This window comes from Natrinema sp. LJW11 (assembly GCF_056135975.1).
Genome location: NZ_JBWBDM010000001.1, coordinates 280,699 through 393,670 on the forward strand (window position 1 = coordinate 280,699; position 112,972 = coordinate 393,670).

A 112,972-nucleotide genomic window follows, 5' to 3' on the forward strand; every position below is an offset into this window, starting at 1 on the left:
AGGACGCGCTCGTCTACGGCGGCAGCGGCGGCGTCGGTCACGTCGCCGTCCAGCTGGCCGATGCGTTCGGCGCGACCGTGACCGCGACGGGCTCGAGCGAGGAAAAGCGCGCCCTCGCCGCGGAGTTCGGTGCCGACGCGACGGTCGACTACACGACGACCGACGTCGAGACGTACGTCGACGAACACGCCGGGGGAGCCGGCTTCGACGTCGTCGTCGATCCGGTCGGGGACGAGCACCTCGAGACGGCGTTCGAGGCGGTCCGGCCCTACGGCAGCGTCGTGACGACCGAGTCGAGCGCGGCCGAGGGACTGGATCTCGCGCCCATGCACGCGAACTCACTCGAACTCGGCGTCGTGCTCGTAATTCTGCCGGTCCTCCTCGGCGATCGACAGGAGCGCATCGGCGAGGAACTCACCGAGATTGCGGCGCTGGTCGACGACGGGGCCGTCGAACCCCACATCGCCGAGCGGTTCGCCTTCGACGAGGCCGCTGACGCTCACCGCCGCGGCGAGAGCGGGGGCTTCAGCGGGAAGCTGCTGCTCGTCAACGAGTGAGCGCCGCGTCTCGGCCGACCCGCTATCGCGACCGATCGGAGCCGACTCGAGACCCGTCGGCCGCACTGATACATCGGCGGACCGCACTGAGGCGGACTGTCGTCAGTCAGTTCCGTCGCGACCGCGAACCGTCCCGCGGTCGCTCCGGGAGATCGGTCCAGCGGGCCGTCCGGGACGAAGCGCGGTCCGTTACTTCGACTCGATTTTCGCGACCGTCTGAATCTCCTCGTATCGGGCGCTGCCCTCGCCGACCGGTCGGTCGTCGATCTCGAGATAGTCGGGTTCGAAGCCCGTTACCTCGCCGGTGGTGTCCATCTGGTGATCCTCGGTTCGTTCCGCGTCGCGAACCTCGACGACGTCGCCGATCTCGAAGTGTTCGCGAACGAGCGCTCTGGCCTGCGCCGCGTCGGCGTCTTCGGGAATGGTCAGATCAGTCATCGTGCCCGAGACGATAGCGGGGCCACACCGGTAGTAGTTCAGCAGGTATTCGCAACTCGGCCCCCGCGGTCGGACGATCGTTTTTGTACGAACCGGCCCAATGGCGACCAATGAAGGTCATCAAGGACAGCGTCCACGATCACATCCAGATCGACGGGGTCGCTCGCGCCCTGCTCGATACGCCCGCGGTACAGCGGCTCCGGAATATCAGCCAGCTCGGGACCGTCTCGCTGGTCTACCCCTCGGCCAACCACACCCGCTTCGAGCACAGTCTCGGCGTCTACCACCTCGCTTGCGAAGCGCTCGAGCACCTCAACGTCGACGGGAAACGAGCCGCGCGGGTCCACGCCGCGGCCCTGCTCCACGACGTGGGCCACGGCCCGTTCAGCCACAACCTCGAGTCGCTGACCTACCGGCGAACCGGCCGATACCACGACGACGTTCACGAACTGCTCGCGGACGGTGCAGTCGGCGAGGTGTTACGGGAGCACGGCCTCGAGCCGGCCACGATAGCCGACCTGGTCGCCGGCGAGGGGCGGTTCGGTCAGGTGGTTTCCGGCGAGCTCGACGTCGATCGGATGGATTACCTGGTGCGGGACGCCCACCACACGGGGGTCCCGTACGGGACGATCGACCACGGCCGTCTCGTTCGGGAGCTAACGTTCGCCGACGGCGAACTCGTCCTCGACGAGGGGAACGTCCAGACCGCCGAGAGCCTGCTGGTCGCCCGGGCGCTGATGAATCCGACCGTCTACAGTCACAGCGTCGCTCGAATCAGCAAGGCGATGTTGCGACGGGCCGGCGAACGGCTGCTGGATGCGCCCGCGGCTGAGGTGGACGCCGAGACGCTCCAGCGGATGGACGATCACGACCTGATCGTCGCGCTGCGCTCGTGTGCGGCGACCGGCGAGTTCTCCCGGCGACTGGATCAGCGCGACCTGTTCAAGCGGGCGGTGTGGGCCGAGATCGACGACGTTCCGGGCGGGATCATCGAGGCCGACCACGAGACGATCCGAGCGTTCGAACGCGAGATCAGCGATCGAGCGGGCGTCGATCCGGCTCACGTCATCCTCGACGTGCCGAGTCGGCCCTCGATGACGGAGTCGACGACGCGCGTGATGGTCAACGGCGAGATCCGGCAACTGGGACAGCAGTCGCCGCTGGTCGAAGCCCTGCGGGCGGCGCAGTACTCCCAGTGGCGGCTCGGGGTCTACTCGCCGCCCGAACTGCGCGACCGAGTCGGTCGGGCCGCCGTCGAGGTGCTCGGGCTGGACATCGACGGCGCCTTAGTCAGCGAGGTCCGGGACGGGATGGACGCGACGCTGGATCAGTTCGTCGACTGAGGAGGTCGTTTCGGTGGCTGCCAACCGCTCGAGCGAGGGGATCGGGGTAGCGACTTCAGGCTCGCGGCTTATCCGCGTTCGACGGAGAGAACGACGCGATGAGTAAATTCACCGTCCAGCTTCTGACGCTGCTCGTCGTTTCGACTGCGATGGCGGTCGCGCTGGTCGGCTGGGCGAGCGGGATCCTCGAAATCGGAACCGTCGACAGATCGGTCTCCGCCGTCGTCGTCGGGCTCTGCCTGTTCGTTCTCTCTGGCCTTATCGCCGTAGTGTTCGAACCCCTCGAGATCGACGACGAATCGACCTGATTTTCGATTTCCGCTTTGCGAAACCGTTGCCGTTGAAGGCACTGGCCGCAAACTGACCCGTATGGAACGAACGGGAACGATTCTCCGCGGCCGCGAGTTCGACCCCGTCGAGGGACGGGTGGTCATCGACGACGACGGCCGCATCGAGGCCATCGAGGAAACGCCGGTCGAGAACGACGATATCATCTGCCCGGCGTTCGTCAACGCTCACACCCACATCGGCGATTCGATCGCCAAGGAGGCCGGCGGCGGCCTCTCGCTCGAGGAACTCGTCGCCCCGCCGGACGGGCTGAAACACCGGCTGCTCCGGGCGGCCTCCCGCGACGACCTCGTGAGCGCGATGGAGCGATCGCTGGGGTACATGCAACGCGCCGGCACGGCGGCCTGTCTGGACTTTCGCGAGGGCGGCGTCGACGGCGTTCGGATGCTCGAGGCGGCCGCGGACGGCCGCGAGATCGACGCGCTCTCGTTCGCGCGCGGTTCCGTCGACGCGATGCGCGCGGGGGACGGCTTCGGCGCGAGCGGGGCGAACGACGCGTCGTTCGATGCGGAACGAACCGCGACTCGAGAGGCGGGGAAACCGTTCGGCATCCACGCCGGCGAGGTCGACGAGAGCGATATCAACCCGGCGCTGGACCTCGATCCGGACTTTCTGGTCCACATGGTCCATCCGAAGCCGGTCCATCTGGACCGGGTCGCGGACAGCGAGATTCCGATCGTCGTCTGCCCGCGCTCGAACCTCGTCACCGACGTGGGGCTGTCTCCCTACGCGGAACTGAACGAGCGGACGACGCTCGCGCTCGGGACGGACAACGTGATGCTCAACTCGCCGTCGATGTTCCGCGAAATGGAGTTCCTCGCGAAGCTCTCCGACCTGCCGGCCGCCGAGATCCTCCGGATGGCGACGATCAACGGTGCCGAGATCGCCGACCTCGAGTACGGCCTGCTCGAGCCCGGTCGGGAGGCTCGCCTGCTGGTCCTCGACGGGGATTCGGACAACCTCGCCGGGGCGCGGGATCCGGTCCGGGCCGTGGTCCGGCGCGCCGGCGTCGACGACGTTCTGGAAGTCGTTTTCGGATCGAACGCCGACGGCGAGGCTGCCAGAGAGTAGCAACTGACCGTCACTGAACGACGATAGCCGCCCGAACTCGCGACGGTTGCGCGATCGGTCGTGGCTCGTTTTCGGCGTCCCGACGGACCGTCAGTCGAGTCGTTCGGACGTCGCCGCGTGTTCTCTCGAGAGCTCGACGTACCGGTCGGCCGTCGCCTCGAGCACCGGATCGTCGATCTCGGTCTTCGGTTCCGCGGGCGCGCCGGCGACGAGCGTCGACGGCGGAATCTCGGTGCCCTCCGTGACGACGCTGCCGGCGGCGACGACCGCGCCCTCGCCGACGCGGGCGCCGTCGAGGACCACCGCGTTCATCCCGACCAGCGCGCGTTCGGCGACGGTCGCGTCGTGAACGATGGCGCTGTGACCGACCGTCGAGTAGGGTTCGAGTTCGGCCGTCTCGTGGAGGACGGCGTTGTCCTGGACGTTGGCCCCCTCACCGACGACGATCGTGCCGTGATCGCCGCGGAGCGTGGTGTTCGGCCAGACGCTGGCCTCGTCCTCGATGACGACGTCGCCGATGACGACCGCGGCCTCGTCGACGTACGCGGAGTCGGCGACCCGTGGTTCCGTCCCGTCAAACGATCGTAGCATATCTGTTCCTGTCTCGAGAACCGTCTTGAAGGTGACCATCGGGTCCGACGGTCGTGGTGGAGTAGCCGATCGTGGAGTTGGTGGTGGCGTACGCGATTGGGAGACGGTCAGTTCTGGAACGATCGCGAGTCGGGCGGCTGTGCGATCGGGTCGACTCGCCGGCAGCGACGTCTCAGATCCTTCGATCTGGCCGCTTCTCCTGTTGCCGAAAATATGTGTGATTGAATTACCGATACACATTGGCACCACGGCTAATACGCAGTCCGTGAAACCGGATACGTGGCGACACGGACCTATCCGTTTGGATCGCGTCGTGACGCCATGTCATCCCCCGAACCACCCACGGTTCGGTATCCCCTTTCATACTCTCCGCACTCCCCGCCGTTCTCATCCCTCGTCGGACAATCGCTCGGAGAGCCGATCGAATCGCTCTCGTACCGATTCCCGTCGGTCCCGCTCGACCTCCTCTCGGTAGGTCGCCTCGAGCAGTTCCCCCGAATTTCGGTCCACGGTCGCGTCGAAGACGGCACCCTCGTGCCGGCCGTCATCGGGCAGTTTCTCGACGTCGATCACGAGTTCGTCGACGACGGTCCCGTCGGCCTCGAGTAGGAGCACTGCCGTCGTCCCGTCGACGATGCGATCGAGGACCGCGGTGTGGGGTTCACCCATGTCGTTTCACCTCACAGTTGGATCGACGGCACTATCAACCGGTGGGAGGTCGGTCGCGACGGCCGACCGTCCGATCTCAGAACGCGCTTCCCTCGAAGCTCGTGTCGGCGTGCAAGCTGTCTTTCAGCGCGTCGTGGACCTTGCAGAGTTCGAAGGCGCGCTCGATGATCTCCTCGCCGGTGTCGTCGTCGACGTCGGCCGCCACGCTGATGTCGAAGCGGACCGACTCGAGTTTGTCGTCGTCGTTGAGTTCCCCGCTGATATCGATCTCGATCCGCCCGAGGTCGTCGGCCCCGCGCTGCTGGCCGCCGACGCGCAGCGCCGGGACGTAACAGGAGCCGTAGGCGGCAAGCAGCGCCTCGAGCGTGTCGGGAGCTTCCTCGCCGTTCGCGTCGATCGTGGTCTCGAAGTCGCGGATCTCGTTCGTGGCGCTGTACCCTTCCTCGGAGACGGTGGTTACCTGTTTTGCCATGGCAATCGGGTCGTCCACGGGCGGCGCTGTAAATATTGTTCTCGCGGGCGCGACGATCCGGTCGACTGACGCGATTGTCGGCGATCGGCCGACGGAACGGAAGGTGAGCAGGTGCTGAAAAACGGTGAACGGCGAACGAAAAGCGCGAGCGGCCGACGGTTCGGTTCCCTTTCCCGACTGTCGGACCGTTCGATCGGTCGTCGTCGCCCGGTTAGGGCTCGAGTTCGAACGGCTCGTCGGCCTCGAGAGCGTGGACCTCAGCGTCGCTGCCGGTCGCTTTGACTTCGCTGGCGAAGTCCTCGGGATCCTGCTCGATCGGCGGGAAGGTGTCGTAGTGCTGCGGGAAGGCGTGATCGACGTCGAGCCAGTCGACGGCGACGGCAGCCTGCCAGGGCCCCATCGTGAAGTGGTCGCCGATCGGCACCGCGGCGGCGTCGGGCTCGAGGTACGGACCGACGACCTCGCGCATCTCGGTCATGAGGCTGGTGTCGCCGGCGTGGTAGAAGGCCGTCGACTCCTCGTCGCTGACCTGCGTGGGCTTCGTATCCGAGACGACGAAGCCGGCGGGCATCCCGCCGCTCGAGTCGTTCTCGGTCATGATCCCGTTCGTGTGGTCGGCGCGAACCATCGTGACGTAGGCGTCGCCACAGTCGACGGTGCCGCCGAGGTTCATGCCCATCCCGCCGATCGCGTCCTCGAAGCCGAACTCCTCCTCGCAGTAGGAGACCAGTTCCGGCGTGGCGACCAGCGTCGCATCCGAAAACTCGCCGGCGTGGGCGATGTGATCGGCGTGGCCGTGCGTCAACAGCACGTAATCCGGCGTCTCGACGTCGGCCGCCTCGAGGTCCGTCTTCGGGTTGTCGAAGAACGGATCGATCAGTAGCGTCGTTTCCCCAACGGTGACGTGCCACGTCGAGTGGCCGTGCCAGGTGAGTTCCATACCACTCGAGTCGTTGGTCCGATGGTGACTTAAAAGTGGGCGGGGCGGACGAGACGCGGGTCGCGTGGCTCGATCCGCGGTCGGTGGACCGATCCCGGTTCCGGAGGCGGATTTCCGTTCCGGGAGGACCGTCGTCAATATCTCGTTGATACCCCGCGGCGGGCGTATACGATCACCAATGTTTATACGTCCGTTTTCGGAACGATAAAAAGCCGCACGCGAACTGACACACCACGCATGCGGTCTGGAATCGCGTTCCGATCGATCGTCTTCCACCGCGGTCGACGGTTCCGCCGCGATTTCCAGGCGTTCCGCGGCGATCAGCGGGCACCGACCGCTGTGGACGCTGCGGCAACTTCTCGGCAGTACTCCGCGGGGACAATGCCGTGTCGTTTTTTACCCCCGGCCCGTACCCCGACCATGCTCGCACTCACGCTCGAGGAGTTCATGGTAGAGCTGAACGACGGCGCGATCAAGAACGTCGGCCCGAACAACAAGGCGGCGACGGTCAAGCTGTTCGACGTCGACGACGCCGAGGCCAGGGAGTTCGGCGACAAGCGCGTCAAGCTCGTCTTCGAGGACGAGGACGACAACGAGATCCAGGTCTCGCTGTTCCCGGAGGACGTTCGGAAGATCGTCGACGATATCGAGGCGCTCGAGGATGAGTCACCGGTTTTCGACTGACGGCGGCCCGATACCGCGGTCGCGATCGGAACTTCTGTCACGAACGCATTCCGACAACCGTTTTAGGGCGAAACTGCTTGGTTCGAGTAGATGGGTAACTGTATCATCTGCGGCACACCCGTTGACGGCGAGATCTGTCAGAGCCACGAGGAGGATGCTGTTTTCGAATTTCGCGGCACGACCGCCTCACAGCTGACTCCCGATCGCTACTATCGGGGAACCGTCGACGGCTACGCCGACTTCGGTGTCTTCGTCGACATCGGAGACCACGTCACCGGCCTGTTGCATCGAAGCGAACTCGACCAACGACTCGAGAGTCTCGACTGGGAGCCGGGGGACGACGTCTTCGTCCAGGTGCTCGACGTTCGAGACAACGGCAACGTCGACCTCGGCTGGTCGATCCGCCAGCGCGAACGCGAGTTCCGCGGCAAACTGATCGAGACCGCCGACGACGAACACCGTCCCGAAGAGCTCGAGGACGACACCGACGCCGACGGGGCGTCCGCTGACGCCAATGAGTCGTCCGCTGAGACGACGACCGAAACGACCGACGACTCGTCCGCCGCAACGAGCGACGAGAGCGAGCAGGAGCTCACCGACGACCGAGCGGCGAAGGCGGGCGAGTTGCAGGCGGCTCCCGAGGACACCGAGCCCGAATCGGAGACGGACTCCGTCGACGACGGGCAACCCGCGGCCGCGGAAGCGGCCGGCGCCGTGACGAGCAGCGGTTCCGTCGCGACCGAGTCCGCCGCCGCATCGACGCCGTCGACCGACGACGCCGTCGACGCCGAACCCGTATCCGAGTCGGAACCCGCGCTCACGCGAACGACCATCGAATCCATCGAAAACAAGGTCGGCAGCGTCGTCCGCCTCGAGGGTGAGATCACCGGCGTTCGCCAGACCAGCGGTCCGACGGTCTTCGAACTGCGCGACGAGACCGGAACCGTCGAGTGTGCGGCGTTCGAGGAGGCCGGCGTTCGCGCCTACCCCGACGTCGAACTCGAGGACGTCGTCGCACTGGAAGGCGAGGTCGAACGCCACCACGGCGACCTGCAAGTCGAGACCGAGTCCCTCGAAATCCTCGAGGACGAAGCGCGCGAGACGATCGTCGACCGCCTCGAGAGCGCGATCGAGCGCGAGGCCCGCCCCGCCGACGTCGCGCCGCTGGCCGATCACGAGGCGGTGGCGACCGTCGAGGACGAAATCGCCGACGCGGCGACCGCGATCCGCCGCGCCGTCATGGAAGCGCGCCCGGTCGTCGTTCGCCACGGCGCGACCGCCGACGGCTACGTCGCCGGTGCCGCCATCGAGCGCGCTGTCCTTCCGCTGATCCGCGAGAAACACACCCGCGAGGACGCGGAGTACCACTACTTCGAGCGCCGCCCGCTCGACGGCCGCGTCTACGACATGGACGCCGCGACCAGCGACGTCACCTCGATGCTTCAGGCTCGAGACCGTCACGGCGAGCAACTCCCGCTCGTCGTCCTCGTCGATGCCGGCTCGACGATCGAGTCCACCGACGGCTACGAACTGCTCTCGCTGTACGACGCTGACTCGGTCGTCATCGACGACAGCCGAGCGGACGACGAGGTCGGCGACGCCGTCGACGTCGCCGTCGCACCGTCGCTAGCCGGTGCCGACGTCACCGACGTCACCTCGACCGCGCTGGCGACCAACGTCGCCGCACACGTCAACGACGACGTTCGCGACGACCTCGAGCACCTCCCCGCGGTCAGCTACTGGGAGGACACGCCCGAGGAGTACCTCGAACTGGCGACCGAAGCCGGCTACGACGAGACCGGCGTCTCGGAACGCCGCGAAGCCGTCGCGCTCGAGGCCTACTACCAGTCCTACAAGGACAAGCGCGAACTCGTGATCGACCTGCTGTTCGGCGACGACGACGAGTCGTCGCGGCCTCGAGACGGCGATCTGGCCGCCCACGTCTCCGAGCAGTTCCGCGACAAACTCGAGACCGAACTCGAGACGGCCCGCGAGAACCTCTCGGTTCGCGGCGTCAACGGCGTGACCGTCTCCGTGCTCGACACGGACGCGTTCACGCACCGGTACAACTTCCCGACGACGATCCTGCTGCTGGACGCGCTCCACCGCAGCGAGCGCGATCGAGTCGACCCGCCGTACGTCACGCTCGGCGTCGGCGACGACGAACTGCACGTCCGCGCGACCGATCCCGTGAACGTGCGCGATCTCGGCGACGCGATCGCCGAAGCGGTGCCGAACGGCGGCGTCAGCGTCGCCGGCGGCCGCGACGGTCACGTCGAGTTCCTGCCCGGCGCACGCGATGCGGTGCGCGAAGCGGCACTCGAGGCGCTCGGCGAGACGCTCGCGTAAGACTCGTTCCTCCCCGTCGTCCACCGAATCGGATAGCTGCGCCGCTGTGTCGAAATCGAGCTATCGACACCTCGAGCCGATAACGTATTTCCGATAGCCGAACGATGAGTTCCTATGGATGCGATCGAGGGCCCCGACCGCGAGCGCGACGCGGATACCGCAGTGGCCCGCCTTCGTGAGAACGCGACCGGGATCGCATCGCTGCTCGTGACGGCGTTTTGGCTCGGCGCGATGTTCACGGGCCAGTCGTGGTGGCTCGCGGCGTTACTCGTCGGTTACATCGCTGTCGTCCCGTTAGTCGCGATACTGTTCGGCGACGAGGAAGATCAGCGAGAATGGGCCGACGACTACGCGGGCACGGGCAAATCGGAGACGGTTTCGGAATCCGAGACGACGGCGACCGACTCCGAGACAAGCACACGCGACGCCCTCGAGACCCTTCGCGAACGATACGCTGCCGGCGAACTGACGGACGAACAGTTCGAGCGCAAGCTCGAGCGGCTACTGGATACGGAGACGCTCGAGGACGCCGAGGAGTGGACTCGCGAGCGGTCCCGAAATCGGGACCGGGGCGACCGGGATCGGGATCCGAATGGAGAACGGGATCGAGACCTCGAGTACGACCGCTGAGAGATTTTCTAGGGTCGGTTGGAAGTCGATCCAGATACTGCAAGACGGTTCTCGGTACCTCCGGAAAACAGTTACAATCGGCCCTCTCAGTCGTCGCTCGGTTCGGTCTCGTCCGATCGCTCGGTTCGATCGGGTCGATGGGCGCGCTCGGATTCGTCGGATCGCTCCGGCCGTTCGACCGCGTTCGGGTCGGGCCAGGTGACGCTCCCGAGGAACGGGATGCCGATCCGCTCGGCGGCGCGGGCGATCATGTGTGAGCCCGTCGGGACGGTCAGGAAGAGGAAGACGATCCCGATGAGCGCGGTCAGCCCTTCGCTTCCGGGGCCGAACTCGACGAAGCCGGCGAGGAATATCGCGGCGGTGCCGAGCGTCGTCGGCTTGCTCGTGGCGTGCATCCGGTTGTAGACGTTCGGCAGGCGGAGCAGGCCGATGGTGCCGACGGTCAGGAAGAACGACCCGACGACGATCAGCGCGACGACGACGGCGGTGTGGATCACTCGATCACCTCGCCGTCGGTGACGAACTTGGCGACCGCGACGGTCGCGATGAAGCCGATGATCGCGAGCACGAGGCTCACGGTGATGAAGAGCCCCCGATCGGTCATGAGGGCGAACAGGACCGCGATCGCGACGACGTTCGTCGCGATGGCGTCGAGCGCGACGACGCGGTCCGGGTTCGTCGGTCCTCGAATGACGCGATAGCCACAGAGCACACAGAGCCCGCTGACGAGGATCAGCGCGCCGCGGATCGCGGTCTCGAGGACGACGGGATCGCTCTCAGTCATCGTCGATACCTCCGCCTTGGGGGCCCGCGGTACTGTCTCTTTCCCCGCCGGAGACGACGATGGCCGGCGGCGGATCGGACGGCGACGCGTCCTCGTCGAACAGCTCGAGGGCGTAGTCCTCCCAGGTTCGGATCGGTTCGGCGATCGCCTCGGGATCGCGGCCGTTGACGCCGTGAACGTAGAGCGAATTCGTCTCGTCGTCGTAGTCCAGCGTCACCGTCCCGGGCGTGATCGTGATACTGTTGGCGATGACGGTGATCGCAACGTCGGATTCGACCCGGAGCGGCACCAGGATCACCTCGGGCTCGATCGGCATGCCCGGCGAGAGCACCCGGTAGGCGACGTCGAGGTTCGCCCGCAGGAGCTCCCAGGTGAACGCGCCGAGATAGAGTCCGGCGTAGGGGAGCGCTCGAGCCCCGCGACCGAGGTCGACGTACTTGCCGTACAGCCGCCGGAAGACGTACGCGACCGGGAGGCCGACGACGAGTCCCGAGAGGAAGCCCCGGAGAAGCGAGACGGGCGTGAGCGCCTGTCCGACGACGAACACCCACAGAATCGCGAAGACGACGCCGGCCGCCGGCCAGGTGCGAACTCGCATCAGTGGTCACCCCCGCCGGCGCTCGAGTCGGTCAGCTCGCTCGCGTCCTGTGGATCGACGGCGTCGACGTATCCATCGGTATCGAGCGCGGCCTCCGCGGCGGTTTCCGCGAACTCGTAGACCGGCTCGAAGCCGACGCCGACCGCGACGATGGCCGCCGCGAGTACCACGAGGACGGCCACCTGGACGGAATCGACCGTCGCCGCTTCCACGGCCGGCGTCCGCGCACCCCAGAAGCTCTGATTCCACAGCCGGGTCGCGTAGGCGATGGTCAACAGCGAGCCGACGAGCAGGAGGACGATCACGGGGCCGGCCCTCGCTCGAGCCGCGGCGTCGAAGACGAGGAACTTGCCGAAAAAGCCCGAGAGCGGCGGGATACCGACGAGGGCAAGCGAACCGACGAAGACGGCGATCGCCAGCGGCGGCGACCGGCGTGCGAGCCCGCCGAGATCGGCGAACCGACTCGTTCCCGTCGCCGACTTGACCGTCCCGACGGCGAGGAAGAGCAGCCCCTTCGCCAGCGTGTGATTCAGCGCGTACACCAGCGCGGCGATGATGGCGAACTTCCGCAGGCCCGGAGCGGTCGCCGTCGCCGCGATCGCGACGGGGATCGCGATGAATCCGACCTGGCCGATGCTCGAGTAGGCGAAGACGCCCTCCAGCGAGTCTCGGCCGACGGCCCCGATGCCGCCGAGGAGGATGCTGCCGGTGGCCATGACGAACAGCGCCGCGCCGACGAACGGTAGCGGTGAGTCGCCCGCGATGGCCACGTCTACCAGCGGGAGCGGGAGGTCGACGGCGACCTCCGCGCCGGCGAACACGGTAAAGGAGAGGCGGATGATGGCGTATATTCCGACCTTCTTGGTCGCGCCGGCCAGCAGCGCGGTGATCTGGGGCGGCGCGGCCCGGTAGGCCGTCGGGATCCAGAACTGGAAGGGGACGAGGCCGGCCTTGATCGCGAACACGGACAACAGCAAGCCGAGCAGGCCGACGACCGGCACGGGCTCGAGGCCGTACGCCGCCGGATCGGCGAGTCGCTGAGCGAGATCGGCCATGTTGAGCGTTCCCGTCGTCGCGTAGATGCCGCCGACGCCCAGCAGAAAGATCGCGCTGGCCAGCAGGTTGAGCGAGACGTACCAGAACGCGGCGCGGGTGTGCTGGGGGCCGCCGCTGTAGGCGACGAAGACGTAACTGGCCATCAGCATGACCTCGAACCAGACGAAGAGGTTGAAGAGGTCGCCGGTGAGGAAGGCCCCGGTGACGCCCAGCGCGAGGAAGTGAAAGAGCGGAAAGTAGTAGCTCCGTTCCTCGCCGCCGGGCAGGTGCCGGGTCGAGAAGACGAGCGATGCGACGCCGAGAATCGCGACCATCGTCAGCATGAACGCCGAGAGGCCGTCGGCGACGAGCGTGATGCCGAAGGGGGCCGGCCAGTCGCCGACCTGATAGGTCGCGATCCCCGGCGCGTCCGGCGCGAGGACGATATACCAGTCGATGGCCGCGACTGCGACGGCGTACGCCACGCCGGCGGCGAGGCTGACGGCCGCTCGAGTCCGCGGGCGTCGGCCGAGCAACAGCGTCCCGACGGCCGCGACGAGCACGACCAGCATCGGCGCGATCACGAGTGTCGATTCCGTGCCGACGGGCGTCGCCGTCATCGGCGATCCCCCGCCGCTGCCGTCAGCGTCCGTTTTCGATCAGTCATAATCACCGTCGTCGGCGTCGTCATCGTCGTGGCCATCACCGTCTCGATCGCCGTCATTCGCGATCACCGAGTTCCGTCACGTCCAGCGTGTCGTGTTCCTCGTACACCCGATACGACAGGACGAGCGCGAACGCGGTCATCCCGAAGCCGATGACGATCGCGGTCAACACGAGCGCCTGAACCAGCGGGTCGGCCGTCTGCGGGACGTGCTCGCCGTGGCCGGCGAGGATCGGCACCGAGTCGGCGGTCGCCGGCGCGATCCCGCCCATCGACAGCAAGTAGAGGTTCGCGGCCTGGCTGATGATCGCCAGCCCCCAGACGACTCTGATCAGATCCCGCCGCAGGAGCAGGAAGGTGCCGAGTGCGAACAGCGCCCCGACCGCGGCCGCGAGGACGACCGCCGTCATTCGGCTCCCACCACCGAGAGTATCGTGAGCAGTCCACCGACGACCACGCAGTAGACGCCGAAGTCGAAAGCCAGCGCGCTCGCGACCTCGAGGTGATCGTAGATCGGGACCCCCTCGAGCATGACGAACGTCTGCGTGAGGAACGACCGGCCGAAGAGCAGCGGCGCGAGGCCGCTGGCGACCGCGATCGCGAACCCGTAGGCGAACAGGCGGCGATAGGCCACGACGACGCGGTCCCGAGAGGGGCCCTTGCCGGGATCGACGTCGCGGCCGAGGACTCCCCGCTCGAGGAAATCGAGCCCGAACGCCATGTAGACGATCGCGAAGGCAGTCACCGTGAGGACGCCGCCGATGAACCCGCCGCCTGGGAGGTTGTGCCCCTCGAAGAACAGCGAGATCGCGACGACCAGGATGATCGGCACGATCGCTCGAGCGGTCGTTCGCATGATGACCGTCGTCATTCGTCTGCACCCCCGGAACCGCCGTCGTCGCGACGGGTTCCGTCCGGGTCATCGTTCGGCGGGTCGTCCGTCGGAACGGCGTCGGGCAGTTCGTCGTCGGTCGGGACGTCCGTGAGCGCGTCGCCTCCGCTGCGACCCCGCATCACGATCAGCGTCAGGATCGAGATGGCGGCGAGCGCGACCACGGCGAGTTCGCCCAGCGTGTCGAAGCCGCGGAAGTCGACGAGGGTCACGTTGACGATATTGGAGCCGCCGCCCTCGGGGACCGCCTGTGCGGCGTAATAGCGGGCGATGTCGCTCGCGCCGTCCGGACGCACACCCGATGTGACGAGGACCGTGACGAATGCGGTCACGCCGACGGCGACCGAGAGGATCGCGTCACGGACCACGCTCCCGACGTTTTCGATCCCGTTCCCGATCGCGTAGGACTCGGGAATCTCCTCGATCACGAGCAAAAATATCACGAGAACGAGCGTTTCGACGACGAGCTGGGTCAGCGCGAGGTCGGGCGCGCTCGCGAGGATGTAGAAGATGGCGATCATGAACCCGAGAATCGAGAGGGTGAGGACGCCCGCGATGTGCGAGTCCGAACGCACGACCGCGACCGCGCCGATCACCGCGACGAGCAACACGAGCGCGATGGGGACGGTGGCCTCGAGACCGAACGCGATCGGTTCGATGGCCCCGGCCGCGACGAAGCCGGTGAGTGCGAGCGCGCAGGTCGCACCCAGCGTCCACGACGCGTAGGTCCGGAGGTGGCCGTCGTGGACGTACTCGGCGAACGACCGGCCCTCGTCGGAGAGCCCCTCGACGATTACGTCGTACCACCAGTTCGGGCGGATCGGCGGGGTCGAACCCACGACTCCGCGAACGCCGTCGTGGATCCGTCCGTAGAACGGGAACGCGACGAAGCCGACGCCGATCGTGACGGCGCTCATCCCCACCGGCGTCGAGTACGATGTCGGGAGTCCGACGTGCATCTCCTGGGGATCGACCGCCGTCGCCTCGAGGCCCGATTGAACGATCGTATCCACGGCGAGCTGGGGGTCGACGCTGATGACCGCGGCGAGTAGCGCCAGCACTGTCGGCGGAAGGAGCAGGGTGACGGGCGGTCGGTGAACGTGGCCGAGCGCCTCGGGTCGCTCGCCGAAGAACAGCGAGAGGAACCGCAGCGAGTAGAGCACGGTGAAGATGCTACCGAAGACGGCGACGGCGGGGAAGAGCCAGCCCAGCACTCCGATATCGTGGTGGTGGCTCGCCTCGACGGCGGCCTCGAAGAGGAGTTCCTTGGAGTAGAATCCGTTGAACGGGGGGATCCCGGCCATGCTGAGCGCGACGACCGTGGTGATCGCCGCCGTTACCGGCAGATCGTGACGGAGCCCGCCGAGCTTGTCGATCTCGCGGGTCCCGGCCTCGTGGGCGACGATGCCGGCCACCAGGAAGAGGGGGGCCTTGAACAGCGCGTGATTGAGCAGGTGAAAGACGCCGGTCTCAGCGCCGTAAACCGACGTGAAACCGAAGCCGGCGACCATCAACCCGAGATGGCTCGCCGTCGAGTAGGCGAGCAGTTCCTTGATGTCCGTCGACGCGACGGCCATGATCGCACAGGCGGTCATCGTCGTCAGCCCGAGCGTCGCGAACAGGAAGAGCCACTCTTCGCCGACGAGCATCGGACGGACGCGGCCGATGAAGTAGACGCCGACCTTGACCATCGTCGCGGAGTGGAGAAAGGCCGAGACGGGCGTGGGTGCCGCCATCGCGTTGGGCAACCAGAAGTGCAGCGGGACCTGCGCCGACTTGGTCCCCGCGCCGATCGCGAGCAGCCCGAGCACCGGCAGGAACAGGCCGCGCTCTCGCAGCGCCGCCGCCATCGCGTCGGGCTCCTCGAGCATCGCCGCGAGATCGAAGGCGGCACCGGGTCCGAGCACGTCGCCGGCGACGATCGAAAGTAAGAGGAATCCGACGAGCAAGAAGAGGCCGCCGCCGACGGTGATGAACATGGCCATCCGGGCGGCGTACTGCGAGGAGTCGTCGGCGGTGTAGTAGCCGATCAGGACGAACGAGGCGAGGCTGGTGAGTTCCCAGAAGAGGAAGATCGCGACCAGGTCGGCGGCGAGCGCGACGCCGACGATCGATCCCATGAAGGCGAGCAGGGCGGCGTAGTATCTGACGAGGCCGGACTCCCCGTGCATGTACGCCGGCGAGTAGGTGAAGATGAGCGCGCCGATCCCGCAGGCCAGGAGCGCGAACAGCAGCGCCCAGCCGTCCACGTAGAACCGGAGCGCGATATTGAGAGACGGGATCCACTCGAGGGAGACGCTGCCCTCGCTCCCGTACTGTGTAGCCAGCAGGCCGAACGACGCCAGTGCGACGACCGTCCCCGCGAACCCGGTTCCCTCGCCGAGAACGCGAAAGACCAGCGGCGTCAGTGCTGCGGCGAGGAACGGCAGCGCGACCGCGGCGACGACCATCGCCAGGTCGGGAGACATTCAGTACGCCAAGGATAGGGAGAGACCGCCCTTAAACGGTTACCTTTCGGCCGGCATACCGGTTGCGGGAATCGCCGTGGGGCGGTGGCGACGGTCTCTCGCGAGCCGATCCGACCGTTTCCGATCGGTGAGTCCGACACGCTTATTCGCGAACGGCGACGAATCACGTGTAGTGAGTACCGAGACGCCAGAACCGACCGAAACCGAAGCGTTCGAGCGGGTCTGTAAGACGCTCGTCGAGCGGATCCTCGCCGGCGACGTCGAGCGCGACGAGGTCGAGAAGGCCAAGCTCGAGGCCTGTTCGGAACACTCGGCACCCAAAGTGCCCAAGAACTCCGAACTGCTGGACTACGCGTCCGAGGAGCACCGCGAGGCCTTGGAACCCGTGCTCCAGCGCAAGCCCGTCCGCACGGCGTCGGGCGTCTCGCCGGTCGCGATCATGACCTCGCCCGAGCGATGCCCCCACGGCAAGTGTCTCTACTGTCCCGGCGGCCCCGACTCCGAGTTCTCGTCGTCCCAGAGCTACACGGGCGAGGAGCCCGCCGCCGCCCGCGGGGTGCAAAACGACTACGACCCCTACGGGCAGGTGACGCTGCGACTCGAGCAACTGCGCCAGATCGGCCACCCCGTCGACAAGGTCGAACTGATCTTGATGGGCGGGACGATGACCGCTCGCAGCCACGACTACCAGGAGTGGTTCGTCAAGCGCGCGCTCGAGGCGATGAACGAGTACGACGTCGACAAGGAGCCCGAACCGGCCCAGGGAGTCAGCTTCGCCGAGGATCCCGACGAACACGAGTGGCAGTATCTCGAGGACGTCATCGCGGAAAACGAGACCGCGGACATCCGCAACATCGGGACGACGTTCGAGACGAAGCCAGACTGGTGCGATCCCGAGCAGATCGATCGGATGCTCGATCTCGGCGGGACGAAAGTCGAGGTCGGCGTCCAGACGACCTACGAGCGGATCAACAGGGATATGCACCGCGGCCACGGCGCGCAGGCGTCGATCGACGCCAACCAGCGGCTTCGCGACTCGGCGTTCAAGGTCGGCTTCCACATGATGCCGGGCCAGCCCGGGATGTCGAAAGAGATGTGTCTCGAGGACTTCCGGCGGCTCTTCGAACAGGAGCAGTGGAAGCCCGACTACCTGAAGATCTACCCGACCCTCGTGGTGCGGGGTACCGCGACCTACGACTGGTGGCACAAAGACGAGTACGACCCGCTCTCGAACGACGAAGCCGCCGACTTGATCGCGGAAATCAAGGACATGATCCCCCGCTACACCCGACTCCAGCGCGTCCAGCGCGACATTCCGGCGGACTTCATCGACGCCGGCGTCTGGAAGTCGAACCTCCGACAGCTCGCCCGCAAGCGCATGGACGAGCACGGCTGGGAGTGTGATTGCATCCGCTGTCGCGAGGCCGGAATGCACGACGACGAGCCGGACGACGTCGAACTCGACGTGATGAGCTACGAGGCCTGCGGCGGCACCGAGCACTTCATCTCCTTCGAGGACTTCGAGAAGGACCTCCTCGTCGGCTTCTGTCGGCTCCGGTTCCCGAACGATCCCGTTCGACCGGAACTCGAGAACGCGGCCCTGATCCGAGAACTCCACGTCTACGGCTCGGAAGTGACGGTGGGAAGCGAGCCGCGAAGCGGCTCGGAAAACGCGAGCGGGTCGGGCCCGCGAGCGAGCGAGAGCGAGACGGACCAGCACCAGCATCGGGGCTACGGCCGCCGCCTGATGGATCGCGCCGAGGAACTCGCAGCCGACGCCGGTTACGACAAGCTGAGCGTCATCTCCGGTATCGGCGCTCGAGAGTACTATCGAAACAAACTCGGCTACCATCAGGACGGACCGTACGTCAGCAAGCGGATCTGATTCCCGCTCGCGATATCGACATTATTCCTAATCTAGATAGAGTAATTTTATATCTTTGAAGGGTGTAGTATCACCCGCCGACACCTGTCGGCACCGTTGTCGGCTCCCCACTCCGACAGCGCCACACCAATTGCCTCTCGCTCGAGCGCGCCGCGACGGTCGCTCGATCCCCTGGAGCGACCGTCGCGGCGCGCTCTCGCCGGCTCCTGTTTGCGCTCTCGGTTTCGCCGCAAAGCGGCGGCTGAGACCGTACGGCAGCGACCGTGTGGCTACCGCTGCCGATGATGTGGGCACAGTACGCGAGACGGGTACCTCACTGCGTAGCGATTCCACGCAGGTATCCGGCGCGGACCTCGTACGCGAGGAACGCGAGGAAGAGGACGACACCGACGCCCCAGAACAGCGGTCGTTCCGTTTCCGTCCCGCCGAATCCGAACAGCACGCACAGTCCGGCACTGATCAGCAGGGCCGCACGGATCCGTGTCGGCGACGGAAGCTCGTCGTCACCGGTAGCCGCGAGATAGAGCTGTGGCCCGAGAATCGGAATCACGATCAGGACGACGAACGCGTAGATCGGCCCCTCGAGTTCGAGGGCCGCACCGAGTAGAAACGCGACGAGACAGAGACCGAACGCGGCGGCGATGACCGCATTTTCTCGAGAGACCATACCGTAGTAGAATTGGTTTTATCAATAATTCTTTCGTATATTCAATCGCCGTATACGATGTCGAGGGGCGTCCGACTCAGACCGCGAGGACGGTGTCGACGACGAGCATGACCGAGAACCCGACCACGAAGGCCCCGGTCGCGGTGTCCGCGTAGCCGTGGCCGTGGCTCGAGGGGATGAGTTCCCGGAAGACGACGGCGATCATCGCACCCGCGGCGAAGCCGGCGGCGACGGGGAAGAGGCCGGAGACGACGGCGACCAGCGAGAAGCCGATGGCCGCGGCGATCGGTTCCGGCACGCCGCCCGAAATCGTCGTGTAGAGAAGCGTTCGCGGTGCCGAGACCCCGGCTCTGACCGCGGGGACGGCCATCGCGAACCCGTCGGGGACGTTCTGGACGGCGATCGCCGTCGCGATGGCGACTCCGAGTGCCGTTTCGCCGCTGGCGAACGCGATTCCGACCGCCAGCCCTTCGGGGACGTTGTGGATGGTAACGGCCCCGCCGACCAGCGCGGCCCGACGGAGGTCGTCGCCGTCTCCATCGGTGACGGGGTCGTTGGTGGAGTCCGCCTCGACCGATGGCAGTTCGCCCGCGGGATCGCGCAGCGCCGACGTGCCTTCGACCTGCTCGCCGCGGAACAGGAGATGCAGGTGCGGGACGATGGCGTTGACCGCGAGCAAGAACCCGCCGCCCGCCAGGATTCCGGCGACGACCTCGAGCGGCGAGCCGAGCTCGAGGCCGGGGAGAACGAGAGCGAAGACGGCAGCGCCGACCATGATGCCGGCGGCGAGGCCGAGCGAGCCGTCGTAGACGCGGTGACTGATCCGGTCGGTGAGTAAGAGCGGGAGCGCACCGATTCCGGTCGTACAGCCCGCGATCGTGGCGACGAGGATTACCTCCCCGAGCGGTGACATACGAACTCGGTTCGCCGCCTCCTCGAAAACGTTTGCGATCGGGAGACACGCCGCCGCTCGTGACTGGGGCGCGGTCGAACACCTCGCGTTCCGCAACTGCCGTGTGCGGCCGGTCGAAGCCCGTCAGTCGATCGTGACCTCGAGTTCGAGCAGGCCGAGGTGGGAGGGTGCCCTGCCGCCATTCGTGCGGAACTCCTCGGGCGTCGAGTTGACGACGTCGTAGAAATCGGCCTGATCAGTCGGTACGAGGGTGCTGCCGTCGTCGCGCCGGAGGAACGCCGGCGCGTCCGTGCCTTCGATCAGTTCGCGTTGTTCCTGCCACTCCTCGCCGGCGTAGACGAACGCGCCAAAGGAGAATCGGCCCGCGGCGAGCGCGTCGTGTTTCGAAAGGAACGCGCCCGCCTCTTCGGCGTTGAACTCCTCGTCGCTCACCCAGGCGATGGCCGCGATGTCGTCCGCCTGGAGGAGGTAGAAATCCCAGGAGCGGGTCGCGTCGAACACCGCCCAGACGCTCCGGGGCCCGATGGTGTGGACCTCGACGCTGAACGCCGGGACGATCTGCGCCCCCTCGGGCTCCGGGACGAAGGTGGCGTCGTAGCCCGGCGCGCGGATGCCCCGGTCGTGGTAGGCCATCCCGTCCATCTCGATGTCGGCGTCGATCCGATCGATAATCCCCTGGACGGTGGCTCCGCCCTCCGCCTCGAGGTGCTCGAGGAAGTCGGGAAACCGGGAGACGTCCGACCACGGGAGATCGTCGCCCGCGCTCATGCGTTTCGACCTCCGAAAGCCGTTCGCGATCGGCACCGATGCCCGCTGCGTCCCGTCGCACCGGTCGAACCACGGGTCGCTCCACCGACGGCGTCGTACATGTTCGATACTGGGCGGCGGCGCGGATTAGGCTTTCCGACCTCGGCCGGCGGTCTCGACGCGCTTCGCGAATCGACGTCTCTCGGCTCGCGGAGCGCGGGGCGACAGCGAGAGCACCGGAGCGACACGTCTTTTTGACCGGGACGGGCAGTGTGAGGTATGGATCCAAAGCGGGAACTCACCAGCGTCGACCTCGCCGCCCTCGTCGGGGAACTCGGGGCCTACGAGGGGGCGAAGCTGGACAAGGCCTATCTCTACGGCGACGACCTCGTTCGGCTCAAGATGCGGGATTTCGACCGGGGTCGCACGGAACTCATCATCGAAGTCGGTGAAACCAAGCGGGCCCACACGGTCGCCCCCGAGCGCGTTCCCGACGCCCCCGGTCGCCCGCCCCAGTTCGCGATGATGCTCCGCAATCGCCTCTCCGGCGCGGACTTCGCCGGCGTCGAGCAGTACGAGTTCGACCGCATCCTCGAGTTCGTCTTCGAGCGCGACGACGGCACGACCCGGCTCATCGTCGAACTGTTCGGGCAGGGCAACGTCGCGGTCACCGACGGCGAGTACGAAGTGATCGACTGCCTCGAGACCGTCCGGCTCAAGTCCCGCACCGTCGTCCCGGGGTCGCGCTACGAGTTCCCCGACTCCCGGACGAACCCGCTGACGATTTCCCGCGAGGCGTTCGATCACGAGATGAACGACTCCGATACGGATGTCGTCCGGACGCTGGCGACGCAGCTCAACTTCGGCGGCTTCTACGCTGAGGAGCTGTGTACCCGCGCCGACGTCGAGAAGGGACTGGACATTCCGGACGCGGACGAAGACGTCTACGACAGGCTCTACGAAGCGATCGAACGGCTCGCGCTCGATATCCGGAACGGCAACTTCGACCCGCGGCTCTACGTCGAGGGCGGCGACGAGGACGACGAGAGCGGCGCGGACGGCGGTGCTGACGACGCCGCGACCGATGACGCCGGTGACGAACACGTCGTCGACGTGACCCCGTTCCCGCTCGAGGAGCGCTCGGCGCTGGCCGCGGAGCCGTACGATTCGTTCCTGACCGCGCTGGACGACTACTTCTTCCGGCTCGAGCTGGACGACGAGGAGGAGCCGGACCCGACCGATCAGAAACCGGATTTCGGGTCTGAGATCGCCAAACACGAGCGCATCATCGAACAACAGCAGGGAGCCATCGAGGGGTTCGAGCAGGAGGCCGACTCGCTGCGCGAACAGGCCGAACTGCTCTACGCCGAGTACGGACTGGTCGACGAGATCCTCTCGACGATCCAGGACGCCCGCCAGCAGGAGCGCCCGTGGGACGAGATCAGGGAGCGTTTCGAGGAGGGAGCTGACCGCGGTATCGAGGCCGCCGAGGCGGTCGTCGACGTCGACGGCAGCGAGGGGACGGTCACCGTCGATATCGACGACGAGCGGATCAGTCTCGTCACGCAGCAGGGCGTCGAACAGAACGCCGACCGGCTCTACACCGAGGCCAAGCGCGTCGAGGAGAAAAAGGAGGGCGCGCTGGCGGCCATCGAGAACACCCGCGAGGATCTCGAGGACGCCAAGCGCCGCCGCGACGAGTGGGAAGCCGACGACAGCGAGCGCGCGGACGACGACGAGTCGGACGAGGAGGGCGAGGGCGCCAAACGCGACTGGCTCGCGGAGCCGTCGGTCCCGATCCGCGAGAACGAGCCGTGGTTCGATCGCTTCCGCTGGTTCAAGACGAGCGACGATTTCCTCGTGATCGGCGGGCGCAACGCCGACCAGAACGAGGAACTCGTCAAGAAGTACCTCGAGCCCGGTGACAAAGTTTTCCACACGCAGGCCCACGGCGCGCCGGTCACCGTGCTGAAGGCGACCGATCCCAGCGAGGCCTCCTCGAGCGATATCGATCTCCCCGAGTCGAGCATCGAGGAGGCCGCCCGGTTCGCCGTCTCCTACTCGTCGGTCTGGAAGGACGGCCGCTACGCCGGCGACGTCTACGCCGTCGACTCCGATCAGGTCACGAAGACCCCCGAGAGCGGCGAGTACCTCGAGAAGGGCGGGTTCGCGATCCGCGGCGATCGAACGTATCACCGCGATACGCCGGTCGACGTTGCCGTCGGCATTCAGTGCGAGCCGTACACGCGAGTGATCGGCGGACCGTCATCGGCCATCGAGGGCCGGGCGGTGACGACGATCGAACTCGAGCCCGGCCGGTACGCACAGGCCGACACGGCGAAGCGACTCTACCGCACGTTCCGCGAACGATTCGAGGACGAAACGTTCGTCCGCAAAATCGCGAGCCCCGACCGGATCCAGCACTTCATGCCGCCGGGCGGAAGCCGGGTCAGCGAGGAGTGAGGCGACCGCAGTAGTCACGGTTCCGCGGTAGCTGCTTCCGCTCACTTTGCCCATGTGAGGGTGGGCTGCAACTGCCGGGCCCACGACTACACGGCCGACAGCCGATGCACTGCCCATGGTGGATATCGATACCGACACCGACACGGAACCGGAACTCGGCACCGCAACCATCGTTTACCAGACGCCGGGTGAAGACGTCGAGCGAGTCACCGTGGACAACGATCGGATCGCCTACTTTCAAGAGCACTGGCTGTTCGCGTACGGGACCGACGACGACGGCAACGACGTCGTACGCCGCGTCCCGAAAGAGAGCGTCCACTACGTCGAACGCTCCGTCGAGGAGATCGAGGAAACGTTCGAATCCGGCCTCGAGAAGGCGAAAGGGAAACTCGAGGAACTCAGGGACTGACCGCACCGGCGATCCGCGCCCGCCGGTCGGGTCTACCGTCGTTCGACGGGCGATTCGTCCATGTGCATCTCGTGGATCGAGATTCGAATGTCGGAGGCGTCGTCGAACTCGGTCGTCGGCTGGCCGGTCCGGTCTCGTTCGAGACGGTCGTCGTTGCGTTCGGTTCGATGGATCGTCCGCCGTTCGGACTCGTCGTACGCCGACCCCATCGCGATCAGGAACCCGACCATCGCGGTCACGAGCGCGACGGCACCGATCGCGACCGCGCCGATCGAGGCCACGACACCGGTGAGGACCTGTCCCGAAACCAGCAGCGAGACTGCCGTTACGGCCGCGATCAAGCCGATCAGTCTGCCAAGGCGACCGGTGTCGAGGCCGTGGTATTTCTTCTCGCCGGTGGTGTCGGATAACACCGACAGGATCCCATCGTACGAATCGTCGGTCCGGGCGTTTCCGAGGGAGTGAATCGATTGTGCGACCCACACGCCGGCCGTGAAGTTGAGGAACGCGACGAACGAGACGAGTCCGAGCTGTCCGTCGATGAACAGCCCCGTCACGACCGCACCCGCGAACGTTATCGCCATGATAACGTGGGTCAGGAGCGAACGAGCGCCGAAGTCTTCTAACTGAGCCGTGTATCTGAGGTTCATACCCGAATAGAAGTCTGCAGTGCGGATAGCGTCAGTCCCTACCTATGTCAACCGGATAAGATTTCGCGAATTTCGGCTGCTGTGACCGGATGTTACGTCGACAGGTTAGGTGAAGGCGCAAACATGGCTCGTACTCCTGAACGAGTGGCAGCTCAGAGCAGATGTTTTTCGGCCATCGAGCCGAGGAGTGGAAGGCTCGTCCGCCTCCCCTGGAACGCCGTGACCAGGAGGTAGAGCCAGACGAGCAGGAGGGCGAATCCGAGTCCCATCTGCGAGAGGAACGATACCACCGTTATCAGGAAGCCGAGGAGATCGCCGACGAGCATCGCCATGACCGTCGTGGCGATGTTGAGCGTCACGTAGACCAGTATCGAGGCGAGTCCGAAGACGATGCTCTGGGCAGCGTGGAAGCGGGCGAACTCGTTGTCGTCCTCGAGGAGGTAGACGAGGATGCCCGTCAGGGGCGAGAACAGGTACGATATCGCACCGACCACGTTCTCGTCTGGACCGAGACTGGTCGCTGTCGGTTCGACGGGTTCCGCTCCAGCCACTGGTTTGTTGGTTGTTGACATTAGTAAGCTACCAGAGAGACGCTGACAGGGTATTTTACTGTATCGTTTATATTTCATACGAGTGTACTACATCCCTGTATGAAATAAACAGCCGCAAATCGAGACATCCTCGTGCAACGGAGAAACCGACGATCGACTCACGACGTCGGGCACGACATCTACACATGCGGATCGCAGGGCACTTACCGACATCCCGAGAACGAACGGCCATGCAGATCAAAGACCGGGAGCAGGTCGAGGGTGGCCGCGAGCGGGTCACCGTCGTGCCGGAGAGCGTTGACGATCTCTGGCACCTGCAGTACGTCCTCGAGCCCGGCGACCGCGTCGCGGGTGACACGACCCGGCGCATCCAGCGCAACGACGACCAGATGCGGGATACGGGCGGCGAGCGCGAGCACATGTGGGTCGCAATCGCCGTCGAGACCGTCGAGTTTCACAAGTTCGCCAATCGGTTGCGAGTCGGCGGCGAGATCGTCGCCTGCTCGCGCGAAGATCAACTCGGCTTTCACCACACGCTCAACGTCGAGGCGCGCGACGAACTCTCGATCGAGAAGCGGTTCAAACCGGATCAGAAGGCCCGCCTCGAGGAGGCCGAGGAAGCGACGGAAAACCCCGACGTCGCCATCGCGACCGTCGAGGAGGGGCAGGCCCACGTCCACTCGGTCGCCCAGTACGGCACCGAGGAGCGAGCGACGATCACCGGGACGACCGGCAAGGGCGAGTACGCCCGCGGGCGTTCGGAACTGTTCGAAGAGCTCGCGACGGTCCTCACGCGCCTCGAGGTCGACGCGATCATCCTCGCCGGTCCCGGCTTCACGAAGCAGGACGCGTACAAACACCTCGAGGAGAACGAGCCCGAGGTCGCCGACCTGATCACGATGGTCGACACGGCGGCCGTCGGCGACCGCGGCGTCCACGAGGTGCTCAAGCGCGGCGCCGTCGCCGACGTCCAGGAGGAGACCCGCATCGAGAGCGAGGCCGAGTACATCGACGAACTCACCCGGCGGATGGCCGAGGGCGCGAAGGCGGCGTACGGACCAGAGCAGGTCCAGCAGGCCGCCGAGTTCGGCGCCATCGAACGGCTGCTCGTCCTCGACGATCGGCTACAGAAAGAACGCGGTCCCGACGGCGAGTGGGCGATCAGCGTCGACGACATCGTCCGCACGACGGAACAGAAAGGCGGCGACGTGACGGTCTTCTCGAGCGAGTTTCCGCCCGGCCAGCAGCTCTCCAATCTCGGCGGAATCGCGGCATTGCTTCGGTACCGCCTCGAGTAGGCGTGCGACGACCGTCCGTTTCGGTTACTCGACGTGTACTTCGTCGCTGGCCTCGATCAGCTGGATCAGCACGGAGGCGAACAGCGATCCCGAGCTCCAGAACGCGGTCTCGTTGCCGTCGCCGATCACGCTCAGGAGGATGCAATCGTCGTCGACGATAGCGATCCGTCCCGATCGCTCGTCGTCCGATCGGTGTGGTGGCGGCTGTTCGACGTCGACGCGTTCGAGGTCGGCGAAGCGATCCCGAATCGCTTTCGTTCGGCTGACGACGAGTCCCTCTACGCCGGCCGCCGCGCGCTCCGCGATGGCCCGTTCGATCGAATCGGTGACGAGTTCCGGGTGACGGGTCCCGAAGACGATCCGATCTTCCGCCTGCGAGAGGATATCGGCGGTTCGATCGTCGACCCGGTCGCGACCGCGAACCGTCCAGATGTCCTCTTGCGTCTCCTCGCCAGTCGGCTCGTTCTTGACGGTTTCGACGTACTCGAAGGCCCGATCCCGTTCGCGCTCGAACTGAGTTCGGAGGGTGTCCCGCGCCTCGTCGACGCTGACCGGCCGGTACCGGATCGGGTTCGACTGCTGGACCTCGAGCAGGCCGCGGTTCTCCAGACTCTCCGCGACGCTGTAGACCTGCGAGCGCGGGACGTCCGTGATCTCGCCGACGTCTCTCGCCGTCCCCGCGCCGAGCCGGTGGAGCGCGATAAACACCTTGGCCTCGTAGCTGGTGAGCCCCAGTTGTTCGAAGGCGTCGACGGCTTCGTTTTGATCGCCGCTCACTCGCCGTCACCCTGCTCGGAGACGGTTCCGCCATCGCTCGCGGTTGCCGTTCCCGATCGCACACCTTCCGTGTCGAACGAGACGTCCGGGCCGAAATATCGCGTCCACAGCACCAGCAGCGTCGGGAGGACGACGACGCTGGCGAGGAACGCGTAGGTGATCGTCAGCCCGGTGATGATCCCGAACTGACGGAGGGCGGGGAGGATCGCGAAGGCGAGCGTCCCGAAGCCGCCGACGGTGGTCGCGGCACTGCCGAGCAGCGCCCCGCCGGTGCCGGTGACGGTCGTCCGCAGCGCGGACCAGACGTTGCCCTGGCGCTCGAGTTCGAGTCTGTAGCGCTCGCTAACGTGGATGCTGTAGGCGACTCCGAGCCCGACGGTGAGGCTCGTGATCATCCCCGTCAACACGTTGAAGGGCATTCCGATGAGGTACATCGTCCCCAGGATCCAGCTGACGGAGAACGCGACCGGCAGCAGGGTGATGGCACCCAGGGAGGCGCTGGCTCCGGTCAGCCAGTAGGCGGCGGTCAGGAACAGGAACACCGCGACGAGCGTGATCACGAGGCTCTCGAGGACGGTGTCTAACAGGTCCTGTTCGACGATGTGGCTGACGATCGGATCGCCGGTGGCGATCGCGCTCCAGCGACCGTCGCTTCCCGCTTCGAACTCGTCGGCCATCGTCCGCATCTCGGTGGTCGTCTCGCTGGCGGTCGCGTTCCCCTGAACGCCGACGATCATCCGAGCCGACTGGTACTCTCCGCCGTCGTCCCGGTGGAGGACCTGACTCGCGGCTTCCCCGTCGACCGCGAAGAGCTGATCGTACAGCGCCGAGACGTTCTCGTCGGGAACGCCGTCGCCGTCGGTGTCGGCAGCGGTGAACGACTCGTTGAACGATTCGTTCTGTCTGGCTGCTCGTTCCATCGTCGAGAGCGGGTCCTGGATGTCGGCTTCGCCGGTCGCTAACGTGTACGCGATGCCGTCGTCGTCGGCGGCGTCGGTCCGCGTCTCGTTGATCTTCGTGAGGAACTCGTCGTCGTCGACAGCACCCTCGACGAGTATCTGTGCCTGGCTGTCCTCGCGCTGGAAGTGCTGGTTGACGAACTCGAGGTCGTCCTTGGCGTGGTACTCGCCGGGAGCCATTCCGCCGGGCAACTTCTCGGTCCACGCCGGGGGACTCTCCGCGAGGAAGTCTTCCTGCTGGAAACTGGTGTCGACCTGCGTCGCGCCGTACGCGCCGCCCGCGGTGAGCAAGACGACGAGGACGAGGACGACGATCGGAATCCGTCGGGCCGCGCTCGAGCCGACCGTCAGGATCTCGCTGAAGCGCCCGCCGCCGGTCCCGAAGGCGCGCTTGCGGCGATCGTAGCCGCGGGACTCGAGGAACTCGTCGATCTCGATCTTGGCGGCGGGGATCAGCGCGCCGAAGACGATCAGCGCGGCGACGATGCCGACCGAACTGACGATCCCGAACTCTCGGATGGGGCCGATCGGACTGACGAGATTCGAGAGGAAGCCGATGACGGTCGTGGCCGTCACCCAGACGAGGGCGGCACCGACGCCGCCCAGCGCGATCGCCATCGAGCTGCGGACGGATCCGCCGGTGCCGTCCGCTTCACGTTGTTCCCGATGGCGCATAAAGACGTGAATCGCGTAGTCGATCGACAGGCCGATCAGGAGGACCGGCACCGCGACGAACATCTGGTTGAACGCGATGTCCGCCCAGCCCATGAAGCCGAACGTCCAGACGAGGACGGCGACGATGCCGACGACGCCGAGGAGGATATCGAGCAAGTCGCGGTAGGCGAGTAGCAACGCGACGACGACGAACAACATCGCGAGCGGGCCGACGATAGCCAGACTGTCGCCCATCGATCGGTTGATCTCGTCAGTGATGACGCCGCCGCCGAAGACGAGGTACTCCTGGTCCTGTGTTTCGGCCGACTCGCGAATCTCGAGTTGACTGTCGATGATCTCGTCGCTGACCGCGCCGCCGCCCATGCCGCCCGCGCCGTCGCCGGCGGTCGACTGGGTGATCGACGTCATTCGGGTGTCCGCCTGCGTACTGCCCGGCTCGTAGGACGACGGCATGAACGCGATCGCGACGTTGTCCTCCGCGCTCTCTCCCGACAGCGTTCGCTCGAGGAGCCGTTCGTACTCCTCGTCGCTCAGGTCCTCGAGGGCCTCGATCTGGGCCTCGAGAGACGGCTGCGCTCGGTTCGTCCCGTCCCCGGACGCGTCGGTCGTGTTGTTCCCGTCCGCCTGACGCTGCTGGCGTTGCGCGCCCGACTCGTTCGGTTCCGGCGCTTGATTGCTCCTGATCGCACTGATCGCGACGATGTTCTCGACGCCGGTGATCGACTGGTTCTCGACGAGCGTCGCGTTGATCGACTCGTCGGCTCGTATCTCCTGCTGGAACTCGAGCGACGATATCAGCGACTCCTTCTCGAGAACGTTGTCGCCACGGACGATCAGCTGAACGCTGGTCGCGTTCTCCCGTTGCTCGCTCGCGAAGTTCTCGTCGATACGCTCGAGGGCCTTCGCCTCGTCGGATTCGCTCTCGAACTGGGAGAGCGAGGAGTCGTCGTCGACCATCGGCATCCCGGCTCCGACGAGCGCCGTCAGGAGCAAGAGGACGACGAGGACGACCCGCGTGTGCGCGGTGATGGCGTCCGCGAGCCGGTCGGGGACGCTCATTCGGTCACCTCTCTGTTCGTCCGTGAGAATTCGGTGGGGACCATTCTGTTGTTACGATCCTACAAACTCGTCCGTATATACGTGTTTGGAAGTCACGGTCACGTCTCCGAACTGGCACAACCGCTATACGAGAGGCTGGAAACAGGGTTCAGACGGAGCAAAATGCGGATCGGCGCGATCGTGGAACTGTGACGGTGACGCGGTTGTCGCTGTGCTGGCTACTCGATCGAGACCGTTTTGAGATCCTCGGCGAACCGAACGTCGCCGTCGTAGTGAGTGCCGATCGACTCGAGCATCTCGTCGTGGCGGCCCTCGGTGTGGGGATAGAGATGGGTGAGGTAGACTCGGCCGATCTCCCGGCCGGCCAGTTCTCGGCCGAGCGCGTCGGGCGTCGGGTGGTTCGAGACGTCGACGTCGTCGGGAAACGAACAATCGTGGGCGAGGATCGCCGAACCTTCCGCGAAGTTCGCCAGTCCCGCGAAGGCCTCGCTGTCGCCGCTGAACGTGAAGAGATCGCCGAAGCGGTAGGCCAGACACGGCAGCGAGTGGCGAGTCTCGTAGGCGGAGACGTCGAACCCGGCGACGGAAAACTCGCCGGCGACGACCTCGCGAACCTGTATCTCGAGTTTGTCCTGCATGTACTCGTAGACGTCGAGCAGGTCGTCGACCAGCGCCTTGGTCCCCTGCGGGCCGACGACCTCGAGGTGCTCCTCGCCGGCGAGCCAGCGGGCTTTCAGCAGCGGGAGCAGATCGGCCACGTGATCGAGGTGGTGGTGGGTCAGGAGAACCGACGAGACGTTCTCGTAGCCGACGCCGGACTGCTGGAGCCGCTGGAGCGAGCCGGCACCGCAGTCGATCAGCAGCGTCCGTCCGTCCTCCTGCACGAGAAGTCCCGCCTGAAAACGATCCCCCGTAGGCATGGCGCTTCCAGTACCGAGAAAGGTGACACGCATACGAGGGTGTGGAACGCCCGAGCCGATAAGGGTACCTTTCGTCGTCCTCGCGGTATCGTTCGTCCGCCGGAGAGCGAAGCGGGACCGTGGCGCCATCTCCGATCGAATCGGAGGGATACCAGCGCCCGAGTGGTGGGGGCTGACGGTGGAAACCGAGGCCGTAACGGAATCGTGAGCGCGCTCGAACCGCCCGAACGGCACAAAGATTCAAGCGATTTGATTCCACACCATGGGGTATCGTTCGATGTATTCGATTTCGACGCCTCGAAGCCGCCGGCGCTCGAGCGGCGAGCGTCCCGTCGATACCGACGGTATCGCTCACGCCACCGACCGGCGAGTGAGACGATGATCGGCCACCTCGATGACTCGTTCCCGCCGGCGGTCACGAAGACGACGCTCTACCGGATCGTCGGCTGGGTCCTGCGGGTGTACGTCGCCGGCCTGCTGATCGTCGGCGTCTACAGTCTCCTGTGGGTCCTCGAGGTCGCCGGCTGCTTCCCGGGCGCTGGCTGTCGACGGTGTGGCTCGGCGTCGCCGCGACCGGCGTCCTCTTCCTCATCCTTCTCGTTCCCCTCTATTACGTGGCTCGAGCGACCGATCGCTGACCCGAATCGGTCGCCGACCGCGCCGTCGGTGCTCGACCTCCCGGCCGGACCGACCTTTCGGCGGATTTATCGCCGCGTCGATCCGACCCACAGTACGAACACCTCCATGACAGTCGTTCTCGCCGGCGTCGGCGCCGACAGCACGAACGTCGGCGCGCTGGCTCCCCTCTACGACGACGGTCGCTTCGAATACGTTCCGATCCCGGAGAAGACCCGTGAGACGACCGAAACGGAGACCCTCGGTTCGTGGACTCTCCGTGCCGATGACGGGACCGCAGCGGACCTGACGACCCGTATCACGCCCCAGCCGGTCCACGACGGGACCGAATCCGTCACCGGCGACGCGCTCGCGGACTGGCCGCTCCACCGCGATCCGAACTTCGAGGCGCTAACCTACGGCGAACACCGGACCAGCGGCTACGTCTCGCGGCTCCGCGCGCTCGAGCCGGGAGACGTCGTCGGCTTTTACGCCGGACTGCGTCGGCCGGGCGGGGAGCGCGCCCACCGCTACCTGATCGGGTATTTCACCGTCGAGCAGGTGGCCGTCGTCGGCCCCGAGGTGCCCCCCGACGAGCGCGAAGCGATCCTCGACGCGCATCCGGAGAACGCGCACGCGAAACGCGCCCGAGGCGCCGATCTCTACCTCGAGAAGCCGGTCGTCATCGTCGACGGCCGCACGCCCGGCGGGCTCTTCGAGCGGGAGCCGATCCGGCTCAGCGACTACTACGTCGCTGCGGGCAACGAACGGCCGCAGTACTACTTGCGCGACGAAATCGAGTCCGAGTGGAACGTCCGCGCCGGCGGGTCGAACATGATGTTCAAGCCGGCCTACCGCTGTGAGCTCTCGGGGTCGGCGTTTCGGGAACTGGTCGGCGTTCCGGGAGCGCGAACGATCGACCAATCCGGTCGCACGTGACGGCGACGGCGCGCGAGGAGTCGCTGGCGGACAGAGTGAGACAGAACGACCCGTATCGTCCCGTTCGCCGCCGTCACGATCGGTCCTCGAGCCGGTCGAGAACCGACGCGATGTCGTCGAAATTTTCTCCCCGCGTTACCGCCACCCCCGGACCCCGGTACTCGATCACGTCGTGGGCGTCCAGTCTCGGGAGGTGGTTGTGGACCAGGGCGATGGTGATCGTTCGTCGGGCGGCGGGTCCCGAATCGTCGTCCCCGCGGATGCGATCCGACGAGACGAGCCGGCGGGCCAGCTCTTCCGGCGTCCCCCGTTCGATCGTCCGAAGCACGTCGAGAACGGAGTAGCGCGTCGGGTCAGAAATGAGCGTGCGGATCGTCCGCGTCTCGAGGGTCTTCGATTGAGACTGAGACATACAGTTTCCGTTCTCGCGAATCGGGACAGCGATATCCCCTACCCAGTTAGGGTCGGTTCGTCAATTCGATTTCGGTTCCGCATCGATCGGTTTCATGTGGCGATACGTCAAAGGACGGGGCAGTGACGACTCCCGACGACACGACGCGGCGACACGAGCGCGTCGAGCGCCACGCGACGCCCGGGCCGCGCAACTCGCTGGCCCATTGGACCACCGCCCGCGGCCCCCTCCGGGTCGCGATCAACTACATCGTCGTCTGGCTCGTTCGAATCTCGCCCAGCCTCCGGCTCAAACGCTGGCTGCTGGGGCGTCTCGGCGTCACGGTCGGCGAGGGCGTCTCGTGGGGTCTCGAGGCCACGCCCGACGTCTTCTGGCCGGAACTGATCACCGTCGAAGCGGACGCGATCGTCGGCTACGACGCGACGATCCTCTGTCACGAGTTCCTCCAGGACGAGTACCGGACCGGCGAGGTCGTCGTCGGTGAACGGGCGATGATCGGCGCGGGCGCGATCGTGCTTCCCGGCGTCGAGATCGGCGAGGGAGCCCGGATCGCGGCGAACTCGCTCGTGACCCGCGATGTCCCGCCCGGGGCGACGGTGGCGGGTGTGCCGGCCGAACCGATGGGTGAACCGAGAAACGGCGAGCGGGACTGAGATCGGCCTCGAGCGAGCGGTGCACGCGGGTCGCGCGCGAGCGGCTACTGGCGGCGCGGGTATTGATCCCTCGATCGGCGACTCACCGGTCGCTGGTAGGGTGGTGACGAAGCGGGAAAAACGGACTCGAGACCCAAACGCGGCCCCAGAATCGGGGACTTACAGCGACGACCAGGACTTGCGGGCGACGTTCCAGGAGGTGATGTCCGCGATCCAGCGGGCGGCGATCATCTTTTTCAGGTTCTTCGCCGGGTAGCCGCCGAAGGTGTCGACGGGGAGGGAGATGCCGAAGGCGGGTTTGACGCCGTGGGCGACGGCCTTCTCGCCGACGGAGATGACGGTCCCCTTGTCCTCGTGCTCCCAGGTTTTGAGGGGACGATTCTCGATCGCGCGGGCGATGTTCTCGCCGGCGACGTCCGCGGCCTGCCAGGCGGCCTGGGCCGTCGGCGGTGCGGGCTGGTCGCCTTGATCGATGATCGCCGAGTCGCCGATGGCGAACACGCGCTCGTCGGAGGTCTGGAAGTTCGCCCCGGTGGTCACTCGGTTGTGTTCGTTCTCGAGGTCGACGCCGTCCATCGCGTCGCGACCCGTGATCCCGCCGGTCCAGACGAGCACGTCGTGATCGAGGGGGTCGCCCTCGTCGAACTCGATGTGGTCCGCGGTGGCCTCGGTGATCGGGTCGTCCGTGTGGATCTGGACGCCGGCCTCCTCGAGCAGGTCGCGCAGCGCCTGCTGGACTTCCGGATCGTTGCCGGGGAAGATCTCCTCGAGCGCTTCGACGAGGTGGATCTCGATCGGCGCGCGGTGTTCGTCGCGGAATTCCGCGATCTCGCCGGCGGTCTGGATGCCCGAGAGGCCGGCACCGCCGATGACGACCTGTGCGGGGTCGCCGCGCGTCGCCTCCTGACTCGCTTCCGTGACGGCCTCGTTGATCTCGAGGGCGTCGTCGAGACTCTTCAGCGTCAGGGAGTGCTCCTCGAGGCCGGGGATGCCGTAGTAGGCGGTCTGGCTGCCGAGACCGACGAGAACGTAGTCGTAGTCGACGTCATCGCCGTCGGCGAGTTCGACGGTCCGTTCCTCGACATCGAGACCGGTGACTTCGTCCTGAATGAACCGGGTCGACGGATCCGCGATCCGGTCGACCGGGAACGTGATGTCCGAGCGAACGTTCGGATCCCGGATCACGCGGTGGGATTCGTGCAAAACGAGATGATAGTCGACGTCAGCGATCCAGGTCAGCCGAGCGTTGCCTTCGAGCTCCGACTGGAGCTTGTTGACCGCACCGGTACCGGCGTAGCCGGCACCGAGCACGACGACGTTCTCAGTCATACGCAACACTGCGAAACACTATGATACAAAGGTGTTGAAACGGGAATCAGTGTGCCTTCGGTTCTCATGCCGAGGAGTCGCTCGTGGGGCCGGTTCGACCCGGCTCATCGAAGCCGATCAGAGAATCCGGTTCCCGAACGCGCTCGCGGTCAGTTCGGCCGCGAGCGTCGCCGTCTCGTTCGCCTCGTCTAAAATCGGATTGACCTCGACGACGTCCATCGATCTGAGTAGTCCGCGGGCCTCGTCGCGTCGAGAGATCGCCTCGAGCGCGGCGTGGGCTTCGCGGTAGGTGACGCCGCCGCGGACGGGGGTGCCGACCCCGGGCGCCGCCCTGGGGTCGAGCCAGTCGAGATCGAGGCTGACGTGGACGCCGTCGGTCCCGTCGGTCGCGACCGCGAGCGCGTCTTCGACGACCGCGGAGACGCCCCGCTGGTCGATGTCGGACATGGTAAAGGCCGTCATCTCGCTCTCTCGAATCAGTTCGCGCTCGCGGCCGTCGATGCTCCGGAGGCCGACGTAGGCGATCGACGACTCCCGGAGGCCGGCCGCGGGTGCCCACTCGGTCTCACCGAACGCGCCGCGTCCGAGGGCCGCGGCCAGTGGCATCCCGTGAACGTTCCCGCTGGGTGACGTTTCCGGCGTGTTGAGGTCCGCGTGGGCGTCGAACCAGATCGCGCCGAGATCCGCGGCTCGCGCCGAGCCGTCGAGCGACCCGATCGCGACCGAGTGGTCGCCGCCCAGGACGAGCGGAAACTCGCCGTCGGCGAGCGTCGAGGCGACTCGATCGCCCACGCGCGAACAGACGTCCTCGACCTCCCGGAGGAATTTCGCGTGTCCCCGACTGGGCTGGTCGGCGTCCGGATCGCGCTCCTCGGCCCGCGGCATCGAGAGGTCGCCGTCGTCGATCGGTTCGACGCCCGCTCGCTCGAGGCCGTCGGCCAGGTCCGCGTATCGGATGGCCGAGGGCCCCATGTCGACACCGCGGCGGTTCGCCCCGTAGTCCATCGGTGCGCCGATGATTCTGACGGTTCGTCCCATACGTGCGCTACGCCGTCGACCGGTTTGGTCGTGGCGATGTCGACGGCGGGTATCGTGACGATGCAGCCGGTCGGTTTCGTGGTGGTTCGCCGGAAGCGACGATCCGGTCCGACGCTGCGATAGCTTTAGGGTTAGACGCGTCTAATCCCGGTACAGCATGATGCTGAGCGACGTGATGGAAGATTACCTCAAAGCGATCTATCAGCTCCAGCGCGAGACGGACGATCGGATCAAGACCTCCGAGATCGCGGCGGAGTTGGACGTCACGTCGCCGACGGTCACGAGCATGCTCGATAAACTCGAGGCGCGCGAACTCGTCGACCGCGAGAAGTACCGCGGGGTGACCCTGACCGACGAGGGCGAAACCGTCGCTCTCGAGGTCGTCCGGCACCACCGGTTGCTCGAGGCGTACCTCACGGAACACCTCGATTACGACTGGTCGGAAGTCCACGCGGAAGCCGATCGGCTCGAACATCACATCAGCGAAAACTTCGAGGCCCGCGTCGCCGACGCCCTCGGCGAGCCGACGGTCGACCCCCACGGATCGCCGATCCCCGGCGCGGACCTCGAGCCGCCGGAACGCCCCGACGGCGAGGCTATCACCGAGTTCGAGGCGGGGACCGTCGTGACCGTCGCCGAAGTCGCCGACCAGGATCCGGACGTGTTGTCGTATCTCGCCGAGCACGGCGTCCAACCGGGCGTCGAACTGGAAATCCTCGAAATCGCACCGTTCGGGATGGTGACGGCTCGCTCGAGCGACGCAGACGAGCCGGTCTCGCTCCCCGAGTCCGTCGCCCATCACGTTCGAGTTGCGACGCCCGCGGAGCCCGCACCGTCGTCGTAGGACGGGGACCGCTCGAGCGGTTCGGTCAGTCCGGGGTGGTTCCAATCGAACGGATGCAAATTGCTGTGGCGCGAACGAACCGAAACTTCTTCGCAGCGCCGGCTCAACCGTCACAATACTGCCAAAACGCTCGGCTCACCCGCCGGGTTTAAGGAATCCAAATACGAATATATCACTATGTCATCCATCGAACTCACCCCCAGCCAGAAGAAAATCCTCCGCGCGCTAACGAATCTCCACAAGGAGACCGAAGACGCCATCAAAGGGGAAGATATCGCCGAACAGGTCGACCGCAATCCGGGGACGATCCGCAACCAGATGCAGAGTCTCAAAGCCCTGCAACTGGTAGAGGGCGTACCGGGGCCGAAAGGGGGCTACAAACCGACGGCCGCCGCCTACGAAGCGCTCGAGATCCAGCAGATGGACGAGCCCGCAGCGGTCCCGATGCAACACGAGGGCGAACCCGTCGACGACACCATCATCGAGGAGATCGATCTCTCGAGCGTCCACCATCCGGAACTCTGCCGCGCTGAGATTCACATCCAGGGGACCCTCAGCGACATTCACGAGAACGACTCCGTCACCGTCGGCCCGACGCCGCTTTCGAAACTGGTCATCGAAGGCACCGTCGACGGGAAAGACGATACGAACAACATCCTCATCCTGCGCATCGACGACATGGTCGCGCCCGCCGAAGAACCGGCACACTGAACGGGCTGTCGGCCGCGTTCACCACGCTTCTCCGCCGAGCGCCTGCGCTGGCGTTCGACAGTTGCGACGCGAAAACGGTCGGGAGTCAGCGTCATACGGCTGCTGTAACGGTTTCCCAGCGCGACCGCGATCCGGCCTGCGGTCGCGCCGGAAATGACGTACAGCAGTCCGTATCAGTATCGCAACGGGACCTCGAGCGGTCAGTTCGGATCGTCGACTGCGTCGTCAGCGTCGGCGACCGCCGACGCCGGAATCACGTCGACGCTCGCGACCGCGTCGCCGTCGTCGACTTCCATCACGATCACGCCCATCGTGTTCCGGCCGACGGTCGAGATTTCGTCGACACGGGTGCGGACGATCTGGCCGCGCTCGCTCATCATCACGAGCTGGTCGTCCGTATCGACCGCCTTGACGGCCGTCACGGGGCCGTTTCGTTCGCCCGTTTTGATGTCGATTAGCCCTTTGCCGTACCGTGACTGGGTGCGGTACTCGGAGAGGAGCGTCCGTTTGCCGTAGCCGTTCTCCGTGACCGTCAGCAACGCCTGTCCGTCGTCCTCGTCCGTCGCGACCAGTCCCGCCACGGCGTCACCGTCCTGGAGTTTGATGCCGTTGACGCCGCGGGCGTTCCGGCCCATCGCGCGGACCTCGGTCTCGTCGAAGCGGATCGTCATGCCGCCCTCGGTCGCGATGACGAGGTCCTGAGAGCCGTCCGTCACGTCGACGTCGACCAGTTCGTCGCCCTCCTCGAGGTCGGCCGCGATGATCCCCGTCGAGAGGATGTTGTCGAACTCCTCGCCGGCGGTGCGTTTGACGTAGCCGTGTCGGGTGACCATCGTCACGAACTCGTCGTCGTCGAAAGCGTCGGTGTCGACGATGGCCGTGATGTCCTCGCCGGGATCGAGGTCGAGGATGTTGATCGCCGATTTCCCGCGGGCGGTCCGGCCCATCTCGGGGATCTCGTAGGTCTTGAGCCGGTAGACTTCGCCCTGATTCGTAAAGCAAAGCAGGTAGTCGTGGGTGTTGGCCCGGAAGACCGTCGTAACCCGGTCGTCCTCTTTGACGTCGGCGCCGATGATCCCTTTCCCGCCGCGACCCTGGGGGTCGAAGCCGTCGATCGGCATCCGCTTGACGTAGTCGTCCTCTGTCATCACGACGAAGACCTCCTCCTCGGGGATGAGGTCCTCGTGGGTGACCGTGCCCTGATCCTCGACGATCGAGGTTCGGCGGTCGTCGGCGTACTCGTCTTTGATCTCGCGGAGTTCGTCTTTGATGACGGCGAGCAGTTCGGACTCGCTCTCGAGGATCGCGGTCAGGCGCTCGATCTCGGCCTGCACGTCCTCGTACTCGGATTCGATCTCGGCGGCCTCCATCGAGGTGAGACTGCCGAGTTGCATCCGGACGATGTGGGTGGCCTGGTCCTCGGAGAAGTCGTAGGCCTCCCGCAGCGCCGCTTTCGCGGCCGATCGGTCCTCGCTGTTCCGGATCAGTTCGACGACGTCCTCCGCGTTCTCGACGGCCGTCATCCGACCCTCGAGGATGTGCGCCCGGTCCTCGGCCTCCTGGAGGTCGAACTCGCTGCGCCGTCGGACGACCTCTCGGCGGTGGGAGATGTACTCCGCCAGGGTCTCCTTGAGCGAGAGCACGCGGGGCTGGCCGTCGACCAGCGCGAGGTTGATGACGCCGAAGGTCCGCTCGAGGTGGTTCTCGAGCAGTTTGTTCTCGACGACCTCCGCGTTCGCGCCGCGTTTGAGTTCGACGACGACGCGGACCCCGTTGCGGTCGGACTCGTCGCGCAGGTCGGAGATGCCTTCGATCTCGCCCTCGTTGACGTCCTCGGCGATGCGCTCGACGAGGCGGGCCTTGTTGGCCTGGAAGGGGAGTTCGGTGATGACGATCCGCTCGCGGTTCGACTTCCACTCCTCGACTTCGAACTCGGCGCGGACCCGGAGTCGACCGCGGCCGGTCTTGTAGGCCGAGTAGATGGCGTCCCGGCCGACGATGTTCGCGCCCGTCGGGAAGTCCGGTCCCTTGACGTGTGCCATCAGGTCGTCGACGGTCGCGTCGGGGTTGTCGATCAACTCGATCGTCGCGTCGATGACCTCTCCCAGATTGTGCGGCGGGATGTTCGTCGACATCCCGACCGCGATCCCGGAGGAGCCGTTCACGAGGAGGTTCGGGAACGCCGCCGGCAACACGTCGGGCTCCTGCAGGCGGTCGTCGTAGTTCGACGAGAAGTCGACCGTGTCCTTGTCGATGTCCTCGAGCAGTTCCTCGGCGAGCGGGGCCATCCGCGCTTCAGTGTATCGCGGCGCGGCGGCGGGGTCGCCGTCCATCGAGCCGAAGTTCCCCTGGCCGTCGATCAGCGGATAGCGCATCGAGAAGTCCTGTGCCAGCCGAACCAGGGTGTCGTAGATCGCGCTGTCGCCGTGGGGGTGGTAGTCACCCATCGTCTCCCCGACGATCGAGGAGGACTTGCGGTGGCTGCTCCCGGAGGAGACGCCCATCTCGTGCATCGCGTAGAGGATGCGCCGGTGGACGGGCTTGAGCCCGTCGCGGACGTCGGGGAGGGCGCGACCGGCGATGACGCTCATCGCGTAGTCGATGTAACTCTGCTCCATCTCGTTTTCGATACGGACGTTTTCGACTGACCGCGCCTCGACGTCCGTCGGATCGGGTACGTCTGAACTCATGTAGTTATAGTAAGATCTCTATATGTCGATCCACTCTGCTTCCGGCGCGTGGTCCTTGATGAACTGCTTGCGGGGTTCGACGGCGTCGCCCATCAGGACGGAGAACATCTTGTCCGCCGCGGCCGCGTCCTCGATCGTGATCTGCTTGAGGATGCGGTTGTCGGGATTCATCGTCGTCTCCCAGAGCTGTTCGGGGTTCATCTCGCCGAGCCCCTTGAACCGCTGGACCTGCGAGGGGTTGCCGTCGCACTTTTTCGCGACGATCTCGTCGCGCTCGGCCTCGGTCATCGCGTCGTAGGTCTCGCCGCGGTAGCGGATGCGGTACAGCGGGGGCTGAGTCGCGTAGACGTAACCGCCCTCGAGCAGCGGGCGCATGTGCCGGTAGAAGAACGTCAACAGCAGCGTCCGGATGTGCGCGCCGTCGACGTCGGCGTCCGTCGCCATGATGATCTTCTTGTAGCGGATGTTCTCGACGTCGAACTCGTCGCCGATCCCCGCGCCGATCGCGGTGATCATGTTCCGGATCTCGTCGTTCTCGAGGATCCGATCCAGGCGGTGTTTCTCGACGTTGAGAATCTTCCCCTTGATGGGGAGGATGGCCTGGAAATCAGGGTTCCGGGCTTGCTTCGCGCTGCCGCCCGCGGAGTCGCCCTCCGCGATGAACAGTTCCGCTTCGTCCGGATCCTTGGTCTGACAGTCGGCCAGTTTGCCGGGGAGGGAGGTCGAATCGAGCGCCGACTTCCGGCGCGTCAGTTCCTCGGCCTTCTGGGCGGCCATCCGGGCCTTGGCCGCCTCGACGGCCTTCATCACGATCGCCTGGGCGGTGTCGGGATGTTCCTCGAAGTAGGTGCCCAGTCCCTCGTGCATGGCGCTCTCGACGATCCCGCGGACTTCGCTGTTGCCGAGTTTCGTCTTCGTCTGGCCCTCGAACTGGGGATCGGGGTGTTTGATCGAGATGACCGCGGTGAGTCCCTCCCGGATGTCCTCGCCGGTGAGGTTCTCCTCGAGATCGGAGAGCAGGTCGTTCTCGTTGGCGTAGTCGTTGACCGTCCGCGTGAGGGCGGTTTTGAACCCGGTGAGGTGGGTTCCGCCCTCACGGGTGTTGATGTTGTTCGCGAAGGCGTGGATCGACCCCTGTAGCTCCTGAGTGGCCTGCATCGCCACTTCGATCTGGATGTTCTGGTCCTCGTCCTCGAAGTAGATGATGTCGTCGTGCATCGCCGAGCGCGTCTCGTTCAGATACTCGACGAACTCGCGGATGCCGCCGTCGTACTCGTAAGTCTCGGAAACGGGTTCGCCCTGGTCGTCGTCCTCGCGCTCGTCGCGGAGCGTGATGCGGACGCCCGAGTTGAGGAAGGCCAGTTCCCGAAGCCGGTTCGAGAGCGTCGAGAACGAGATGTCGCCCGTCTCGAAGATGCCGGTGTCGGGCCAGAATCGGATCTGCGTGCCCGTCTCCTCGTCCGGTTCCATGTCGCGGACGCGCTCCATGTCGCCGACGGGTTCGCCGGCCTCGAACGCGTGGCGGAAGACGCCGCCGTCGCGCTTCACCTCGGCCTCGAGGCGCTGGGAGAGGGCGTTGACGACGCTCACGCCGACGCCGTGGAGGCCGCCGGAAACCTGGTAGGACTTGTTGTCGAACTTGCCCCCGGCGTGGAGGACGGTCAGAATGACCTCGAGTGCGGGGCGGTCGTACTCCTCGTGCGTGTCGACGGGGATGCCGCGGCCGTCGTCGGCGACGCTCACCGAGCCGTCCTCGTGGATGGAGACGGTGATGTCGTCGCAGTGGCCGGCCAGCGCCTCGTCGATCGAATTGTCCACCACTTCGTAGACGAGGTGGTGGAGGCCTCGAGAATCGGTAGAGCCGATGTACATCGCCGGTCGCTTTCGCACGGCCTCCAGGCCTTCTAAGACCTGAATCTGCCCGGCGCCGTACTCGCTTTCCTGGGACATGTAAAACCTGCTTTCGGATAGTGGTCCGGCCCTAATAAAAGTCACGTGTACGCGCGCGAGCGCGAGCAGTCGGGCGACCGCGGGGGCGGTCCACGATCCGCCGAAACGGCCTAGATGACCGCGTCGAAGTCGTTGTGGCCCTGAATGTCGACGCCCTCGTCGGTGATCTCCGCGAGGAAGACGCCGTTGCCGGAGCCGGTGTCGCGCTCGACGGCGCTCTTGATAGCTCGCGCGGCGACCGTTTGTGCCTCGTCGAGCGAGAGGTCCGCTTCGTACTCGTTCTCGAGGAGGCCGTAGGCCAGTTGCATCCCGCTGCCGGTGACCGTGTAGTCGTCGGCCATCACGCCGCCTGCGGGGTCGATGCTGTAGACGTGGCTCCCCTCGCTATCGACGCCGCCGAGGATGGGGTTGATCGCTCGGAACGGGCCGCCGCGGGCGAAGTTGCCCGCGAGCGTCGCGAGCGCCTCGATCGGCATCGGCTCGCCGCGGCGCGATTCGTAGAGGTTGACCTCGGCGCGCAGCGTTCGGATGAACGACTGTGCGCCGCCGACGCTACCGACCAGCGTCAGCGCGCCGGTGGGGTGGATCTGCTCGACCTTCTGGACGTCCTTGTTCGAGACGAACCGCCCGCCGAGGCTGGCGCGCATGTCCGTCGCGATGACGACGCCGTCGTCGGTCGTGATGCCGATGGTCGTCGTCCCGGTCTTGTTGACGGTGTCGCCGCGGTCGTCGCCCCGGTTGCCGTCGGGGAGCGAACCCAGTTCGGGCTCGTACGGCGACGGATCGGCGTTCCCCTGCGGCGTCGACGGTTGGGTCCAGTTATTCATCGCTCTCCTCCTCCGGGTGGTCGATCTCCGCGAGGATCGACTCGAGGTGGTCGGTTTCGACCGAGCGGAACGACTCGTCCTCGGTGGTGATCGTCGCGACGTCGACGTCCTCGGCGTCGACGACCTCGTCTTCGGGCGCGCTGAGCGCGCTCAGTGCGACCTCGATGCCGCCGTCGACGTCGAGGTCCTCGCGGTAGTGCTCCTCGAGATGGCCCTGAATGGCGTCGCGGTCCCCACCGATGGCCGCCGCCTTCCACTCGTAGTCCGTCCCCGAGGGATCGGTTTCGTACAGTTTCGGCTCGCCGGCGTCGATCCCGCCGACGAGGAGGGCGACGCCGAACGGACGCGCGCCGCCCGTCTGGGTGTACTCCTGAATGTGGTCCGTGACCGCTCGCGTCAGCGTCTCGACGCCGATCTGCTGCCCGTACCGGAGCTGTTCACCCTGTGCGCGGCGGCGGGCGAGATCGACGAGCTGACGCGCGTCGGCGACGTGGCCGGCGCTCGCGACGCCGATGTGGTCATCGGCCTTGTGGATCTTTTCGACGCTCTCGCGCTCCATGAGCGGCGAGCTGACCTGTCGATTCGCGGCGAGGACCACGCCGTCGGGCGTGCGGAGACCGACGCTCGCGGTTCCGCGTTTAACGGCCTCGCGGGCGTACTCGACCTGGTAGAGACGTCCGTCCGGGGAGAAAATGGTGATCCCCCGATCGTACGCCTGCTGATTGGATTGTCCTTGCATTAGTCTTCACCTCGGGTAAGGGATAGACATATATAGGCCTTCTTCTGAAGGCAACTTCGTCCGTTCGGCACGAACCCCGAAGAAAGGGGTCCGAGCACGCTTTCGACGCGCGGAATCGCCCGGATCGAAATCTCGTGGTCGACCCTCGGAGTCTTCGTCCGTGATTCGCGTCTCGTACTCGAGTAACTGCCGGATTACTCAACCCGTCGATATGAACGGTCGGCTGCTATCTCAAGCTTTCCACTGAAACGGATCACTGCCGTTGATTTCGGTAGAGCATTTCGCACTCCACTACACAGGTGACAGCGGACCGGTCGAGTCACCCCGAGAACCCAGCCGTTCGTCGGCTCGAGGCGTCGGCAACCCTTTCGATTTCCAGGAAATAACTACAGATGCACGAACACAGTACCGTCGTCGACGTTCCGCTCGAAACGGAAACGGAAACGGACACGGAAACCGTCCACCGATGCGGACTCGCGCTCTCTCGTCTCCCGAACGGTTTCAGAGCCGGGTCCGCCATCAGTCCGCTCGTATCGAGTACTGCCCTCGAGTTGCGATCCGACCGGGCTCCGAGTTCCGACGCGAACGACGCCCGATCCGCTGCTCGAGGTGAGCGAACGTGAGCGAACAGTCAGCGTCGGCACCTACGTCGACATCGACGGTCGTCGACGTCGTCCCCGGCGGGGAAGCGATCCACGGGGCGCTCTACAGGTACGGGTTAGGCGTGCTGTTCGCTGCGAACGTGTTCGGCGCGGGATCGGTCTACATCCTCGCCGACACGGGCGCGAACTTCGCGTTCTCCCTGCTGTGGGTGTTACCGCTCGCGTTCCTCGTCGACATCGCGCTGCACGACATGAGCGCGCGACTCGCGACCGAGGACGAACCGCTCGCCGACTACATCGTCGACGTGCTCCCGATCGGGGGAACGACGCTCCTCGTCGGCATCTCGCTGATGTCCGGGCTGTGGGCCGTCTCGAACTACGCGGTCGCCGGTGCGGCGCTGGCCTGGCTCGTTCCCGGCCTCGACAACGTCCTCGTCGGGATCGTCCTCGCGGCCGGGGCCGGCATCGCCATCGTGCAAATGAAGGTCTACGATCGGATCGAAGCGGCGATCGCCGCGATGGTGTTCGCCGTCTTCAGTTCGTACGGGCTGTTGCTGCTGGGCCTCGACGTGCCGTGGCAATCGGTCGCCGCCGGCCTGCAGCCGATACTCCAGACCGAGATCGGGTATCTCACCGCGATCATCGCACTGCTCGGGACGACGGTCTACTGGCCGAACTTCTTCATCCAGTCGAGCATTCAGCCGACCAAGGAGTGGACCGACATCTGGGAGTACCGTCGGGACAACGCCGCCGGAATCGCGACGACGCTCGTCATCGGTAGCTTCGTCATGATCGTCTCGGCGGTCACCCTTTCCGGGGGAGATATGACGCTGACGGGCCCCGGAGAACCGCTCGCGGCGATTCTCGGCGATTACGCGCTCGTCGTGTTCATACTCGCGGCGTTCCTCGCCTCGATCTCCTCGGCCACCGGGACGCTGTTCGGTGCCGGGTTCATGGTCCCACAGGCGCTCGGTCGGGACACGGTCTTCGGCGACGCCGCGTTCCGTCGAACCGTCATCGCGCTGATCGTCCTCTCGGCGATCACCGCGCTTCCGCTGCTCGCCTACACGGGCTTTGGCCCCGTCGAACTGGCGATCGTCATGCCGGCCGTCAACGGCGCGATCGGTCTGCCGGTCACCGTCTTCGCGCTCATCGGGGCCGTCAACAGGTTCCACGACGTCGACTGGTACGAAAACGTCGCGTTCATCGCCGCGGGCCTCGTGTTGCTCGTCGGCAGCCTCCTGACCGTCCAGTCGCTGTACGAAACCATCCTGAACATCCTCTGAGGGCTCGAGCGGAGGTGAGCGAGCGGGAACGAAGAGGAGAGACAGGAGTGATACCGGAAGCGAACGCCTCCCGTGAGCAGGCGGGAAGCAGAAGGTAGGAGTAGCGCGGGAACCGACCAGTCGTATCGATAGGCGATATGCTCGCGCTCCCCTTCGACCTCCCCCTGGTCCTGTTGCTCGCCTCGATCGCTTTCTTCTCGGGGATCGGCATCACCACCATCGGCCCGGGCGGGATCTTCGTGACGATCGCGCTCTACTCCCTGACGTCGCTCCCCTCGAGCCAGGTCGCCGGCACCGCCCACGCCACGTTCGTCGTCACCGGACTCGTGGGGAGCGCCGCCTACCTCCACTCCGGGGAGATGAAGACCGGCGAGAGTCGCGCGATCGCGATCGTCCTCAGCGGCGCGAGTATCCTCGGCGCGCTCGTCGGCGCGTACGCGAACGCGTTCGTTCCGCGCTCCGTATTCGGGCTCCTGCTCGGCGGCGTCGCGTCGGCCGTCGGCGGGATCATCCTGTACCGCGAGCGCCGCGGGTTCAGCCCGATCTACGACCTCGAGCCCCTGACTCGAGGCGGCCGAACCGTACTCGCCGGCCTCGGATTCGCCCTCGGCGTCTGCAGCGGCCTGCTGGGAATCGGCGGGCCGGTGCTGGCCGTGCCGGCGCTGGTACTGGTCGGCGTCCCGATGTTGCTCGCCGTCGCCGTCGCGCAGGTCCAGTCGATCTTCATCGCGACGTTCGCGGCGTCGGGCTACTTCCTGCAGGGGAACGTCCTCGTGCCGCTCGCGGTCGTCATCGGCACGCCGCTCCTGTTCGGCGTCGTCGTCGGGTGGCGAGTCGCCCACGCCATCGATCCCGAGCGGCTGAAGGTCGCGCTGGGTGTCGTCCTGCTGGGCGTCGGCCCCTATCTCGCCCTGTGAGCGGCGGAGCCCGTCACGTCGGCGGGAACCAGACTGAAGGCGACGCGCGTGGACGTCGACACGTTCCATGCCACCGCGGATCCTCGTCCCGTTCGACGACTCCGAGCCCGCTCGCGACGCCCTCGAGTACGCGTTCGATCTGTTTCCCGACGGCGAGTTCGTCGCGCTTGCCGTCGTCGACACCACCTCGTTGCCGTACATTCCGAACGTCGCTGACGACGCCGAGATGAGCGACGACGCGCGAGCGCTGCTGGACGACGCCGCCGACCAGTTAGCCGCGGCCGAGGCCATCGCCGACGAGCGCGGCGTCGCCGTCGAAACGCGGACGCGAATGGGAACGCCGGCCCGGGAGATCCTCGAGTACGCCGAACGCGATCCCGTCGATCACGTCGTCATCGGCAGCCACGGCCGATCCGGCATCGAACGGATCCTGCTGGGCAGCGTCGCCGAGGTGGTCGTCAGACACTCGCCGGTGCCGGTGACGGTCGCTCGATGACGGCGCTGCCGTACCGTGACGACTCCGTCGAATCGTCCGACTCGAGGCCCTGCACACACGGGCCGCGGACTCTTTGCGACGAGTGACCGATATCGGCTCGAGAGGCCCATGAGCGAATACGACGGCACGGAGAACCCCGAGACGCCCTGGCGGGACGACGGAGAGACCGAAGACGACAATCGCGGGGACGAGGGACTGACCGGCGCCGACAGGACCCCGTACGGGCCGAACGCTGCGGAACGAGGAACGGGACTGTCGGCGATCGTGGGCCTGCTCGGGCTCGCCTTACTCGTACAGGCCCTCGTCCTCGATCTCGCCGCGAGCCAGTTCTGGAACGACAGCTTCGTCGGTGCGACGCTGCTCGTCGCCGGCGCGTACAACTACTCCCGCCGATCGAACGAGGAGTTCGGGAGCATCGGCGTCGCGTCCCTCGTCGCGCTCCTCGGCCTGTGGCTCGTCGCATCGCCGTTCCTGCTCGGGAACGGATCGGGTATCGCGGAGACCGCGAGCGGTCTCGGCTTCTGGACCGACATCGTCGTCGGATCGCTCGCGTTCGGGATCGGGTCGTACAGCGCCTCTGCGATCCGCGATCGGCGTCGCCACGTGAACGTGCGGAGAACGGCGAGGTGAGCCCTCGCGGACCGACGGTACGGTCGCGTTGCTGTCGGTTTCGATGACTGTGGCATACTCCGGCCCAATCCACTTATCCCGCGTTCTGGTACAGTGATTCGATGCTTCCGCTCGTCGCGATAGTGCTCGCTCTCGTCGTCGGTGCGGTGATTCTCGAGGTCGTGTCGTATCGAGCGCTCGAACGGATCCCCTCGGTGGCCACCGAGGAGTTCCCCGAGATCGATCGGGAGTTACTGGGGAAGTTCAGTAGCTTCGATCCCGAACTCGGGTGGGTTCCCCAACCGAACCGGGAGAAACAGAAGGACACGGGCGATCACCTCCCGGGCGAGGAGGTCCGCACCACGGTCACGTACTCGACCGACGAGTACGCGAGTCGGGTCTGCCCCGCGAAGGAACGCGATCCCGACGCCGACCGCACGGTTTCGACCTACGGCGACTCCTACTGTTTCTGCCGGGAAGTCGACGACGACGAGACCTTTCAGAACTATCTCGCGCGGGAACTCGACACCCACGTCGCCAACTACGGCGGCGGCAACTACGGCCTCGATCAGGCGCTCATGCGGCTCAAACGCCAGTATCCCGACGATCCGACCGACCACGTCTTCATGGTCGTCACCGCCTCCTCGATCGCGCGCATCCTCAGCGTCTGGAAACACTACCAGGAGTTCGGCAACATTCTCGCGGTCAAACCCCGCTACGTCCTCGAGGACGGCGACCTCGAGCGCGTCGAGAGTCCCGTCGACGAGAAGGAGGAACTGCTCGACCTCGAGTCGAAGGCCGACTTCCTCCGGGAGTACGATTTCCACTACGACCACTGGTTCAAGCCGCACTTCGCGACGCGGCCGTACACGGCGGACTTCTTCGAGAAGAACGAACACCTCCGCTACGCCGGCTACACGGCCGGGAAGGAACTCGAGCGCCGTCTCGGTCGATCGATCCCGGGAATCGACTTCGATCTGGCTCAGACCCAGTCGGCGTTGCGACTGGAACAGCCCCGCGTGCGGTACCACGAGCGGCTGTTCGACACCCACGAGGCCCTGTTCGACGCGCTCATCCGGGAGTTCGTCGACTACGCGGACGAGCAGAATTTCGAGCCGACCTTCGTGATGGTTCAGCAGCTCCGGTACGCGAAATACGAGTCCGAACACGGGCCGATCTACGGCGACCTGCTGGAGCGACTCGATGAGACGTACGATGACCTGACGACGATCGACATGGCCACGCACCTCTCGCCCGACGACGGCGACGTCGAGTCGCTGTACGTCGAACGCGGGGAGGGCGGCCACTACAGTCCCGAAACCAACGCGGCAATCGCACAGGTGCTGGCCGAGGTCGTCGAGCAGCGGGCAGTCGTGGAATGAATCCCGTCTACCTCGTCGCCGGCATCGTCATCCTCGTCGGTGCGATCGTGGACATCCTCTGGACGACCCTCTGGGTCGACGGAGGCTCCGGTCCGATCTCCGGTCGACTGACGACGGTTATCTGGCGCGGTCTCCGGATCGTTACGCGGGATCACAACAGGGCCCTCAGCCTCGCCGGACCGATCATCCTCACCGCCACGCTCGCGATGTGGATCGGACTCATCTGGATCGGCTGGACGCTCATCTTCGCGAGCGAGTCGATGGCCGTGGTGAACTCTCGCACCGGCAGCCCCGCCGACTGGTGGGGGCGGTTCTACTACGTCGCCTACACGATGTTCACCGACGGTAACGGCGACTACACCCCGGTGTACGGCGGTGACGTCTGGGAGGTCGCCAGCGCGTTCACGACGGCTTCGGGCATGGCGTTCGTCACGCTCGGCGTCTCCTACGTCCTCACCGTCCTCGGGGCCGTCTCCGACAAACGCTCCTTCGCCAGTACCGTCACGGGACTGGGAGACCGAAGCGAAGCGTTCGTCCGAACGGGCTGGACCGGCGAGGACTTTCAGGGCCTCGAGCTGACCGTCGAGTCCCTCGCGTCGGAACTGAGCCTGCTCGCCGAACAGCACAAGTCCTATCCGATTCTGCACTACTATCACAGCGAAGAGGGCGAGCAGGCCTCCGCCGTCGCGGTTCCCATCCTCGACGAAGCGCTCATGCTCTTTCGGTACGGGATTCCGGACGAGCAGAGCCTCGATCCCGCGATCATCGCGACCGGCCGCTCGAGCGCACGGAGTTACCTCGAGACGCTCGACGATTCGTTCATCGAGCCCGAGCCGGCGGTCCCGCGCGCGCCGGATCTCGGTCGGCTCCGGGAGGACGACATTCCGACCGTCTCCGACGAGGAGTTCGCCGAGGCTCTCGCGGAGTTGACCGACCGTCGCCGCCGTCTGCTGGGCGTGGTCGAAGCCGACGCCTGGGAGTGGCCGCCGCTCGAGGAGTGAGACGGTCTGCTGTACCTGTGTCCCGCCGCGCTCGCAGGGCGGATCGCGGGTGCACCGGAACTGACTGACAGCGGTTCGTATGAACCGGACCGAGATTCACTGTGAGCAGGGCCGATATTCATAGCGTTGGGCGACCACTCGACTCCGTATGGAGGAGTACGACTTTCTCGTCATCGGCTCCGGCTCCGGCCTCGACGTGGCGAACGCCGCGGCGAATCAGGGACAGTCGGTCGCGGTCGTCGAGAAGGGCCGACTCGGCGGCACCTGCCTCAATCGCGGCTGTATCCCCTCGAAGATGCTGCTGTACCACGCCCACGTCATGGAGACGATCGAGCGCGCCGGCGAGTTCAAGATCGACGCTACGGTAAACGACGTCCAGTTCGCCGACATCGTCCGGGAGGTCACCGAGGACGTCCACGGCAGTTCGGACTCGATCCGGCGCGGACTGACGTCGTCCGATCGTCACGATCTGTACGATGCGGAGGGCCGATTCGTCGACGACCGAACGCTCGAGCTCTCGGGCGGTTCGACCGACGGAGAACGCATTCGCGCGGACACCGTCCTCGTGGCGGCGGGCACGCGCCCGGCCATGCCGCCGATCGACGGCATCGATACCGTCGACTACCTCACCAGTACCGAGGCACTCCAGTTAGAGACCCCGCCGGATCACCTCGTCATCGTCGGCGGCGGCTACATCGCCGCGGAACTGGCGCAATTCTTCGGCACGTTCGGGAGCGACGTGTCGATCGTCGGCCGTCGACCGAACCTGCTTCCGGATGCCGACGAGGAAGTGGCCGCAGCGTTCACCGAACGCTACGCCGACCGGTTCGACGTGTACACCGGCTACGAAGCGACCGCCGTCTCCGGAGACGACGATTCGATCACCGTCGAGGCACGTCCGTTCGCGGACGCTGGCGGCAGCGCCGCGAGTCCGGACGACCCCGTCTCCGTCACCGGCGACGAACTGCTCGTCGCGGCCGGTCGGGTTCCGAACACCGATACGCTGAACGTCGAGGCCGCCGGTATCGAAACCGATCAGGCCGGATTCGTGCGGACGGACGAGTACCTGCGAACCACCGCCGACGGCGTCTGGGCGCTCGGCGATATCGTCGGCGAGTACCTGCTGAAACACAACGCGAATCACGAGGCGCAGGCGGTCGCGCGCAGCCTGTTCGGCGACGAACTCGAGCCGGTCGACTACTCGGCGATGCCCTTCGCCGTCTTCGCCTCGCCGGAGGTCGCCGGCGTCGGGCTGACCGAACAGGAGCTACGCGCTGCAGACAGAGAGTACGCGAAGCGCACCTACCGCTACGAGGAGACGGCCCGCGGCAGCGCGATGAAAGCCGAGGGGTTCGTCAAGCCCATCATCGACCTCGAGGGCGAGATCCTGGGTTGTCACATCATCGGTCCCGAGGCGTCGAACCTGATTCAGGAGGTCGTCGTGGCGATGACGGCCGGCTCCGGGACGGTCCACGACGTCCGAGAGTCAGTTCACATTCACCCCGCGCTCTCCGAGGTCGTTCAACGCGCGTTCTCCGGGCAGTTCACCCAGGGTGGCGGGCACGACCACAGTCACAGCCACGGCCACGACCACGATCACAGTCACTGAAACCAGCCTTCGGCGGATCGAGACTCGGTCAATGGTTCCGATCCGCGCGACCGCTCGTTCCACTGTAATTTCCCAGTCGGCGGATTTGCGTCCGCTGCACACGACCGCACTCCCCTTTTGTGACCCCGCGACCGAGTACTGTCGTAATGGCGAAAGCAGCGATTATTATCCTGGCAGGCACCGAATCGCACAGTGACACCGGCCGTCTCGTCAACGGCCTCGAGGCGGCAAAGGAGTTCTCCGAGAACTCCGACGACGACCTCGAACTCATCTTCGACGGTGCCGGGACGCAGTGGATCCCGGAACTCGAGGACGAGGATCACGACTACCACGACCTCTATCAAGCCGTCAGCGACGAGGCCGCAGCCTGCGAGTACTGTTCCGGCGCGTTCGGCGTCGACGAAGCGGTCGACGACGCCGGCGTCGTTACCATCGACGATAACGACGGTCACCCGAGCGTCCGCTCGCTGGTCGACGACGACTACGAGATCATCACCTTCTGAGCCGGCAGTTCCGGGCCGCAATCGAATCTCCTCGAGCGACGAACCCGTCGGTCACGCGCTTCGAGTACACTTTCACTCCGGTAGCACACACCTTTTAGCCTCCCCGTTAGTATGGGACAACGATGACGTCGTTACAGTCGACACTCGGTGACGAGCCGGGGATCGCCGAGGAGCTGGCCGAGAGCCAGCAGTCGATCTCCATCGCCGAGTTCTTCGAGAAGAACAAGCACATGCTCGGCTTCGACAGCGGCGCTCGAGGCCTCGTCACGGCCGTCAAAGAGGCCGTCGACAACGCCTTAGACGCCGCCGAGGAGTCGGGCATTCTCCCGGATATTTACGTCGAGATTCAGGAAGCCGGTGACTACTACCGCCTGATCGTCGAGGACAACGGACCGGGACTCACGAAAGAAACGCTCCCGAAGGTCTTCGGGAAACTTCTCTACGGCTCTCGCTTTCACGCACGCGAACAGTCCCGCGGTCAGCAGGGGATCGGTATCTCTGCCGCCGTTCTCTACGCCCAGCTGACGAGCGGGAAGCCCGCGAAGATCACCAGTCGAACCCAGGGATCGAGCGAGGCCGAGTACTTCGAGCTCATCATCGATACCGACGAGAACGAGCCCGAGATCAGCGTCGAGGGGACGACCACCTGGGACCGACCCCACGGGACGCGCATCGAACTCGAGATGGAAGCCAACATGCGCGCCCGCCAGCAGCTCCACGACTACATCAAGCACACGGCGGTCGTCAACCCCCACGCCCGCCTCGAGCTGCGCGAACCCCAGGAACACTTCAAGTTCGAGCGCGCGACCGACCAGCTTCCCGAGGAGACCGAGGAGATCCGCCCGCACCCCCACGGCGTCGAGCTCGGCACCGTGATGAAGATGCTGACGGCGACGGACTCCCAGACGGTCTCGGGCTTCCTTCAGGAGGAGTTCACCCGCGTCGGGAAGAAGACCGCGGAGTCGGTCATCGACGAGTTCCGGGACCGCCACTACGGCCGCGAGATGCGCTGGCGGCCGCCCGCTTCTCACGAACCCGTCGACCTCCGCGCCGCGGTCGAGGACGCGACCGCGAACAAGGGCCGCGACGCGACGGCCGCGTTCGCCGAGACGATCGTCGATGCGGTCTCCGATTCCGAGCGGATCGCCCACTACGAACTGGTCGCGGCGGTCGAATCGGCCGCCGACGCGGTCGAGGACGATCACGGAACGACGTTCGGCGACACCGTCCGCGAGAACGCCGTCGAGGCCGTCTGGCTCGAGTTGATCGACGCCGTCGGGGCGGACGGTGAGACGGCAGCAGACGAAGCGGACGGCGAGGACGGGACCGGACCCGACGGCGAGTCGCGGCTGGTCGCCGACCTGTACGACCTCGCGGACGACGCGACGAGCACCCGCAAGGACGACGAGGTGATCCACGCCTTCGCCGACCGACTCGCGGCCAAGTTCGAGGACGAACGCGCGGACGAGAACGCTCGCCACCGACTCGCTCACAAGCGACTACGATCGCACGTCGATCGAGCCGCGGATCTCACCGAGGAGTACGACGACGTCTCCTTCGGCGAGACGGCGCGCGAGAACGTCATCGAGGCCATCTGGTCCGTCATGGCGACCGTCCCGGACGAGCCGCCGCTAGTTCGCGAACTGAACGGCGACCGCGACGCCACCAGCAACCTCGTCGACGCGATGCGCGCGACCGACATTATGGCGCCGCCGACGCGGTGTCTCGCGCCCATCTCGGAGGATCTCATCACCGCCGGCCTCGAGAAGGAGTTCGACGCCGAGTTTTATTCGTCCGCGACGCGCGACGCCGGCGTCTCCGGCGGGGACCCGTTCATCGTCGAGGCGGGGATCGCCTACGGCGGCGAGCTCGAGGCCGACGGAACCGGGCAGGTCATGCGCTTTGCGAACCGAGTCCCGCTGGTCTATCAGCGCGGCGCCTGTGCGACGACGGACGTCGTCAAGTCGATCGGCTGGCGCAACTACGGCCTCGACCAGCCCGGCGGCTCCGGCCTGCCCAACGGGCCGGTCGTGATCATGGTTCACGTCGCCTCGACGAACGTGCCTTTCACCAGCGAATCGAAAGACGCCGTCGCGAACGTTCCCGAAATCGAGGACGAGATCGAACTCGCCATTCGGGAAGCGTCCCGGGAGCTCAAGAGCTTCCTCAACAAGCGCCGGTCGATGGAAAAGCGCCGGAAGAAACAGAACGTCCTCGGAAAGATCCTCCCCGAAATGGCCGCGAAGGTCGCCGAAGTCACCGACCGCGACGAGCCGGACATCGACGACGCCATCGCGCGCATCATGAACAATGTCCTCGTCGAACGCCGGACCGAGGAAAACGGCGACGGAACGGCGGTCTCCGTCGTCGTCGAGAACAACTCGAGCACGAACGAGTCGCTCGAGGTGACCGATATCGTCTCGGCCGAGCCGACGAGCCTCTCCGACGGCGCGACCGTCGTCGAAATGGACGGTGAGTGGTTCGTCAAGTGGGAACCCGAGGTCTCGAGCGACGACGAGGCGGCACTCGAGTACGAGGTACCGGACGACGCGACGTTCGATCTGGACGTCAAAGGCGTCGAAAGCGAGAAGCTGACGGTGAAACAATGAGCACGGACGACAATCAGCAGGCACGGGAGCAGTTGATCGATCTCGCGGCGCAGTTCTACGACCAGTTCGAACTGGGCGAGATCCCCCACATGTCCGTGCCGACGCGGACGAAGAACAACATCGAGTACGACGAGGAGATGTCCGTCTGGGTCTACGGCGACCGCGAATCGACCCGGTCTGCGAACTCCGTCCGCGGCGCGCGCAAGCTCCTGAAGGCGATCTACACCATCGAGTTCCTGTCCGAGCAACTCGAGGAGGACCGCTCGTCGACCCTGCGTGAACTCTACTACCTCTCGGAGAGCTGGGACAACGACGAGGCCCAGTTCACGAGTCAGGACGAGTCGAACGGCATGATCGAGGACCTCGAAATCGTCTCGGGAGTCACCCGCGAGGACTTCCACATGCGCCCCGAGGAGTCGGGGGCGAAGGTGATGGGGCCGCTCCACATCCGCGAGCAAACGAACCGCGGCGACCGCGATATCCACTGTCAGCTCGACGTGGGGCAAGGCGGGTATCAGGTCCCCAACAACCCCGACACGATCGAGTTCCTCGACCACGATGCCGATTTCGTCCTCTGCGTGGAGACCGGCGGCATGCGCGACCGACTCGTCGAGAACGGCTTCGACGAGGAGTACAACGCCATCGTCGTCCACCTGGGGGGCCAGCCCGCCCGCGCCACGCGTCGACTGACGAAGCGCTTCCACGACGAACTCGGGCTCCCCGTGGTGGTGTTCACTGACGGCGACCCCTGGTCGTACCGGATCTACGGCTCCGTCGCCTACGGCTCGATCAAGTCCGCCCACCTCTCGGAGTACCTCGCGACCCCCGAGGCCGACTTCATCGGCATCCAGCCCAGCGACATCGTCGAATACGAACTGCCGACCGACCCGCTCTCGGATTCGGACATCAACGCGCTCGAGAGCGAACTCGAGGACCCGCGCTTCAAGACCGACTACTGGACGGAACAGATCGAACTGCAACTCGATATCGGGAAGAAGTCCGAACAGCAATCGCTGGCGTCTCACGGACTGGACTTCGTGACGGAGACGTATCTGCCCGAGCGGTTGGACGATATGGGCATCCTCTAGAGCGCTTCGAACCGAGGCGTCTCGAGACGAATTTCGAGACGCTGTTCCGACGCTGGTTTTCGACGGTATCTGAACCGACGTTTCGGTGACGCCCTGTGTCTGCAGGTGCAACCGGTTCCCGTCCGCACGACTTGTCACCATCTAGAATCAGTGATATGGCGGACGACAAAGATAGCGAACGGCCGATGCACAGCGATCCGGACGAGGACGCGATAGACGAACCGACGACCTCCGGTGCGCAGGAGGCCGACGAGACCGCGTGGATGATGAAAGAGGGAGTCACGATCGGCCTAATCTCGATCATGGCCGTCCTCGTCTTGGCGCTGGGGCTCCTGCAGGGAACCGGCATCGTCGACGTCTTCGCACCGATCGCCGACACCAATTTCGGGCAGTGGATCGCGTTCGGCGTACTGGTGCTCGTCGTCATCGCGGTGTTCGCTTGGTCACGCGTCGGCGTCTGAGCGCCAGCGCCGAGACACTTCCTCACTCGTCGAGGACGACCGGAACGCCGCGGTGAGCGACGTCGACGACGAACGCGTCCGCGTCGATTTCGATCGCCGCGAAGGTATCGTAGTGAACCGGGAGCACGAGGTCCGGCTCGAGACGGTCGGCCAGCGCCGCCGCCTCGCGCCGATCCATCGTGAACGTGCCGCCGATCGGCGGAAGCAGGAGATCGACCGGAACGTCCTCGTGAATCGGGAGGGCGTCGGTATCGCCGGGCCAGAACGCGGTGATCCCGTCGACGGTGACGCCGAAGCCACAGCCCCGCCCCTCGAGATGATACGGCGTCCCGTTTTCGTCGGTGTGTGGGCCGTCGGGATCGTTGTACGCCGGCGTCGTGAACAGGTCGAGCGGCCCGAGGACGAACGACTCGTCGGCGGCGACGCGTTCGACCTCGAACGCCAGGTCCTCGGGCCTCTCGTCGACGCGGCCGATCGCGCTCGCGTCGATCGACTCGTGAACGACGACGAGCGCGTCCTCGCGGGCGACGCGTCGAATCGATTCGGGGTCGTAGTGGTGATCGTGGGAGACGAGGATCAGATCGCCGTCGCGGGGCTCGAGGTCGTCCAGCACGCCGTACTCCTCGGGCCCGGGATCCAGATAGACGACCGCGCCGGTTTGGCCCTCGAGGCGAACGGCCGCGTGGCCGAACCAGTCGACGGTCACCGCGTCGAATCGGACGGTCATGCGAGACAGTTTCTCGAGCGGGCCGAAAAGCGTTCCACTCCGGTCGATCCGGATCGGATCGATCCCAGACCGAGAACCGACACCGGGAACGGAGTCGCGATCAGGGGATGCGGACGGAGTGCTCGAGCGTGCCGACGCCCTCCACTTCGATTTCGATCTCGTCGCCGTCGGCGAGCGGGCCGACGCCCTCGGGCGTGCCGGTCGCGATCACGTCGCCGGGCTCGAGGGTGAGATAGGTCGTGATCTCGGCGATCAGTTCGGGGATCGAGAAGATGAGTTGCTCGCGGGAGCCGTCCTGTTTCGTCTCGCCGTTGACGCGAGTTCGGACGGCGGCGTCCGCGGGGACTTCGTCGGGGGTCGCGAGAACGGGTCCCATCGGCGCGGCGCCGTCGAAGGCCTTGCCGCGGATCCAGTTCTGTTCCTGCCGCTGGTCGTCGCGGTTCGAGAGGTCGTTGACGCAGGTAAAGCCCTCGACGACGTCCATCGCGTCGGCTTCGGGGACGTGGCGACACTGCTCGCCGATGACGACGCCGAGTTCCGCCTCGTGGTCGATCCGCTCCTTGCCCGCGGGCAGCGTGACGGTGTCGCCGTGGGCCGCCAGCGCGTTCGGCGGTTTCAGGAAGAGCATCGGTCGATCGGGCAGCTCAGACCCCATCTCGTCGGCGTGGTCGGCGTAGTTCTTCCCGATACAGACGACCTTCGAGGGCTCCGACGGCGGCAGGATGTCGACCTCGTCGCTCTCGAGCGCGTAGCTCTCGTTCGCGAAGTGAACGGTGCCGTTCTCGTACTCGCCGCGGCGAACCGCGCCGGCCGGGTCGCGGAATCGGACGAATTTCATAGTCGGTGGATGGACGCAGGGGATAAAAAGGATTGAGAAGGCGGCTCGCTCGAGGGGAACTCGTTTCGAGTCCCCGGACTAGACGTACCCTTCGAGCGCCTCGAACGCCTCCTGCGCCGCGCGGTCGGGTTCGTCGGGATAGGTGTAGAGCTCGAGCGTCGCGAACCCGTCGTAGCCGATGTCCTCGAGGGCGTCGAATATCGCCCGAAAGTCGAGGTCTCCGTCGCCGGGGATCCGGTGGTAGTGCTTTCCGCGGCGGCCGCCGACGATGTCCTCGAGGTGAACGCCCGTGATGGAGCCGGCGCTGGCGCGGACGCTTTCGGCCACGTCCTCGCCGTAGACGGCCGCGTGACCGACGTCGAGGTTGACGCCCAGCGAATCTCGGCCGGTCTCGTCGATCAACTCGAGCACCTCGTCGGTGTTCTCGATCAGCAGTTCGGGTTCGAACTCGATGCCGACCTCGATATCGCGAGCTTCGGCGTAGTCGAGGATCTCGCGAAGTGACTCGCGGAGGTAGTCGCGGGCCTCCTCGGGCGTCGTTCCCGGAAGGGGACGGCCGGTCGCCAGACAGACCGCCGGCGAGTCGACCGTTTCGGCGAGGTCGATCGCCCGCTTCGTGTACTCGACGCGCCACTCGCGAGCCTCGTCGTCCGCGCGGATCACGCTCGGTTCGAAAAAGGCCGACGGCGGCGCGTCGTCGTAGTAGCCCATCGCCGTGTTCGCGTTGATATTCGAAACGGCGAGGTCGGTGTTCGAGAGGGCCTCGAGCAGCGCGTCCCGATCGGCGTCGTCGAACGCCGGAAAGTAGGCGTGGGGGTCGTCGCCGAGCAGTTCGACGCCGGCGTAGCCGTGGTCGTCGATCCGGCGGACGGCTTCGGGGAGCGAGTGACGCGTGTACGCGTTCGTCGAGAAAGCGAGTTCGACCATCGATCTGGGGCTCGTACACCGGACGGCCATTAATTCGTTGGCCCGTCACACTCGAAGCGCGACCGGTGACCGGTCGTACGTTGTGCGGTGGCGCACGCGGTCCCGCGGCGAACTGCGAGCCATCGCAGCATCACAGTGCGAGCTACTATATATCGGTCGTCACGTCACGTCGAAGATATACGAAAGACCCACCGCCGGAACGAGAAAGACGCCGACAGCGAGTCCCCAGCGAATCCCGGCTGCGGTGGCGAAGGCCGCGTCGAGTAATACGAGCCCGAGGACGCACGCGCCGACCGCCGGGCCGACGGTACTCGGTACCGGATCGGCGGCCGCGGCTCGCAGGGGACGCCCGACCCACCAGCAGAATGCGGCGGCGAACGCGGTCGCGACCGTCGCCTCGAGTGCGGTCGGACTCCTACTCACGAGGAACCAGCCGACGGCGAGCACCGCTGCAATCGCACCGGTAGCGGCGACCGCGACTGCACCTCGGTTGCCGCCCTCGGTCTCTCGAGCGGCCATGAACGTGACGGCGGCGACGTAACCGGTGACGACCGCGGGAACGGCGAGCAGTCGGAGCGGGGACTCGAGTACCACAGCCCCGGCCGCGGTCGTGCCCAGCACGACGTTCAGCCCGCGCGTCGCACCCATCGCGAGGAAGCCGGCGGCGGATCCCTTCAGGAGACCGTCGTAGGCGACGACCGCGACGGCGACCGCTCCGGCGGCGACGGCGGCAGGATCGCCGGCGACGACGAACGCGATCCCGACGGCGACGACCAATAGCGCGAATCCGAGTCCGAACGCGGCGCGTCGGGAAATTCGACCCGAAGGAATCGGGCGTTCGGGTCGGTCTCGGGCGTCGACGGGCGCGTCGAACGCGTCGTTGAGGGTCGTTCCCCCGGCGTAGAGGCAGACGGAACCGATCGCGAGTCCGGCGACGATAGCTGGGGCGAAATCGTGGCCGGCAGCGGCCACGAGCGCGGCCCCGAGGATCACGTCCGGCGGCGCGGTGAAGAGGTTCGGCACGCGGACCAGTTCGCCGACCGCTCCGAGGGTCGTCCGGAGACTGCGTTCGGGTTCGGTTTCGCTCTCGCCGTCGATTGTGTCCGACTCCGTGTCTGCGTCCGACCCCGTATTCTCGTTTCGATCCGACGACACACCGCCGGCCACCCTACGCCCACCCGCGTTCCTCGAGGTAGGCCATCGCCTCCCGCGCGGTCTCGATCGGCGTCTCCTCGTATGGGTAGAGTTCGACGGTGACGAAGCCGTCGTAGCCCCGCTCTTCGAGTTCGGCGAGGAACCCGTCGATGTCCATCGCGCCGTCGCCGAGCTGGGTGTGTTCGTGGGTCCGGTCGGCCGGGATGTCCTCGAGGTGGTAGTGGTCCGTGTGATCCCAGAGGAGTTCGACGAGCTCGGCGGGGTCCTCGCCGATGCAGTAGAAGTGGCCGGCGTCGAAGTTGCACTTCACGCGCTCGGAGTCGACCCGCTCGAGGAGCGCGAGGAACTCGTCTCCGGTCTCGATCAGGAGGTCCGGTTCGGGCTCGACGAGGAGGTCGACGCCGACCGCCTCGGCCGTCGGGATGACTCGCTCGAGGCTGTCGACGAAGGTGTCCATCGCCCACTCGCGCGACTTGCCGTCGGGAATCGGCCCGCCGGGTTCGATCGAGATATAGGGCAGTCCGAGGTCGGCCGCGGTCTCGAGCGCCGCGTTAGTGTAGTCGATGCGTCGCTGGCGGTACTCCTCGTCGGGTTCGACGTAGGATGGATGGTGAAAGCCCTCGATCGCGGTCAGCATGAACGCGTTGGCGTTGCTGATCGCGATTCCGTGTCGATCGAGGACGTCTTCGATGCGCTCGCGCTCCTCGTCGGTGGCGTTGGGCGGATACAGGTGCGGTTCGTCGAGCAGCAGTTCGACGCCGTCGTAACCCGCGTCGGCGATGGCTTCGATCGCGTCCTCGAGTTGGTACTCCCGGAAGGCGTTGGTGGAGAAGCCGAACTGCATGAGTCAGGCCTCGTACTCGAAGTTCGGCGACTGGTCGAAGAACTCGTAGGGGTTCTCGAAGACGACCTTTCGGACCTCCTCGCGGTCCCAGCCCCGGTCGAGCATCTGGTCACGTGCTTTTGGTACCGCCAGCGGATCCGAGGGGTCCCAGTCGGCGGCGCTGTTGAAGATCATGTTGTCGGTGCCGTACTCCTCGAGCAGGTCGATCGCCGACTCGGCCTCGATCTTGCCCGGATAGAGCGTGAAGCCGATCCAGCAGTCCGTCCGCGTCGAAATGTCGATCGTGTGCTCCGTGTTGTGGTCGATGATGATTCGCTCCTGGGTGACGCCCATCTCCTCGATAATCTCGACGATCCGCTCGGTGCCCGAGGGCTTGTCCGTGTGGGGCGTGTGAACGATGACTGGGAGTTCGCGCTCTTCCGCAATCTCGAGCTGGCGGCGGAACGCCCACTCCTCGTCGTCGGTCACCTGATCGAAGCCGATCTCGCCGACGCCGACGACGGGGTCGCGCTCGAGGTACTCCGGGATCCGACCGACGACTTCCTCGGCCATCTCCCGGTAGTTCGCCTCCTTCGGCTCGAGGCCGATCGTCACGTAGTGGTCCATCCCGGCGGCGCGCTCGGCGCGGTCGGTCTCGTGTTCGATGATCTGCTCGAAGTAATCGAAGAAGGCACCCGCGTGGTGTTTGTCCTGACCGCTCCAGAACGCGGGCTCGATACAGCACTCGATACCCGCCCGCCGCGCTCGCCGGTAGTCGTCGGCCGAGCGCGAGACCATGTGCATGTGAGGATCGATAATCCGCATATTCTGCCGTCCCACGACCCGACGGTTTGGTGCTGTGATCGTTCGATCGCCAAACCGGCGGTTGATGATGGCGAATCAACAGCTCTCGGCGGCGGAATACGGCGTTTCGAGCGATCAAAACCACGTTACTCCCGCTACGCGAGTCATAACGAAAGTCGTTCGGCCCGCACCTTCGTGGGAATGACGCTGATCGAACGAGCGACGGCGGCGAGGTGCCCGGCGTGGATCGGTTCGAACGAGGAGACGGGTGAACGCGCGTCGCCAGTTCGGGCTGAGCGACCGCCGGGAGAGGATGAGATCCGATGAGCCACAGGGAGGACCCAGTGGACGACGCGGAGCGAACGGGGGTCTGGCTCGTCGGGGCACGCGGAAACGTCGCGACGATGTCGATCGTCGGCGCTCGGGCCATCGCCGGGGGAGCGACCGACACCACCGGGATGGTCACCGAGCGCGACCCGGTCTCGAGCCTCGAGCTCCCGCCCGTCGAGGGATTCGTCTTCGGGGGCCACGACATCGAACCGGCGTCGCTCGTCGCGCAGGCCGAACGCCAGCGCGATCGAAACGGCGTTCCGGACGCCGACACGCTCGAGACGGTTCGAGACGACCTGGCAGCGATCGACGATCGGATCGAGGTCGGTACGGCGGTCAACTGCGGTGCCGCCGTTTCCGATGACAGCGAACAGCTAGACGAGACCCTGCCGATCCGCGACGTCGTCCACCAGATTCGAGACGACTACGAGACCTTCCGCGATAGCCACGACCTCGAGCGACTCGTCGTCGTCAACGTCGCCTCGACGGAACCCGAACTGGCGGCGCCGGAGCGATACGACACGCGCGACGCGCTCGAGCGAGCGATCGACGAAGACGACCGCGACCTTCCGGCGAGCGTCCTCTACGCCTACGCCGCGATATCCGGCGGGCATCCGTTCGTCAACTTCACGCCGAGTGCGGCCGACGCGCTGGGGGGAATCCGCCAACTCGCGGCCGAAAACGAGGTCCCCCATATGGGGCGCGACGCGAAGACCGGCGAGACGCTCGTCAAGTCCGCGCTCGCGCCCATGTTCGCCGGCCGCAATCTGCGAGTCATGAGCTGGGAGGGCCACAACATCCTCGGCAACAAGGACGGCCTCGTCCTCGAGGACGAGGAAAACGCCGCCGGCAAGCTCGCGAGCAAGGGCGACGTGCTCGACTCGATCCTCCCCGATATCGGTCACAACCGCGTGCGGATCGACTACACGCCCTCGCTGGCCGACTGGAAAACGGCCTGGGACCACATCCACTTCGAGGGCTTCCTCGACACGGAGATGAAGATGCAGTTCACCTGGGAAGGGTCTGACTCCGCGCTCGCCGCGCCGCTCGTGCTCGATTTGGTGCGCCTGATATCTCACGCCGACGAGCACGGCGACGGCGGGCTTCAGCCCCAGCTCGCGTCGTTCTTCAAGGCACCCATCGGGGTCGACGAGCACGACTTCTCCCGGCAGTTGGACCGACTGTACGACTACGCCGAGGCCCATCGCTGAGACGCAACGATTTCCACCACTTTCCGCTCCATCCCGACACGCCCCTGAAATCCCATGACCGCACCCACGATTCCCGAAACGACCGAGACGGCCGGCCGAACGATCGTCCTCGATGTCGTCGGTCTCCAGCCCCAGCACATCGACGCCGACCGAACGCCGACGCTCGAGTCGCAGTTCCCGAGCGAACGCGTGACCGACCTCAGACCACCGTTTCCCGCCGTCACGGTTCCGGCGCAGACCACTCTCGCGACCGGGTGCGGTCCCGGCGAGCACGGGGACATCTCGAGCGGCGAGTACGACCGCGAGCGAGAAACAGCCGAGTTCTGGGAGCGCGACCGAAACGGTCGCGACCGGCTCTGGGAGGTCGCGAGCGACGAGGCTGGATTGACCACCGGCGCGCTGAACTTCCAGCACCTGATCGGAACGAGCGCCGACGTGGCGGTCACGCCCTCGCCGATCGAGGACGAGAACAACGACATCCTCGAGATGAACTGCTGGACGAACCCCGACGGCTTCTACGACGACCTCCGCGAGGAACTGGGGCACTTTCCGCTGCACAACTACTGGGGACCCGCCGCGAACGAGGAGGGGAGCCGCTGGATCGTGGCGGCCGCGAGCGAAGCGATCGACCGGTTCGATCCCGACCTGCTGTGGATCTACGTTCCCCACCTGGATTACGCCGGGCAGAGCGACGGCCCCGGCAGCGACGCCTTCGCGACGGCACTCGAGACCGTCGACGACCTCCTCGAGGGGTTCCTCGCCCATCTCTCCGAAACGGACCGCTGGGACGAGACGGTCCTCACCCTCGTCAGCGAGTACGGGTTTCACGAGGTGGACCGACCCGTATTCCCCAACCGCGCGCTTCGGGAGACCGGGCTGCTCGAGACGGACGCGGACGGCGACGCCGAGATCGCCGACTCGGACGCGTTCGCGATGGTCGACCACCAGATCGCACACGTCTACGCCGACGAGGGGGCGGTCGACGCCGCTCGCGACGCGTTCGCGGAGCTCGAGGGAATCGAGACGGTGCTCGACGACTCGGGGAAGGCCGAGCGCGGGATCGATCACCCGAACGCGGGCGACCTCGTTCTCGTGGCGGATCCGGACGCCTGGTTTCAGTACTACTGGTGGGACGACCGCGCGAACGCGCCGCCGTACGCGACCGAGATGGACATCCACGCCAAACCCGGCTTCGACCCCTGCGAGTTGTTCTTCGGCGACGAGGGACTCGTCTCGCTCGACGCCTCGCGGGTGAGCGGCTCCCACGGCCGCGTCGACGAATCCGCGTTCGGCTGTTTCGGCCTCGGCGGACCCGCAGCGCCCGAACTCGAGGGCGACGGCCCGGTCGACGCGACCGACGTAACGCCGACCATCGTCGACCTGCTCGGGCTCGAGGGGGAGCTCTCGATGCCGCTCGAGGGAGCGTCGCTTCGACGGTCCTGACCGGAACTGGTCTCGTGCGTGATAGCGTGCCACCCCCAGCCCGGAACGGAACCCTTTTTACTAGCCCCCGGCAACGACCAGTTGCACACAGCGCGTGTGGCGGATCGGTATGCTCCGTTGGTGTAGTCCGGCCAATCATTTCGGCCTTTCGAGCCGATGACCTGGGTTCAAATCCCAGACGGAGCACTACAGCGAGCGAACGTTTGTAAGCGAGCGTAGCGCGCATGGCTGGGATTTGAACTACGGAAGTCGCAACCGCGACGAAGTGAGTGGTCCGTCTTCAGGTGGTTCAACTCCCAGACGGAGCACTCTTCTGAACGATCGAAGCGAGTGAAGAAGGAAGCGCACGCTCTGGGAGTTGAACCACGGAAATCCGAACGAAGTGAGGATTTGCATCGGGTCCAAATCCCAGACGGAGCACCCCGTTATCTCTCGTCTTCGATCGAATTGTTCGGCTTTGTTCCGCAGAGAGCGGCCCTCTCTCGAGCCGTAACCATATCCCACCTAGTACAAATCCCACACGGCAGATTCGCGATGACCGAATTCTCGAGTCGTCAACGTTACGCACGAGGATTCGAATCGGGAAAGAACGAGTGATACCGCCGGTTTCGATCGGTCCGTCGGCTGTAGCCGTTCGTTCGTTTGATGGATGCACATGGCACGGTGGAGGCGGTGGTGATTCGTCTATTTACGTCAATTCACTCCCATACGCGACTCATCCGTTTATCTCACAACATCGACTCACTCGGCGCGAATAGAACTGGATATTCGTAAACTCCTAGTAGATGGAGCACTTCGTACCGGCTAATGACCTACGAAAACCTGGATTCGGATCTGGTAAACGAACTGCTCGACGACGGCCGAGCGAGCCTCCGCAGCCTCGCCGAAGAACTCGATGTCTCCGTCACGACGGTCTCGAACCACCTCTCCGACCTCGAGGAGGAAGGCGTCATCCAGGGCTACACGCCGAAAGTCGACTACGACGCGGTGGGGTACGACGTCACTGCCGTGATGCAGTTGAAAGCCGAGGGGAGCGCGCTTCCCGAAATCACGCAGACGCTGAAAGACCACCGCCAGATGATCTCCGTCTACGAGGTCACGGGGGACTACGACGTGATCGCCATCGGGAAGTTCAAAGATACGGACGACATGAACGACGAGATCAAGTCCCTGATCACCGATCCCGACATTAATCAGTCGAATACGAGCATCGTGCTCAACGCCGTCTCCGAGAACGAACAGTTCGAGCTCGACACGGAGTAACCGCGTTCGGTCACCGAACTGTTGAACGAACTCGACAGCGACTGCGGACGCCCGGTCTCCGCTCGTTCGGTAGCGACGACTCGAGCGCGACTGTCCGACCGGCGCCCCGAATTACTCCGTTTTCGAGGACGGAAACGACCGATTGTCCGTCGGGGGAGGAGACTAACGTTCGATTGTTTTGTGATAACATCTACCAATGTCTAACGGGACAAATACAGCGAATCGACGCTCCGGAAGAAATATATTCCATACCATAAACTGTGGAAGCTTCTATTGAGTCGGGCGGCGTCTCTCGAGAAGCATCATGGCATATGGTACCAATCCTGAAGAGAGGTACAGCTACGGGGAGGTGAGCGACGCGGATCGTCGCGACTTTCTCAAAGCCCTCGGCGTCATCGCCGGCGGCGGTATCGCCGGTGCGACGCTACGCGATCTCCGCGTGGAGGTCTCGAGCGGCACCGCGGAGGGGCTCGCAGAGATGGGCGAGGCCGTCCGCGGTGGACTGACGGGAACGCTCGACGCGGCGCTGTTGAACGAGCAACTGGCGGGGCTCGAGGCGAGCTTCGAACTGCTGCCAGAACTGGCGTCGATGGGGATTCCCGAGCAGGGAGCGTCGGCGTACCAGGAGCTGACGACGGCGGCGTGGGCGATCAACGACCACCTCTCGGAGGTCGGCTTCTTCGCGAGCGCCGAGGAGAACGTGCCGGCGTTCGAGCCCGATCACATCGAGGCGACGACGCGGCAACTCCTGCACATCGAGGCGCTGCCGGCGACGCTTTCGGAGATCGGCTTCGCAACGGAGGAACAGACGGCGCTGGTGACCAATATCGTGAATTCGCGCGAGCAGCTGTCGTGGTGGATGGCGACGCCGGACTATCCGCCGGCGGACGTCGTCGACGACGGCGTCGTTCACGAGTACGTCGCGCCGCTCCACCAGCGGGCCGCGGAGGGGTCGCTCCTCTGGATCGACGGGCTCGATCACTACCTCTGGCAGCGAGAACCGCTGGTCACCGACGAGATGATCGACCGGGGGCTCTGGGATACCAAGTCGATGCTCGGCGGGTACTACCTGCTGGGCTCCGCCGCGCGCGATCTCGCGGCCGGCGACATCGCCGACGACCACCTGACGACGCTGACGACCGCCAGCACCGCGATCATGATCATCGGCCAGGAGTTCCTCATCAACGATGTCATCCGGATCACGGACGACAAGCGTGCGCCGAGGAACCCGGCACCGCTATCCAGGTGACAACGACATGACCTACGAATCCCACCTCATCGAACTTCCGGAAGACGCACCGTGGCACGAGAAACCGGGTGAATCAGTCATCGAACAGGGTAATATCGACCAGATACCCGAAGTGGACGTCACCGAGGAGGACCTCGCGCAGACCGGCGAGGAGCCGACCAACTGGCTCATCATGGGCGGTTCCTACGAGGCCCAGCGCCACACGACGGCCGACGTCATCACCCCGGAGAACGTCGATCAACTCGAGGCCGAGTATCGACTCGAGGTCGCGGAGGATCCGAACGACTTCCAGGGCTCGCCGATCGTCGTGGACGGCGACCCGCCGATCATGTACACGACGGTCGGGCCTGACATGCTGTACGCGATCAACGCGCGAACGGGCGAACTCCTCTGGACGCACTTCTACGAACCCTACGTGGGTGCGTCCGACGCGACGCCGCCAGCCGAACGCGGGCCCGCGGTCCTCGGAGATACGGTCTACAAGAGCACGCTCGATCTGGGCGTCATCGCGATCGACCGCTACACCGGCGAAGAGCGGTGGTACTACAACGGCGCGGCGGCCTATCGCGGCGAAGTCGCCGACGACCTCATGCACGAGGAACTGATGTGGGAGCGATCGCGGGGGACCACGTCGTCCTTCCCGCCGCTGATCTACGACGGCATGCTCATGAAGGGCAGCTTCGGCGGCGAGTTCGGCGTCAGCGGCTTCTTCGACGCGATCAGCCTCGAGGACGGGAGCCCGCAGTGGCGCGTCAACATGACGCCGGAACACGAGTGGGTCGGCGACTCGTGGGAGCACGGCGGCGCGACCGCCTGGGCGTCGGGTGCGATCGACCCCGATAACGGATCGGTCGTTATCCCGTCGGCGAATCCAGGACCGTGGTACGGCACCGTTCGACCGGGATACAATCCCTACTCCTGTGGCAAGGTCGCCGTCAACGCCGCGGACGGCGAGTATCAGTGGCACCATCAGGACTCCCCGCACGACTGGTGGGACTACGATTCGCCGAGTCCGCCGGTCGTCTTCGAGGCAGATGTCGACGGCGAGACGCGGAAATTCGCGACGTGGCCCGGCAAGACGGGCTGGGTGTACACGGTCGACATGGAGACGGGCCAGCTCCACCAGCGTAGCGACGAGTACGTCCAGCACCTCAACATGTTCAGTCTGCCGCCCTACGACGACCTCGAGAGCGCGCCGTGGATCATGCCGGACCTCATCGGCGGGACCAATCCCCAGCCCAGCGCGTACGATCCCGAGACGCAGACGTTAGTCGTCAAAGGGACCAACTATCCGATCAAGTTCTCCTGGTTCGAGGTGGAGTACGAGCCCGGGACGACCTACATCGGAATGGACACCGTGCGAAAGACGGAGCCGGTCGACGCGGAGGAGGGCGAGCAGCGGGAGGGCGACGAGACGGCCGAAGACGAAGAAATGGCGGCGGACGCGGACGAGGCTGAAGTCGGCGAGCAGCGAGAGGGCGACGAAACGCCCGCGAACGAAACGGACGCCGCTGAGAACAAAACGGACGCCATCGAGAACGAGACGGAAGCTATTGGAAACGAGACGGAAGCCATCGGAAACGAGACGGATACCGTCGGCAACGAAACGGAAGACGGTGGCGGGGACGAACTGCACGAGGAAGAACAGGAGCGAGACGAAGACGGCGGAGAGGAAGAAGAAGAGGAGGAAGACGAAGAGACCCAACAGTTCGAAGACGAGGAAGTGCCGGCGTGGAACCAGATGGCCGGCGTCGTCGCCGGGATCGACCCGCTAACCGGCGACGTGAAGTGGCAGAACTGGTTCAGTTGGCGGGCCGGGCCGCCGTGGGGCGGCTCGCTGACGACCGCGACGGGCGTGACCTTCGCCGGCGGTCCGACCGGACGGCTCCACGCCTTCGATACCGAAACGGGCGAACAACTGGCCGCCCACGAGGTCGGTAATCACGGCGTCGACGGCGCGCCGATGAGCTGGTACGACCCGACCGAAGGGAAACAGTACGTCGCGATTCCCGGCGGTGGCGGGAATCAGGTCGAGGAGGAGGGCAACACGATCGCCGTCTTCTCGCTCGAGGAGTAACGCCGTCGAACCGCCGGAGACATTTTTTCGAGTCGAACGCCGCCACGGGGGCGGTCGGATCCGAGTCTGAGACCGTCATGGTTGGGACAGCGGTCCCGAGAGCCGGCGGCGAGGCGGCTACTCTCCGGCCGTCTCGTTGTCGTCCGCGGCTCCGTCGCCCCCCGTTTCGTTATCACTCATCGCCGTCTCGTTGTCGACGGCTTCCGCCTCATCGCCGGTCGTTTCGTTGCTCGTAGCCGTCTCGTTGCCCGTTTCCGCGTCGGCTTCGGCCGCCATTTCGCCGCCGTCGCCGTCCTCGACCGGAACGAGTCGGTGGACCGCACCGTCGCCCTCCACCGTCGACGTGCTGGTGGTGAGGACGTAAATCTCGCCGTCGGCCCCTTCGCCGAAGGCGTAGACGAATCCGTTCGGACGACCGTTCTCGGCCGCCTCGCCCTCGAGTTGTATCTGTTCGATGGGCCACAGTCCGTTCTCGCCGGTCGCCTGCTCGCTCTCGCCGTCGGCTTCGGTTTCGTTGCCGGCAGCGGTCTCGTTGCCGGCCGTCGTTTCGTTCCCCGCTCCGGTCTCGTTACCGTCCGCTCCGTCGTCCGTCGGCGGATCGAGGAACATGTCCTCGAGGTCGTCGCCACCGCCGGCGTCCTGCCAGCCGTCGGGCGGACGGGCGAGGAAGACCGTTCCCGGGCTCTCGCCGTCGACGCTCCAGTCGCCGAAGACGTAGGCCCCCTCGAGTTCGTCGATCTCCCCGCCTTCGTAGAGGTGGCCGCCGGTGATGGAGACGCCGATCGCCCCGTCACTCACGCCGCGACCGTCGCCGCCGTCACCGCCGCCCCCGCCGGCATCCGACTCGAGGATCCCGACTTCGTGTGGATACTCGAGAACCGGCTCGAGCAAGGGTTCGCCGCCTCTGACGTCGTCCGGAGTGCTGTCCGGACACTCCTCGGGCGGTTCCGTCGGCGACTCGGTGCTGAAACAGTGAGTGGCCTCCTTGACGTTCCAGCTGTAATTGCCGCCGGCTCGAACGTAGTTGACGCTCTCGAAGAGCTCCTGGCCGACGTCGGCGACGAGGAGCTGGCCGTCGTCGGTGAAGGACGATCCCCACGGATTTCGAAAGCCCCAGGCGTAGTATTCGGGGAGCTGGCCGTCCGTATCGACCAGCGGATTGTCGTCGGGGATCCCGTACGGCCGGTCATCGGATTCCGAATCGACGTCGAGTCGGAGGATTCCACCGAGGAGGTTCTCCGCGGTATCCTGCCCGTTGCCGCCGTCGTTGTCGTCGTACCAGTCGTCGACGTGACCCGTCCCGACGTCGTTTCCGCCGCCGCCGTCGCCGGTTGCGACGTAGAGGTAGCCGTCGGGGCCGAAGAGGATGTTTCCGGAGTTGTGGTTGAACTGCGGCTCCGGTATCTCGAGGATCGTTCGTTCGGAGTCGGGATCGGCCGTCGAGTTGTCGTCGTCGGCCGTCCGGAACTCCGAGAGAACGAACGTGTGATCGTACTCCTCGGGCGTTCCCTCCCGCGACGGCGCGCTGTAGCGGACGAAGAACCGGCCGTTTTCCGAGAACTCCGGATGGAACGCGAGCCCGAGCAGTCCCCGCTCGTCGAACTCCATGAACTCGACGAGTCGATCGGAGACGTCGAGGAACGGCTCCTCTTGCAGTCCGTCCTCGTCGTGAACGTAGATATAGCCCGTTTGATCGACGATGAACCGACGGTCGGCCTCCTCGTCGGCCGTCTCGAAGGCGAGCGGCGCGGTCAACCCCTCGGCGACCGTCTCGAGGCCGACCGTCGGCCCGTCGCCGATGAGCTGGCCGGCCGCCTCGGTTCCGGTACCGCCGTCGCCTCCGTCGCCGAACTCGATGTCGCCCCGCATGGAGGTGGGATGGGGTTCGCAGTAGTACTCGGCCATTCCCTCCTCGGCGGTGAACTCGACCGTCTGGGTCTCGCCCGCCCCCGTGAGGATCTCGGTCGAGACGAACTCTTCGCCCTCCTCGCTTTCGATGCTGAAGTTGTGTCCCGCACCGTCGAGGTTCTCCCAGGTGAGCGTGTACGTTTCGCCCTGGACGAGCTGAAGGGTCGGGTTTCGTTCGTCCGCGATCGAGTCGGGTGACTGCCCGACCCAGCCGCTTATTCGCCCGCCGAGTTCGATCTCGCCGGTGATGGCGTCCTCCTGGGCCGTCGCTGGCAGCGCGAGGCCCGCGACGGAGAGCGCCGCGGTCGAGCGGAGGACCGTCCGCCTCGATGTCGCCGTGTTGGAGTCGTCGTTCCGTGTCATGGGTTTCCAGTACGACGTGTCGGACCGCGGGGACCACGGTTCGGTTCGCCGCGCGAATCCGCCCGCGTACTGGATAGCGTGGTGTCGACATATCGCAATAAACTGACTCGATCGTTCCCCGCTCAAGGTCGACTTGGACGATAGCCGAGCGCCCAATCACTCGTTAGGGCGACATAAGGTCGTTTTTCCGCACGGATTCTCGAGCGGCGATCCTCCCGAGTCCCGCTCGAGCCACCTCGAGTCAGCGAGACCGGGTTCTCGGCGAAATCGAGTTCCATCGGCGAACTCAGTTCCCGGCGAAACCGACTCGAGACGAGATTTCCGTCGTCGGCTACAGGTAGTTCGCAACCCAGTAGACGAGATACAGTCCGATCAGGAGGACGCCGTCGGTCCGAGTGACACGTCCCCGCGTGAGCGCGACGGTCACGACGAGCACGCAGCCGGCGAGAAACGGCCAGTGAACCGCCAGGACGTCCCCGCCCGTCTCGATCGGATGGAGCAACGCGATGATCCCGACGTTTGCCGTCATATAAAAAACCGTGCTCCCGACGACGTTCCCGATGGCGAGTTCCGGCCGATCCCGTCGAACCGGCTCGACGGTGAGCGCCAGTTCCTCGATCGAGGCGATGAAACTCAGTACCGTGGCACCGAACGCGAGCCCCGAGATGCCGAACGCGACGAAGATCCCCTCGGCGCTGACCACCGTGATACCGGACCCGATCGTCATTCCGACCACGGCGAGGAGAGCGACGCCGAGATTGAAGAACCCGCTTCGATGCTCGAACGATGGGACGAACTCGTCGATATCGAGGTCGAAATCCGAGCCGTTCGATCGGTCTCCGTGCGCTCTCGAGTCGTCGCCGTTCGATGTGGTCGGACTCCGACCCGTCCTCGCGTCCGGTTCGGTCTCGAGGTCGATCACCTCCTGTAGTTCGGTCGAGAGGAGATACGTCGTTTCGGATCGACGTTCGTACCAAAAGATGAACGCGAGCAGCGGGACGAACAGCCCGAGGAGGGCCGCCCCCTCGAGCGGACCGATCGTTCCGTCGAGCGACAGCGCGAACGCGGGGACGGGGACGAGAACGAGCAATACCAGATAGGCCCGCGGAACGTCCATTCGAAACGGGACGAGGATCCCCGCGATCCCGACGGCGACTGCGAGGACGAACAGCGACTCCCCGAAGACCGTCCCGAGCGCGAGCGCCGGAAGGTCGACGAACGCCGCGGTTACGCCGAGGACGGCGTTCTCGAGGTCGACGCCGGCCAGAACGACCGCGAGAAAGAAGCCGGAAACGCCGAGCGAGACGGCGCTCTGGGCGACCGCCTCGATGAAGATCTCGACGCACCAGATCACCAGTACGACGCCGACGAGAAACAGGCCGACGAGGGCCGCCGTCGAACTCGGAACGACCATGTCCGTGACCCTACACCGCGATCGTACTTAGGTGTCGATTGCGATCGCGACGAAACGCGCCGGATCGGTTGGAGCCGGCTCCGTCTCCACGGGACCGCCATCGTCGGTACCTACGATCCGATCGTTACGGCCGTCGCAGCGCTGCCGGCGAGACCAGTTCCTCGGACCCACCGCGGATCAGCCACTGATCGGAACGCCGCCGAAGACGACGATAGCGATCAGCCAGTAGGCGACGTAGAGTCCCCCGAGGAGGAAGCCGTGCCACCGTTTCAGCTCCCCTTCGTGGAGGAAGTACGCGGCGAGGGCGGTCACGACGATCACCGTCGGGAGATGGAATGTGAGCACGGCTCGAGAGATCTCGAGGTCGCTGAGGAGCATGATGACGCCGACGTTCCCCGTCACGGAAAAGAGGACGCTCCCGATGACGTTTCCGACGCCGATCTCGGGGACGCCCCGTCGGACCGGCTCGATCGTGAGCATGACGTCTTCGAAGGTGAGGATCACCGTCAGGACGGTCGCCCCGAAGACGGTCTCCTCGAGGCCGAAGCCGTCGATGACGACCTCCGACCCGGCCTCGAGCAACATCGACGCGAACACGATGCCGATCAGTGCGAGGACGGAGAGGGAGAGCCAGAGCCACCCGGACGCGGGGTGTCCGTCGACGAGGCGGTCCTCGGAGATCTCCGAGAACTCCGTCGGCAACGCGACGCCGCCGTCGGCCTGTATCTCCTCGCCGAGTTCGGTGGTCCGGAAGACCGGCGTGTCGCGCTGATACTCTCGAGCGATGATGTAGCCGAACATGAGGACGAACGCGCCGAGGAGCGCGAGTCCGTGGACGAACGTCAGCGTTCCGAGGAGCACGAACGGAATCAACAGTAGCGGTGCCAGTGCGAAGAGGGCGATGTAATCGGACGGGAGATCGACCGGGAACGGGCTGATGATCGCGGCGAGCGCGAGCGTCACGCCGATGATCGCCAGTCCGGTTCCGAGCGCCGTCCCGAGCGCGGCACCCTCGAGGTCGCCGGCCGACAGAACGAGCGCGAGGATCGTGTCGTCGAACTCGAACCCGGTGAAGAGTATCGCGAGCGCGAACAGCGATATCTTCAGCTTCAACGCCGCTCGAGTGAGATAACTGATCAGCTTTTCGACGCAGACCGTCAACAAAATGCCGCCAACGACGAGGACGAGCACCGCACCGAGCAGCCCCTGTGCGTCGACGAATCCCTCGATCGTCCCCTCGAGACCGCCTTCGTTCCCCGCCGCATCGCCGTCGTCACCCGCACTTCCGTCGTCGCCCTGGGCGAGTACCGGTGCGACCGGGACTGCGACGAGCGTCGTAGCCACCAGGAGAGCGGCGACGATCCGTCGGATCGACCGACGGGAGGGGCGGCGTCTCGTACCGGTCGAACGCACCGCGGTCACGACCTCCGATTGCCCCGAAGCGGTGGCGCTCTCGACGAGGACCTCGAGCATGTGGGATCTGCATGCCAACCAGTGCCATATAGCTAACAGGCCGGGGAGGACAGTTCGTGGGAACTCCCTCCACGAAATCCGTTGGAAATCTCTACACGAACCCGATGGACACCACTGTCCGTCCCGCCTACGGAAACGAGGCCCTCACGACGACTCCGTTTCCGACCCGCTCTCGTCGTCGAGGGGGTCGGCCTGCAGGACGAACGCTCGCTCCGGCGGCGGGGCGATTCGCAACTCGATGCGCCGAGCGAGTTCGTAGTACTTCCGATTCCCGCGCCTGTAGTGTTTGACCAGTCCGGCGTCCTCGAGCGTCGAGAGGTGGTGCACGGCGGTTTTCCCGTCCATTCCGATCTCCTCTGCGAGTTCCGAGACGTACATCGGTTCTCGCGAGAGTTCCCTGAGAATCGTCAACCGCGTTCCGTTCCCCAGGGCGTCGATCAGTGTCACACGCGTCTTTGGACGCCCGAATCCAGAAGGGTTTCGCCGATTCTCACCGCACTCGCGGCCGCGGCCGGCGGACGTATGCCATCGATCCGATCTGTCGAAACGCGTGAATGCAGCTTTATCGGTGTCGTCGTGGGACGACCACTATGAGCGATCGCGTCGACTTCCCCGACGACCGAACCGGCGACCGACGGACGATCACGAGCGGCTTCTTCGAGCAGGAGGTGTACCTCTCCAGCGAGGAGACGGCCGCGTTCCTCCGCGACCTCGCCGATCAGCTCGAGGCCGGATCGTCGTTTACGATCTCCGCGTCGGAGTGGGAGATCCCCTTCGACTACAGCGATCCCGTCGAGGTCGAGATCGAGTTCTCCGAGCAGCGAGAGCGGGAACTCGAGATCGAACTCGAGTTCACGGAGCCGACGGAGGGCGGTGACCTGTCCGTTCGATAAGCGGTGGCGGACTCCGCCGACTCGAGGACGGATCCGACGCGGTAGCCGCGAGTGACGGTCCGAATCGGTCGCGGTCGGTATCGGTGTCCACGATTGTCGTTCTCGAGCGCTCGGCGACGGCAATCGCCGGGACGGTCCGATTTCGGCTCGACCGATGTAATGGGCCGTGGACGCGAGCCAACACGAATTTTCGCCCTGAAACTCGCGATAACCGGCCGATTTGCCGGGGAACGGTGTGCGCGATTTACACGATTTCGGCTGGTCGGTCCCGTCGTCGCAGCCATGACCATTGACAACACGACCGATCCGACGACCGGCACCGCCTCCCAGGCGAGTCGTTCCCGACGGTTCGTCTTGGGGAGCATCGCCGCGGCGAGCGCGCTCGCGAGTCTCCCCGCAGGCGCGTTCGGACGACAAGACGACGCGGCGGGCGACCTCGAGACGGTCGCCGAGTTCGAGCCGCCCGCGCTCCCGGAGAATCTCGCGATCGACGAGCGGGGAACCGTCTACCTGAGTATGGGGCCGTCGGGCGAGATCCGCGCGGTCGATTCCGAGGGCAATCAGTCGTCGGTCGCGACTATCGAAACCGGCGAGCAGGGCTTGTTGCTCGGAATTACGATTCTCGACGGCGTCCTTTACGCCGCGAACGCGTCGGGCCAGCAGGAGACCCACGGCATCTGGCGCGTCGATCCGGAAGACGGCGAGCCCGAACGGATCGCGTCGCTGTCACCCGACGAATCGACCCCGAACGGGATCATCCCCGATCCCACGACGTCGGACGCGCTGCTCGTCTCCGATCACCTCGGCGGCGCGATCTGGCGCGTGACGACTGACGGCGAGGCCGAGCCGTGGGTTTCGGATTCGTTGCTCGAGCCTGATATGGCGGCCCAGACGCCGGTCGGTGCTGACGGGCTGGCCGTCCATCCGGACGGCGACGTCTACGTCGACAATCTCAACGCGGGATCGATCATGCGAGTCCCGGTCGCAGACGACGGGAGCGCCGGGCAGGTCGAACAGGTCATCCAAGACGGAGGTCTGGTCGGCGCGGACGGCATGGCGATCGACGAGGACGGAAACCTGTACGTCGCGGTGAACGCCGCGAACGAGGTCGTCCGCGTAACGGACGAGCGGGAGATCGAGACGCTCGCCGGCGGGGACCCCCTCGATTTCCCCGCGGACGTCCACTTCGGCAGGACCGAAGAAACTGCGACCTCGCTGTACATCGCGAACTTCGCTTACGGAACCTTCCTCCAGGACGAGGCGGCCGCAGAACCGAGTCTCTCGAGAGTCGACGTCGGAACGGCCGGTTATTTCCCCGAGACCGCCGGCGGAACGCCCGGGACGGCCGAGGAGGACGGCAGCGCCACCGACGATCGGTCCGGAGACGATGCGAACGAGACGGTCGACGACGAGTGACGCCGCGAACGCGCTCGGTCAGCGGTCGACCGAACGCGGGATCCCCCGGCGGTCGCTCTGAACTGGGCATCGTCCCGAACCGCGCCGCCGTCGTGCGATCGGGGTGCAGTGACGTTCAGTGGCTCCTATAGCGGTGTTTCGATAGACGCTCCGAACTCGAGCGACCAGTAGCGGTGCTATTACGATTGGAAATAACTGCAATGAATCAACGCTTCGAAAGTTATTAATGGAGCGGTGTGGCGGTAGATTTCAATGGAACAATCCCTCGCTTTCGACACCGACGAGGTACACGAGCGGATCGTTACCGGGGTAGCAGCACTCGAGGGGACCGATCCCATGGAACTACCGCCGCTCTTCGAGGCAATCGATCCCGATGCACTCGACGCAGTGTTCGGAACCACGGAGTCCGGCAAACGGCGCACGGGACACGTCGGCTTTCCGTACGCCGGTCATCAGGTTCGAGTGGAGTTCGACGAGACCGAGACACCCGTCGTGACGATCGATTGATTCGGAAACCGCCGTCGTCCAACAACGCCTTCGTTCTCGCGATTCGATCACACGGAACGGCACCTGATCCGGCAGCGTGCCGTCATCGGTCACGCGGTCGCGCTACCGTCGCCACTGGCAGTCCGCGGGCACCCATTCGGATGGCGGCTGTGCGATCAGCGCGAACCACGGTTCGGTCGCTAGTATAATGGATCACCGGCCGGTAGGATTTACCGATGGCACGACTCGAGGGGCTGCGGGTGTATCCGGTGAAGGGACTCGACGGTATCGATCTCGAGGCGGCCGACGTCCTCGAGGGCGGGACCGTCGCCCACGACCGGGAGTTCGCGCTGTTCGACGCTGACGGCGACGTACTCAACGGGAAGCGGACCGACCGAGTGCACGCTCTCGACACGGATTTCGATCCCGAAACGTGCGATCTTTCGATCGAGACGCCCGACGGCGAACGGCACCGATTCGACCTCGAGTCGGATCGCGAGACCGTAGCGGTCCGGTTGAGCGAGTTCTTCGGTGTGGAGCTGTCGCTCGAGCGGAATCGATCGCTGGGGTTCGTGGACCGACGCGAGATGGGGCCGTCGGTGATCAGTACGGCGACGCTTCGCACCGTCGCCGACTGGTTCGACGAACTGACCGTCGAGGGCGCGCGGCGACGGCTTCGAGCGAACGTCGAGGTCGGCGGCGTGGAGCCGTTCTGGGAGGACCGGTTCGTCGGCGCGGACGCGCCGGCGTTCGAGGTCGGCGGGATCCGGTTCGAGGGAGTGACGCCCTGTGGCAGATGCGTCGTTCCCCAGCGCGATCCCGATACCGGCGATCCGACTCCGGCGTTTCGTGAGCGGTTCGTTCGGCGCCGCGAGGAAACCTTCCCCGACTGGGCGGACGCGGACGCGTTCGACCACTACTATTCGCTGATGCTCATCGCGCAAGTCCCCGAACGCGATCGCGGCGAGACTCTCCGGGTGGGCGATCCGGTCGAAACCGTCGACGACGGCCAATAGAGGGGACCGCCGACCGGCTCGTGCGGTTTGCTGTAAGCCATTTCCCGCGCGGCCGCGATCCGGCCTACGGTCGCGCCGGTACATCGGTACAGCAAACCGTCTCAGTGATCGATCCCGGGTCGCTGGACCGTCGTTTCCGCCCCAGCTTGCTCGCCGTCGGATTTCTCCAGCGCCCGTTCGAGCTCCGGCGCGGCGAGAAGTTCGTTTCGGTCGCGTTCCTCCGGCCGCCGGAAGTAGTACGTCTCCGCACAGCCGGCGACCAACTCCGAGAGCGGCCGGTCTTCGTCGTGGACGATCGAGACGAGATCACCCGTCACTGCAACGAGCACTGCGTCGTCCGGTTTGTACAGGGCGTCCCGGAGTTCGCAGACGGTACAGTCGGCCGGTAACTCGAGGGTGACGCCGTCGACGAGCGCCCATCGCGTCTCCATAGCCCATCGTTCGGGCGAGAGTATCTATACGGTTGTGCCCGCAGACACATGCCGGCCGAGCGGCCACGCCGCAATCGTTCGATTCTTGGGGCTACCGACCGGTCGACCCTCCCCGGCGATGAGGCCGCGGGTACATCAAACCGTATCAGGAAACGCTTAGGGTGTCTCGTCCGAAAATTCGAATGTGAGCGAGAATCGCGTCGTTCAGGGACGAATGGTGACGGCCAAAAAACTCGCTGAGATCGTCGAGGGCGACTCCGTCATGGAGGTCGACTCGATCGAGGAGGCCGACGAGGAGTGTCCGGCGTGTGGCGGCTCCGTTCTGGCGGTGACCTACATGCCGTCGGTGACCGAGCTCGTCACCGGTCGGAAGTGCCAGGACTGCGACTGGAGCGAGACGGATCGGGACTGATCCGAATCGGAAGGATCGTCCGCGTTCGTCTCGAGTCTGCCCGTCTGCGTTCGTCTCGAGTCACGAGGGAACGGGCGGCAGCGTCGCTTCGTCGATCCAGAACGCTTCGACGGCACGGCCGAGTTCGGCGAACTCCGTCGGATCGCTCGGCTTGGTGAGATAGGCGTTCGCGCACAGTTCGTAACTCCTGACGATGTCTTCGGTCGCCTCCGAACTCGTGAGGACGATGACCGGGAGCGACGTGAGATCCGACTCGTTCTTGAGCGCCTCGAGCACCTCGAATCCGCTCGTTCTGGGAAGATTCAAATCGAGCAACATGAGATCCACGTCGACATCGCCCGCGGACAGCACCTGCTCTTGCAGGAAGTCGAGGGCGGATCCACCGTCCGCGAACGTGTGAAAGACCGTCTCGAATCCCGCCGTTTTGAACGCCTCCTCTATCAGGCGAACGTCGCCCGGATTGTCTTCGACGAGGAGGATTGAAACCGGATCGGGGGAGGACTGGTGGGACACTGCGTATCTATCGAGATGGGCGACGGGGGCTTAAGGCTGATCACAAAGCACGTTGGATTCGTGCCACTGTTCGTGAAACTCTCCCACCGTTGCCGGACTACACCGTTTTTGCCGCCCCCGATATCGTCCGTGATCGTTGGCGGCCCGGTCGTTCGACGCTTGGGATCGGCCGTTACCGTTCGACGATCGTTCCCCCGGCTAACCCCTCCCACTCGACGCGATAGCCGAGTCGCGAGAGGATCGCGCTCGAGTCGGTGAGATCGAACGCCTCGAGGACCGCGTCGGCGTCCGCGAGTGCCATCCCCGGCTCGATCTCGTCCGCCAGCGACTCGAGAACGGCGGGTCGAACCAGCGTCCGACCGACTCGGTCGTGTTCGGGAAACGCCTTGTCCGCGAGGGCGTCCGGGCTCACGCCGTGTCGATCGGCCAGCGCGTCCACCGTGACGGCGTCGTCCGTCGGCCGCAGCGCGTCGGGAAGGCGGGCCGCGCTCTCGGCGACTAGTTGGCGTTCGTACTCCCGGAGGACGTCGGCGACGTCTTTGACCCTGACCGTCCCCGAGTAGGGGATCGCTCGATGGTCGCGGGCGGTGATCTCCTCGCCGACGCCCAGCGATTCGTCGACGGCGACCAGCATGGCCACGTCCTCGAGATCGGCGAGCTGCGAGAGCTTCTTCTCGACGTATTCGGGCGTCCAGAACCCCATGATCTCGAAGTAGACGCGGAAATCACCGTCCCCGCCGTCGGACTCGTCCGCCGCGTCCCCGCGGCCCGTCCCCGCGGGAGCGTACTCGAACGCGAAATCGGGGATCATCACCCGCGTTCCCGTCGCGAGGGGCTCGGGTTCGCGGACGAGGTTCCAGTCCAGATCCAGATTCGTAAAGCGGGCCGCGAAATCGGCTTCCACGCCGCTGTCGAAGGACACCTCCGCGATCGGCCCCGCGTCCGGGACGCGGACCGGATCCTCGTGGGACAGTTCGAGGGTTCGTTCGGTGCCGCGGTCGTCGATCGTCGCCTCGAGGTGCCACCGCTCGGCCGTCGCGACAGTTCGAAGGAGTCGCGCGAAGCGCGTCCCGTACCGCCGAGTGGCGCGAAAGAGGTGGGTCGGTCCCGTGACGACGACTTCGCGGTCAGATACCCCCTCGGCTTCGCCCGCAGGCTCGCCGTCGACCCGGCGGATCTCGTACATCAGCCGCAACCGCTTGATCGCCGAAATCAACGCCTTCGGATCGCTCGAGCGCACTCGCACCTCGGTCGCGTCGAACAGCGCCGTCTGCGCGAGCGAGAGGTTGTACTGGGCGATCAGGTCGTCCGGATCCCACCGTGACTCGACCGCGGTCACGACCTGTCGCTCCTCGAGATCGGCGTACAGCGCGGCCTCGAGGTCGTCCGCCGACGCGTCGAGCGATTCGCTCGCGCGGATGAACGCCATCGCGCGCTCGTCCTCGGTGACGACGCCGACGGCCTCGGCCGCCTCGAACACGGCCCTTCGGGCCCGTTCGGGCTCGATCGCCGTCTCCGTCTCCGCGACGGTCTCCCGTTCGACCAGCGCCGCGAGGCCCCGGACGAGTTTGAAGTCCTCGGCCTCGCGCTCGAGGGCGGTCAGCGCGCCCTCGAGCGTCGCCCGCGGTTCGCCGACGTGGCCCTGGTACGTGCCGATGACGCGGGCGGCGAGCGGCCGGTGTTCGCGGGCGGCGAACTGGGGGTGGTAGCCGCCGCCGGCCCGCGAGACGCGAAGCAGGTCCTTCGTCAGCATCTGTCTCGAGTCGGCGCGGCATCGTCAAAAGTCACCCGGACGGGTGCGGGTCCGAGTGACGTTCAAGCGGCGCGAGTACGGCCGCCGTCACCCGCCCGTTACTCCTGTCCGGGTGCCTCGCCGTTCTCGCAGTCCGCGATGTATCCCCGGGCCTGTGGATGGTCGGGATTGAGATCCAGGACGGTTTCCATCTTTGCCGTCCCCGTCTCGCAGTCGCCGCGCCAGTAGGCCTCGAGGCCCTCTTCGTAGGTGCGCTGCATCTCGCCGGTGGTGTTCTCCACGCCGAGTTCGCTCAGGAAGCCCTTCGCGACTTCGATCGGAAGACCGAACTGGATGTCCTGAATGTCGACGTTGGGCGGACTGAACGTCGCAACGCCGACGACCTCCCCGTCGCTGTTGTACAGTGGACCGCCGCTGTTGCCGCTATTGATCGCCGCGTCGGTCTGGATCGAGTCGACGCCGGAGTTGAGCGTCCGCCGCGCGCTGACGATCCCGGTCGTCATCGTCGGCTCGAGGGTGGTGCTCCTGTCGTCGAACACCTGGTCGATGCCGATGTCCGGGTAGCCGATGACGTAGAGTTCCTCGCCGGTACCGACGTCGGTCCCGTCTCCGAGCGTCACCGTCGGGAGGTTCTCACCGTCGACGTCCAGGATCGCGATGTCACGGCCCATCGACGGTTCGCCGCCGACCTCCGTGTAGACCGTCCCCTCGGTCTCGACGTCCGCGGACCAGCTCTCGACCTCGAGGTCGTCGTCGGGAGTCGCACGCCCGTTCAGGACGTTTACCGCCTCGGAGATGTTCCCGAGGCTGCCGTTCTCCTGGTAGTACCCCATCATCTCTTCGTAGAGTATCTGACCGGCCTCGTCTCGCTGCTCTTCGGACAGGTTCCCGCTCGAGGCCAGCTCTTGTCGGATCGCTTCGCTCTTGTTCACCGCGAACCGCTGAAAGACCGTTTCTTTGGGATTCTGATGCGTTCCGACGACGTGTGCGTTCGTAACGACGGTACCGTCAGGCGAGACGATGAAGCCAGAGCCCATCGCCCCGCTCCGGACGGATTCGCGTTTCGTGGTGCTGTTTTGCTCGCGAACGGCGATCAGACTCTCGGCCGTCTCGATGGGGCCCCGCTGGTCGGATTCCGTCGTTGTCTGTTCGTACGAGCCCTGGTACGCTCCGTTCTGGTAAAGCTCGAGAACCGGTCGCGAGCTTCCGGTCAGGATTTGGTAGCCCAGATTCTCCGTCTCCCCCGAATTGTACTCGAGAAAGAGTCGGTTGTCTCGAGTCGCCCATCCGCCGTACCGTGTCCCCGAGGTTTCCAGTGCGAACGTTCGGTCGGAAGCGAAGTAGACTTGACTGTTCTCCGTTTCCCAGGTACCGAGGAGAGCCGGGTCGACGACGTCAACCCAGCGAGCCGACGGCCACGTCATCGTCCCGTCGACGACGTGGCGAACGTTCGTTATCGCGGCCTTATCCCGCTGAATGATCTGACTCTCGACGTTCGGCGGATCCGGCACTTCCTCCGGCTCCGAGTCGCCGTCGTCCGTTTCGTTCCCGTTCGTCTCCTCTCCGTTCGTCTCGCTGTCGGTCCCCGGATCGCTCGTCTCCTCGGACGATCCGCTACAGCCCGCGATGGCGACGCCTCCGGCCGCCGAAGCGGCTTGCAACATTCGACGCCGAGAGACGGTTTCGTCCTCCCAATCCATAAGATATGCTGACTTTCGAAGTGGACCATAAGTGTTCTTTGGCCGATAGTTGTGCCCCTTGCTAGCACGGATCGGGCAACTATCGCGAGTCGGTAGCGGTCCGGACTGCAGACGTCCCGTCGCTTCGATTCGCCGCTCGAGGTCGCGGCCGATCTCGACGATCGCGTCGCGATCGCCGTTCCCTGCGGAGCGATTCACTCGGATTCGATCGCGTCCTCGCCCAGTCGCTCGCCGCAGTTCGGACAGCGGTCGTAGCGGAGTTCGAGGCTCGCCCGATGGACGTCCTCCATCGCCGCTTTGATCCGTTCTTCCGCGTCCCGTTCGGTCTCGTGCGAAAGGGAGGCCCCTTCGACTTCGATCAGGAACCGCGCAATCTCCGTCGCCTCGTAGGCGATGTCGTCCAGTTCGTCGGCCGTGAAGAAATCGGAGTAGGCGCCGTAGAGGAACGTCGCGCCCGCTTTCCGGACCTTCTCTTCGAAGGATTTCCGCGATTGGTAGACGGCCTGGCGCGTGTACTGATCGTCCATGAAGGGAACGAGGTCGGGGAGGTTCTCCCCGATGGTCGTCATCTCGATACCGGTTCCGGTCCGAAAGTCGGCCCCGAGGCGAGCGATCGCCCACTCGCGGGCCGTGAAGGCGACGCGATCGCGAAGGAACTCGTTAACGCGGTCGTACTCGGCGCTCTCGAGTCGCTCGAACCGATCGGACTCGGCTACACTGCTCCGGGTGGATGAATGCGTCTCTTCGGGCATGGTGTGTGTCTGCGGTTGCCCGCGTCACGTGCAAGGGCCGAACGAGCATAACGCTGTCCGTCTCGCCGGGAATCGCGCGATCCGGCCCGCCGTTTTGACGACTGGTGAGACGGCGTTCCGTGACAACCGAAACCGGACTCTTCCCGACCGCAAGTGGCTGAGTCGGACAGTTTCACTTCCACCGCGCTACGCGAGTCCTTTTCACCGACCGTCTCCTTCTCGTCACATGGTCCTCGCGAAAAAGAGAACGGGACTCAGCGGTGTGGGAATCGAGACGAGCGCGGCGTTGCGCCCCGGTCGCGATCGGAACGAGGTGAACGGATTTGTCGCGTAGTCCGCCGTCCGACGACGTCGTCGCCGACCCCGACCACTCCCGGCTGGCGGACGGGCCGACGCTCGAGCGCGTGACGTTCCGGGCCACCGACGAACAGCTCGCCGCCCTCGAATCGCTCGTCGACGCGGACGTCTACCATTCCCGGAGCGAAGCGCTCCGGGCCGGGGTGCAACAGCTTCTCGAGCGGCACCGTTCGTCCGAGACCGACCGCGATGGTCGGTAGGCCCGCAGTGTTCGCCCCCTACCGAACCGACCTGGCGTCGACATCCTCGAGCCGGCGGCCCCGCTGACTACTGTCCCGCGGAATGCAGGACACAGTAGCCGTTGACCGGGCCGAAGCGGCTGATCCGTCCCGGCGGCGTGTCTCTGCCGTCCACCGATCGTCAGTCGCGACGACGACCCGCGATCCGTTCCTCGCCGGTATTTTCGGAGACGACCTCGTAGAGGACCGCTCGTCCGCCGTCGGATTTCGGGCGGAGGATCCGTCCGAGTCGCTGGACGAATTCCCGCTCGCTGCCGCTGCCCGAAAGCACGACCGCCACGTTCGCGTCGGGGACGTCGACACCCTCGTCTAACACGTTCGATGTCGCGATCCGTGTGTAGGTCCCCTCGCGGAACCGCTCGAGGATCTCCCGTCGCTCCGTCGTGCCGGTCTGGTGGGTGATCGTCGGGATCAGGAACCGTTCGCTGACGTCGTAGGCGAGGTCGTTGTGCGCCGTGAAGACGATGATTCGCTCATCGCGGTGGTCGTCGAGGACGTTTGCGAGCGCCTCGAGTTTCGCCTCGCTTCCGAACATGAGTTCTCGCGCGCGTTGCCGGGCGAGCAGCGCTTCGCGCGCGTCGGGATCGGTGCCCGATCGCTTGACGAGTTCCCGATAGTCCGAGCCGCTCCGCATCTCGATGTTCGAGCGCGCGAGGTAGTCCGTGAACGCGTCCTGATTCCGCTCGTACTCCTCGCGTTCGTCCGGGGTGAGCGAGACCGCGAGTCGCTTGACGTCGTAGTTCGCGAGATGATCGCCGGCGAGTTCGTCCACGTCGACGCGGTGGACCAGCGGGCCGACGATTTCCTCGATCACCTCGTGTGCGCCGTCGGGCCGCTCGAAGGTTGCGGTCACCCCCAGCCGTGCGGGTGCGGCAAGCAGTCGCGCGATCTCGCGATAGCCCTCGCCGCCGAGGTGGTGGACTTCGTCGAAGACCACGAGACCGAACCGGTCGCCAACCGAATCGGCTTTGAGGTACGCCGAGTCGTAGGTCGAAACGGTGATCGGCTCGAGGCGCTGTTCGCCGCCGCCGAAGCGGCCGATCGGGCGATCGAATTCGCGCTCGAGTTCCCGCTGCCACTGCTCGAGCAGATCGATCGTCGGCACGACGACGAGCGTCGGAACGGCGAGCCGTTCGATCGCTTTCAGCGCGATGACGGTCTTGCCGCTGCCGGTCGGGAGTTCGAGGACGCCGGCGGCCGCTCGTCCGATCGATGCGAGCGTCGGAGCGTCGCCCCAGCGATCGGTCTCGAGCCACGTCTCGAGCGCCGTCGTCTGATAGTCGCGGAGTTCGTACGCCGACTCGAGGGCGGACACGGACTCGAGGTCGAGAACGCGATCGTCGACTGCGGCGTCCGTCTTCACAAGCGCCGCTCGGAGGGGAGCGTATCGAAAGGCCGGAACGCGGACGCCGTCAGTCCGCCGGTCGGTCTCGAGGTCGGGGACGCTCGTCCGAAGCGACGACGGCGAGATCGACGACTCCTCGAGGCCGTCGATCCGAATCGTCCCGTCCTCGTACCGGAGTTCGATCGCGGTCGATTCGTCGGCCGGTGTCGGCGTCACGGGACACAATCGGAGACAGACCCACATATACGGTCGGGTATCCGCCCCCTCTCGAGGTCGATCGTCGAGAGAGGATGGTTTTGATCGCTCTCGTGAACCGCCCGTTCGCCGAACCGCAGATATCCGTCGCTCACTGGGACGCGGTACGGACGGGACACAGAGATCGAAGCGAGCGACCCACGAGTGCTATCCGGGTGCATTTTGGACCGAGTGGCAACCGATCGAGACGAGAATTCCATCGAGAAGTAACAGCACGCTCTTTTTATGACCGGCTTTATTGCAATGAAAAGCCGCGGGTGTGACCCCGTTTTGCTCGTACTCCTCGAACGCGTCTGGGGGGATGCTCTCCCGCTCTACGAGGAAATCGCGGATCTCCGCCGCTAACGCATGCAAATTGATGAGTGCTTGTTTTCGCATTACCTGTTTTCCGCCTTCGATCGGGCGATTTTCGGCGATCCGTCGTGGATTTGAATGGTTCCGTTTCCGTCGATGGTGACCGTGAATTCGCTGTATGCAAATTCTACCCCGACGGTACAGCCATGTTTGTCCGCGTGGCACAGCAGCTCAGCTACCGCCTCTATTTCGATCGAATCGTACAACGGATCCAGTTCAGTTGTCGGAGTGTCCTCGAGCGCGGCTAACGCCCGTATTAGTTCCGGTATCGCCCCGTCCCTCTCATCGTATTCGATGCGATGGTCGACTCCCCCGTCTGTCACCACGTCGAAGTCGTTGTGCGCCATAGTTACACTGGGTATTGTTAGCATATCAATACAGACCCCACATAATTTGGTTTGGCTATTACTTTAGGAAATATCTTCTGATCATGTCACTGCCGAGCGGTTCGAATTAATCGGTAATAGAGAAACGATTCCACCGTACCCGTTGAATTCACGGAGAACAGATATCCGTTCTAGTTCCAGAGAAAAAGGAGCTGGAACGTTCTACTTCCCTCTCCAACTCAGACTACTGAATCCAGAACTCGTAACGGACGACACGACGCGAATACCGTCAGTCCGAATCGGGAGCGACCGTTTCACTTTTTCGCTTCATCCGGCGGGAGATGCCGTACCTCAACCCTTTTATTACCGCTGTTCGTTGACTGGCACATGAGCGAAGACGAGGGCACGAACACGTCCGCCCAGGGTGTCCCGTCCGAGGAGGAATCCGACGACGGCGAAACGGCCGACGTGGATCCCGCGGCGTCGACGGATGGGGAATCGAACCCGACTCCCGACTCGGACGACGCTGAATCGGAACGTACGACTGCGAACTCCGATTCGAGTGCGGACGCGGTCGACCGGACAGCGCCAGCGGGGACTGAGACGGCCGCTGATGACGATGCGGCCGAGACAACGGCACCTGGACCGACCACGGAGACTGTCGACGAAGCCGGAGAAGCGCCCGAAACGAGCGAGGACGTACAGCGCATGCTCGATCGGGTCACCGAGTACGACGACGAACTCGCCCACAAGGTCAACTCGATCGTCGAAGAGGCCCGCGACCTCAACGGGACCGTCACACACCAGCGCGAGGAACTCGAGGACCTCTCCGAGCGCATCGAGTCCCAGGCCGAGACCATCGGGGAACTCCAGACCGAACTCGACGAGTACGAGGCGGCCCTGAGCGAGCGCGACGAGCAAATAGCGGAGTACGAGGAGGAGATAGAAGACCTGAAGAGCCGACTCAAGCGCAAACAGGCGGACTTCCAGAACTACAAGAAACGCGCAAAGAAGCGCCAACAGCAGATCAAGGACCGCGCTGCCGAGGACCTCGTCGAACGCCTCATCGGGGTCCGGGACAACCTCAAACGCGCGCTCGATGAGGAAAGCGGCGACGTCGAAACGCTCCGGGACGGCGTCGATATGACGCTGCGCGAGTTCGACCGCATTCTCGAGGACGAGAACGTTTCGGAGATCGATCCCGACCCGGGTACCGAGACCGATCCGCAGCGCCACGAGGTCATGATGCAAGTCGACAGCGATCAGCCCGAAGGGACCATCGCCGACGTCTACACGCCCGGCTACGAGATGGGGGAAAAGGTCATCCAGAACGCTCAGGTTACCGTCTCGAACGGCGAATTCGCGGATGTTGATGCGGGCGAAAGCGACGACGCAGACGAGAGCGAGGAAGAAGAGGCGGGGGCGGCCGACGAATCGGACGAGGCACGCGACGCGACCGACGCGACCGACGGTGATGAGGCGGCCGACGAGTCCGATGCGGCTGCCGACACGGCCGCGGACGACAACGCGGCCGAGGCCGACGAGCCGTCGGGGAACGACGCCGATGGCGACGATCAGGCGATCGAACTCGGCGGCGAAGTCGCCGAGGACGACCGCGAGGACGCTTCGACGGACGACGTGGCAGACGAACCGAACGAATAAGGCGAGCGGCGCTGCTCGAGTCGTCGGTGATTCGCGTCTCGGTCCGACGCGGATCGTGAGACCGGATTTGGCCCTGGTTTTTACTGCAACCCAACTGTCGCGAGCGAGGCTGAGAACCGCGGTATCCGGATTTTATTCGGTTCCGCCGGCCGCCTAGTAACCTTTAAAACAAAGTGCGCACAATACCCGCCCACTATGGCAAGCAACAAGATTCTCGGAATCGACCTCGGGACGACGAACAGCGCGTTCGCGGTGATGGAAGGCGGTGATCCGGAGATTATCGTCAACGCCGAAGGTGAACGAACGACGCCCTCCGTCGTCGCTTTTACCGACGACGACGAACGGCTCGTCGGCAAGCCCGCGAAGAACCAGGCGATTCAGAACCCCGAAAAGACGATCGCCTCGATCAAGCGCCATATCGGCGAGGAGGACTACACCGTCGAGGTGGAGGGAGAGGAGTATACCCCCGAAGAGATCTCGGCGATGATCCTCCAGAAGATCAAACGCGACGCCGAGGACTATCTGGGCGACGAGGTCGAAAAGGCCGTCATCACGGTCCCCGCGTACTTCTCCGACCGACAGCGTCAGGCGACCAAAGACGCCGGCGAGATCGCCGGCTTCGAGGTCGAGCGCATCATCAACGAGCCGACGGCCGCGTCGATGGCCTACGGCCTCGACGACGACTCCGACCAGACCGTGCTCGTCTACGACCTCGGCGGCGGCACCTTCGACGTTTCTATTCTCGATCTCGGCGGCGGCGTCTACGAGGTCGTCGCGACCAACGGCGACAACGACCTCGGTGGCGACGACTGGGACGGGGCCATCATCGACTGGCTCGCCGAGGAGTTCGAGGACGAACACGGGATCGACCTCCGCGACGACCGTCAGGCCCTCCAGCGGCTCAAGGACGCCGCCGAGGAAGCCAAGATCGAGCTCAGTAGTCGGAAGGAGACCGAGATCAACCTGCCGTTCATCACGGCGACCGACGACGGCCCGATCCACCTCGAAGAGTCCATGACTCGAGCCAAGTTCGAGTCGCTGACGCAGGATCTGATCGATCGCACCGTCGACCCGACCGAGCAGGCGCTCGAGGACGCGGGTTACGACGCGGACGAGATCGACGAAGTCCTCCTCGTCGGCGGCTCGACCCGGATGCCACAGGTCGCCGAAAAGGTCGAGGAGTTGACCGGCAAGGCACCCCAGAAGAACGTCAACCCCGACGAGGCCGTCGCGCTGGGCGCGGCGATCCAGGGCGGTGTACTCGGCGGCGAGGTCGACGACATCGTCCTGCTTGACGTGACGCCGCTCTCGCTGGGTATCGAGGTCAAGGGCGGCCTCTTCGAGCGACTCATCGAGAAGAATACGACGATCCCGACCGAGGAGTCGAAGATATTCACCACCGCGGCGGACAACCAGACCACGGTGCAGGTCCGGGTCTTCCAGGGCGAGCGCGAACTGGCCGCGGAGAACGAGATGCTCGGCGAGTTCCACCTGACCGGCATCCCGCCGGCCCCCGCCGGAACGCCCCAGATCGAAGTCACGTTCTCGATCGACGAGAACGGCATCGTCAACGTGAGCGCGGAGGACAAGGGCAGCGGCACCACCGAGGAGATCACCATCGAGGGCGGTGCCGGGCTCTCCGACTCCGAGATCGAGAAGATGCAGCGCGAAGCCGAGAAACACGCCGAAGAGGACCAGCAAAAGCGCCAGCGCATCGAGGCCCGCAACAGCGCCGAGGCCACGATCCAGCGCGCCGAGACGCTGCTCGAGGAGAACGACGAGCAGGTCGACGACGACCTCCGCGCCGACATCGAGGACTCGATCGAGGACCTCGAGGCGACGATCGACGACGAGGATGCAGACGCCGCCGACATCGAGGCGGCGACCGAGACCCTGAGCGAGGAACTTCAGGAGATCGGCAAGCAGATCTACCAGGAAGCCGGTGCCGCGGACGCCGGTGCGGCCGGCGGCGCAGCGGGTGCCGGAGCGGCGGGCGCTGGCGGTGCTGCGGGCGCAGGCCCCGGCGGCATGGGCGGCGGTCCGAACCCCGGCCCCGACGCGGGCGCTGCCGGTGACGAGGACGAGGAGTTCGTCGACGCCGACTTCGAGGATGTCGACTTCGACGAGGACGAGGCCGAAGACGACGAGTAACGAGTCTTCGTCACCCCGTCAGACCTAGTCTGTAGTGACTCGTCCGTAGCTTTCGAGTTACCGTTGCGGTAAAGGCGCAAGCGCTGCACCCGCGAGCGACCAACGGGAGCGAGCGGCCTTTTTCATCGAAGTTTTTGCGTCGAGCGGTGAGCGAGCCCAGCGAGCGAACCCGAGGCGCAAAAAGTTCGGAACGTTCGTTTCAAGTGTCTCAACCGACTATCGGGTGAACAACGAATGAGCGAGGACTTCTACGACGTTCTCGGCGTGAGCCCCGACGCGTCTACCGAGGATATCAAACAGGCGTATCGGTCGAAGGCCACCGAGTACCATCCGGACGTCAGCGACGACCCCGATGCCGAAGAGAAGTTCAAGAAGATCCAGAAGGCCAAACAGGTGTTGACCGACGAGGAGAAGCGCGAGGCCTACGATCAGATGGGTCACGACCGCTACGAACAGGCCGAGAAACACGGCTTCGACGCCGGCGATGCGGGCGGTGCCGGCGGAATGGGCGGCGGCCCGTTCGGCGGCATGGGCGGTGGCGGAATGGGCGGCGGCGGTCTCGGCGACCTCTTCGAACAGGTCTTCGGCGGCGGTGGCGGCGGTGGACGAGGCCGCCGTCGACCCCGCAAGGGACGCGACCTGCGAACCGAACTCGAGATCGACCTCGAGGAGGCATACGAGGGGGCCCAAAAACAGTTCACCGTCGAGCGCCCGGAGGAGTGTGACGTCTGCGAGGGTGAAGGCCATCCGCCGGAGGCCGACGCCGAGACCTGTCCCCAGTGTCAGGGGCGGGGACAGGTGACGCAGGTCCAGCAGACGCCGCTCGGCCGGGTCCAGCAGACGACGGCCTGTCCCCGCTGTGAGGGAGAGGGGACGCTGTACTCCGAGACGTGCGGGGAGTGTCGCGGCGAGGGTTACGTCCGAAACGAGGCGACGCTGACCGTCGAGGTCCCGGCCGGCATTCAGGAGGGCCAGACCCTTCGGATGGAGAGCGAGGGCGCACCGAGCCCCGAGGGGGGCCCCCACGGCGATCTGTTGATCGACGTCTCGATTCGCGAGCACGAAGAGTTCGATCGCGAGGGCGACGACCTCCAGTACCGGCTGCCGATCTCGTTTCCCCAGGCCACCTTCGGCGACACCGTCGAAGTGCCGACGCTCGAGGGCGGTGCCGAATTCGAGATTCCGAAGGGAACCCAGAGCGGCGAGACCTTCCGCCTCGAGGGGAAGGGCATGCCCCGGCTGCGAGGTCGCGGACAGGGCGACCTCTTCGTGAAGGTGCAGGTCGTCACCCCCGAGAGCCTGAACGAGGAGCAACGCGACGCGCTCGAGGAGTTCGCGGCGGCCGGCGGCGACGAAATCGAAGTAAAGGAGGGCTTTTTCGAGAAGATCAAGCGGGCGTTCTAGCGAGCGGGACAGTTCGCCACAGCGGGCACGACCGTTATCTCACCGGTAAATATGGGGCGCGGCCCGTCAGTCGTCGGTGATGAACATCGTTGGAACCTACCGGTCGGCGAATCAGCTGCGGAAGCTCTTCCGGGCGGAACGGCGGTCCGGGTCGTCGTTCGATCTTCCTCCCCGTCGCCGACTCCAGCTCTACCGACGCGGCTTTCTGAGCAAGTCCGGCGTGATCTACGACTTCGACTCGAACGATCCCGCCGACTATCTCACCGACTACCAGCGCTTCGTCGGGACGAAGCGGATCAACGGTCACTGGAACGCGTTGATCGACAACAAACTCGCCTTCCACCGGGTCCTCGGGGAGTTCCCGGACCACCGCCCCACCGTGTACGGACTGCTCAACGACGGGCGCTTTCACACGTTCGATCCCGCCGACGAGTCGGCGCTGACCGACGGCGGCATCGAACTCGAGCGCTCGCCCGAGCCTGCGACGACGCAGCCGACCGAGGAGCCGATCGACTGGCTCGACGACGTCCTCTCGGAGGGCGACCGGCTCGTGTTGAAGTGGTTCAGCGGCGGCGGCGGGAACAACGTTCACTTCCTCGAGCGAGTGGACGGCGAGTACCGGTTCGACGGCGAGCGGACGAGCGAGTCCGACCTCGTCGAAACGCTCGCCGACCTCGAGAACTACCTCGTCTGCGAGTTCGTCGAACAGGCGGACTACGCGGACGACTTGTTTCCCGACACGGCGAACACGCTCCGGGTCCTGACGATGTACGACGAGCGAGCGGGAGAAGCGTTCATCCCGATCGCGATTCACCGGATCGGAACGCGTGACTCCGTTCCCGTGGACAACTTCTCTAACGGTGGGTTAAGCGCCCGGATCGATCGCGAGACCGGGGCTCTCAGTGCCGGTGCGGAGTATCCACACGACGGCGTCGTCGACTGGCACGAGAGTCATCCCGAGACCGGCGCTCGCATCGAGGGAACGGAGATTCCCGGCTGGGAGGAAACTCGAGACCGCTTGCTCGAGATCGCGGAAACGCTCTCGCACGTCCCTTACGTCGGCTGGGATCTGGTCGTCACCGACGACGGCGAGTTCCAGATCATCGAGGCCAACAGCTATCCGGGGGTCGCCTCGCTCCAGGTGCACCGACCGCTGCTCGCTGAGGACCGAACGCGACGGTTTTACCGGGATCACGGCGTCGTCTGAGGCGACTGACGACGCTCGAGGAAGCGGTTCGGCCGCTCCCATGAGAGTCACGGTATCGTCGGGCATAGATTATGGCTGTTGGGACCAAACGATCGGACGGGGATACCCATGCCAGCACAACAGATACTGCTCCTCGCCGGTGACTTCGTCGAGGACTACGAGATCATGGTCCCGTTTCAGGCGCTCCAGATGGTCGGCCACGAGGTCCACGCCGTCTGTCCGGAGAAGGAAGCCGGCGACACCTGTCCGACCGCCATCCACGACTTCGAGGGCGACCAGACCTATACCGAGAAGCCGGGCCACAATTTCGAATTGAATCACGACTTCGACGCCGTCGATCCCGCCGACTACGACGCGCTCGTCGTTCCGGGCGGGCGCGCACCCGAGTACCTCCGAACCTACGACGAGGTCCTCGAGATAACCCGCCACTTCTTCGAGGCGGACAAACCGGTCGCGGCGCTGTGTCACGGCGTCCAGATCCTCGCCGCGGCGGACGTACTCGAGGGGCGGACCTGCACCGGCTATCCGGCGCTCGAGGCGGACGTCCGGATCTCGGGCGGCACCTGGGAAGACGGCGTCACGCGCGACGGCAATCTCGTGACTGGACAGGCGTGGCCGGACCACCCCGAGTGGCTCGCGCAGTTCCTCGAGTGTCTCGGGACGGACATCGATCACGCCGAGCCGGCGACAGCGGACGACTGACCTCACCCCGCCGTACGGCGGGTCGCGACGGCGACGCCGGCGACGCGAGTCGGCGTCCTTTTTCCGCACCGGCTCCCACCCTCGAGTATGAACGCTGGGACGGTCGACGAGCTGTTCACCCGGGAGCTCCGCGACGACCGGATCGGGCTCGTCGACGCGACGGGTCGGGAGTACGACTACCATTGGCTGTGTACCTCCTCGTGGCAGGCCGGGAACTTCCTGCGCCACGCGGGCGTTCGCGAGGGCGTCACCGTCGGCGTCGTCGGCGACGGCCCGCTCGCACTGCTCGCTTTCTTCGGGACGACGCTACTCGAGGGGACCACCCGCTTCGAGCCGCCGACCGACCTCGGGGACGCGGGCGACTTTCGGGCCCTCGTCGCACCCGTTTCGGCCCTCGAGCACTACGACCTCCCGCGCGGCGCACAGCGCATCGGCTACGGCTCGAAGCCCGACGCGCCGGACGTCCACCACTTCGACGCCGGCATCTGGACCGAAAACCCGTCGTTTCCGCCGCTGGCTATCGATCCCGAGACGGCGATCCTGAGCGACGGCGAGCGAACCGTGACGCACGGAGACTTGCTCGAGGCCGCACGCGCGGTACTCGAGGAGACCGGGCTCGAGACCGACGATCGCGTCGTCGTTCGAGCGCCGCTATCGGATCCTCGAACCGTGGCGGCGGGCATCCTCGCGCCGCTGCTGGCAGAGGGCGTGATCGTGCTCCCGGGCGACGAGGACGAACAGATGGTCGAACGGGGAGAGGTTGCCGTCTCGAGCGCGTCGATCGAGTCGGTCCCCGAAGCGAACCGCATCGATCTCGACGCGGTTTCCCTCCGATAACACCGCTCAATTCTCGCAGTTTCGATTACAGCTCTCGGTACAGCAGGCCCTCGACGGCGGGGCCCGACAGCACCTCGCCCTCGTGAGTGAACCGCGAGCCGTGACAGGGGCAGTCCCAGGTCTCCTCGGCGTCGTTCCACCGGACGAGACAGCCCATGTGCGGACAGGTCGCCGACACGGCGTGGGTCGTTCCGTCCGCCTCGCGGTAGAGGCCGACCGGCTGGCTCGCGCGCCGAACGACGCGGGCGTTGCCGGGGGACAGATCGGCCGCCCCGTCGACTCCGAGGGTGGTGAGCAGCGATCTGATCCGATCGCCGACGAAACTGCCGCCGACTTTGGCGTTCTCCTCGAGGAAGCGCTTCGCGGACGCGCCGGGCGTGAGCCGCTGGGGATCGAACGCGTCGGCCCAGGGGTTCGATCCCTCGACGATCAGATCGGCGAGGATCATCCCCGCGGCGGTCCCGCCGGTCATCCCCCAGCCCCCGAACCCGGTCCCGACGTAGACGTGCTTCGACAGCGGATCGATCCGTCCGACGAAGGGAACGTCGTCCACCGGCGAGTAGTCCATCGTCGACCAGCGGTACTCGATCGATTCGACGTCGAAGTGCTCGCGGGCGAACGCCTCGCAGCGCCGATACCGTTCGGAGGTCGGCGGGCCGTTCAGTCCGGGCTTGTGGCTCTGGCCGCCGACGAGGAGGAGTTCGCCGTCGGCGGAGCCGCTATCGGAACCGCCACCGGCCGACGCGCTCGGCGAATACGTTCGCATCGTCGCCGGCGGCGAATCGGTGCTGTAGAACATCCCCTCGAGGGGCGTTGACGCGACCCGAACGGCGAGCAGATACGCGCGGTGGGGATGCATCCGCGCGAAGTAGCCGGCGCGGTCGAGGACGGGAAAGTGGGTCGCGACCACGACGTCGTCGGCGACGACCTCGCCGTGCTCGGTTTCGACGCGACACGGCGAACCGGGATCGACCTCGAGCGCGCGCGTCCCCTCGAACACGCGGCTCCCGTCGCCGTGAACCCGCTCCGCGATCGCCAGCAGGTACTTTCGGGGGTGGAACTCGGCCTGCTCGTCGAAGCGGACCGCACCGGCGGTGTCGAACGGGAGCGGCGTCTCGTCGACGAAGGAGGCGGGGAGGCCGACTCGCTGGGCGGCCGAGACCTCGTCTCGGATCGTCCCGCGGTCGTCCGGCGATGCGGCGTACGTGTACGCTTCCGTCCGCCGAAAGTCGCAGTCGATGTCCGCTTCCTCGATCCGCTGCTCCACGTGATCGATCGCGGCCTCGTTCGCGTCGGCGTACTGCCGCGCCTTCTCCTCGCCGAACTGGGAGACGAGCGTGTCGTAGAGCAGTCCGTGCTGGGAGGTGAGTTTGGCCGTCGTGTGACCGGTCGTGCTCTCGACGATGCGATCGGCCTCGACGACCGCGACGGATCGTCCCGCCTCCTTCAGTTCGATCGCCGCGGTCAGGCCGGTGATACCGCCGCCGACGACCGCCGCGTCGACTTCGAGGCCGTCCTCGAGGGGTTCGTACTCGGTCGTCGGCGTCGTGGCCAGCCACAGCGACGCTTCGCGCGGGGACTCTGGGAAGGTCTGGTCCGACATTGTGATCCGTGGGTCGGGCTATCCACACTCGAGGCAAAAGGAACCGGGGGTGCGATCGACTGTCGTCGAGCGAGAACTGCGCCGTTTCATCACCGTTTGACGATCGAAAACGCTCGATCTCGCCGAGCCTGCGTGTTCGGGGCGTGCGACTATGCGACTGATCACGATAGGTTACTCGTATGGCAATGAACGATCTCCACGGACTGTTCGTCCACAAGCTCGCTCAGCAGTACTACGTCGAACAGGAACTCGTCGAGACGCTCGACGAGATGGCCCGACACACGACCAACGACCGGATGAGCCAGGGCTTCGCCGACCACCGCGACGAGACGCGCACGCAGGTCCAGCGCCTCGAGGACGTCTTCGCGGCGCTCGACCGACCCGCGGAAGCGCGGGACTGCGCCATCCTCGACGGGCTCGAGGAGGACCGACGCGAACTCGAGTCCCAGATCGAGGACGACGAACTGCTCAACATGGTCTACCTGAACGCGGGAATGATGACCGAGCGCGTCGAGATGACGGCCTACGAGGGGCTGACGACGCTGGGGGAGCAACTCGAACTCGGCAACGACGTTCAGAACCCACTCGAGTCGAACTACGACGAGGAGAAATCCGCGTTCCGCGAACTCGAAACCCTGGCGACCGCGAAGGATCTGAAGTCCCTGTGGGACCGGCTGACTCCGTCGTAACTCGTGAGACGTAGCGACACCGGGAACTCCCCGGTTTTCCCCTCCGTGAGCGTCGAGACCGTTCGTTTCTCGAGCGGGAACGCAGACGAGCGGCGACCGATCAGCAGTCGCTTTCCTCCTCGCTCGACGAGAGTCGATTAATCCATCGGCTACAAGAGCGATCGCGTCGAACGGAACGGTGTGCAACTCGAGTGCGTGTTCTTCGGCCCCTTCCGCGACGCGGTCGGCGAGAAGACGGTTTTCCACGAGACTGACGCCGAAACCGTCGGGGAACTCCTGGTCGAACTCGAGGCCGCGTACCCGCTCGAAGGCGAACTCGTGGCCGACGACGGAGACGGGCTGGCGGGAGACACGGTTGTTACCAGGGACACGAAGAACGTCGTCCACATCGACGGCCTCGAGACGGAACTGGCGGCCGATTCCGTGATTCGGTTGGTTCCGTCAGTATACGGCGGGTGATACGGGCGGTTTCGGTCCCGCCTCGCACCCTCCCGCTCTCAGTCCGCCGACGGCGCGACCGTCTCCAGCGCCGCGTCCGGAACCGTTCCGTCGCTGGTCCAGCCCCGCGCCGCGTAGTACTCGTCGATCGCCGCCTCGAGGTCGGGGATCTCGTACGGTAACCCGTCGTCGTCGCGGTCGAAACCGCGCCGATTGTTGAAGTGACGCTCGAGGCGAACGGTTCGGGCCCCGATTTCCATGAGGTCCTCGTAGTCGGCGTCGAACAGCGCCTCGAGTCGGTCGTCGGTGACGTAGTCGCTGCCGAACGCACAGACGATTCCCGTATCCCGGAACGCCGCCGCGTTCTCCTCGCGGACGAGCCGCTCGGCCTTCCCGAGGGTGCCCTCCGGATCGAGTTCGCCGCTGTACTCGAGGGTCAACATGCCGGCGTACATGTGGTCCGCGCCGCGATTCGCGACGGCGTAGGAGAGTCCCTGTCCGTGGAGGACGCGCCCGTCGTGGGCGGCGAACTCCAGTCCCTTGACGGTGTAGTTGTCGACGCCGAGTTCGTCGTGACAGCGATCGACTCCCTCGGCGAGGATATCGCCGATCCCCTCGCGGTAGGCGATCCGCTCGGTCACCTCCCGTGCGAGTTCCGCGTTCCCGAACTCGTCCTCGCTCGCGAGGTAGGCCGCGACGGTGACGCCGGCGGAGATGGTGTCCATCCCGAGGGAGTCACACAACTCGTTCGCCCGCATCACGTCGACGATGTCGCCGACGCCCTGGCTCGAGCCGAACGCGTAGACGGTTTCGAACTCCGGCCCCTCGGTTTCGACGCCGGTCTCTTCGTCCCGCGTCGGCAGCTTGCAGGCGTAGGCGCAGGCCGAGCACGCGCCCTTCTTGTACTTCTTTTCTTCGACGGCGGTCCCGCCGATCCGATCCGCGTGTTCGAACTCGTACTCGCTGAAGTACCGGGTGGGAAGCGCGAAGTTGTCGTTGATGAACTCGGTGCTGCCCGTCGTCCCCTGTCGGCGCATCAGGTCGTCCGACTGCGCCGCCTCCCGGTGGACGTCCGTCTCGGGCGGATCCGGAATCTCGACGCTCGGCGCGGCGTCGCCCTCGAAGGTGACGCACTTGACGTTCTTCGATCCCAGGACCGCACCCAGTCCGCCGCGACCGAACGCTCGCGAGTCGAACGTCATCACCGAGGCGAACCGAACCCGATTTTCGCCGGCCGGTCCGATCGCGATGCAGTTGTCCGGGCCGAGGTCGTGGCGGTCGGCCATATACTCTGAGGTCTCCGGGACCGTCGCCCCCTCGAGCTCCGGCACCGCTTCGAACTCGACGCCCTGATCCGTCACGTGAACGGCCAGCAACTCGTCGCTCCGTCCGACGACCTCGAGGACGCTGATTCCCGTCCCGACGAAGTTCCGCGAGAGGTATCCCCCCGCGTTGGTCGAGACCAGGCCGTCGGTCAGCGGCGAGAGCCCGGTCATGTTCATTCGACCGGTAAAGGACATGCCGGACTGCTGGAGGGGTCCCGTGGCGAGATACGCGCGATTTTCGGGACCGAACGGATCCGCGTCGAACGGGATTCGTTCGTGAGCCAGCGCGGTCGCGACCGCTCGCCCGCCGACGTTCGTCTCGAGTACGTCGTCGATGGCCGTCTCGGATGCCGTTCGCTCACCGACGTCGACGGTGAGCAGCGGCCCTTCTGCGTGGAGCATGAGTCGGAATAGCACTCGAGGGCTCTTAGCTCTGGGTCCTATAGCAGCCACTGAAAGTCAATGCACACCTGATCGCACGACTTCGTAGCGATCAGTATGTGAATCGTTTCAGTGGCTACTATCGTTCGACGGCAGCCATCGAACCCGCTGCTGCGAGCCGACCGATCAACAGGAGTATGATCCTCGAGAGAATACGCCCGCCGCATGGTGTACGATGCGGTCCTGTTCGACTTCGACGGGGTCGTGGTCGAGACCCCCTCGTCACAGCGGCTGTCCGAGGCTCTCGGTCGAACGCACGAGACGCTCGGCTGTCCCGGGCCAGCGACCGAAACCGTCCGGGCGATCGTGGCCGGCGACTTCGAGTCGATCGCCCGGCGGTGTCACAGCCTCGGCATCGAAACGGAGCGGTTCTGTGCGCGGGCCGCACGGGAGATGGTCCGCACCCAGCGCGACGCGGTCGAACGCGGGCTGCGGTCGGTCTACGAGGATATCGCCGCGATTCGGTCGATCGAGCAGCCCCTCGGGATCGTCAGCGACAACCACCCGACCGTCGTCTCGACGCTGCTCGAGCGGTTCGGCCTTCGATCCCTGTTCGAGACCGTTTACGGCTGCCCGCTTACTCCCGACGGCCTCTCCCGTCGCAAGCCCGACCCGACCAACATCGAGACCGCGATCGCGGATCTCGAGGCGGAGTCGGCGCTCTACGTCGGCGACAGGGCGGTCGACGTCCGGGCGGCCGATAACGCGGGTATCGAGTCGGCGCTGCTCTCCCGGTCCGAGGACGGCGACACGACCGAGATGGACGCCGAGCCGACCTACCACCTGTCGTCGCTCTCGCAGCTCCCGACGCTTCTCCGATAGACGCCGACGCAGCTTGAGATTCGAACCGTCGACCGCTCTCGAGACGATGATCGACGCCCGTCCCGAGGCGTCGAGACGAGACGGGTGGCAGATTCGTGGCCCCGCTTTTTCCGCCCGCTCGCCGTAGGCTGCGTATGGAACCCGACGACACCTGGACGACCCTCAGGAAACAGTGCGAGGCCCTCGAGCCGGGTGCGGAACTGCTCACGCCGGTCTCCGAACGGCCGTTCGGAATCGAGCGGACCGCCGAGGATCGGATCGTGGTTCGCTTCGGCGACAGCGGCGAGCGACGGCCGCTCTGGCGCGAGCAGTTCGTCGTCTTCCTCGAGCGACTCGACGAGGGGTCGATCGCCATCGACCAACTGCAGCCGGGGGTCGAGCCCTACGCCAGCGTCGTGACGCTGGCCGACACGTACGCGGCCGACGACGAGACGATCGGGTACGACGCCGACGCCGTCGGCGGGGAGACGCTGTTTCTGGTCCCGGCGGCGGACGCGAGGGACCCGCCCGAGCGCGTTCACGACGATGCGATGTTGCTCGCGGCGCTGCTCGAGGAGATCGACGCCGACGACCCCTCGGCGCTCGACACCGACTCGCTGACCGATCTCTACGTGCTCGCGTCGGACGTCCAGCACGGATCCGACAGGCTGCGCCGGTCGGCCCGCGGGCCGCTGCTCGAGCGACTCGGCCCCGATCAGCGGCTTCACGGACGGTACGGCACCGTGAGACGGACGACGCGGGAGCGCCGCCGGCCGAAGGACGCCGAAACCGTGTTCGCCGCCCTCGACGAACGGGGCATCCCCCGCGAGTGGGTCACCGGCATCGACCGGGACAAGATGGACGTGGTCCTCGCGGTGACCGACCTCGAGGAGCGGGAGGTCTACGACGTCGACGAGGACGTGTACGTGCAAAAGACCGCGGTCGACGAGGACGAGAAGTACTCGCGGCTACAGGGGATCGCCGACCGGATCGACGACCTCGAGGACGCCGAGGGCGAGGCCCTGCGCGAGGAACTGGACGACATCGAAGCCCGGCTCGAAGCGGCATTATCGGCCGGGTAAATCTCCTCGTGAGAGCTGCCGATCGGAGACGCCCACTCTCACATCGTCGCCGTTCGTTGGGTCGTCGTTCGTTGGGTCGTCACTCGTCGACGAGGGACGCTCACCGCGCTCCGCGCATCTTCCGGTCGTCAAAATACAATACTCGCAAAAGCTTTATTTTAGTGGGAATGAGGATATTCCCCGTGCAACGTCGACGATTCATCTCGAGTGCGACCGCAACGGTCGCAGCAGCGAGCCTGGCCGGTTGTACGGGAAGTGACGACGATGATGACGGTACCGGCAACGGGGACGAAACTGATACCGGTGATAGCGGCAACGATAGTGGTCTCGTCGATGACGAGGGTGATGGCGGCGATGGAAACGATTCCAGCGACGATGCGAGCGACAGTGGCGCTGCTGATCCACGGGCCGCAGTCGAGGCGTATATCGAAGCGGGACGGGAGAGCGATAGCGAAGCGATGTCGGCGATCGTCCATCCGGACGGCACCGCCCCGACCGTTCCGGATTCCGACGGGGGGCCGCCCGGCGAGCTACGCGTGAATTCGATACCGGTAGCGGACGAATCCGAAACGCAGGCGTCCGTCGTCGTGGCGTACGAAACGACGTACGTCGAAGACGGGGAAGAACGGACGGTTACCTTCGAGACGACCTACGAGGTCCGCAGGTACGACGGAAACTGGTTCGTCTACTCTCGGAGCGGCGGTCCCTGAGTACTGGCAACTCACAAACGCTTTTGGCCACACGCCGCCTACGTCGATTCATGTACGTCCGGGACGCGAAAAACAGGGAAGAGGTCTGGTTGCTGGATCACATCGAGTCGATGGGCCTCGACGAGACGGCGTTTCGCTCGCGCGATTACGTCGTCGCGGTCGACGAGGAGTCCGGCGAGAAGGCCGGGTTCGGCCGCATCCGCGTCCACAAGCCCGACGAGAGCGAGGACGTCTGCGAACTGACCAGCATCGGCGTCCTCGAGGACTGGCGCGGAGAGGGCGTCGGAGCCCACGTCGTGGAACGGCTCGTCGAGTACGCGAGCGACGAGGGGTTCGACACCGTCTACACCCTGACCGGCGAAGGGGCCTATCTGGCACAGTTCGGCTTCCAGCGGATCGACGAATCCGACCTGCCGCCCGTGCTGCAGGATCGTCTCGCGGCCAAACGCGACGGCGTCGATCCGGACGCGGTAGCGCTTTCGATCGACGTCGCCGAGTTTCGACTGCCCGACCGGCTCCGGGACGCGTTCAAGAACGCCCCGGACGGGCGCGACGACGCGGACGACGAGGAGTCACCGGAAGACTTCGGCATCGACCCCGAATCGGCGACGTACAAGTACGATACGGGCCGCTGACCGTGAGGCCATCCTCGCTGGGGTCACCGGTTCGGCCCCGCTCCGGCGGATCGCTCCGGGAAGCCGTGGCGGAACGCGATCCAGCCGATCCCGGAGAGAAACGCCATCGGGGGCAAAACGGCGAACGCCCACAGCGGATCCAGCCCCCAGCGAAGCAAGAGACCGAGATTCACCACTCCGAGCGCGAGAAACGGCGCGACGTAGCGGGCGGCGCGGCGGCGATCGGCCGCGTCGTCGGACCCACTCGTCGGTTCCGTTGCCATGACGAAGGCGTCGACGGCGCGGGACATAAGCGGTTGTTACGATTACAGTGACAGTCATGGATTCGAACCAGTCAGATTCGACGGCCATGGAGACCGATTCCGACGACAGCGACGAAGGCGACGAGGTTCGCGTCTGGCTCGTCGAGCGAACGTACGGCGACGACGAACTCAACCTCATCATCCTCGTGTACGCGACCGAGGACGGCAGGCAGTACCACCGTCGCGAGCGAGCCCTGACGAGCTTTACCGGCCCCGCTCGAGAGACGAAAGCCGCGTTACTCGTCTCGCCCGATTCGCTCGGGAGCGTCGACGATTCGACGACTCGAGAGCGCTACGCAGAGGAGGCGGCGCGAATGGCCGATCGTCACGAGCCGGACGACAACGTCTGAGACGGACTCCTACCGGTCAGTTCCGGCGTACCCGCGGGCCCGCCGCGGGGGTGTGCCGGGACGTAGTGACGGACTGTACAAGTTGACTCGGGGGCTCGAGTCGGAACTCGGCCGTTGATTTTCGCCGCGTTCAACAAGGTTCAAGCCCCGCCCGATCAACGATAACCATAATGTTCGACCCCGACGAACTCGAGGAGATCCGTGCCAGCAAGGAGGAGTGGCACGAGGCGGAAGTCGAACCCGTCCTCGAGCGGTTCGGCGAGCGCAAGGAAACGTTTACGACTGATACGGGCGGTCAGGAGGTCGATCGACTCTACACGCCGGCGGACGTCGACGATCTCGATTACGAGGCGGATCTTGGGAATCCCGGCGAGCCGCCGTACACGCGCGGTATCTACTCGACCGGCTACCGCGGTCGGCTGTGGACGATGCGTCAGTACGCCGGGTTCTCGACGCCAGAGGACACCAACGAGCGCTATCACTATCTGCTCGACGAGGGCCAGACCGGACTCTCGATGGCCTTCGACCTGCCGACGCAGATGGGGTACGATTCGGACGCGCCGATGGCCGCCGGCGAGGTCGGCAAGGCCGGGGTCGCGATCGACTCGCTCGACGACATGGAGACCGTCTTCGACGGCATCCCGCTCGACGAGGTGTCGACCTCGATGACGATCAACGCGCCGGCGTCGGTGCTGTTGGCGATGTACATCGCGGTGGGCGACCAGCAGGGCGTCGACCGCGAGGAGCTTCGCGGGACGATTCAGAACGATATCCTGAAGGAGTATATCGCACGCAATACGTACATCTATCCGCCGGAGTCGTCGATGCGGATAATCACGGACATCTTCGATTTCTGTGCCTCCGAGACGCCGAAGTTCAACACCATCTCGATCTCGGGCTATCACATCCGCGAGGCCGGGTCGACGGCCGCCCAGGAACTCGCCTTCACGCTGGGAGACGGCATCGAGTACGTCGAGACGGCGATCGAGGCCGGACTCGACGTCGACGACTTCGCGCCGCAGCTCTCTTTCTTCTTCAACGGCCACAACAACATCTTCGAGGAGGTCGCCAAGTTCCGTGCAGCCCGCCGGATGTGGCACGACATCATCGACGAGCGCTTCGATGCGGACGACCCCAAATCCAAACAGCTCAAGTTCCACACTCAGACTGCGGGCTCGATGCTGACCGCCCAACAGATCGAGAACAACGTCGTCCGCGTCGCCTACCAGGCGCTCGCAGCGGTTCTGGGCGGCACTCAGAGCCTCCACACCAACGGGAAGGACGAGGCCCTCGCCCTGCCGACCGAGGAGTCCGTCCGCACCGCGTTACGGACCCAGCAGATCCTCGGCCACGAGTCCGGCGCGGCCGACACCATCGACCCGCTCGCCGGCAGTTACTACGTCGAATCCCTGACCGACGAGGTCGAAGAAGAGGCATACGAGATCCTGGACGAAGTCGACGACCGCGGCGGCATGCGCGATGCCGTCGAGCAGCAGTGGGTGCAGCGCCAGATTCAGGATACGGCCTTCGACCGCCAGAAGGAAATCGAGGACAAAGAGCGGATCATCGTCGGCGTCAACGAGTTCGAGGTCGACGAGGATCCCCAGATGGACGTCGAAGAGGTCACGGCGGAGGACCAACAGCGCCAGATCGATAGTCTCTCGAACGTCCGCGCGGAGCGCGACGACGAAGCGGTCGACGCGACCCTCGAGGCGCTGCGCGACGCGGCGCAGAGCGACCAGAATCTGATGCCCTACATCATCGACGCGGTCAAGGCGTACGCGACGGTCGGCGAGATCTGTAACGTCATGCGCGACGAGTTCGGCGAGTACCAGCCCGGCGGCGCGATGTGAGCGGCTGAACGCCGAATTAGCGTCGGATAAGATCATCCATCCGGCTCGAGTAATCCTATTTTACAGGCCTTTCAGTCGGGCGATTCGGAGACAACACTCGATTGAGCGGGGAATTCGGAGGAACGGTCGGATCTGTTTATCCTCGTCTCGGGCAACCGGTTGTCGTGAGCGCACTATGAGCGACCAACCTGACGAGCGATCGACGCCAGTATCGGAGTCGTCCGACAACCAGCCATCTCCATCCCGTCGTCGCGTGCTGCAGGCGGCCGCGGCCGCGGGCGGTGTCGTCGGGCTGAGCGGGATCGGTGCCGCCCAGTTCGATACCCAGTCGATCGAACTCGGCGGCGAAACGAGCGGCTGGCAGGGCGTCTCACCCGACGCCATCGCGGACGAGACGAACCCGACGCTGGAACTCGAGGCGGGGACAACGTACGAAGTCACGTGGGAGAACCTCGACGGTGCCGCACACAACTTCGTCATCGTCGACGGCGAGGGCGAGGAGCTCGAGCGGACGGAACTCATGAGCGAGCAGGGCGAGACCCAGACGCTCGAGTTCGAGGCCTCGAGCGAGATGGCGGAGTACTACTGCGAACCCCACCGAGCCACGATGCGCGGAGAGATCTCGCTCGGCGGCGGAGACGGAGGCGATGCCGGTGAAGAAATGGGAGATGGCCAGGGCCAATCCTTCTTCCAATCGGGGACGGAAATCGGCGTCCGGACCATCGGGGAGGGAATGACCGCGCCGACGGATATGGCGGTCGCAGACGAGGAGCAGAACCGCTACTTCGTCGCCGACCAGACCGGCGAGCTTTGGGTCGTCACCGACGACGGGCGACAGGACGAACCGTTCCTCGACGTGAGCGATCGGTTGGTCGAACTCGGGACGTTCGAAGGGAATTACGCGGACCAGAACCAGGACTACGACGAGCGAGGGCTCCTCGGGGTCGACTTCCATCCCGAGTTCTCGGAGAACGGTCGCTTTTACGTTCACTACAGCGCGCCGCCGAACGACGAGACGCCCGACGGCTGGAGCCACGTCGAGGTCGTCTCCGAGTTTCAGGCCAACGAGGACATGAGTCGGGGCGATCCCGACTCCGAACGGGTTCTGATGGAGTTCCAGAAGCCCCAGTACAACCACGACGCGGGGCCGATGGCGTTCGGTCCCGACGGCTACCTCTACGTCCCGATGGGCGACGGGGGCGGCGCGAACGACGACATGGAGGGCCACGTCGAGGACTGGTACGACGCCAACGCTGGCGGGAACGGCCAGGATGTCAGCGAGAACCTACTCGGAAGCGTCCTTCGCGTCGACGTCGATAGCGAGGGCGAGGACCGACCGTACGGGATTCCCGAAGACAACCCGCTGGTCGATTCGGACGAGGGCCTCGACGAACACTACGCGTGGGGATTCCGAAACCCGTTCGGCATCTCGTTCGACAGCGAGGAACGGCTGTTCGTCGCCGACGCCGGTCAGGACCTGTTCGAAGAAGCGAACATCGTCGAGTCCGGCGGGAACTACGGCTGGAACGTGAAGGAAGGAACCCACTGCTTCAGCACGGACAGCCCGAGTCAGCCGCCGGAGGACTGTCCCGATTCGGCTCCCGACGAACCGCCGTACGACGGTCAGGAGTTTCAGGATCCGATCGTCGAGTATCCGCACATCTACCGGGAGGAGATGGTCGGGATCGTGATCGTCGGGGGTCACGTCTACGAAGCCGGGCAGGTCGAGGGTCTCGACGGGAAGTACATCTTCGGCGACTGGACGGCCGATCCGTCCCGCGAGGAGCCGGCGGGCCGGCTCCTCGCCGCCTCGGATTCCGACGGCGGCGGAGCCGAACCGATGGATGGCGATGCAGGCGGTAACGAGACGGCCGGCGGAAACGAGACTGCTGCGATGAACGAATCAGCTGGTGGGAATGAAACGGCTGCGATGAACGAGTCGGCCGGTGGGAACCAAACGACCGCCGGAAACGAAACGGCGACCGACGCGGCCGGAGGGAGCGAGGAACAGGTCGTCCCGCGAGACGAACTCTGGGAGATGGAAGAACTGCAGGTCGCGGGCACCGAAGACGGATCCTTCCCCTACTTCGTCCGCATGTTCGGCCAGGACGACGAGGGGAACGTGTACGTGCTCGCGAATCGGGAGGGAACCCCGACCGGCGACACGGGCGCGGTCATGCAGATCGTCCCGCCGGGCGAGGGCGACTCCCTTTCGATGCCCGACGGAGGTGACGAAGCCGCCCCCGAAGAACAGGAAACTGACGAGAACGCGACGGACGACACACAGGACGAGGCGATCGACGAGGGCAACGAGACCGCGAGCAACGAAACTGAGATGAACGACACCGCGGCCGCCGACAACGGAACCGACGATAACTCGACCGATAACAACGCGACCGACTAGACGTAACGGCTCGAGTCACCGCCCTCGAGCGGAACGCGATCCGCTCGTGTCAGTGGCTGGTTTGTCGATTTTTCGCCCGGCAGAGCGGTTACTTCGGCTTCCGAGGCTACCGGTTCGGAACCCCCGTCGAGGAGCCGAACGCGGTGTCTGAACTCGGCGGCTGCCCCGCCGACCGACTGTCGGACCAGCGGGACCTGAACTGACAGGCCGCGGGGAACTGGCCCGCTCCTCGAGTGCGAGTCGAACGCCGCGAAAAAACATAACAGTAACACGGCCCCACCGTGCAGTACAATCCGATGCACTTCGACCACGCCGGGATCGCGACCGACGACGCACAGTCACTCGCAGCGCTGTACGACGACCTCTTCGATCTCGAGGCGGTCCACGAGGAGGTATTCGACGGGATGCGCGTCGTCTTCCTCGACTGCGGTGACGGCTACTTCGAACTGCTCGAGCCCATCGAGGACGGAACGATTTCGCGGTATCTCGAGGACAACGGTGCTGGAATTCACCATCTCGCGCTCGCGACCGACGACATCGAAGGGGCCCTCGAGACGGTCCGCGACCACGACGTGACGCTGATCGACGAGGAGCCGCGACCGGGCGCGTGGGGACATTCGGTCGCGTTCTTGCACCCCAAGGACACCGGTGGCATCCTGATCGAACTCGTCGAACACTGATCGTCTCGGCGCTCGTTTCACTCTCCCGCGGAATAGTCGTACTCGGCCGCTGTGATCCGCTGGCGCTCGCCGCCGGTCTCGTGGTGGACCTCAACGCGCTCCGGATACCGCCCCTCGAGGTCGATTCGGGCCTCGTAGTCGGCCGTGCCGAGACAGTCGGTACAGGTGTCGCCCTCCTGTTCGCCGACCGCGACGGTGATCGCGAGGACGCCTCGTCGCTCGTCGTACTCCGCCTCGGCCAGCGAGAGACCGTGACACGGCGTCGGCGTCGCGATCTCGCCGTCGACGATCGCGGTTTCGTCCGCGAACTCGACGGTGGCATCGTCCTCGTCCGTCCCGTCCGCACACTCGCGCTCGCCGACATCGAGGGACGCGTCTGCAACCGTCGGCGTCGGACAGGATATCGAGGTCGAGGTCGACTCCGTCTGCGTGCCGGTATCGCTGAGCGTTACGGTCGTCCGAGAGCGGGTGCAGTCGAAGGGACGACGGCTGATCCCATCGGTGACGGTCGCCTCGCTCGTCCCGTCGTCGCTGCTCGTCGTGACGGTGATCGCGTACGACCGCGGTTCGACGAGGACGAGCGTGATCGCATCGCCCGCCGCGAGATCGAGATCGCGCTCGAGCAGCGCGCCGCCGTCGTTGTCCGTGTCATCGGTTCCGCCATCGTCATCCCCGTCGGCCGTAATCGTAACGGAGACCGTTCGATCGGTCTCCCCCTCGTTTCGCAGTTCGAACTCGTGTGGCGGGTGAGCGTCGGGGAACGGAACCTCGTCGGGATCGCCGACTTCGATCGTGTCGACCGACTTCGATCGGGTAGTATCGCTCGAGTCGGCAGCAGGATCGTCGTCGGTACCGGGTCGATCCGACTGGAGTCGGTCGAACGTCGAACCCGTGCAGCCGGCCAGTCCACAGACCGCGCCGGTCGTGCCGGCGAGGAGCTCTCGTCGTCGCATACGCGTTTCCACCACGATGTGGAATAAACACCTTTGTCAAGCGCTCTAACCTGTTTTGTGGAGCGATAGTCACCGGTCCCGAAACTGGCAAATGTCACGGGTGGACTGAACCCCGTCGCGCGTATACGCGAGCGTATGAGTATAAGCGATCTCCTACAACGCGAACCACGGCGCGACAGTCCGAGCGAGGGTCGCCGACGGTCGGAGACGGACGCTAATTCGATATCTGAAAGCGGGTTGTTTCGGATCGCACGCGTCCTGTTCGGTGCCGTACTCGCGTTCATGGCGACGGACAACCTCCGAAACCTCGAGGGCCGAGTCCGGTACGCCGAGACGAAAAACGCGCCGGTCCCGTCGTTTTCGGTCCCGGCGATAAGCGGCGGGCTCCTGTTCGGCGGTATCGGGATCGCGCTGTGGCGGGTGCCGGCCGCCTCCGCCGCCGCGGTAGCCGGGTTCTTCGCCACCGCCACGCCGCTGATGCACGACTTCTGGAACGTCGACGACCCGGAAGAGAAACAACAGCAGATCAACGACTTCTCGAAGAACGCCGCCCTGCTGGGAGCGGCGCTCGCGTTCGTACAACTGGGCCGATCGACGGAATCCGACGCGTGAGTACGCTCGGCCGCACCTCGAGACCGGCCCCGCGATCCGGCAACGAGCGACGCCGATCGTCAGCCGAAGTTCTCGATCAACGCTTCGTCCGCGTCGCCGCCGACGTCGTCGATCGACTCGGCGACGAACGTGACGAAGTCGTCGAAGCCGAACGCGTACAGCTGGCCGTCCTCGCGGTACGTGGCGATCGCGTCCGCCAGATCGTCGTCATCGTCCTCGTCGACGTACCGGACCGTCGCGCCGGCGCTCTCGAGCGCCTCGAGGCGGTCGGTGTGGGCGGGTTCGTCCGCTCGGTAGATGACGACGGCGTCGTGACCCGCGTCGTGGGCCGCTTCGGCGACCGCCACCGCGGGACCGATTCCGGGTCCGCCGGCGATCGCGACGACGTCGCCCGCACCGTCGTACGTAATCCTGCCGAAGGGGCCCTCGATGTGGACGGTGTCGCCGGCTTCGAGGTCGGCGAGCCACGGCGAGAGGTCGCCGTCGGGATCGATGCCGACCGTGAGTTCGAACGTCGCCCCGACGTCCGGCGACGAGAGCGTGTAGTGACGCGAGAGGACTTCGTCGTCGGGGCTGGCCCGGAGCAAGACGAACTGGCCCGGCAGGGCGTCGAACCCGTCCGGCGTTTCGAGCTCGAGTGCGACGGTGTCCGGACCGACTTCGGTAACCGATGCGACGGTGACTGGCGTCCCTTCCATGTCGACTCCGTTCGGGGGCGGGTCGAAAAGTCGTTCCGTTCCATCGACGCCGCCGGTTCGACTCGATTACGGCCGCGATCCGAGATCGCGTTACGGCCACGGACCGTGAAACTGATCGTGTCCCTCGATACCATATTCGGCGCGTCACCCGTTTCTTTCCGTCGGTAAGCGTCCCCGGCACAATTTGTAACGATTAATGAAAACTGTCCCCGCCTACCGAACATATCACCCACTGTTGCGGTTGTCCGGTTGGGGTTTCAGAAGCCTTTTCATTTATGGGGGGCAAGGCTCAGCATAACATGGCTGAGGATCTCAACTGGGCGGTCGGGGGCGAGGCCGGCGACGGTATCGACTCCACGGGTAAAATCTTCGCTCAGGCCCTTTCCCGAGCCGGACGGCACGTATTCACGTCGAAAGACTTCGCGTCGCGGATCCGCGGCGGCTACACAGCCTACAAGATTCGCACCTCCGTCGAGGACATTCAGAGCGTCGTCGACCGACTGGACATCCTCGTCGCGCTGACACAGCGGACGATCGACGAGAACTTGGACGAACTCCACGAGGGGAGCGCGATCATCTACGACGGCGAGCGCTCGTGGGAGGCCGAGATTCCCGACGAGATGACCGCGGTCGACGTCCCGCTGAAGACGCTGGCCGAGGAGGCCGGCGGCGCGATCATGCGCAACATCGTCGCGCTCGGTGCCGCGTGCGAAATCACTAATTTCGACGTCGAGTACCTGGACGAAGCCCTCGAGAAGCGCTTCGGCGGGAAAGGTTCGAAGATCGTCGAGAACAACAAGGCGGCCGCTCGAGCGGGTCAGGAGTACGTCCAGGAGAACTACGATCTCGACCACCTCGGCTACAACATCGACACGACCGACAACGACTACGTCTTACTCAACGGCAACGAGGCGATCGGCATGGGAGCCATCGCCGCCGGTTGCCGGTTCTACGCCGGCTATCCGATCACGCCCGCGACGTCGATCATGGAGTATCTGACGGAGCGCATCGAGGACTACGGCGGTCACGTCGTGCAGGCGGAAGACGAGTTATCGGCGATCAACATGTCCCTCGGAGCCGCGCGTGCCGGCGCTCGGTCGATGACTGCGACGTCGGGGGCCGGGATCGACCTCATGACCGAGACCTTCGGCCTGGTCGCGACCAGCGAGACGCCGCTGGTCATCGCCGACGTACAACGGTCCGGTCCCTCGACGGGGATGCCGACCAAACAGGAACAGGGCGACCTCGACATGGCGCTGTACGCCGGCCACGGTGAAGTCCCGCGGTTCGTCGTCGCGCCCACGTCGATCACCGAGTGTTTCTGGAAGACGATCGAGGCGTTCAATCTCGCGGAGAAGTACCAGACGCCGGTCTTCCTGGTCTCCGATCTGGCGATGTCTGTCACCGAACAGACGTTCCCGCCGGAGGCCTTCGACATGGACGACGTCGAGATCGATCGCGGCAAACTCGTCGACGAGGACGAGGTCGACGAGTGGCTCGACGCGCAGGATCACTTCCGCGCTCACGCCATCACCGAAGACGGCGTCAGCCCGCGTGCAATCCCCGGCACGACCGACGCCGCACACATGTCCACCGGCCTCGAGCACGACGAACTCGGCCGCCGGACGGAGGAAGAAGACGAGCGCGTCCAGCAAGTCGACAAGCGATATCGAAAGGTCGAGACCGCCCGGAACGAGGAGGAGTGGGACTACCGCGAGTTCGGGAATCCTGACGCCGACAACCTCGTCATCTCGTGGGGGTCTAACGAGGGCGCGCTCATCGAGGCGCTCGACTACCTCGAGGCGGACGGGATCGATGTCCGCGTCATTTCGGTGCCGTACATCTTCCCGCGGCCGGACCTGACCGAGGAGATCGAAGCCGCAGACGAGACGATCGTCGTCGAGTGTAACGCGACCGGGCAGTTCGCCGACGTGATCGAACACGACGTGCTTACCCGCGTGAAACGCATCAACAAGTACACGGGCGTTCGATTCAAGGCGGACGAACTCGCGGACGATATCACCGACAAACTCACCGAGGAGGTACCAGCACAATGAGCTCCGACGTACGATTCACCGACTTCAAATCCGACAAGCAGCCGACGTGGTGTCCCGGATGCGGCGACTTCGGGACGATGAACGGCATGATGAAAGCCCTCGCGAACACCGGCAACGACCCCGACAACACCTTCGTGGTGGCCGGGATCGGCTGTTCCGGCAAGATCGGGACCTACATGCACAGCTACGCCCTGCACGGCGTTCACGGCCGCGCGCTCCCGGTCGGAACCGGCGTCAAGATGGCCCGTCCCGACATCGAGGTCATGGTCGCCGGCGGCGACGGTGACGGCTACTCGATCGGTGCCGGTCACTTCGTCCACGCCGTCCGCCGGAACGTCGACATGACCTACGTTGTCATGGACAACCGCATCTACGGGCTGACGAAGGGGCAGGCCTCGCCGACCTCGCGGTCGGACTTCGAGACCAGTACGACCCCCGAAGGGCCGAAGCAGCCGCCGGTCAACCCGCTCGCCCTGGCGATGGCCTCCGGCGCGAGCTTCATCGCGCAGTCGTTCAGTTCGGACGCACTGCGCCACGCCGAGATCATCGAGCAGGCCATCGAGCACGACGGCTTCGGCTTCGTCAACGTCTTCAGTCCGTGCGTCACGTTCAACGACGTCGACACCTACGACTACTTCCGCGACAGTCTCGTCGACCTGCAGGAGGACGAGGATCACGATCCGAACGACTACGAAGCCGCCAAGGAAGTCATCCTCGACAGCGACAAGGAGTACCAGGGAGTCATGTACCAGAACGAAAACTCCGTGCCGTACCACGAAGAACACGGCGTCACCGAGGACATGTCCGAGATTCCCGACGGCGCGCCCGAAGACGCGATGGATCTCGTCCGCGAGTTCTACTGACGCCGCCGTTCGCCGCTCGCTTTCTGTTCTGTACGCGAATCGCTCTCTATTCTGTACACGGATCCCTCCGTGTGCCGTTTACTCCGTACACTGGGTGTACGTCGTCCAGTAAGATCGAAAACGCGGTCGTCTGTAGGCCGGCCAATTTCAGCGATCCCTCCGAAAACTGGTCTCCCGTTACCGTAACTCGAGACTGCGGACCGAACCTTACTCCTCGAACGGGTGTTCGACGGACTCCATCAGTTCCTCGACGTTCGCGGCTTCGGCGGTGAGCATCTTCGGGTAGGTTCCGAGCAACACGAGCAGATCGCCATCGTGATCGAACGACGTGATCTTGATCTCGATATCGATCGTTTCGCCCTCGAGTTCGCTCTGGCCGACGAACAGGTCGACCTCGCGGCCGTCGCCGAGGATATCGAGGCCGAACGACTCCTCGCGCTGGAC

Annotated in this window: 107 protein-coding genes and 1 tRNA gene (2 of these 108 running past the window's edge); 57 read left to right on the top strand and 51 right to left on the bottom strand. The window is 65.4% G+C overall.

The window, feature by feature from the left end; all coding sequences use genetic code 11:
• On the top strand, positions 1-557 hold the 3' portion of the coding sequence (locus AC0QDI_RS01360; protein WP_474664500.1) for a zinc-binding dehydrogenase. It extends 448 nt beyond the left edge of the window; only the last 557 of its 1,005 coding nucleotides appear in the window; the start codon falls outside the window, past its left edge; it ends in the stop codon at positions 555-557.
• 189 nt (positions 558-746) lie between these two features.
• Here AC0QDI_RS01360 and AC0QDI_RS01365 read toward each other — a convergent pair whose 3' ends face one another.
• The gene (locus AC0QDI_RS01365) at positions 747-995 is read right to left on the bottom strand and encodes a hypothetical protein (protein ID WP_474664502.1); all 249 of its coding nucleotides are present in this window, start codon (positions 993-995) and stop codon (positions 747-749) included.
• A 110-nt stretch (positions 996-1,105) separates the two neighbouring features.
• Between AC0QDI_RS01365 and AC0QDI_RS01370 the strand changes: the two genes are divergently transcribed.
• The 3 genes from AC0QDI_RS01370 (at position 1,106) to AC0QDI_RS01380 (ending at position 3,757) form a co-directional block, all read left to right on the top strand.
• Positions 1,106-2,338, top strand: coding sequence for an HD domain-containing protein (locus AC0QDI_RS01370; RefSeq protein ID WP_474664504.1), 1,233 nt, complete (start codon positions 1,106-1,108; stop codon positions 2,336-2,338).
• Between the two features lie 98 nt (positions 2,339-2,436).
• Positions 2,437-2,646 (top strand): hypothetical protein, encoded by a 210-nt coding sequence (locus AC0QDI_RS01375; protein ID WP_474664505.1) that lies wholly within the window; start codon positions 2,437-2,439, stop codon positions 2,644-2,646.
• Positions 2,647-2,707: 61 nt separating this feature from the next.
• Positions 2,708-3,757 (top strand): amidohydrolase family protein, encoded by a 1,050-nt coding sequence (locus AC0QDI_RS01380; protein ID WP_474664507.1) that lies wholly within the window; start codon positions 2,708-2,710, stop codon positions 3,755-3,757.
• Positions 3,758-3,847: 90 nt separating this feature from the next.
• Here the strand turns inward: AC0QDI_RS01380 and AC0QDI_RS01385 are convergent, their stop codons facing one another.
• From AC0QDI_RS01385 to AC0QDI_RS01400, 4 genes are all read right to left on the bottom strand, one after another.
• Entirely contained in the window at positions 3,848-4,348 is a 501-nt protein-coding gene (locus AC0QDI_RS01385) for a gamma carbonic anhydrase family protein (RefSeq protein ID WP_474664509.1), read from the bottom strand.
• A 387-nt stretch (positions 4,349-4,735) separates the two neighbouring features.
• Complete coding sequence (locus tag AC0QDI_RS01390; RefSeq protein ID WP_474664511.1) at positions 4,736-5,017, bottom strand: DUF3006 family protein; 282 nt, start codon at positions 5,015-5,017, stop codon at positions 4,736-4,738.
• Between the two features lie 76 nt (positions 5,018-5,093).
• Positions 5,094-5,489, bottom strand: coding sequence for an OsmC family protein (locus AC0QDI_RS01395; protein WP_474664513.1), 396 nt, complete (start codon positions 5,487-5,489; stop codon positions 5,094-5,096).
• A 211-nt stretch (positions 5,490-5,700) separates the two neighbouring features.
• Positions 5,701-6,429 (bottom strand): metal-dependent hydrolase, encoded by a 729-nt coding sequence (locus tag AC0QDI_RS01400; RefSeq protein ID WP_474664515.1) that lies wholly within the window; start codon positions 6,427-6,429, stop codon positions 5,701-5,703.
• Positions 6,430-6,849: 420 nt separating this feature from the next.
• Between AC0QDI_RS01400 and AC0QDI_RS01405 the strand changes: the two genes are divergently transcribed.
• From AC0QDI_RS01405 to AC0QDI_RS01415, 3 genes are all read left to right on the top strand, one after another.
• Positions 6,850-7,113, top strand: a complete 264-nt coding sequence (locus AC0QDI_RS01405) for a hypothetical protein (protein WP_474664517.1) — start codon at positions 6,850-6,852, stop codon at positions 7,111-7,113.
• Positions 7,114-7,203: 90 nt separating this feature from the next.
• A complete protein-coding gene (locus AC0QDI_RS01410) occupies positions 7,204-9,462 on the top strand; it encodes a DHH family phosphoesterase (protein ID WP_474664519.1) in 2,259 nt (752 codons plus the stop codon).
• Positions 9,463-9,576: 114 nt separating this feature from the next.
• Positions 9,577-10,092: an SHOCT domain-containing protein gene (locus AC0QDI_RS01415; RefSeq protein ID WP_474664521.1), complete on the top strand. Its 516-nt coding sequence runs from the start codon at positions 9,577-9,579 to the stop codon at positions 10,090-10,092.
• A gap of 86 nt (positions 10,093-10,178) precedes the next feature.
• Here the strand turns inward: AC0QDI_RS01415 and mnhG are convergent, their stop codons facing one another.
• The 7 genes from mnhG to mbhE form a co-directional block, all read right to left on the bottom strand.
• Entirely contained in the window at positions 10,179-10,589 is a 411-nt protein-coding gene (mnhG, locus tag AC0QDI_RS01420; RefSeq protein ID WP_474664523.1) for a monovalent cation/H(+) antiporter subunit G, read from the bottom strand.
• A complete protein-coding gene (locus AC0QDI_RS01425) occupies positions 10,586-10,876 on the bottom strand; it encodes an MrpF/PhaF family protein (protein ID WP_474664525.1) in 291 nt (96 codons plus the stop codon). The genes mnhG and AC0QDI_RS01425 overlap by 4 nt, the downstream gene beginning before the upstream one ends.
• Complete coding sequence (locus AC0QDI_RS01430) at positions 10,869-11,474, bottom strand: Na+/H+ antiporter subunit E (RefSeq protein ID WP_474664527.1); 606 nt, start codon at positions 11,472-11,474, stop codon at positions 10,869-10,871. The genes AC0QDI_RS01425 and AC0QDI_RS01430 overlap by 8 nt, the downstream gene beginning before the upstream one ends.
• Positions 11,474-13,129, bottom strand: coding sequence for a complex I subunit 5 family protein (locus tag AC0QDI_RS01435; RefSeq protein WP_474664529.1), 1,656 nt, complete (start codon positions 13,127-13,129; stop codon positions 11,474-11,476). The genes AC0QDI_RS01430 and AC0QDI_RS01435 overlap by 1 nt, the downstream gene beginning before the upstream one ends.
• Positions 13,130-13,229: 100 nt before the next feature.
• The gene (locus AC0QDI_RS01440; protein ID WP_474664531.1) at positions 13,230-13,583 is read right to left on the bottom strand and encodes a sodium:proton antiporter; all 354 of its coding nucleotides are present in this window, start codon (positions 13,581-13,583) and stop codon (positions 13,230-13,232) included.
• Positions 13,580-14,044: an MnhB domain-containing protein gene (locus AC0QDI_RS01445; protein ID WP_374059177.1), complete on the bottom strand. Its 465-nt coding sequence runs from the start codon at positions 14,042-14,044 to the stop codon at positions 13,580-13,582. Before AC0QDI_RS01445 ends, AC0QDI_RS01440 begins: the two co-directional genes overlap by 4 nt.
• Positions 14,041-16,533 (bottom strand): hydrogen gas-evolving membrane-bound hydrogenase subunit E, encoded by a 2,493-nt coding sequence (mbhE, locus tag AC0QDI_RS01450; protein WP_474664533.1) that lies wholly within the window; start codon positions 16,531-16,533, stop codon positions 14,041-14,043. The genes AC0QDI_RS01445 and mbhE overlap by 4 nt, the downstream gene beginning before the upstream one ends.
• A 172-nt stretch (positions 16,534-16,705) precedes the next feature.
• Here mbhE and AC0QDI_RS01455 point away from each other — a divergent pair, with 172 nt between their 5' ends.
• Positions 16,706-18,418, top strand: coding sequence for a tRNA uridine(34) 5-carboxymethylaminomethyl modification radical SAM/GNAT enzyme Elp3 (locus tag AC0QDI_RS01455; protein ID WP_474664535.1), 1,713 nt, complete (start codon positions 16,706-16,708; stop codon positions 18,416-18,418).
• 313 nt (positions 18,419-18,731) lie between these two features.
• On the opposite strand, the gene AC0QDI_RS01460 is transcribed toward AC0QDI_RS01455, so the two are convergent.
• From AC0QDI_RS01460 to AC0QDI_RS01470, 3 genes are all read right to left on the bottom strand, one after another.
• Positions 18,732-19,085: a hypothetical protein gene (locus AC0QDI_RS01460; protein WP_474664537.1), complete on the bottom strand. Its 354-nt coding sequence runs from the start codon at positions 19,083-19,085 to the stop codon at positions 18,732-18,734.
• Between the two features lie 76 nt (positions 19,086-19,161).
• Entirely contained in the window at positions 19,162-19,998 is an 837-nt protein-coding gene (locus tag AC0QDI_RS01465; protein ID WP_474664539.1) for a ZIP family metal transporter, read from the bottom strand.
• Positions 19,999-20,121: 123 nt separating this feature from the next.
• Positions 20,122-20,766 (bottom strand): hypothetical protein, encoded by a 645-nt coding sequence (locus AC0QDI_RS01470; protein ID WP_474664541.1) that lies wholly within the window; start codon positions 20,764-20,766, stop codon positions 20,122-20,124.
• A gap of 258 nt (positions 20,767-21,024) precedes the next feature.
• Between AC0QDI_RS01470 and rqcH the strand changes: the two genes are divergently transcribed.
• Together rqcH and AC0QDI_RS01480 are read left to right on the top strand one after the other, a co-directional pair.
• A complete protein-coding gene (gene rqcH, locus AC0QDI_RS01475; RefSeq protein ID WP_474664543.1) occupies positions 21,025-23,208 on the top strand; it encodes a ribosome rescue protein RqcH in 2,184 nt (727 codons plus the stop codon).
• Positions 23,209-23,323: 115 nt separating this feature from the next.
• Positions 23,324-23,617: a hypothetical protein gene (locus AC0QDI_RS01480; RefSeq protein ID WP_474664545.1), complete on the top strand. Its 294-nt coding sequence runs from the start codon at positions 23,324-23,326 to the stop codon at positions 23,615-23,617.
• Between the two features lie 32 nt (positions 23,618-23,649).
• Here the strand turns inward: AC0QDI_RS01480 and AC0QDI_RS01485 are convergent, their stop codons facing one another.
• Positions 23,650-24,267 carry a hypothetical protein gene (locus tag AC0QDI_RS01485; RefSeq protein ID WP_474664547.1) on the bottom strand — a complete coding sequence of 206 codons (618 nt, stop codon included), beginning with the start codon at positions 24,265-24,267 and terminating at the stop codon, positions 23,650-23,652.
• Between the two features lie 152 nt (positions 24,268-24,419).
• The gene (locus AC0QDI_RS01490) at positions 24,420-24,839 is read right to left on the bottom strand and encodes a DUF4870 domain-containing protein (RefSeq protein WP_474664549.1); all 420 of its coding nucleotides are present in this window, start codon (positions 24,837-24,839) and stop codon (positions 24,420-24,422) included.
• 209 nt (positions 24,840-25,048) lie between these two features.
• Between AC0QDI_RS01490 and AC0QDI_RS01495 the strand changes: the two genes are divergently transcribed.
• Positions 25,049-26,116: an mRNA surveillance protein pelota gene (locus AC0QDI_RS01495; RefSeq protein ID WP_474664551.1), complete on the top strand. Its 1,068-nt coding sequence runs from the start codon at positions 25,049-25,051 to the stop codon at positions 26,114-26,116.
• 24 nt (positions 26,117-26,140) lie between these two features.
• On the opposite strand, the gene AC0QDI_RS01500 is transcribed toward AC0QDI_RS01495, so the two are convergent.
• The 3 genes from AC0QDI_RS01500 to AC0QDI_RS01510 form a co-directional block, all read right to left on the bottom strand.
• Positions 26,141-26,893 (bottom strand): TrmB family transcriptional regulator, encoded by a 753-nt coding sequence (locus AC0QDI_RS01500; RefSeq protein WP_474664553.1) that lies wholly within the window; start codon positions 26,891-26,893, stop codon positions 26,141-26,143.
• Positions 26,890-29,586: an efflux RND transporter permease subunit gene (locus AC0QDI_RS01505; protein WP_474664555.1), complete on the bottom strand. Its 2,697-nt coding sequence runs from the start codon at positions 29,584-29,586 to the stop codon at positions 26,890-26,892. Before AC0QDI_RS01505 ends, AC0QDI_RS01500 begins: the two co-directional genes overlap by 4 nt.
• A 218-nt stretch (positions 29,587-29,804) precedes the next feature.
• On the bottom strand, positions 29,805-30,539 hold the full coding sequence (locus AC0QDI_RS01510) for an MBL fold metallo-hydrolase (protein WP_474664557.1): 735 nt from the start codon (positions 30,537-30,539) through the stop codon (positions 29,805-29,807).
• A 711-nt stretch (positions 30,540-31,250) separates the two neighbouring features.
• Between AC0QDI_RS01510 and AC0QDI_RS01515 the strand changes: the two genes are divergently transcribed.
• Entirely contained in the window at positions 31,251-32,060 is an 810-nt protein-coding gene (locus AC0QDI_RS01515; RefSeq protein WP_474665643.1) for an Nmad3 family putative nucleotide modification protein, read from the top strand.
• A gap of 73 nt (positions 32,061-32,133) precedes the next feature.
• Here AC0QDI_RS01515 and AC0QDI_RS01520 read toward each other — a convergent pair whose 3' ends face one another.
• Entirely contained in the window at positions 32,134-32,472 is a 339-nt protein-coding gene (locus AC0QDI_RS01520) for a DUF7344 domain-containing protein (protein WP_474664559.1), read from the bottom strand.
• A gap of 122 nt (positions 32,473-32,594) precedes the next feature.
• Here AC0QDI_RS01520 and AC0QDI_RS01525 point away from each other — a divergent pair, with 122 nt between their 5' ends.
• The gene (locus AC0QDI_RS01525; RefSeq protein WP_474664561.1) at positions 32,595-33,125 is read left to right on the top strand and encodes an acyltransferase; all 531 of its coding nucleotides are present in this window, start codon (positions 32,595-32,597) and stop codon (positions 33,123-33,125) included.
• A gap of 159 nt (positions 33,126-33,284) precedes the next feature.
• Here the strand turns inward: AC0QDI_RS01525 and AC0QDI_RS01530 are convergent, their stop codons facing one another.
• Together AC0QDI_RS01530 and rocF are read right to left on the bottom strand one after the other, a co-directional pair.
• Entirely contained in the window at positions 33,285-34,454 is a 1,170-nt protein-coding gene (locus tag AC0QDI_RS01530) for an NAD(P)/FAD-dependent oxidoreductase (RefSeq protein ID WP_474664563.1), read from the bottom strand.
• Between the two features lie 117 nt (positions 34,455-34,571).
• Positions 34,572-35,492: an arginase gene (gene rocF, locus AC0QDI_RS01535; protein ID WP_474664565.1), complete on the bottom strand. Its 921-nt coding sequence runs from the start codon at positions 35,490-35,492 to the stop codon at positions 34,572-34,574.
• A gap of 157 nt (positions 35,493-35,649) precedes the next feature.
• Between rocF and AC0QDI_RS01540 the strand changes: the two genes are divergently transcribed.
• Positions 35,650-36,336, top strand: a complete 687-nt coding sequence (locus tag AC0QDI_RS01540; protein ID WP_474664567.1) for a metal-dependent transcriptional regulator — start codon at positions 35,650-35,652, stop codon at positions 36,334-36,336.
• 177 nt (positions 36,337-36,513) lie between these two features.
• Positions 36,514-37,047, top strand: coding sequence for an Rrf2 family transcriptional regulator (locus AC0QDI_RS01545; RefSeq protein ID WP_226042140.1), 534 nt, complete (start codon positions 36,514-36,516; stop codon positions 37,045-37,047).
• 200 nt (positions 37,048-37,247) lie between these two features.
• Here the strand turns inward: AC0QDI_RS01545 and gyrA are convergent, their stop codons facing one another.
• The 4 genes from gyrA to psmA all read right to left on the bottom strand — a co-directional run bounded on the left by gyrA (position 37,248) and on the right by psmA (position 43,253).
• A complete protein-coding gene (gene gyrA / locus AC0QDI_RS01550; protein WP_474664569.1) occupies positions 37,248-39,737 on the bottom strand; it encodes a DNA gyrase subunit A in 2,490 nt (829 codons plus the stop codon).
• A gap of 18 nt (positions 39,738-39,755) precedes the next feature.
• The gene (gene gyrB / locus AC0QDI_RS01555) at positions 39,756-41,687 is read right to left on the bottom strand and encodes a DNA topoisomerase (ATP-hydrolyzing) subunit B (protein ID WP_474664571.1); all 1,932 of its coding nucleotides are present in this window, start codon (positions 41,685-41,687) and stop codon (positions 39,756-39,758) included.
• Between the two features lie 110 nt (positions 41,688-41,797).
• The gene (gene psmB, locus AC0QDI_RS01560) at positions 41,798-42,514 is read right to left on the bottom strand and encodes an archaeal proteasome endopeptidase complex subunit beta (protein ID WP_474664573.1); all 717 of its coding nucleotides are present in this window, start codon (positions 42,512-42,514) and stop codon (positions 41,798-41,800) included.
• Positions 42,507-43,253: an archaeal proteasome endopeptidase complex subunit alpha gene (psmA, locus tag AC0QDI_RS01565; protein ID WP_474664575.1), complete on the bottom strand. Its 747-nt coding sequence runs from the start codon at positions 43,251-43,253 to the stop codon at positions 42,507-42,509. The genes psmB and psmA overlap by 8 nt, the downstream gene beginning before the upstream one ends.
• Before the next feature lie 619 nt (positions 43,254-43,872).
• Here psmA and AC0QDI_RS01570 point away from each other — a divergent pair.
• The 11 genes from AC0QDI_RS01570 to AC0QDI_RS01620 all read left to right on the top strand — a co-directional run bounded on the left by AC0QDI_RS01570 (position 43,873) and on the right by AC0QDI_RS01620 (position 55,816).
• On the top strand, positions 43,873-45,141 hold the full coding sequence (locus tag AC0QDI_RS01570; RefSeq protein ID WP_474664577.1) for an NRAMP family divalent metal transporter: 1,269 nt from the start codon (positions 43,873-43,875) through the stop codon (positions 45,139-45,141).
• A 137-nt stretch (positions 45,142-45,278) separates the two neighbouring features.
• Positions 45,279-46,058, top strand: coding sequence for a sulfite exporter TauE/SafE family protein (locus AC0QDI_RS01575; protein WP_474664579.1), 780 nt, complete (start codon positions 45,279-45,281; stop codon positions 46,056-46,058).
• Between the two features lie 67 nt (positions 46,059-46,125).
• Positions 46,126-46,554 carry a universal stress protein gene (locus AC0QDI_RS01580; protein WP_474664581.1) on the top strand — a complete coding sequence of 143 codons (429 nt, stop codon included), beginning with the start codon at positions 46,126-46,128 and terminating at the stop codon, positions 46,552-46,554.
• A 108-nt stretch (positions 46,555-46,662) separates the two neighbouring features.
• Complete coding sequence (locus tag AC0QDI_RS01585) at positions 46,663-47,184, top strand: SPW repeat domain-containing protein (RefSeq protein ID WP_474664583.1); 522 nt, start codon at positions 46,663-46,665, stop codon at positions 47,182-47,184.
• A gap of 101 nt (positions 47,185-47,285) precedes the next feature.
• Complete coding sequence (locus tag AC0QDI_RS01590) at positions 47,286-48,545, top strand: hypothetical protein (RefSeq protein WP_474664585.1); 1,260 nt, start codon at positions 47,286-47,288, stop codon at positions 48,543-48,545.
• Positions 48,542-49,546: a two pore domain potassium channel family protein gene (locus AC0QDI_RS01595; RefSeq protein ID WP_474664587.1), complete on the top strand. Its 1,005-nt coding sequence runs from the start codon at positions 48,542-48,544 to the stop codon at positions 49,544-49,546. Before AC0QDI_RS01590 ends, AC0QDI_RS01595 begins: the two co-directional genes overlap by 4 nt.
• Before the next feature lie 148 nt (positions 49,547-49,694).
• A complete protein-coding gene (locus AC0QDI_RS01600; RefSeq protein WP_474664589.1) occupies positions 49,695-51,155 on the top strand; it encodes a dihydrolipoyl dehydrogenase in 1,461 nt (486 codons plus the stop codon).
• 146 nt (positions 51,156-51,301) lie between these two features.
• The gene (locus AC0QDI_RS01605; RefSeq protein ID WP_474664591.1) at positions 51,302-51,658 is read left to right on the top strand and encodes a DsrE family protein; all 357 of its coding nucleotides are present in this window, start codon (positions 51,302-51,304) and stop codon (positions 51,656-51,658) included.
• Positions 51,659-51,780: 122 nt separating this feature from the next.
• A complete protein-coding gene (locus AC0QDI_RS01610) occupies positions 51,781-54,267 on the top strand; it encodes a DNA topoisomerase VI subunit B (RefSeq protein ID WP_474664593.1) in 2,487 nt (828 codons plus the stop codon).
• Positions 54,264-55,355 (top strand): DNA topoisomerase IV subunit A, encoded by a 1,092-nt coding sequence (locus tag AC0QDI_RS01615; RefSeq protein WP_474664595.1) that lies wholly within the window; start codon positions 54,264-54,266, stop codon positions 55,353-55,355. The genes AC0QDI_RS01610 and AC0QDI_RS01615 overlap by 4 nt, the downstream gene beginning before the upstream one ends.
• Positions 55,356-55,510: 155 nt before the next feature.
• Positions 55,511-55,816, top strand: a complete 306-nt coding sequence (locus tag AC0QDI_RS01620) for a hypothetical protein (protein ID WP_474664597.1) — start codon at positions 55,511-55,513, stop codon at positions 55,814-55,816.
• Positions 55,817-55,838: 22 nt separating this feature from the next.
• Here the strand turns inward: AC0QDI_RS01620 and AC0QDI_RS01625 are convergent, their stop codons facing one another.
• The 6 genes from AC0QDI_RS01625 to AC0QDI_RS01650 form a co-directional block, all read right to left on the bottom strand.
• Positions 55,839-56,543, bottom strand: a complete 705-nt coding sequence (locus tag AC0QDI_RS01625; RefSeq protein ID WP_474664599.1) for an MBL fold metallo-hydrolase — start codon at positions 56,541-56,543, stop codon at positions 55,839-55,841.
• Between the two features lie 100 nt (positions 56,544-56,643).
• Positions 56,644-57,381, bottom strand: a complete 738-nt coding sequence (locus AC0QDI_RS01630; RefSeq protein ID WP_474664601.1) for a fumarylacetoacetate hydrolase family protein — start codon at positions 57,379-57,381, stop codon at positions 56,644-56,646.
• Positions 57,382-57,459: 78 nt separating this feature from the next.
• Positions 57,460-58,308 (bottom strand): sugar phosphate isomerase/epimerase family protein, encoded by an 849-nt coding sequence (locus AC0QDI_RS01635; RefSeq protein ID WP_474664603.1) that lies wholly within the window; start codon positions 58,306-58,308, stop codon positions 57,460-57,462.
• Between the two features lie 159 nt (positions 58,309-58,467).
• Positions 58,468-59,463, bottom strand: coding sequence for a UbiA family prenyltransferase (locus AC0QDI_RS01640; RefSeq protein ID WP_474664605.1), 996 nt, complete (start codon positions 59,461-59,463; stop codon positions 58,468-58,470).
• A 13-nt stretch (positions 59,464-59,476) separates the two neighbouring features.
• Complete coding sequence (locus AC0QDI_RS01645) at positions 59,477-60,307, bottom strand: sugar phosphate isomerase/epimerase family protein (RefSeq protein WP_474664607.1); 831 nt, start codon at positions 60,305-60,307, stop codon at positions 59,477-59,479.
• Positions 60,308-60,310: 3 nt separating this feature from the next.
• Positions 60,311-61,111, bottom strand: coding sequence for a TatD family hydrolase (locus AC0QDI_RS01650; RefSeq protein WP_474664609.1), 801 nt, complete (start codon positions 61,109-61,111; stop codon positions 60,311-60,313).
• Positions 61,112-61,413: 302 nt separating this feature from the next.
• Between AC0QDI_RS01650 and AC0QDI_RS01655 the strand changes: the two genes are divergently transcribed.
• The 6 genes from AC0QDI_RS01655 to AC0QDI_RS01680 all read left to right on the top strand — a co-directional run bounded on the left by AC0QDI_RS01655 (position 61,414) and on the right by AC0QDI_RS01680 (position 68,663).
• Positions 61,414-62,631: an inositol-3-phosphate synthase gene (locus AC0QDI_RS01655; protein WP_474664611.1), complete on the top strand. Its 1,218-nt coding sequence runs from the start codon at positions 61,414-61,416 to the stop codon at positions 62,629-62,631.
• A gap of 54 nt (positions 62,632-62,685) precedes the next feature.
• Positions 62,686-64,074 (top strand): alkaline phosphatase family protein, encoded by a 1,389-nt coding sequence (locus AC0QDI_RS01660; protein WP_474664613.1) that lies wholly within the window; start codon positions 62,686-62,688, stop codon positions 64,072-64,074.
• Between the two features lie 111 nt (positions 64,075-64,185).
• Positions 64,186-64,260: transfer RNA gene (locus tag AC0QDI_RS01665), tRNA-Glu, on the top strand.
• A gap of 621 nt (positions 64,261-64,881) precedes the next feature.
• Entirely contained in the window at positions 64,882-65,337 is a 456-nt protein-coding gene (lrp, locus tag AC0QDI_RS01670) for an HTH-type transcriptional regulator Lrp (RefSeq protein ID WP_474664615.1), read from the top strand.
• Between the two features lie 304 nt (positions 65,338-65,641).
• Positions 65,642-66,586 carry a twin-arginine translocation signal domain-containing protein gene (locus tag AC0QDI_RS01675; RefSeq protein ID WP_474664617.1) on the top strand — a complete coding sequence of 315 codons (945 nt, stop codon included), beginning with the start codon at positions 65,642-65,644 and terminating at the stop codon, positions 66,584-66,586.
• A gap of 7 nt (positions 66,587-66,593) precedes the next feature.
• Entirely contained in the window at positions 66,594-68,663 is a 2,070-nt protein-coding gene (locus tag AC0QDI_RS01680; RefSeq protein ID WP_474664619.1) for an outer membrane protein assembly factor BamB family protein, read from the top strand.
• 117 nt (positions 68,664-68,780) lie between these two features.
• Here the strand turns inward: AC0QDI_RS01680 and AC0QDI_RS01685 are convergent, their stop codons facing one another.
• From AC0QDI_RS01685 to AC0QDI_RS01700, 4 genes are all read right to left on the bottom strand, one after another.
• Positions 68,781-70,934 (bottom strand): PQQ-dependent sugar dehydrogenase, encoded by a 2,154-nt coding sequence (locus AC0QDI_RS01685; RefSeq protein WP_474664621.1) that lies wholly within the window; start codon positions 70,932-70,934, stop codon positions 68,781-68,783.
• A 331-nt stretch (positions 70,935-71,265) separates the two neighbouring features.
• Positions 71,266-72,348: a sodium:calcium antiporter gene (locus tag AC0QDI_RS01690; protein WP_474664623.1), complete on the bottom strand. Its 1,083-nt coding sequence runs from the start codon at positions 72,346-72,348 to the stop codon at positions 71,266-71,268.
• Positions 72,349-72,525: 177 nt separating this feature from the next.
• Positions 72,526-73,821, bottom strand: coding sequence for a sodium:calcium antiporter (locus tag AC0QDI_RS01695; protein ID WP_474664625.1), 1,296 nt, complete (start codon positions 73,819-73,821; stop codon positions 72,526-72,528).
• A gap of 144 nt (positions 73,822-73,965) precedes the next feature.
• Entirely contained in the window at positions 73,966-74,268 is a 303-nt protein-coding gene (locus tag AC0QDI_RS01700; RefSeq protein ID WP_474664627.1) for an ArsR/SmtB family transcription factor, read from the bottom strand.
• Positions 74,269-74,411: 143 nt separating this feature from the next.
• Between AC0QDI_RS01700 and AC0QDI_RS01705 the strand changes: the two genes are divergently transcribed.
• The 4 genes from AC0QDI_RS01705 (at position 74,412) to AC0QDI_RS01720 (ending at position 77,632) form a co-directional block, all read left to right on the top strand.
• Positions 74,412-74,714 (top strand): amphi-Trp domain-containing protein, encoded by a 303-nt coding sequence (locus AC0QDI_RS01705; RefSeq protein WP_474664629.1) that lies wholly within the window; start codon positions 74,412-74,414, stop codon positions 74,712-74,714.
• A 282-nt stretch (positions 74,715-74,996) separates the two neighbouring features.
• Entirely contained in the window at positions 74,997-76,130 is a 1,134-nt protein-coding gene (locus AC0QDI_RS01710; protein ID WP_474664631.1) for an SMP-30/gluconolactonase/LRE family protein, read from the top strand.
• 252 nt (positions 76,131-76,382) lie between these two features.
• Positions 76,383-76,637 carry a HalOD1 output domain-containing protein gene (locus tag AC0QDI_RS01715; RefSeq protein ID WP_474664633.1) on the top strand — a complete coding sequence of 85 codons (255 nt, stop codon included), beginning with the start codon at positions 76,383-76,385 and terminating at the stop codon, positions 76,635-76,637.
• A gap of 215 nt (positions 76,638-76,852) precedes the next feature.
• Positions 76,853-77,632, top strand: a complete 780-nt coding sequence (locus AC0QDI_RS01720) for an MOSC domain-containing protein (RefSeq protein ID WP_474664635.1) — start codon at positions 76,853-76,855, stop codon at positions 77,630-77,632.
• A 101-nt stretch (positions 77,633-77,733) separates the two neighbouring features.
• On the opposite strand, the gene AC0QDI_RS01725 is transcribed toward AC0QDI_RS01720, so the two are convergent.
• Positions 77,734-78,063, bottom strand: a complete 330-nt coding sequence (locus AC0QDI_RS01725) for a hypothetical protein (protein ID WP_474664637.1) — start codon at positions 78,061-78,063, stop codon at positions 77,734-77,736.
• Between the two features lie 184 nt (positions 78,064-78,247).
• On the opposite strand from AC0QDI_RS01725, the gene AC0QDI_RS01730 reads away from it, so the two are divergent.
• Entirely contained in the window at positions 78,248-78,475 is a 228-nt protein-coding gene (locus AC0QDI_RS01730; RefSeq protein ID WP_098726569.1) for a DUF5795 family protein, read from the top strand.
• Positions 78,476-78,535: 60 nt separating this feature from the next.
• Here the strand turns inward: AC0QDI_RS01730 and AC0QDI_RS01735 are convergent, their stop codons facing one another.
• From AC0QDI_RS01735 to AC0QDI_RS01750, 4 genes are all read right to left on the bottom strand, one after another.
• Entirely contained in the window at positions 78,536-78,988 is a 453-nt protein-coding gene (locus tag AC0QDI_RS01735) for a response regulator (protein ID WP_474664639.1), read from the bottom strand.
• Positions 78,989-79,160: 172 nt separating this feature from the next.
• Positions 79,161-80,741, bottom strand: coding sequence for a DUF790 family protein (locus AC0QDI_RS01740; RefSeq protein WP_474664641.1), 1,581 nt, complete (start codon positions 80,739-80,741; stop codon positions 79,161-79,163).
• Between the two features lie 98 nt (positions 80,742-80,839).
• Positions 80,840-82,441: a S1C family serine protease gene (locus AC0QDI_RS01745; RefSeq protein ID WP_474664643.1), complete on the bottom strand. Its 1,602-nt coding sequence runs from the start codon at positions 82,439-82,441 to the stop codon at positions 80,840-80,842.
• A gap of 194 nt (positions 82,442-82,635) precedes the next feature.
• On the bottom strand, positions 82,636-83,193 hold the full coding sequence (locus tag AC0QDI_RS01750) for a DUF5806 family protein (RefSeq protein WP_474664645.1): 558 nt from the start codon (positions 83,191-83,193) through the stop codon (positions 82,636-82,638).
• 323 nt (positions 83,194-83,516) lie between these two features.
• On the opposite strand from AC0QDI_RS01750, the gene AC0QDI_RS01755 reads away from it, so the two are divergent.
• Complete coding sequence (locus AC0QDI_RS01755; protein WP_474664647.1) at positions 83,517-83,750, top strand: ribbon-helix-helix domain-containing protein; 234 nt, start codon at positions 83,517-83,519, stop codon at positions 83,748-83,750.
• A gap of 160 nt (positions 83,751-83,910) precedes the next feature.
• Here AC0QDI_RS01755 and AC0QDI_RS01760 read toward each other — a convergent pair whose 3' ends face one another.
• The 3 genes from AC0QDI_RS01760 to AC0QDI_RS01770 all read right to left on the bottom strand — a co-directional run bounded on the left by AC0QDI_RS01760 (position 83,911) and on the right by AC0QDI_RS01770 (position 86,090).
• Positions 83,911-85,377, bottom strand: coding sequence for a DEAD/DEAH box helicase (locus AC0QDI_RS01760; protein ID WP_474664649.1), 1,467 nt, complete (start codon positions 85,375-85,377; stop codon positions 83,911-83,913).
• A gap of 159 nt (positions 85,378-85,536) precedes the next feature.
• Positions 85,537-85,767: a UPF0058 family protein gene (locus AC0QDI_RS01765; RefSeq protein ID WP_474664651.1), complete on the bottom strand. Its 231-nt coding sequence runs from the start codon at positions 85,765-85,767 to the stop codon at positions 85,537-85,539.
• Positions 85,767-86,090, bottom strand: coding sequence for a HalOD1 output domain-containing protein (locus AC0QDI_RS01770; RefSeq protein ID WP_474664653.1), 324 nt, complete (start codon positions 86,088-86,090; stop codon positions 85,767-85,769). Before AC0QDI_RS01770 ends, AC0QDI_RS01765 begins: the two co-directional genes overlap by 1 nt.
• A 366-nt stretch (positions 86,091-86,456) precedes the next feature.
• Between AC0QDI_RS01770 and AC0QDI_RS01775 the strand changes: the two genes are divergently transcribed.
• From AC0QDI_RS01775 to AC0QDI_RS01800, 6 genes are all read left to right on the top strand, one after another.
• Positions 86,457-87,731 (top strand): nucleotide exchange factor GrpE, encoded by a 1,275-nt coding sequence (locus tag AC0QDI_RS01775; protein WP_474664655.1) that lies wholly within the window; start codon positions 86,457-86,459, stop codon positions 87,729-87,731.
• Positions 87,732-87,926: 195 nt separating this feature from the next.
• Entirely contained in the window at positions 87,927-89,882 is a 1,956-nt protein-coding gene (gene dnaK / locus AC0QDI_RS01780) for a molecular chaperone DnaK (protein WP_474664657.1), read from the top strand.
• 234 nt (positions 89,883-90,116) lie between these two features.
• Entirely contained in the window at positions 90,117-91,286 is a 1,170-nt protein-coding gene (dnaJ, locus tag AC0QDI_RS01785; RefSeq protein ID WP_474664659.1) for a molecular chaperone DnaJ, read from the top strand.
• 79 nt (positions 91,287-91,365) lie between these two features.
• On the top strand, positions 91,366-92,493 hold the full coding sequence (locus tag AC0QDI_RS01790; protein ID WP_474664661.1) for a sugar-transfer associated ATP-grasp domain-containing protein: 1,128 nt from the start codon (positions 91,366-91,368) through the stop codon (positions 92,491-92,493).
• A 108-nt stretch (positions 92,494-92,601) separates the two neighbouring features.
• Positions 92,602-93,195 (top strand): DJ-1/PfpI family protein, encoded by a 594-nt coding sequence (locus tag AC0QDI_RS01795; RefSeq protein ID WP_474664663.1) that lies wholly within the window; start codon positions 92,602-92,604, stop codon positions 93,193-93,195.
• Positions 93,196-93,282: 87 nt separating this feature from the next.
• Positions 93,283-94,032: a hypothetical protein gene (locus AC0QDI_RS01800; protein ID WP_474664665.1), complete on the top strand. Its 750-nt coding sequence runs from the start codon at positions 93,283-93,285 to the stop codon at positions 94,030-94,032.
• 25 nt (positions 94,033-94,057) lie between these two features.
• On the opposite strand, the gene AC0QDI_RS01805 is transcribed toward AC0QDI_RS01800, so the two are convergent.
• On the bottom strand, positions 94,058-95,635 hold the full coding sequence (locus AC0QDI_RS01805; protein ID WP_474664667.1) for an FAD-dependent oxidoreductase: 1,578 nt from the start codon (positions 95,633-95,635) through the stop codon (positions 94,058-94,060).
• A gap of 185 nt (positions 95,636-95,820) precedes the next feature.
• On the opposite strand from AC0QDI_RS01805, the gene AC0QDI_RS01810 reads away from it, so the two are divergent.
• On the top strand, positions 95,821-96,324 hold the full coding sequence (locus AC0QDI_RS01810; protein ID WP_474665645.1) for a YciE/YciF ferroxidase family protein: 504 nt from the start codon (positions 95,821-95,823) through the stop codon (positions 96,322-96,324).
• A 180-nt stretch (positions 96,325-96,504) separates the two neighbouring features.
• Positions 96,505-96,783, top strand: a complete 279-nt coding sequence (locus tag AC0QDI_RS01815) for a MoaD/ThiS family protein (RefSeq protein WP_474664669.1) — start codon at positions 96,505-96,507, stop codon at positions 96,781-96,783.
• Positions 96,784-96,821: 38 nt separating this feature from the next.
• On the opposite strand, the gene AC0QDI_RS01820 is transcribed toward AC0QDI_RS01815, so the two are convergent.
• Complete coding sequence (locus AC0QDI_RS01820) at positions 96,822-98,489, bottom strand: aldehyde ferredoxin oxidoreductase family protein (protein ID WP_474664671.1); 1,668 nt, start codon at positions 98,487-98,489, stop codon at positions 96,822-96,824.
• 204 nt (positions 98,490-98,693) lie between these two features.
• Between AC0QDI_RS01820 and AC0QDI_RS01825 the strand changes: the two genes are divergently transcribed.
• The 4 genes from AC0QDI_RS01825 to AC0QDI_RS01840 all read left to right on the top strand — a co-directional run bounded on the left by AC0QDI_RS01825 (position 98,694) and on the right by AC0QDI_RS01840 (position 101,756).
• Positions 98,694-99,350, top strand: coding sequence for an HAD family hydrolase (locus tag AC0QDI_RS01825; protein ID WP_474664673.1), 657 nt, complete (start codon positions 98,694-98,696; stop codon positions 99,348-99,350).
• 134 nt (positions 99,351-99,484) lie between these two features.
• Positions 99,485-100,411, top strand: coding sequence for a DUF7983 family protein (locus AC0QDI_RS01830; protein ID WP_474664675.1), 927 nt, complete (start codon positions 99,485-99,487; stop codon positions 100,409-100,411).
• Positions 100,412-100,593: 182 nt separating this feature from the next.
• On the top strand, positions 100,594-101,121 hold the full coding sequence (locus tag AC0QDI_RS01835; protein ID WP_474664677.1) for a hypothetical protein: 528 nt from the start codon (positions 100,594-100,596) through the stop codon (positions 101,119-101,121).
• A 50-nt stretch (positions 101,122-101,171) separates the two neighbouring features.
• The gene (locus tag AC0QDI_RS01840) at positions 101,172-101,756 is read left to right on the top strand and encodes a GNAT family N-acetyltransferase (RefSeq protein ID WP_474664679.1); all 585 of its coding nucleotides are present in this window, start codon (positions 101,172-101,174) and stop codon (positions 101,754-101,756) included.
• 23 nt (positions 101,757-101,779) lie between these two features.
• Here the strand turns inward: AC0QDI_RS01840 and AC0QDI_RS01845 are convergent, their stop codons facing one another.
• The gene (locus AC0QDI_RS01845) at positions 101,780-102,019 is read right to left on the bottom strand and encodes a DUF8142 family protein (protein ID WP_474664681.1); all 240 of its coding nucleotides are present in this window, start codon (positions 102,017-102,019) and stop codon (positions 101,780-101,782) included.
• A 56-nt stretch (positions 102,020-102,075) separates the two neighbouring features.
• Between AC0QDI_RS01845 and AC0QDI_RS01850 the strand changes: the two genes are divergently transcribed.
• From AC0QDI_RS01850 to mce, 4 genes are all read left to right on the top strand, one after another.
• On the top strand, positions 102,076-102,408 hold the full coding sequence (locus tag AC0QDI_RS01850; RefSeq protein WP_474664683.1) for a DUF7967 family protein: 333 nt from the start codon (positions 102,076-102,078) through the stop codon (positions 102,406-102,408).
• Between the two features lie 170 nt (positions 102,409-102,578).
• Positions 102,579-104,261, top strand: coding sequence for an acyl-CoA mutase large subunit family protein (locus AC0QDI_RS01855; RefSeq protein ID WP_474664685.1), 1,683 nt, complete (start codon positions 102,579-102,581; stop codon positions 104,259-104,261).
• A gap of 175 nt (positions 104,262-104,436) precedes the next feature.
• On the top strand, positions 104,437-106,665 hold the full coding sequence (locus tag AC0QDI_RS01860) for a PQQ-dependent sugar dehydrogenase (RefSeq protein ID WP_474664687.1): 2,229 nt from the start codon (positions 104,437-104,439) through the stop codon (positions 106,663-106,665).
• 296 nt (positions 106,666-106,961) lie between these two features.
• Positions 106,962-107,345 (top strand): methylmalonyl-CoA epimerase, encoded by a 384-nt coding sequence (mce, locus tag AC0QDI_RS01865; protein WP_474664689.1) that lies wholly within the window; start codon positions 106,962-106,964, stop codon positions 107,343-107,345.
• Positions 107,346-107,362: 17 nt separating this feature from the next.
• On the opposite strand, the gene AC0QDI_RS01870 is transcribed toward mce, so the two are convergent.
• Positions 107,363-108,298, bottom strand: a complete 936-nt coding sequence (locus tag AC0QDI_RS01870; RefSeq protein WP_474664691.1) for a hypothetical protein — start codon at positions 108,296-108,298, stop codon at positions 107,363-107,365.
• 135 nt (positions 108,299-108,433) lie between these two features.
• Here AC0QDI_RS01870 and AC0QDI_RS01875 point away from each other — a divergent pair, with 135 nt between their 5' ends.
• Positions 108,434-108,910, top strand: a complete 477-nt coding sequence (locus AC0QDI_RS01875; RefSeq protein WP_474664694.1) for a DoxX family membrane protein — start codon at positions 108,434-108,436, stop codon at positions 108,908-108,910.
• 59 nt (positions 108,911-108,969) lie between these two features.
• On the opposite strand, the gene AC0QDI_RS01880 is transcribed toward AC0QDI_RS01875, so the two are convergent.
• Positions 108,970-109,608: a ferredoxin--NADP reductase gene (locus AC0QDI_RS01880; RefSeq protein ID WP_474664697.1), complete on the bottom strand. Its 639-nt coding sequence runs from the start codon at positions 109,606-109,608 to the stop codon at positions 108,970-108,972.
• Between the two features lie 299 nt (positions 109,609-109,907).
• Between AC0QDI_RS01880 and AC0QDI_RS01885 the strand changes: the two genes are divergently transcribed.
• Complete coding sequence (locus AC0QDI_RS01885; RefSeq protein ID WP_474664699.1) at positions 109,908-111,665, top strand: 2-oxoacid:acceptor oxidoreductase subunit alpha; 1,758 nt, start codon at positions 109,908-109,910, stop codon at positions 111,663-111,665.
• Positions 111,662-112,528 carry a 2-oxoacid:ferredoxin oxidoreductase subunit beta gene (locus AC0QDI_RS01890; protein ID WP_474664701.1) on the top strand — a complete coding sequence of 289 codons (867 nt, stop codon included), beginning with the start codon at positions 111,662-111,664 and terminating at the stop codon, positions 112,526-112,528. The genes AC0QDI_RS01885 and AC0QDI_RS01890 overlap by 4 nt, the downstream gene beginning before the upstream one ends.
• Before the next feature lie 207 nt (positions 112,529-112,735).
• Here AC0QDI_RS01890 and AC0QDI_RS01895 read toward each other — a convergent pair whose 3' ends face one another.
• Positions 112,736-112,972, bottom strand: the end of a protein-coding gene (locus AC0QDI_RS01895) for a DUF6517 family protein (RefSeq protein ID WP_474664703.1). The gene runs 432 nt beyond the window's last position; the window shows 237 of its 669 coding nt (coding positions 433-669); the start codon falls outside the window, past its right edge; its stop codon occupies positions 112,736-112,738.

Excerpts from the sequence above, each read along its gene's own strand:
- AC0QDI_RS01365 (WP_474664502.1), bottom strand. The coding sequence starts at position 995 with ATGACTGATCTGACCATTCCCGAAGACGCCGACGCGGCGCAGGCCAGA.
- AC0QDI_RS01370 (WP_474664504.1), top strand. The coding sequence starts at position 1,106 with ATGAAGGTCATCAAGGACAGCGTCCACGATCACATCCAGATCGACGGG.
- AC0QDI_RS01375 (WP_474664505.1), top strand. The coding sequence starts at position 2,437 with ATGAGTAAATTCACCGTCCAGCTTCTGACGCTGCTCGTCGTTTCGACT.
- AC0QDI_RS01380 (WP_474664507.1), top strand. The coding sequence starts at position 2,708 with ATGGAACGAACGGGAACGATTCTCCGCGGCCGCGAGTTCGACCCCGTC.
- AC0QDI_RS01385 (WP_474664509.1), bottom strand. The coding sequence starts at position 4,348 with ATGCTACGATCGTTTGACGGGACGGAACCACGGGTCGCCGACTCCGCG.
- AC0QDI_RS01390 (WP_474664511.1), bottom strand. The coding sequence starts at position 5,017 with ATGGGTGAACCCCACACCGCGGTCCTCGATCGCATCGTCGACGGGACG.
- AC0QDI_RS01395 (WP_474664513.1), bottom strand. The coding sequence starts at position 5,489 with ATGGCAAAACAGGTAACCACCGTCTCCGAGGAAGGGTACAGCGCCACG.
- AC0QDI_RS01400 (WP_474664515.1), bottom strand. The coding sequence starts at position 6,429 with ATGGAACTCACCTGGCACGGCCACTCGACGTGGCACGTCACCGTTGGG.
- AC0QDI_RS01405 (WP_474664517.1), top strand. The coding sequence starts at position 6,850 with ATGCTCGCACTCACGCTCGAGGAGTTCATGGTAGAGCTGAACGACGGC.
- AC0QDI_RS01410 (WP_474664519.1), top strand. The coding sequence starts at position 7,204 with ATGGGTAACTGTATCATCTGCGGCACACCCGTTGACGGCGAGATCTGT.
- AC0QDI_RS01415 (WP_474664521.1), top strand. The coding sequence starts at position 9,577 with ATGGATGCGATCGAGGGCCCCGACCGCGAGCGCGACGCGGATACCGCA.
- AC0QDI_RS01425 (WP_474664525.1), bottom strand. The coding sequence starts at position 10,876 with ATGACTGAGAGCGATCCCGTCGTCCTCGAGACCGCGATCCGCGGCGCG.
- AC0QDI_RS01430 (WP_474664527.1), bottom strand. The coding sequence starts at position 11,474 with ATGCGAGTTCGCACCTGGCCGGCGGCCGGCGTCGTCTTCGCGATTCTG.
- AC0QDI_RS01435 (WP_474664529.1), bottom strand. The coding sequence starts at position 13,129 with ATGACGGCGACGCCCGTCGGCACGGAATCGACACTCGTGATCGCGCCG.
- AC0QDI_RS01440 (WP_474664531.1), bottom strand. The coding sequence starts at position 13,583 with ATGACGGCGGTCGTCCTCGCGGCCGCGGTCGGGGCGCTGTTCGCACTC.
- AC0QDI_RS01445 (WP_374059177.1), bottom strand. The coding sequence starts at position 14,044 with ATGACGACGGTCATCATGCGAACGACCGCTCGAGCGATCGTGCCGATC.
- mbhE (WP_474664533.1), bottom strand. The coding sequence starts at position 16,533 with ATGTCTCCCGACCTGGCGATGGTCGTCGCCGCGGTCGCGCTGCCGTTC.
- AC0QDI_RS01460 (WP_474664537.1), bottom strand. The coding sequence starts at position 19,085 with ATGGTCTCTCGAGAAAATGCGGTCATCGCCGCCGCGTTCGGTCTCTGT.
- AC0QDI_RS01465 (WP_474664539.1), bottom strand. The coding sequence starts at position 19,998 with ATGTCACCGCTCGGGGAGGTAATCCTCGTCGCCACGATCGCGGGCTGT.
- AC0QDI_RS01470 (WP_474664541.1), bottom strand. The coding sequence starts at position 20,766 with ATGAGCGCGGGCGACGATCTCCCGTGGTCGGACGTCTCCCGGTTTCCC.
- rqcH (WP_474664543.1), top strand. The coding sequence starts at position 21,025 with ATGGATCCAAAGCGGGAACTCACCAGCGTCGACCTCGCCGCCCTCGTC.
- AC0QDI_RS01480 (WP_474664545.1), top strand. The coding sequence starts at position 23,324 with ATGGTGGATATCGATACCGACACCGACACGGAACCGGAACTCGGCACC.
- AC0QDI_RS01485 (WP_474664547.1), bottom strand. The coding sequence starts at position 24,267 with ATGAACCTCAGATACACGGCTCAGTTAGAAGACTTCGGCGCTCGTTCG.
- AC0QDI_RS01490 (WP_474664549.1), bottom strand. The coding sequence starts at position 24,839 with ATGTCAACAACCAACAAACCAGTGGCTGGAGCGGAACCCGTCGAACCG.
- AC0QDI_RS01495 (WP_474664551.1), top strand. The coding sequence starts at position 25,049 with ATGCAGATCAAAGACCGGGAGCAGGTCGAGGGTGGCCGCGAGCGGGTC.
- AC0QDI_RS01505 (WP_474664555.1), bottom strand. The coding sequence starts at position 29,586 with ATGAGCGTCCCCGACCGGCTCGCGGACGCCATCACCGCGCACACGCGG.
- AC0QDI_RS01510 (WP_474664557.1), bottom strand. The coding sequence starts at position 30,539 with ATGCGTGTCACCTTTCTCGGTACTGGAAGCGCCATGCCTACGGGGGAT.
- AC0QDI_RS01515 (WP_474665643.1), top strand. The coding sequence starts at position 31,251 with ATGACAGTCGTTCTCGCCGGCGTCGGCGCCGACAGCACGAACGTCGGC.
- AC0QDI_RS01520 (WP_474664559.1), bottom strand. The coding sequence starts at position 32,472 with ATGTCTCAGTCTCAATCGAAGACCCTCGAGACGCGGACGATCCGCACG.
- AC0QDI_RS01530 (WP_474664563.1), bottom strand. The coding sequence starts at position 34,454 with ATGACTGAGAACGTCGTCGTGCTCGGTGCCGGCTACGCCGGTACCGGT.
- rocF (WP_474664565.1), bottom strand. The coding sequence starts at position 35,492 with ATGGGACGAACCGTCAGAATCATCGGCGCACCGATGGACTACGGGGCG.
- AC0QDI_RS01540 (WP_474664567.1), top strand. The coding sequence starts at position 35,650 with ATGATGCTGAGCGACGTGATGGAAGATTACCTCAAAGCGATCTATCAG.
- AC0QDI_RS01545 (WP_226042140.1), top strand. The coding sequence starts at position 36,514 with ATGTCATCCATCGAACTCACCCCCAGCCAGAAGAAAATCCTCCGCGCG.
- gyrA (WP_474664569.1), bottom strand. The coding sequence starts at position 39,737 with ATGAGTTCAGACGTACCCGATCCGACGGACGTCGAGGCGCGGTCAGTC.
- gyrB (WP_474664571.1), bottom strand. The coding sequence starts at position 41,687 with ATGTCCCAGGAAAGCGAGTACGGCGCCGGGCAGATTCAGGTCTTAGAA.
- psmB (WP_474664573.1), bottom strand. The coding sequence starts at position 42,514 with ATGAATAACTGGACCCAACCGTCGACGCCGCAGGGGAACGCCGATCCG.
- psmA (WP_474664575.1), bottom strand. The coding sequence starts at position 43,253 with ATGCAAGGACAATCCAATCAGCAGGCGTACGATCGGGGGATCACCATT.
- AC0QDI_RS01575 (WP_474664579.1), top strand. The coding sequence starts at position 45,279 with ATGCTCGCGCTCCCCTTCGACCTCCCCCTGGTCCTGTTGCTCGCCTCG.
- AC0QDI_RS01580 (WP_474664581.1), top strand. The coding sequence starts at position 46,126 with ATGCCACCGCGGATCCTCGTCCCGTTCGACGACTCCGAGCCCGCTCGC.
- AC0QDI_RS01585 (WP_474664583.1), top strand. The coding sequence starts at position 46,663 with ATGAGCGAATACGACGGCACGGAGAACCCCGAGACGCCCTGGCGGGAC.
- AC0QDI_RS01590 (WP_474664585.1), top strand. The coding sequence starts at position 47,286 with ATGCTTCCGCTCGTCGCGATAGTGCTCGCTCTCGTCGTCGGTGCGGTG.
- AC0QDI_RS01595 (WP_474664587.1), top strand. The coding sequence starts at position 48,542 with ATGAATCCCGTCTACCTCGTCGCCGGCATCGTCATCCTCGTCGGTGCG.
- AC0QDI_RS01600 (WP_474664589.1), top strand. The coding sequence starts at position 49,695 with ATGGAGGAGTACGACTTTCTCGTCATCGGCTCCGGCTCCGGCCTCGAC.
- AC0QDI_RS01605 (WP_474664591.1), top strand. The coding sequence starts at position 51,302 with ATGGCGAAAGCAGCGATTATTATCCTGGCAGGCACCGAATCGCACAGT.
- AC0QDI_RS01610 (WP_474664593.1), top strand. The coding sequence starts at position 51,781 with ATGACGTCGTTACAGTCGACACTCGGTGACGAGCCGGGGATCGCCGAG.
- AC0QDI_RS01615 (WP_474664595.1), top strand. The coding sequence starts at position 54,264 with ATGAGCACGGACGACAATCAGCAGGCACGGGAGCAGTTGATCGATCTC.
- AC0QDI_RS01620 (WP_474664597.1), top strand. The coding sequence starts at position 55,511 with ATGGCGGACGACAAAGATAGCGAACGGCCGATGCACAGCGATCCGGAC.
- AC0QDI_RS01625 (WP_474664599.1), bottom strand. The coding sequence starts at position 56,543 with ATGACCGTCCGATTCGACGCGGTGACCGTCGACTGGTTCGGCCACGCG.
- AC0QDI_RS01630 (WP_474664601.1), bottom strand. The coding sequence starts at position 57,381 with ATGAAATTCGTCCGATTCCGCGACCCGGCCGGCGCGGTTCGCCGCGGC.
- AC0QDI_RS01635 (WP_474664603.1), bottom strand. The coding sequence starts at position 58,308 with ATGGTCGAACTCGCTTTCTCGACGAACGCGTACACGCGTCACTCGCTC.
- AC0QDI_RS01645 (WP_474664607.1), bottom strand. The coding sequence starts at position 60,307 with ATGCAGTTCGGCTTCTCCACCAACGCCTTCCGGGAGTACCAACTCGAG.
- AC0QDI_RS01650 (WP_474664609.1), bottom strand. The coding sequence starts at position 61,111 with ATGCGGATTATCGATCCTCACATGCACATGGTCTCGCGCTCGGCCGAC.
- AC0QDI_RS01655 (WP_474664611.1), top strand. The coding sequence starts at position 61,414 with ATGAGCCACAGGGAGGACCCAGTGGACGACGCGGAGCGAACGGGGGTC.
- AC0QDI_RS01660 (WP_474664613.1), top strand. The coding sequence starts at position 62,686 with ATGACCGCACCCACGATTCCCGAAACGACCGAGACGGCCGGCCGAACG.
- lrp (WP_474664615.1), top strand. The coding sequence starts at position 64,882 with ATGACCTACGAAAACCTGGATTCGGATCTGGTAAACGAACTGCTCGAC.
- AC0QDI_RS01675 (WP_474664617.1), top strand. The coding sequence starts at position 65,642 with ATGGCATATGGTACCAATCCTGAAGAGAGGTACAGCTACGGGGAGGTG.
- AC0QDI_RS01680 (WP_474664619.1), top strand. The coding sequence starts at position 66,594 with ATGACCTACGAATCCCACCTCATCGAACTTCCGGAAGACGCACCGTGG.
- AC0QDI_RS01685 (WP_474664621.1), bottom strand. The coding sequence starts at position 70,934 with ATGACACGGAACGACGACTCCAACACGGCGACATCGAGGCGGACGGTC.
- AC0QDI_RS01690 (WP_474664623.1), bottom strand. The coding sequence starts at position 72,348 with ATGGTCGTTCCGAGTTCGACGGCGGCCCTCGTCGGCCTGTTTCTCGTC.
- AC0QDI_RS01695 (WP_474664625.1), bottom strand. The coding sequence starts at position 73,821 with ATGCTCGAGGTCCTCGTCGAGAGCGCCACCGCTTCGGGGCAATCGGAG.
- AC0QDI_RS01705 (WP_474664629.1), top strand. The coding sequence starts at position 74,412 with ATGAGCGATCGCGTCGACTTCCCCGACGACCGAACCGGCGACCGACGG.
- AC0QDI_RS01710 (WP_474664631.1), top strand. The coding sequence starts at position 74,997 with ATGACCATTGACAACACGACCGATCCGACGACCGGCACCGCCTCCCAG.
- AC0QDI_RS01715 (WP_474664633.1), top strand. The coding sequence starts at position 76,383 with ATGGAACAATCCCTCGCTTTCGACACCGACGAGGTACACGAGCGGATC.
- AC0QDI_RS01720 (WP_474664635.1), top strand. The coding sequence starts at position 76,853 with ATGGCACGACTCGAGGGGCTGCGGGTGTATCCGGTGAAGGGACTCGAC.
- AC0QDI_RS01725 (WP_474664637.1), bottom strand. The coding sequence starts at position 78,063 with ATGGAGACGCGATGGGCGCTCGTCGACGGCGTCACCCTCGAGTTACCG.
- AC0QDI_RS01740 (WP_474664641.1), bottom strand. The coding sequence starts at position 80,741 with ATGCTGACGAAGGACCTGCTTCGCGTCTCGCGGGCCGGCGGCGGCTAC.
- AC0QDI_RS01745 (WP_474664643.1), bottom strand. The coding sequence starts at position 82,441 with ATGGATTGGGAGGACGAAACCGTCTCTCGGCGTCGAATGTTGCAAGCC.
- AC0QDI_RS01750 (WP_474664645.1), bottom strand. The coding sequence starts at position 83,193 with ATGCCCGAAGAGACGCATTCATCCACCCGGAGCAGTGTAGCCGAGTCC.
- AC0QDI_RS01760 (WP_474664649.1), bottom strand. The coding sequence starts at position 85,377 with ATGTGGGTCTGTCTCCGATTGTGTCCCGTGACGCCGACACCGGCCGAC.
- AC0QDI_RS01765 (WP_474664651.1), bottom strand. The coding sequence starts at position 85,767 with ATGCGAAAACAAGCACTCATCAATTTGCATGCGTTAGCGGCGGAGATC.
- AC0QDI_RS01770 (WP_474664653.1), bottom strand. The coding sequence starts at position 86,090 with ATGGCGCACAACGACTTCGACGTGGTGACAGACGGGGGAGTCGACCAT.
- AC0QDI_RS01775 (WP_474664655.1), top strand. The coding sequence starts at position 86,457 with ATGAGCGAAGACGAGGGCACGAACACGTCCGCCCAGGGTGTCCCGTCC.
- dnaK (WP_474664657.1), top strand. The coding sequence starts at position 87,927 with ATGGCAAGCAACAAGATTCTCGGAATCGACCTCGGGACGACGAACAGC.
- dnaJ (WP_474664659.1), top strand. The coding sequence starts at position 90,117 with ATGAGCGAGGACTTCTACGACGTTCTCGGCGTGAGCCCCGACGCGTCT.
- AC0QDI_RS01790 (WP_474664661.1), top strand. The coding sequence starts at position 91,366 with ATGAACATCGTTGGAACCTACCGGTCGGCGAATCAGCTGCGGAAGCTC.
- AC0QDI_RS01795 (WP_474664663.1), top strand. The coding sequence starts at position 92,602 with ATGCCAGCACAACAGATACTGCTCCTCGCCGGTGACTTCGTCGAGGAC.
- AC0QDI_RS01800 (WP_474664665.1), top strand. The coding sequence starts at position 93,283 with ATGAACGCTGGGACGGTCGACGAGCTGTTCACCCGGGAGCTCCGCGAC.
- AC0QDI_RS01805 (WP_474664667.1), bottom strand. The coding sequence starts at position 95,635 with ATGTCGGACCAGACCTTCCCAGAGTCCCCGCGCGAAGCGTCGCTGTGG.
- AC0QDI_RS01810 (WP_474665645.1), top strand. The coding sequence starts at position 95,821 with ATGAACGATCTCCACGGACTGTTCGTCCACAAGCTCGCTCAGCAGTAC.
- AC0QDI_RS01820 (WP_474664671.1), bottom strand. The coding sequence starts at position 98,489 with ATGCTCCACGCAGAAGGGCCGCTGCTCACCGTCGACGTCGGTGAGCGA.
- AC0QDI_RS01825 (WP_474664673.1), top strand. The coding sequence starts at position 98,694 with ATGGTGTACGATGCGGTCCTGTTCGACTTCGACGGGGTCGTGGTCGAG.
- AC0QDI_RS01830 (WP_474664675.1), top strand. The coding sequence starts at position 99,485 with ATGGAACCCGACGACACCTGGACGACCCTCAGGAAACAGTGCGAGGCC.
- AC0QDI_RS01840 (WP_474664679.1), top strand. The coding sequence starts at position 101,172 with ATGTACGTCCGGGACGCGAAAAACAGGGAAGAGGTCTGGTTGCTGGAT.
- AC0QDI_RS01845 (WP_474664681.1), bottom strand. The coding sequence starts at position 102,019 with ATGGCAACGGAACCGACGAGTGGGTCCGACGACGCGGCCGATCGCCGC.
- AC0QDI_RS01850 (WP_474664683.1), top strand. The coding sequence starts at position 102,076 with ATGGATTCGAACCAGTCAGATTCGACGGCCATGGAGACCGATTCCGAC.
- AC0QDI_RS01855 (WP_474664685.1), top strand. The coding sequence starts at position 102,579 with ATGTTCGACCCCGACGAACTCGAGGAGATCCGTGCCAGCAAGGAGGAG.
- AC0QDI_RS01860 (WP_474664687.1), top strand. The coding sequence starts at position 104,437 with ATGAGCGACCAACCTGACGAGCGATCGACGCCAGTATCGGAGTCGTCC.
- mce (WP_474664689.1), top strand. The coding sequence starts at position 106,962 with ATGCACTTCGACCACGCCGGGATCGCGACCGACGACGCACAGTCACTC.
- AC0QDI_RS01870 (WP_474664691.1), bottom strand. The coding sequence starts at position 108,298 with ATGCGACGACGAGAGCTCCTCGCCGGCACGACCGGCGCGGTCTGTGGA.
- AC0QDI_RS01875 (WP_474664694.1), top strand. The coding sequence starts at position 108,434 with ATGAGTATAAGCGATCTCCTACAACGCGAACCACGGCGCGACAGTCCG.
- AC0QDI_RS01880 (WP_474664697.1), bottom strand. The coding sequence starts at position 109,608 with ATGGAAGGGACGCCAGTCACCGTCGCATCGGTTACCGAAGTCGGTCCG.
- AC0QDI_RS01885 (WP_474664699.1), top strand. The coding sequence starts at position 109,908 with ATGGCTGAGGATCTCAACTGGGCGGTCGGGGGCGAGGCCGGCGACGGT.
- AC0QDI_RS01890 (WP_474664701.1), top strand. The coding sequence starts at position 111,662 with ATGAGCTCCGACGTACGATTCACCGACTTCAAATCCGACAAGCAGCCG.